The following is a 115,343-nucleotide window of genomic DNA, read 5'->3' as shown; positions in this document are numbered from 1 at the left end:
AAATATTATAAACCAATAAAGTGACTAAAAGCCCTCCCAAAAAAGCAAATAAGGGTAAACCTATCAAAGACAATAATGGAGATATACTTAATAGACCTGAACCAAACACTATAAACACTACAGCGAAAAAAGCGCCTCCAGAACTAACTCCTATCAATCCAGGCTCTACCAATGGATTTCTAAAAAGCCCTTGTAACGCTGCTCCAGCCAAGCCTAATCCTCCTCCAATAAATATCCCCATTAAGATTCTTGGAAGTCGAATTCCCATCAACACATTCGCTTCAGCACCTGTAAAATTCCCAATGTTCAATCCAACACTATTGAATAAAATAGGCAATACTGACTTGAGTGGAATTTGGTATGCTCCAATCGATGCAGATAGCAAGACTAGGATAATCAGCATCAACCCTAGAAAAATAAGGACTGTATTCTGAACCCTATGCTTGGTGTGTGGAATACTGGCTTGTAAAGTCTTAATCATGGTAAGCATTTTTGGCCAATTCCATTGCAACTTCAGCCACTCTCGGTCCAAACCCAGACAGTAATAAACCATCAAATGCTAAAATCTGATCTTGTTGAAAAGCTAAGGTCTGTTCCATCCCTCTAATTTTGTTTAGTCCAGTCTTTCCACCCAAAGAAGCCAAACCTGAGTCAAATAGAAGTATATAATCGGGATTGAATTTTGCTAGTGCCTCTGGAGTCAGTGGGATAAAATCTTTGAATCCTGTAGCGATAGACCTTAATCCAGCTAATTCAATAATAGAAGATGCGAATGTGTCATCACCTCCCACGAAAATCATGTCCTCTCCTCTAGCCATTATGAATAGTGCTGTTGGTTTCTTCTCCTGATTTTTATTTGCTAAAAATTGATCCAGCTCAGCTAAATCTCCTTGGATATATTGCTTGATCTGTTCCCCTTTTTCAGGTACTTCTAAAAATTCAGCTAACTCTACAATCAACTTAAAGGTACCTTCAATCGACTTAGGCTTTTCAAAAAAATGAACCTCTAATCCAGTTGCCTTCAACTGGGCTACCACATCAGGAGAAAGGTAGCCAGATTCTGCTAAAATTATGTCAGGAGATAAGGATAACAATCCTTCTGCTTTGATTTGGTTGCGATAACCTATTGACGGGAGATCTTGCATCTCAGAAGGATATGTAGAAGTGATATCCGTCGCAATGATAAAATCGCCAAAGCCCAATTCATGGACAATTTCTGTAATTGTTCCACCGGCTGTGATGATGCGTTTGGCCTTCTTTTCTTCTGCTTGTTGAGGAGCACTACAAGCACTCAGAAGGAATAAGAATAAAATCAGCTTTGCTTTCATTTATTTAGATTGATTTAAAATAACATGACAAATGTCACATTATTTAGATTAAATCCAAATAAATATTGATTGATTTTTTCTATGATATCTATAAGTGAATTAAATTTTTACACATAACTGAACGGATCTAATAAGTAGCCAACAATTGGCTAAATCTTCAATTTCAAATGTTATCAATAAATGGCCAGCCAAAAAAAAGAGGCGTTGAGAACCCTAATCGTGAAAAAATCTAAATCCACCCTGCCCCCAAAGCAAGAGAGATCAAAATCAACATGATGGCAACAGTCACCTGCAAAAACTTCAAGGTCACTTTTTTCAAAAGCTTATTCCCCAAATAAGCTCCTGCTATTGCAGACAAGGTAGCAATCGCTACAAGCTGAGTATTGTTACCGAGATCCGTTTGGGCAAAGCGTGTCGCGTAAACACTCAATCTGGTAAAATCCACAAAAGTCGACACCACTACAGCAGTTCCGATAAAGGCCTCCTTAGAAAGCCCCGCTTTGATCAGAAAGGCAGAACGCAAAGCTCCTTGATTGCCTGAAAGCCCTCCAAAAAATCCGCTCAATGCCCCTCCGATTGGGAGTTTTTCTTTTCCGAATTTCAGATTTTGGAAATAGGGTATCAGATCCATCATAGCAAAAATGATCAGTAATATGGAGATGATAAACTTCACTGGCTCGACGATAAAGGTCCGTCCAAACATTTCATAACTGAATAGCGGTTCCAGATCGGTTATATTCAATAAGACCCATGAACCCGCAAATGCAGCAATCACCGCAGGGATTCCAAACCGGATCAAAACTTGTTTGTCGGCATTGCTTCCTACCAAAAAAAGTTTGAAGATATTGTTGAAAAAATGTACCACGCCAGTCAAGGCAATGGCCAAGTCATCTGGAAAGAAAACCATAAACACCGGAGTCAATATCGTTCCCAAGCCAAAACCTGAAAAGAAGGTCAGGATGGCTACCAGGAATGCCGTAAGAGAGATGATGATTATTTCCATTTGTTTTGGTCTAACCTTTGACGTTTTTTTTTCTCTAAGATTAATTTTTCACGCAACGAGCGCAAAGAGAATCGCAACGATCGCAATGTGGGTTTTACTTTTAATTTATGTTTTTCTTCGCTGCGATCGTTGTGTTACCCTTGCAGCCGCCGCGAGAAACTATTATTTCCTATGAAACTTATACCCAACACCGACAGACCAAAGCCATTCTTCAGTAGTATCAAAATGATAGAATGGGACAAAGAAAGCCCAGTTTTTGATGTCCAATCTAGGTGCGACTCCTAATTTGGCTCCAGTTTTACCATCCCTTATATAAAGAAGGCAAGGCACCAAAGCCAACCTTGACTTTCTGATTGATATTAAGCATCAAGCTAGGACCGCCTACATTAAAAGAAGTAAAGTTTTTTCCAAATGCTACGCCAGCCATGCCTTCTAGTGCAAAGTCTACCTTCTTTGTAGGTTTTTCTTCCTGCGCATTTACATGGATAACAAACACAATAGTAAATAGAGTTAATAATGACTTTTTCATAAGATTTGATTTTTAAACCGAAAAGAATCATTTTTGATCTCGGTGATTTTATTTTTTTTTCAATTTCCCACCATCAAGAGAAATATTTTATTCCCCCAATTATGATTATCCGCAATTACACCAGTATGTGATTTGATTACAAATTATCTCGCGGATGGTCGTTATTTACGCCACTGCGCAGGAGAGTTATCAGTGCCTCTATTGATCTAAATAACAATATTTTATGGCTACTGATGTAAATGCAGATATGTATAAACCCAATATTAAGACCTCCAATAACCTAATTTAATTTTTCTCCAAAATGCTTTTGGATGACTTTAACAAAACAAAAAGAATCGTTGAATGGAATAAGGTTAACAATTTGAGAAATTTCTTTTGATATCAAAAACTATGATTTCAGAAGTGGCTCATTAGGAGGATAAACTAGAAAATTATTTTTGAAATCATAGTTACGCTTAATCAGAAACTAGATTTACTACGGAATGAATAAATTTTAGAAGATTGAACTACTTTAGATACATGAAATTGATTAGATTGACATAAATCAAAAAATTAAAATATGTCCCTTTTCCCCTCCAAATCTCGTCTTGCTCATATCGTTTTTGAGCATGATGATAAGTCTTCCAAAACCTTTGACGTAGTCTTGTTGATCGCTATTTTATTAAGTGTCATCATTGTAATTCTAGATTCTGTGGCTGAGCTTCGTTATAATTATGGGCACATTTTCTATGCTTTGGAGTGGGCTTTCACAATTGTCTTTACAGTAGAGTATGCCTTGAGGCTTTGGCTATCTAAAAGAAAAATAGGCTATGTATTGAGTTTTTATGGTCTTGTGGATTTGTTAGCAATTGTTCCAACATACTTAAGCTTAGTGGTTTTAAACACCCAATTTCTAGTGGTCATCCGTTCTCTCAGATTACTAAGAGTTATAAGGGTTTTGAAATTAGGGAGATTTCTTAAAGATGCGGAGTTTTTATCAGAGGCACTGAGAGCTAGCCGGGCAAAAATTCAAATTTTCATAGGCTCAATGGTCACAATCGTGTTGATAGCTGGTACTGTGATGTATATCGTAGAAGGGCCGGAAAGTGGTTTTACAAGTATTCCTATGTCTATGTATTGGGCCATAGTTACCTTGACGACAGTTGGCTTTGGAGACATTACGCCTGTAACATCCATTGGAAAATTTATCGCGTCTTTAATTATGCTGATGGGGTATGGAATCATTGCTGTTCCCACTGGAATTGTCACATCAGAAATGACGCAAGCTAATAATCGTAGAAAATTAGCCAAAGCCAGAATGTGTCATAATTGTGACAAATTGACTTTCGAAATTGACGCAGCCTATTGCAAGTATTGTGGGGATAAATTTCCAGAAAAGAAGTAAGTCTAATCTTCTAATTTTAAAATGGTCTGTATATCTTTAATATGACCAAATAACAAAAGAATATCTTCCTCCTCTACAACTGTATCAGCTGTGACTACGCCTGTAACTTTCTTCTTTTTAGATTTTACTCCAAAAATGTTTGGCCTTTCTTCCATTTTGATCAAGGTCAAGATATTGATGTTATAATCTTGGCGAATCTTGGTTTCTGCTATAGACAAGCCAACATACCGTTTTGGCGCTTTTACTTCGATGATATTGTAGTCATCAGATACATCTAGAGAGTCAATTACACCTTTCATTTGCAAGCTTTTGGCCATTCTTTCGGCAGAGTCTTCCTCAGGGTGAAGAATTTCATCTACTCCGATAGCTTGTATGACTGTCTCATGTACTTTATTGATAGACCGACTGATTAGCCTTTTGATCTGCATTTGTTTGAAGATAGCCGTGACCATAATAGAAGCTCCAAAATCCTCCCCAATTGCAATAATTACAGCATCTGCTTCTTTACAAGGTAAATTCTTGACAGCATGAGCATCAGTAGCGTCCATTACTACAGCGTGAGTGATCTTTTCCTTGACTGCATCTACCTTGTCTTCACTACTATCCACACCTAAGACTTCATGCCCATATGCTGTAAGTCGCACCGCTAGATGTCCTCCGAAGTTTCCTAATCCTACTATAATGAATTTCATATGTTTAATTTTTTCAATTTTCAAAACCTTTTCCACAGCCTAGAGTGGCATGCCTGATATATATTGTAACAACGCTCGGGTAGTCCATAATCCCTCGTATAAATCAATAATTATGAATTCCAAAGCTATGTTTTACTTCATTTAACTTTCCTTACGTAATGAAAACACCCTCTTCAGGATATTTATATCGCTGATCTCTAACTTTCTGTATGAATGCCACCAAAACAGTTAAAGTCCCTACTCTTCCCAAAAACATGATAATGGAAACGACTATTTTGCTTCCTGTCGAAAGATCTCCAGTAATTCCAAGACTTAATCCTACTGTCGAAAACGCTGAGAATACCTCAAATGCAACACTGATCAAAGGTAACTCTGGATCAAAAAGCAAAACAAAAAATACCCCTAAACCAATTACCAAAAATGAAAGCAAAATTACCGCAAATGCTTTTCTGATAGTTTCATTACTAATTTGTCTTTTAAATATTTCTACTCGGTTTTTCCCTTTGGCTATACTTACTGTATTGAGTACTGCAACTGCTATCGTACTGGTCTTCAATCCACCACCTGTGGAACCAGGAGAAGCCCCTATCCACATTAGCAACAAATATATCAGGATAGTTGGCATAGCTAAGGCTGACATATCTACTGTATTGAAACCCGCAGTCCTTGGAGTAACTGACCCAAAAAAAGCAGTGACAAACTTTCCATAACCCGAGAGCCCTTTTAACGTGTGATTTGCTTCAAAAAACCAAAAAGTCACAAAACCCAAAACCAAAAGTATTGAAGTCGTATAGACTATCAATCTGATATTAACATTGACCACTCTGGGAGCATGTTTATATTCTTCTTCACCTGTAATCACCCTTTTGGTGCCAATTACCACATGCTTGAAATAATTATAATATCCTAATACAACTGGGAACCCTATACCTCCTAAAATAATTACAAAGGCAATTATCAAATGTACTGTGTACTCCTCTCTAAATCCAGCTTCATATAAGCCATCACCCAAAGTGGAAAACCCAGCATTACAAAATCCTGAAATTGCATGGAATACAGAGAAAAAAAGTTGATCTCCTCTAGTCTCGAAAAGACTACTATCTATTATTGATGATATCATTAATGCTGCAACACCCTCTGTAATCAATGTAAACAAAATGATTTTCAACAAAGTCGAATTGATAGCTCCTATATTTTCTTCATTGATATAATCCTTTAAGAAAAGTTGATTTTGTAAGGAATAGGAACCTTTAAAAAAAAACCCAAAAAATGATGTAAATGTCATCATTCCAAGTCCGCCTATTTGAAATAAAATCATAACGATAAACTGACCTAAAAATGTGAAATCCGATGAAGTGTCTAGTACTATTAATCCTGTCACACAAACAGCAGATGTAGATGTAAAAAACGCATCTATCAAATCAATCCCATTCACTGTAGCATTTGGTAATAGTAATAAACCTGTTCCCGCTAAAATCACTATCAGAAAACTGAGCAGAAAAACCATCGCTGGATGAAGTTTAAGCTGATTCGCTGCCAAACTTAATTTACTAAGTTCAATTAAGAACAAAATCAAAACCAGAAAATTGACAAGAAAAGCCTTGATCTCAAGATTTCCTATTATCAAAGAACTGTCTATTTCTAAGACTTGAAAATTGACAAGAAAGGCCAAAAATAATATTAGAATGATTGTAATTTCTACAAGGTACCTTGACTTGCTGAATTTTTCTGACTTTGAAAATAGTCTAATTGAATAACCTACAGACATAAGGGCCAAAATGGAAAAATATATTTCACCAATAAACCCTGCTTGTATCTCCTCGCTAAATCCTAAATCGTAGATCAAAAAACAAAAAGCCAAAAAACTCAAAGCCTGAATAACTTTACTATTCAAGTCAAATAATTTTCTAATAAACCGAATTCTATCGTCTGGATTGTTAAAAGTATTGAACACTATTGTTTTTTGTTTTCGAAAGGTAAGTAAAAGATATGCAAATCCGCTTTCTTACCAATATTGATACACGGCACTGAAACTTTATCAATTGGAGTCATCGTCGACAGTCTAAAGATTATCTGATGTAAATCAAGCCTTCAATTTAGTCACTGGTATAATTAGGGATAATTGTAATAATTGATTTCTTAACTGAAAGAAACTAAACATTTTTTGAAATTTATCATGATTTAAATTTTAATACTTATCTCGGTAATAGCTCCATCTTAGTCATAAAGGCCCAAAGTCCAATCCCCATAGTCACTGAAATATTGAGAGAGTGCTTGGTTCCCAATTGTGGGATTTCAATTATATGGTCTGAAGCCTCAATCACTTCTTCCTCCACCCCAAACACTTCGTTTCCAAATACCAGGGCATACTTTCTATCGCTAGATGCTACAAACTCATGTAGCTTTATACTTCGATCAACCTGCTCAAAGCTACAAATTTCAAAACCTTTCTCTTTCAGCTCTTCTAAAGCCTCCAAGGTAGTTTGTTTATATTCCCAGTCAACCGATTCCGTTGCTCCAAGTGCGGTTTTTTGTATATCGCGATGCGGTGGAGTGCCGGTGATCCCACAGAGGTAAATTTTCTCGATCAAGAATGCATCTGAAGTTCTAAAAGCTGAACCTACATTATTGAGGCTACGCACATTATCCAAGACGATTACTATTGGACTTTTTTCAACATTCTTGAACTCCTCTACCGAGAGCCTGCTGAGCTCTTCCATGCTTAATTTTTTCATCGGGCTTTGTTTACCTTTCTTTATATTATAATTTCAAGCTTTCAAGCAATTCAAAATTAGCACAAAGATTTAATTAAGAGAGCATATGGCCAAGGCGAAGGCGAAAGAAGTAAAGGAAACTCCATTGATGAAGCAGTACAATGCCATCAAGGCAAAACATCCTGGAGCTTTATTACTTTTCAGGGTTGGGGATTTTTATGAGACATTTGGTGAAGACGCGGTCACTGCCAGCCGGGTATTGGACATTGTTTTGACCAAAAGAGCCAATGGAGCAGCCTCCCATATAGAACTAGCAGGATTTCCACATCACTCTTTGGATAGCTATCTCCCCAAGCTTGTGCGTGCTGGAAATAGGGTGGCTATCTGCGATCAACTTGAAGACCCTAAAGAAGTCAAAGGAATCGTCAAACGAGGTGTGACAGAATTGGTCACACCAGGGCTTTCTTTTAATGATAATGTCCTTGACAAAAGAAGAAACAACTACCTCGCTTCAATTTATTTCGGTAAAGATACATTGGGAATCGCTTTTCTAGATCTTTCTACCGGTGAGTTCATGTGTGCTGAGGGTTCACAATCCTATATAGAAAAACTTCTGCAAAGCTTCAGCCCTTCTGAGGTAATCTACTCCAAAGCAGCAAAAGCAAGAGCAGCAGAAATGCTCAAGGACAATTATTCCACATTTCATTGTGAGGATTGGGTTTTTCAATATGACTATACTTACGAAAAACTCACTAATCACTTTGCTACCAAAAACCTTAAGGGATTTGGAATTGAAAACTTAGATCATGGAATCATATCAGCTGGAGCGATACTCTACTATCTAGAAGAAACCGAACATAAAGACGTCAAACACATCTCTCAAATTTCTCGCATTGCTGAGGAGAAGTATGTTTGGCTTGATAAGTTTACCATCCGCAACCTAGAACTTGTCTATCCACAGCAGGAAGGTGGTATTCCTTTGATAGCAATCTTGGATCATACTGTCACTCCGATGGGATCGAGAATGATGAAAAAATGGATGGTACTTCCTCTCAAAGAAACAGAACCAATCGAAGAAAGACTGAAGATAGTAGAGCACTTTTTCACAGACCAAGAAAAAACAGAAGAGATCTTATCCCACCTCAAGCATATAGGTGATTTGGAAAGGTTGATTTCCAAAGTCGCAGTGGGACGAATCAACCCACGGGAAATGAATCAGCTGAAAAAGGCGCTGAAAAACACCCTTCCCATCAAAGAACAATTGAGAAACTCTTCCAATGATTCTTTGAAAAAAATAGCTGATCAAATCAATTCTTGCGAATTTTTACTGGAAAAAATCGAAAGAGAGCTCCAAGAGGATGCTCCTATGTTAACCCACCAAGGTAATATCATCAAAGATGGTGTAGACCCTGAATTGGATGAATATCGTGGCCTGGCCAATACAGGAAAAGATTACTTAGTCCAACTCCAACAAAGGGAAGTTCAACGCACTGGGATAAGTTCTTTAAAAATAGCCTTCAACAAGGTCTTTGGATACTACCTAGAGGTGACCAATGCACACAAAGATAAGGTGCCAAATGATTGGATCAGAAAACAGACGCTGGTCAATGCAGAAAGATACATCACCCCAGAGCTCAAGGAATACGAAGAAAAAATCCTGAACGCAGAAGAAAGAATGATAGCAATTGAGCAAAAGTATTTTTCAGCTCTCGTACAAGACGCTTCTGAATATGTCACTCAAATCCAGCAAAACGCCAGAGTTTTAGCCACTGTTGACAGTTTGCTTTCATTTGCGACAGTAGCGAGAGTTAATAAATATGCTCGACCAAAAATATCCGATACAGATGCTCTTGAGATCAAAGATGGACGCCATCCTGTAATAGAAAAACAACTTCCTGTAGGTGAAGAATACGTGCCCAACGATATCTACTTGGATAATGAAACACAGCAAATCATCATCATTACTGGACCCAATATGGCAGGAAAATCTGCACTTTTAAGGCAAACTGCCTTGATTGTGCTTATGGCTCAAATGGGAAGCTTTGTTCCTGCATCTTATGCAAGAATTGGAATTATTGATAAAGTTTTTACCCGTGTAGGGGCTTCAGACAACCTTTCTAAAGGAGAGTCGACTTTTATGGTAGAAATGACTGAAACAGCGAGTATTTTGAATAACCTTTCCAATAGGAGCCTAGTCTTGATGGACGAAATCGGTCGAGGAACCTCCACTTATGATGGAATCTCAATAGCTTGGTCTATCGTAGAATTTCTACATAATCACCCCAAAAGCAAGGCAAAAACACTCTTTGCTACCCATTACCACGAGCTCAACCAACTAGCAGAAGAATTTCCAAAGATCAAAAACTTCAATGTCTCTGTTAAAGAAGTCGGAAATAAGGTAATCTTTATGCGCAAACTCAAAGAAGGAGGTAGTGAGCATAGTTTTGGTATTCATGTAGCTCAAATGGCAGGAATGCCAAACCCTGTAGTATTACGCGCTTCAGAAATTATGTTGCATTTGGAGAAAGAAAAATCTTTAAATGAACAGAAGGAAAAGATGAAAGAAATGCCTAAAAACAATTATCAATTGAGCTTATTTGAAATCGACCCTAAATTCAAAGAAGCCCAAGAAATGTTAGACTCTATTGATATTAATACAATTTCTCCAGTAGAGGCTTTGATCAAACTCAATGAAATCAAGAAAAAACTTGAGAATTAATTGTATTTAGTCCATTTTGGTCATAGTTTGGAGGGTAAATTTATAAGGAGTATCAATCATATGGACAGTTTTTTACGTGATCGCTTAAGGAAGCAAGGTAAATTTTCCGACTTTTTTATTGAATGGAAGGAAAGGGAGTTTACCGAAACGGACATAGATGAAGATAAGCTTCTCAAAGATTTGGAGGTACTCAGCCAAAATATGGGCATGAAAGAAGGCATTATCATCGGATGCATTGATTACAGAGATCTCAGTTTGGCATTTTTTACCGATAATGTGGAAGAAATCATGGGGTATCCAAGCTCCTTTTTTAGAAAAAAAGGCATGGAGGCAGTACTCACCATGTTGCACCCTGAGGATGTTCCAGAATTAGCCAAATTCCAAAAAATAGTTTTCGATCTTCTTCAGGAATTGAGTAGGGAAGAAATGGATACTTTCGAATTTACCTACATGGTCAGATGGATTCATCGAGATACGAAAGAAATCAAGTGGTTTGCATGTAAAGTGAGGCCATATTTAATTGATAGAAACAAAAATGTGGTGTTTGATCTTCATGTTCTATTGCTTTTAACTACTCCTCCACAAGTTAGCAATTTTGACTGGAGCTATTCATACACGTCCAAAGAGGGCAATAAAATCCATGCAAGTAAGCGTGAGCCAAAAACAATCAATTTTAAATTAACCAGGAAAGAAAGCTTAATATCAGACATGATCTTAGAAGGCAAAAGCTCAATAGAAATTGCAACAGAGCTGAATATTTCGAAAAACACAGTCAATACCCACAGGAAAAACATCCTCAAAAAATTAAATGCCAAAACTACTGCTGAAATGGTAAAAATATTGCTCAACACGAGAATGAATTAATCAGCTGAAAATCAATCTTACAGCTAATAGATATAAAAATATTTGATTTTTTTTGATTAGGCCTTTTGCAAATTTAGAAAACTGCTATACCTTTGCACACACAAAAGACGGAGATACAAGGTCGAAGTCGAAAATAACAAAAGCGAAAGTAGCTCAGCTGGTAGAGCACGACCTTGCCAAGGTCGGGGTCGCGAGTTCGAATCTCGTCTTTCGCTCAAGAAGCCCTTGAAGAAGGGCTTTGTTGTTTACAAGTAACTCCGACGTAAGTCGCAGTGAAGCCGGGATGGTGGAATTGGTAGACACGCAAGACTTAAAATCTTGTGGCTTCACGGCCGTGCGGGTTCGATTCCCGCTCCTGGTACATAAACCTCGTAGAAATACGAGGTTTTTTGTTTTTTAATAGATTTCTAATATCAGAAAGACACATCTTTGGTATCTTTATTTGATGAAAAACTCCAAAATCCTAGTCATAGAAGATGATGCCCGACTCGCTTCTCTTTTGCAAAGAGGCTTAGAAGAATCTGGCATGGATGTTTTACTGGCCTATGATGGTGAGTTAGGTTTAAAATTGTTTGAAAACTCCATGCCTGACTTGGTAATTACCGACCTCATTTTACCAAAAATCAATGGGCTAGAAGTCTCCAAACAGCTTCGGACAAAAAATCCACAAATACCCATCATCATGCTCACGGCCTTAGGTACGACGGATGACAAAGTGGAAGGATTTGATGCTGGCGCTGACGACTATTTAGTCAAGCCTTTTGATTTTAGAGAGCTTTTAGCTAGAATAAAAACCCTTTTGAAAAGAACTCAAGGACTGAATAGTCTTTCTCATCATGATGAAATAACCTATACAGACCTCAAAGTTGACCTTCTACAGAAAAAAGTCTTCAGGTCAGGTCAAGAAATCATGGTCACCCCCAAAGAATTTAATCTTTTGAAATACTTGATTCAAAATCCAGAGCGGGTTTTGTCTAGAGAAGAGATCGCTAAAGAGGTATGGGGTGTCAATTTTGATACTGGCACCAATTTCATCGATGTGTACATCAACTATATTAGAAAAAAAGTAGATAAGCCATTTGAGATAAAATTGATTCATACCCGTCCAGGCATGGGGTTTATCCTCCAAAAATCATGAATATTCAGCAACGAATCACCTTTCTTTTTACAGGCGTCAGTGCAGGGATTTTAGCGCTTTTTATGGTGGTGGTGTACATTTCTGCTGCGCAGAATAGAGCAAGTGAGTTTTACAATATCCTAGAAAAGGAAGCGATCACAAAAGTCAATCTTTTGCTTGAAACACAGCTCGATGCAGAAACCCTGCAAACAATCTACAAAAACAATAGAGAAATCCTCTACGAGGTAGAAACTGCCATCTATGATGACAGCTACAACCTAATCTATCATGATGCTGTAGACATTGATTTTGTCAAAGAAACCCCAAAAATGCTCCAACAGATACTGCAAGCAAAACAAATTCAATTTGTGCAAGAGGAATGGCAAGTAATCGGGTTAGTGTATCCTTATCATGGTAAAAATTACATTATTACTGCTGCGGCTTTTGATGGGTATGGCTTTAGTAAACTGAATAATCTTAGTTCGACCATGCTTATTGCATTTTTTGCAGGTTTACTACTGATCTTTTTGACAGGGAAATACTTTTCCAGAAAATCGCTCATGCCACTTTCTAAAATGGCTGATGACGCTAGAAAAATCTCTGCGAGTAACTTGGATTTGAGACTCAAAGAAGGTGAAGATGAAATCGGTCAACTTGCCAAAACCTTCAATGCTATGCTGATGAGACTAGAGAAATCATTTGATTCACAAAAACAATTTGTATCCTATCTCGCTCACGAATTCCGCACCCCCTTAGCAGTAATCATAGGAGAAATTGAATTGAGTCTATCTAAAAATAGAACTGCCAAGGAATACCAAAGCACCCTTGAGGCAATCCTCAAAGATTCTAAGAAAATCGCTCAGCTTTCAGAGGCTTTCCTTGACTTAGCAAAAGCCAGTTATGATAAGGCAGAGATTAAATTCCACCCAATCCGAGTAGATGAATGCCTAATTGAGGCAAGCTTGAAACTTCAAAAAAATCACCCAAATTTTAAAATTGAACTTGATCTCCCAGAAGATTTAGAAGAAGATGCTATAACAGTACTCGGAAATGAATACTTACTCAGTACAGCATTTAGAAACCTCATTGAAAATGCCTGCAAATATTCCCAAAATAAGGCTTGCAAGGTAGAAATTGGTTCAAATGGAAAAAAGCCTTTCATCCTATTCACAGATCAAGGAATAGGTATATCAAACTCAGAAATCAGTGAAATATTCAAGCCGTTTTTTAGGGGAAAAAATAAAAATTATTCAGAAGGGTCAGGAATTGGCTTATACTTAGTCGAAAAAATCATCAGCCTTCATGGAGGAAAAATCAGCGTAGACTCCCAACTTGACAAGGGCAGTATTTTCATTGTCAATTTATAAATTCTAATCATATTCTAATTTTTTTCTAATAACCTTCCAATTAGGGTTACCCTCAGCCCGAACTACTTTTGTGGTCTCAAATCAAAAACACTCTTACTTGAGAATCTTTCTTTTTTTAGTCCCAAAGACCAACTACACATGAAAAAATTAATATTGATAAACTTGCTCCTATTTGCAGGAATTGCAACTGCCCAAGAAGCCATAATCGGTGTAAAAGACCCAGAAGCTCACAAAAACACTGACCGACTTGCTATTCTGGACACCATCAGTTTACCTTTTGAGTTGTCTAATGACAAAAAACTCTCCCGTGAGGACATCCTCAACAAAAAGGAAGGGTTCTTTGTGACAGGTTTGCCAAGGTTTGAGTTTGATCCTATCCGTGGATTTGGAGTAGGTGGCAATGTGTTTTTTTTCCAGAATAAGACTAAAGAAGATCCTTTCTTTTATTACACCCCTTATCGTTATAGCATCAACACAGAATTCTTTGTATTTGAAAATGGTAGGATCAAGGCGGCTATAAATTTGGATGTTCCATATATCTTCAATTCAAAGTGGAGATTAAGAGCTGATGCAGTTGTATGGGAAGATCCCAATGCCCAGTATTGGGGGATAGGCAGAGAGTCGCTCAATAACCTGAGTTTCCAGGATAAATCAGCAGGAGCTGAAGGAGGAGTCCGACAGTTCAACAGAGTAAACGACTACGAAGAAAATCTGAAAATCGCTGTTCCTGGCAATGGTGGAAGACTTCAGACAGATACCCACTACAATCAATTTATCCAAAGAGAATTACTCTTCAATGCGCTTGGTGAAAGGGTAGAAATGGGAGGAAAGCTCCGCTTGATGTTTGGCTATGAGGCTTTATTTACAGCATTTGAAGATTATACCGGGCGAGTGGCTGAGGAAGCCTTTTTAGCTGACGGAACAGCCGTAGAAGCTGTGCAACGTCAGACTTTAGTGAACCAGCAAATCAATGACGGTACTTGGGATAGATTTAACCTTTCAGGATTTTCTGATGGGTTAAAGTTTACTTCCATGCTTGCAGCAGCCTTGATTTATGATACCCGTGATTTGGAGCCAGATCCTTCCAAAGGGATATTCTTGCAATATTCTCACGAATACTCGGCTCCTTGGTTAGGCTCTGACTTTAATTTCAACAAGTTTATGGTGCAGGGGCAGTTCATCCATACTTTCCACCGATGGAAAAACAACCGAAACAGGTTGACCTTTGCGGGCTTGGCGGCCGTTGGGCATATCTTTGGGCCTAACATCAACTTTATCGAAATGTGGGATTTGTCTTCCCAAGCTGAGGCAGGAGGGATTTTGATTCTTGGAGGTGGTCGATCACTGAGAGGTTATAGAGAAGCCAGATTTATGGCTCCTACAGTAGGTTTGGTCAATTTGGAGATGCGAGCTAGGTTACACGACTTCAATGCCTTCAATCAACATTTTGCTTTAGGACTTACTCCATTTTATGATTTTGGAACCGTTTGGGAAGGATTGAATGATGTCCAATTGAACAATTTCAGAGGTGCTCCGGGTTTAGGTGGCAGAATAGCATGGAATCAATCTACCATATTAAGATTAGACTATGCTCAGAGTAGAGAGGGAGGTCAGTTCTTCTTTGGGTTTGGCCATATTTTCTAAATCTTATAATAATTTAAAAAGAGGGAAGGCTACGGCAGTCCTCCCTCTTTTATTCTTCTAGTATAGATACTTTCCCTGTCTCCACATCATATACAGCGCCGACTATTTTCAATTTTCTAGCTTCAATCAAATGATTGACCATGGGGACTTTATTTTTGAGTTCGTGAATGCCATGCATTACATTCGCCTCTATGGCTTTTTCATAAAAATCTGGAATATCTCTAGGTAAAGCTTTTTCCTCTTCCTCAGCATCTATAAAATCGATGATTTTTTGAATGTATTCAGAGTAATGGTGCGTATGATCATGATCATGGTCTACAAAAGCACCGATTGCACCACATTTGGTGTGCCCCAAAATGATGACCAGAGGCACCTCCAAATGCTCAATGGCATATTCCAAGCTTCCTATTTCATAATCCCCAACAATATTACCAGCATTACGGATGACAAATAGATCTCCCAATCCTTGATCAAAAACCAACTCAGGTGGAACCCTAGAATCCGAACAACTGACTATAGCTGCCAAAGGGTGTTGACCTACAGATAGATCCCTTAAGCGATTCAATGTTTGATCTGGATGAAGGGGGTGATCTTCAGAAAATCTTTCGTTTCCTTCAAGAAGTATATCAAGCAGATTTTCTGTTGGGACTTCTTCTAGGTGTTGGTCTATTTTCTCTGGATTACAGGAAAAAGAAATAATTATCGGGAAAATGACATATATAAAGCTTCGCATATTCATCTTTTTTGAATTAGCAAATCTCTACTTATTGATAAAAATGAATCGTGATATTAATCACTCAAGTGGGTTTTGATTGAAGATATTAAAAGCCTATTTCCCATACTTAAGTACAATCGCCAATTGCCCTGCATGATATGCAGTGTGGGTTGTGATCCTGCCAAATGCTTCAGCTAAACTCTTTTTCCCAAACTCTTTAGTTTCAATAACTTTTTCCCAATCTGTTTGCCTTCTGATCGCATCCTCCAATTGCTCATAAGCATATCTTTCAATCTTTAAGAGGGTATCTAAATCTGTCCATTCCCCAGTGTCTTTACCGGCCTTAAGGGTTTTGGCATCTACTTTCACCTCCATATTACCAAATACATTTTTAGCAAAGAGCAATTCCACTTCAGCGATATGCCTAATCAGAAATCCTGCAGAGTTAGGTGAATTACCTATTTTTTTTGTTAAGTCTTCGGGCTTTAAATTTTCGAGTTGATTGGTCAATCTTGTACGGCCTTCTTTCCAGAGTTCGATCAAAGTTTTCATAGTGAAGACAAGTTATGAATTCCTTTTTTTGCCTTGACAAGAGTCAGGAAAAAATAATCGGCAAAAATTAAACTTGATAATAATTATTATCGTAATATTGCGATGTAATTAAATTCATACTTCATCCTTCTAAATTCTATCTTCCACCATGGGCGTCACCAAAACAGATCTCTTCACCGACCAACAAAACGAACTGGCCAAAGTAGCCAAGGTCTTTGCGCATCCGGCACGAATAGCTATCCTTGAGTACCTGATCCAAGCCAACTCCTGCATCAATGGAGATTTGGTTCAAGAATTGGGTTTGGCGCAGGCCACTATTTCCCAACACCTCCGTGAACTCAAAGAAATCGGGCTGATCAAAGGAAGTATAGAAGGTGTTTCTGTGAATTATTGTATTGACCCTATTCGATGGGCAGAAGTGCAAAACTTATTTCAAAACTTATTCATTGGCTTTCCGAAGATATCGGGATGCTGCTAAACCTTTGAGGTTTTTAAAACCTCGAAGGTTTAAAAAAGAAATAAATGTTATTAACTCAACCTTGAAACCTTCGAGGTCAAAAAAAGACCTCAAAGGTTTAAACTTGGCGCCTTTGCGTGCAACACTATGAAAACAACCGAATTCACCAAAATCCTACAAGAAAACCCTGAAAAGGCACTTTTCTTCGAATATCAAAGTGGTCAGTATGTAAGAACTGACTATCACATCACCGAAATCAAAAATGTCAATTATGACACAGTAGACTGTGGGGGTATCCGCAATCAATGGTCAGAGGTACATATTCAGCTTTGGGAAAATGAAATACCTGAACCTGATCATGCTGTCGACAGCACAAAGGCATTGAAAATCTTTGAAGTAGTGAACAAAGTAAGAGAGACCTATCCTGACACTGAAATCAAATTCGAGTACGGAAACTCCCTTTTCCCAACAGCGGTACTTCCTGTTCATAATATCAAGGACACCGGCAATGCTTTGATCGTGCAATTAACACCCGATCAAACGACCTGCAAAGCCAAAGACAGGGCTACTACTCCTGAAGAAAAAGCTGCTGCCTGCTGCGGACCTGTATCCGAAAAACCAAAAGTAAGAGTTTCCCTTGCCTCTATTCAGACCGTCAATAGTTGCGAACCTGGATCTGGATGCTGTTAAGTAACCTTTAAGGTCTTAAAGACCTCGAAGGTTTAAAGAAACCAAAATATTATTTAAAAAGCTTCAAAACCATAAAAACCTCGGAGGTTTGAAAGTATCACCACGATTTTAACTAAAAAACCTTCGGGGTTTTGGAAACCCCAAAGGTTATAACAGTACACCATGAACCTATACCCAACCCTCCAATCCCACATCGAGCAGGCACAGGCACTGCCGATAAGCGAAGAACGCAAAGCCGTACTTCAAGTTCTGATTGACTACATTCAGCAGAAAGTCGATCAAAATCAGGAGATCAACATGAATTTTATCTGTACGCATAATTCGCGAAGAAGCCAGTTTTCGCAAATCTGGGGGAAAGTAGCTGCGGCCTTTCATGGCATAGCTATCAACTCCTATTCAGGAGGCGTGGAAGTGACTGCTTTCAATGAAAGAGCGGTCGCTTCGATCAAAAGGTTTGGATTCAAAGTCAATAAAAAAGGTGAAGGCAATCCCAAATATTTTGTTTTTTATTCTGACGATGAAGATCCAATTGTGACTTTTAGTAAAGTATACAATGATGCCGCCAATGCACCTATTGATTTTGCCGCAGTGATGACCTGTTCGCATGCAGATGAAAACTGCCCCTTTATCCCTGGTGCCGAAGCCCGAATTCCCGTTCGTTACGAAGATCCAAAATCATTTGACGACACCGATCAGGAAACAGAAATGTATGATAAAAGATCATTGCAGATTGCTTCGGAGCTGCTGTACGTTTTCTCCAAAATTTATAGGAAATAAAGTAGAAATATACTTCGTGAAATATGTTTTCGGAGAAATAAATAGAAACCGAAGCTTGAGGGAAGGTCTCGAGAGCATATAGATTCGGGATATGCTCTTCGGAATATGGTTAAATCCTACTTCTAATGTATTTCCACAATATTTCAACTTTATATCTACTGTATTTCAACCTTATTTCTAAAATATTTCAATTAGAATAAAATGTCTGAAACTAAGAAAATCGCCTTCTTCGAAAAATACCTGACCCTATGGGTTGCTTTGTGTATAGGCGCTGGTATTCTGATCGGTCATTTGGCGGGAGATGATATCTCAGTCTTGTCGGATTTGGAAATCTACAATGTCAACCTTCCGATTGCTATTTTGATCTGGCTAATGATTTACCCGATGATGTTGCAGATTGACTTTGGCAGTATCAAAGGAGTCGGCAAAGCGCCAAAAGGATTGATCTGGACATTAGTGATCAATTGGCTGATCAAGCCTTTTACCATGGCATTTTTTGCGTGGATATTCTTTGACCAATTGTACTCGGCCTATATTGAGCCTGATATGGCTGGAGAATATATTGCTGGAGCAATCCTTTTGGGGGTAGCTCCATGCACGGCTATGGTTTTTGTGTGGTCTTATTTGACAGATGGAGATCCGAATTACACCTTGGTGCAGGTTTCTGTCAATGACCTGATCATTTTGGTGGCCTTTGTGCCATTGGTAGGATTTCTATTGGGCATTACCAATGTGACAGTACCTTATGGTACATTGGTTGCTTCTGTAGTCATTTTTGTTGTAGTTCCCTTGCTCGCTGGAGTAATTACATCCAAGATCATGATTCAAAAGAAAGGAGAAGACTGGTTCAAAAAAGAGTTTCTTCCTAAGTTTAAGCCCGTAAGCATCATCGCTTTATTGCTGACCTTGATTTTGCTTTTTGCCTTTCAAGGACCCAATATCCTAAATAACCCACTGATCATCTTGCTAATTGCAGTTCCATTGATCATTCAGACTTATTTTATCTTCTTCTTGGCTTGGTTTGGAGGAAGAAAATTGAAACTTAGACATGCTGTCTGCGCACCTGCATCCATGATTGGAGCCAGTAATTTCTTTGAATTGGCAGTAGCTGTGGCCATTGCATTATTCGGACTTGACAGCCCAGCTGCATTGGTAACAGTAGTCGGAGTATTGGTGGAAGTACCGGTAATGCTACACTTGGTGAGTTTGGCGAATAAATGGAAGTATTAAAAATTGAAATATGCCATCGGCGAAATATACTTTGTGAAATATCGTAGAAATATGCCTACGGCGACATAAAGTAGAAATATATTTCGTGAAATATGTTTTATGAGAAATAAATAGAAACCTAATTTTGAGGAAACGTCCCAAGAGCATATAGATTCTGGATATGCTATTTGGAATATGGTTAAATCCTATTTCTAATATATTCCCACAATATATCAACTGTATTTCATTCTTATTTCAACCACATTTCTATTCTATACCGACTTTATTTTTTCCCTAGCTGAAATCTAACTTTGTATGTAGCGTTGATGAACCATGGAAAGTAATAATCCGCCCCATAAGCTGAGACACCTACTGCATTTCGAATATTTGGATTTTTAGATTTCCACGCTGCTTCCAATTCAAGCAATAATCCCACTCTTTGATATTTGTTAATTATAGTAAATGGAACTGGATCATCGGGATTAAAGAAACTTCGAACCCTAACAGATTCGCCTCCTAATTGTAAAGATGGACCAGCTCCAAACGCTAATTTAAAGCCAGAATCTCTTTGAATGATATCATATCTTAAGGTTGGACTAATAAAAATTCCTGAAGACTGATCAATATCAGACAATTCATTTTTTTCTAAATTCCCTAAAGACTGATAAAATGACAGTCCTGTATTTAAAGAAAAACGCTTAGCAAATCGATAGTTCAATTCAGTCCCCAAATTCAGCCCCCAGAGTAGGTTATTGTTATCTGTAGTTATTCCTCCTCCAAAGGAATACTGAAATTTAGATTCTTTCTCCTGAGAAAAAGCTATCATTGGTAGCAGGCATATGATACAGATGAGCAAAATGTGTGGATGTTTTTTCATGATTAAAGAATTTTTACGTTTGAAATCTAAAAGTACCTAACCTTTATTTAATTAAAAAGTTGGTTAAGAATACTTAACAAAACCTCTATAATTCGTAAGGATTTTTAACAAAAGAAGAGCAATTAATTGCAATAGAGATTAGTACATCAAATTTTATGATTAACCTCAATGACATCAGAATGTGATTTTATCGCAAATAATCTTACGGATAATCGACATCTAATCCAGATCTATGCGCCTAAGCGTAGCATGCGAGATTTATCAGTCAATTAGTAATCAGTGCATATATGCCCTAAATTTTTACACTTCAGTCACGATATTCTACACTTCAGTAACCTTTAATTTTTTCTGGATGACTTTTCCTTGAGTTTTGAATCATAGTTCAAAGTTATGAAGGCAACAATTTATATAATTCTAATTCTAGTAGCCCAACCTATTTTCGGACAAACCAGCATCCAAGGTGTGTTAAAAAACCAAAGTGGTGAAACCATCCCGGGTGTGAATATCTTTCTCAAAGGAACATATGAAGGGGTTTCTTCAGAAATAGATGGAAGTTATGAATTCGAAACAACGCTTTCTGGAAATTATACACTCGTCTTCCAAGCGATGGGTTATAAAGTCTTTGAAAAGGAAGTTTCTCTGGATGGAGAGGTCATCTCTTTGAATATAATACTCCGCGAAGCGATCAATGAAATGACTGCCGTCACCATCAGTGCCGGTGCAATGGAGGCTTCAGATGAAAAAAAAGCTGTGGTACTCAAACCTATTGATATCGTCACTGTCCCATCAGCTATGGGAGATATCATCGGGGCATTTCAGACTTTACCTGGTACCGCTAATGTGGGCAACGATGGGAGGCTTTTTGTACGGGGTGGTGATGCTTCGGAAACATCCATCTTCATTGATGGGCTAAAAGTCGGGAATGCATTTGGTACTACCGCTACCAATGTACCCACAAGAACTCGCTTCAATCCAAACCTATTCAAAGGTTCTTTTTTCAGTACTGGAGGCTATTCGGCAGAATATGGTCAGGCACTCTCCTCTGCTTTGGCCTTGAATACGGTAGATTTTCCAGTAAGAAATCAGGGAGATATCAACCTTATGTCTGTTGGAGGTGGCTATACACAGACCTTGGCAAGAGAAAAAAGTAGCCTTACTGCTTCAGCCAATTACTTTGATCTTTCCCCCTATCAATCCTTAATCAAGCAAAATTTTGACTGGGAAAGAGCTCCATATGGATGGGATGCGGAAGTATCTGCAAGACAGAGATGGGGAAAAAACGGAATTGTAAAAGCTTATCTTCATACCGAGTCCAGTGGAATGAAAATTTGGCAACCCATGTATGGTTCAGAAGGAAGAGGCCAATTGGTGGGCTTACAAAATCACTATTCTTTTGGCCAGGCATCATTCAAGCAACTAAGTAAAAATGATTGGAGCTATTATGGTGGGGTTTCTTATTCAAACAATGTAGATGAATTCGAATTGGATCAGTTAAATATTCGAAACCAAAACCAGGTCTTACATAGTAAGGCGGTTGCTATAAAAGGGTTTTCAGATAAACTCTCTATCAAAACAGGGTTGGAGTCCTATTTCTATATCTATGAGGAACAACTGAAATCTGAGGGTTTAAAGAGGGATTTCCAAGACCATCATACTGTTCTTTTCACCGAAGCTGATTATTACGTGAACAACAAGCTGATTTTGCGAGGTGGATTAAGGACTGGAAACAGCAGCCTTGCTAAACAAACATGGTTGGACCCTAGAATTTCAATAGCCTTTAAATTCAAACATGAGGGGCAACTTTCCTTTGCTGCTGGACAATTCAGTCAGATGCCTGTAGAGCAATTACGCATTTTAGATCAAAGTTTAAAGAATACCCGTGCTGATCATTTGATATTGAATTATTTTTTAAGCAGAAATGGGCGAACTGTTCGTGCTGAGGCATTCTACAAAGACTATAAAGAGCTCATTACTTATGAAGTAGCCCAATTATTTCCCATGCCCATTGGATTGGAGAATATCCAGCAAAACGGTGAGGGATATGCACGGGGAATGGATATTTTTTATAGAGATCAGACGACTTTCAAAAACACGGATTTTTGGGTGACATATAGCTATGTGGACAGCAAGAGGCTGTTTGTCCACTTTACCGAAATGGTACAACCAGGATTTGCTCCAAGGCATAACGGTTCAGTAGTGGTCAAGCATTTCATTCAACCTTTAAAGTCACAGTTGGGTGTATCCTTAAGCTTTAATGATGGCTACACTTATGATAACCCCAACCTGCCTGGACAGATGAATGCCAAGACCAAAAGCTTCCAAGACCTGAGTTTGGGCTGGAGTTACCTGCCAAGACCAAATTTGATCATCCACCTAGCCTGCTCCAATGTGTTGGGGAGAGACAATATTTTCGGATATCAATACACCAATGAAATCAATGAAAGTGGAATTTTTGAGGGGAACCCAATCAGGCTTCAGGCTCCCCGATTTCTCTTCTTAGGAATCTTCTTGACACTCTCAAAAGACAAAAACGCAAATAATTTGAACAATCTATAAATAACAAAAACATGAAAAAGTACAGTATTTTCATTATTGCCATGATGCTGATTTCTTTGATGACACAAGCATCCAATGAAGCCTATGAAAAAGCAATGCGCAAGGAATTGCAACAAATGAAAGTTGCTAAAAGTCCGGACGACTTCAAAAAAGTAGCCAATGGGTTTTCAAGAATCTCAGAAATGGTACCTGAAGAATGGTTACCTGATTACTATGCTGGTTTGGCCTTGGTAAATGCAGGATTCAGAAGTCAGGGAAGATTGGAAGAAAAAGATGCTTTTTTTACCCAAGCCAAAAAACTTACAGATAAAGCAGCCGAGAAATCCCCAAACAATTCTGAAATTGTAGCCCTACAAGGATATATCACTATGGGCGAATTATCAGCAGACCCTAACTCCCGTGGGCAGCATTTGTCTGGGGTAGCCATGCAATTTTTTGGAAAAGCGGTAGATTTGAACAGACAAAATCCAAGAGCCATCATGATGCTTGGGCAGATGGAATTGGGTATGGCTCAGTTTTTTGGACAGGAACCTGGTAAAGCCTGTGGCTTGATTAGTGCCAGTTTGAAGTTATTTGAAAAAGAAGAAAATACAAAGGAAGAGGATACGCTTTTACCTACCTGGGGTAAGGAGATGGCCCTTCAAATAAAGGAAAGCTGTCAGTAGTTTTGGGAAGACCTATCAGGTTTTCAAAATCTGGTAGGTCTAAAAACTTTGGAAACAAATATCTAATTCAATAGCTTTAAAAAAATCTCTTGACATGAAACAAGAACATCCTTTCAATTCTGATAATATCTTCAGGTCATTCTGGAAGTTTATCCTGTTGAATATGGGGATTGTTTTCATTTTATTATTGGTTCAATGTCCTTCTTGTATATTTTCTTGGCAAGAAATAGTTTCCAGAAAGAGTGATATTATATTTTCTTTTTTGATGTCTTCTTCACTCAGTTTTGGCGGGTATTACGTTGATCTGTTTTTTGAAAATCGGATTTCATGGATCAAAGAACCTTTGAAAAGGCTTACTGCAACCCTTTTCACCTATATGGTTTATTCTTTTATTGTAAGCTTTATCTTGATTACAGGAATAGTATTGATTTTTGTTGATGAAGTTACAATACACAATATTTCATGGGTGAAGATTTTAGAAAATACGATCCCGCCGACCATTATCGCATTTACTATCATTTCCATATTTATTGCCAGAGGTTGGCTTTTTGAATGGAGAAACACAGCCCTCGAGGCAGAAAAGCTTAAATCTGAGAATATTGCAAGTCAATATCAATCGCTTAAAGATCAGCTCAATCCACATTTTCTCTTCAACTCCTTGAATGTATTAAGCAATCTGGTCTATGAAAGTGCTGATAAATCCGCAGAATTCATTCAGCAACTATCAAGAATCTATCGACATGTATTAGATGTTCAAAATGAAGAATTGGTGACTTTAAATTTGGAACTTGATTTTGCAATCAACTTCTTAAGCCTTCAAAAAATTCGATTTGAGGAGAGCTTGGAGTTCCATCTTGATAACATCAACCCCAAAGATTGGATGATTCCACCACTTTCGCTTCAACTATTATTAGAAAATGCCATCAAACACAACATCATAAGCCAAGCAAAACCATTGAAAATCTGGATTGGTATGCAGGGTGAATCTTTGGTGGTGAAAAATAATTATCAACCAAAACAAAGCAAGGAAACGAATTCAGGAATTGGACTGAATAATATCACCAAACGCTACAATTTACTCAGTGAGACATTTCCTGAAATCATTCAAACAGAGCGGGAGTTTATTGTCAAATTACCATTACTCAAAATAACAAAGTGATGAATATACTGATCATTGAGGATGAAAAACCTGCCGCTAAAAGACTGATGCAACTGATCAAAAATGAGCTGCCTGATTCATCTATATTTGGATGTATCGACAGTATTCAAGCAGCGATTGAATGGTTTAAATCAAATCCTACTCCTGATTTGATATTCTGTGACATTCAGTTAGCCGATGGTTTGAGCTTTTCGATTTTTGAAAAAATAGATGTTAAATCGCCTATTATATTTACTACAGCTTTTGACCAATATGCCATCAAAGCCTTCAAGCTAAACTCGATTGACTACATCCTCAAACCAATCGATCCAATTGAATTTAAGCAAGCCATTGATAAATTTCTAGGACAAAAACAGAAGCCACATCTGGACATTGACAAAATCAGGGATATTTTTCAGGCAGAAAGCAAAAGCTTCAAAAGTAGGTTTTTGGTCAAGATTGGCGAAAAAATATTGTCTGTGCAGGCTTCAGAAGCAGCATATTTCTACAGTGAAGAGCGCATCACTTTTTTAAAAACCAATGAAAGCAAAAAATTTATCTTAGACTACACACTTGACCAACTTGAAAACCAGCTTGACCCCAAACAATTTTTCAGGCTCAACAGAAAGTATATCGCATCCTTTTCTTCCATTTCGGAAATCCATACCTATTCCAACAGCCGCCTAAAAATCATCCTCAAAAACTGTTCACAATCAGATATTTTGGTCAGTCGGGAGAAAGTTGGTGCATTTAAAGATTGGCTGGATGGGTGATAAATCAATTCATATAGAAAGAGGGAAAAATTAAATACTAGCTCAATACTTATTCACAAGTCCTGAGAATTAAACTTCAATTAAAAGCAAAAGCAGTTTTAAAGAATTTTCTTTAAATAAACACGTCTAAAATTTCGAACGTAATCGAAAAATTAGGCGTGTTTTTTAGATTAAAATCGGAATATTAAGCCTAAATAGACTACATCAACCTCAGCTTCACCCCTCCATTGATCACAAATCCATCCAATGGCGCGTAGATTTCTCGAAAACTAGGATTATCTATACTTCCTGTGAAAATGGTGTCAAACCGAGTCTGTCGGGCATCAAGAAAGTTCTCAAAGTTGATAAACACGGAGAACTTATCCCAAATCTTCTCCGCCATAAAACCCATGATCCAGTAGGACTGACCCACTGCTCCATCACTGAGTTGCTGTTCGCTAAAATAATAAGACTCCCAGCCGATTTTCCACTGATCATGCACTTCGTAAAACAACACCGAATTGATCCTATGCCGCGGAGTCAAGGGATTTTCTCTGATATTTCCATTACTCACAATTCTGGCATGCGTATAGGTATATCCCATAAACCACTTGAAATCTCCCAACTCCCATTTGACGTTCGTTTCTGTACCCTTGGTATCACTATAGCCATCTATATTCACAAACCTGAATTCATTTCCACCAACTGTCTCTAAGAAAAGAGGATTGCTCAAATAAGTGTAGAAAAACAAGTGGTTTAAGCTAAAGAACAGTCGATCATCGAAAAGAGAAGTTTTGTAATTCAGGTCCCAGTTCAATCCATAACTCCGCTCCAAGCTGTTCAATTCTGAGTCTATAGGCTTGATATTTTGGTATTGCAAGCGCTCACTTTCCTCCGTGAAAATCGTAGGTGCCTTATAGCCCAGTCCTCCACCCAGTCTAGAGCTAAAGTTGATATTGGCTCGGTATAGCATGGCGATTCTTGGCAATACTGCCCAGCCATAATCCAGCACATAGTCCATGCGCAATCCAGACTCCAACACCCATTTTTCACTGAGATTGGTGTTGTTCTGAGCAAAGGCACCGAGCGTATTCATGGTGTAATCACGTAGAGGAAAATTACCGCTAGGCTGCTCTACAAATGCCTCTGTCCATAGATTCCCTCCAAACACCCAATCCGATTGCGTTCCATCCAGTTGATAATTGACCTCGGTGAAGGTGGAGTGCTGCACCGCATTGAAATCATAGCCTCTTGTACTGAGTCTTCTGTCGAAGTAGTTGTAACTGTTTTTGACCTGTAGTCTTTTGCCTTCTTCGAGCCTATGATTGAGCACAAACTGTGAGCTGATCCGCTCACTTTGATTACTTTCAAAAAATGCAAGAGGATTTTCCCTGTTTCCTCTCAAGAAATCCATGTTTCCACCGATGCGGTCTTCTACCGAGAGGTTGACACCCAACTCAAGGTCAGTACGCGAGGATGGGTAAAGAAAAAGCTTTGGGTTGAAGGTAAAGCGGTCAACCTTTGGAATGGCGCTTAGCCCAATATCTGATGGGTCAAAGGGCGAATTGGTGTTGTAGGCCGCAAATAGCGTGGTACCCACTTTGCTATTCCGTTTGCCATAAAATCCAGAAGCGTCAAATCCTCCAGCATTAGTTCCGTTAAAGACAAAGTCCAAATTACCCTTTTCAGTTGGTCTTTTTGAAATCAAATTCACCAATCCGGCTATTGCTCCACCTCCGTAGAGAGTGGAAGCCGAGCCTTTGATCAGTTCCACTTGCTGAAGATCAAGCGGTGGAATCTGTAATAGCCCCAAACCACTTGCTGCTCCTGAATACAAGGGAAACCCATCTTTCAAAATCTGGGTATACCTTCCATCCAGTCCTTGGATACGGATAGAAGCATTGGCAGAGGTAGGAGAGGTGACCTGCACCTGAATACCGGTACTCTCGCTCAGGAGCACCCGAATATCACCAGGTTTCATGTTCACTTTTTCATCTAATTCTTCTCCTGCTATGAATTCTACCCTTGTAGGAATGTCCTCAATCGTCCTTGAACTCCTAGTGGAAGTGATTGTGACCGTTTCCATGTGGTCGTGTTCCTCGTGTAGCAGCACTTCCATAGGCATCTTCTCGAGGTCTTCTGGTAGGTTGATCACGAGCTGCTTGCGCTCGTATCCTATCAACTGAAACCTGATGGTATATTTTCCATCAGGTAGTACTGATAAAGCTAAATGGCCATTTTCATCGGAAACAGCCCCTTTTTTATTTTCCAATATCAAGGCAGTCGCCCCCATCAGCGCTGTGCCTTCATGCTCGTCTATGATGACGAACTTCATTTCCTGTGCAAAAGCAGAGGTGTATAGCCCCAAGCCCAAAAGGCAGGACATAAATATTTTTTTCATTGAAATACTTGATCTGATTTAACATAGTACTGGCTATTTGGGGCTTTTGAACCCAAAAGCATGGTCCTTAAAATGACTCTTGAAAAAAATCAGATCAGCTGAGGGGGTTGCCAAATGGAAAAACTGGCCTCTAGAAAATGTGGAGACAATATCGCAAATCCACTTGAGATAAATATGCCTGCCTCGATGGTTTCCAATTGAAAATGCACTTGGTAGATAAAAAGAGAGCAGACTTTACAGAAAGAAAAAGGTGGGCAACATTGATTCTCAGCATGGTCGGATTCATGCTGCTCCATATGCTCGACATGATCGCATTCATGCGCCGCATAAAGAGGGCTTAGCATCGACAAAGCCATGTAAAAAATCAGAAACACAGAAATCACACATTTCATGAAATAAAAATAAGCAAAAATAACGGTGAAAGTAAAGCCTTGTAAAAAAGTAAAAAGTTGCTGTACAATCTACTTCTAGCTACAAGACTTTTACATTTCACCGAGTATTTAAAATATTTCTATTTAAAATTTAACTTATCATAAGTCCATTCATTTTTTGTCTTATCATATCTTGCTCTTTCATCAGGAAATTCAATAAATTCTTTATTTAAAAAATAGCGATCTAAATTTTTATAGTACATTAGGTCTTGCCAGAGGAACTTACCTTTTTCTCTAATTTCCTCCTCAGGTAGCATAGGAGTATTGGATATTTCTTCAAAGTCTAAAAGTTGAAAATTGTCAGAAAGCTTAAATTTTCCCAGAACTCCTCTTTTATAACCTTTTTCATTTCTTGCTGGTCTGATGAGTTGAAAATAATGAGTACTATCTTCATCAATGAAATAATTCAAAAACTCAAAGTTCTTAATCTGACCAACATAAAGTTTTCTAAACTCCAATTCAAATTTTCTTTTTGGATCTACACCCCTAGGAACTTTATAGATGTAAGTAACAATATTCGTAAGTAAGGTATCTTGATCACTTTTACTGTAGTAATTTGATATTTGGTATTTATCATTGCTTCTATCACTACAGCTGACAAACGAAATAGAACAAACAAGAAATAATATTATAAAACAGCTCTTCATGGGTAATATATTTTATTGAAAAAGCCAAGTCAGAATTACTGACTTGGCCATAGTCTAAAGTATTAATAGGTTAATCTCTATAAACTGTATTTCTATTAAAGTTAGCCCAACCTTGAGTCCAGTCACCAGAAGTACCAAAAGCACCAACGTGAGGAACTTGCTCAAATTGACCAAACCATTCGCTCTTTGTACTTGATTGAACAAAAGGTACATTATCCCACTTTGCGCCAGTAGCAACAGGGCTTTCAGCTTGTACAGTAAATGTCGGAACACCTAAATCAAATACAGATGGGCTTATGCCTATTTCATCCCATGCTCCAAAAAATTTATTCCCAAAAGCAGCTGTGTTGAACCAAGCCAATGCATCAAAAGATTCTACATTCCATCTGATTGAATGACCTCTTGGTTCGGAACCTGGGTGATTGCCTCTAGCAACACCATTAGCATCTGTAAATGGCAAACTTGAAGCTGTTAGATCTGGATATGATGCTGAATTGAGCGCACCTTGATGATTGTAACTTCTATTTGGATCAAAAGCTTTACCAAATCCATTTCCACCCCAATTCCTTACACCTGCCAATATTATATTTCTCAACTGTAATTCATTGTTTTGAGCAAACTGAACTGTGCTATTTCCGTCAATAAATATCCCCATTGGGTATCCAGTAATGATGGAATTATAAATTTTCAATTTGCTACTTCTTCTTAATTGTGCTCCATGTTGGAACTCAGCAGAGATAGAAGTTTCCCTTATTTTTTTTGGCCCAATTATAGTAATATTCGAGAATACTGAGGATGTAAATGGTTCTCTCAATTCCCCACTTCCATTATTGTCAACTTCGAACCCGTTTGAACCAGACTGATCAGCATCCTTGGCATCTCTAATACCAATTGCAAACTGAATGTTTCCACTATGTCCTAAATCAACATCAAAATCATCATCCAATCCTCTGTAAGCGATCAAATATCTTCCATCTACTGACCCGCCGAACCATTCGAACTGATCATCAAGACCCCATGAAGCTTGTACATATTCAATTACAGTTCCTCTTCCTACACTTCCTAATGTTAGCGTATTCACCTCTTCGTTTGGATTGATAGGAATACCTGCCCACTCTATTCTTACATACTTAAGTATTCCACTGTTATCATTGTCATCAGTACCTCCATGCCATGCAGCATAGCCACCTTCAAGTTGTACGTCAGAACCTTCATTATTCCTAGCTCTACCGGCGATGACAACGCCACCCCAATCACCTGGAGTACGTTCTCCTGGGGCCTTAATTGAAGTGAAAACAATTGGTTCTTCTCTTGTACCTTCAGCTATAATTTTTCCCCCTCTTTGAACAACCAAAGTACCCTTAGTATTTTGGTCACCAAAAACTACAGTACCTGGTTCTATAGTAAGAACACCCTCAGTGCGACCATCGTCATTCTGAGGTGTTTGTCCAGCCGCTGGGATTGGACCAACTCTCACAAAACCAATTAGATAATAATCCTTATCGGATGTTAAAGTAATATTGCGATCTTCAAGATATGTGCCTTCAATACCAGTAACGGCTACACCCTTTATGTGCTCATCATAACCGGGCAATAGAGCAGTGCCTCCAACTTGTACTCTAGGCTTAGGAGGAGTCTCGGTTACAAGAATTGCCAATGGGGCTGAAGTAGTCGCTCTATCAAGCATATCTACTGCCACAAATGTGAAGTTTACCGTTTGACCTGGATTAAAGGAGTTCTCGATTGTGTATTTAAACTCGTAAGAACCTGATGTACCAGACAAGGCTACATCTGGGAAATTGCTATCAGGAGCTCCATTTTTTAAAATCCTTAAAGACTTTATACCTTCAGGTGCACTTACGCTAATCAATGCAGAAACCTCAGCACCTTGAATTCCACTTAATGAATTTGGATCAGAACTAACTGAAGGAACTGCACCTATTGGCTGTTCATCTTCGCCACATGATACCATCACAAGGGAAGATGTAATTAGGAATGCCATCATAAACATACCTAAGATTGAATTTTGACTTCTTCTGCCGAAGAAATTAACTGGATTTTTCATTTTTAATTTAATAAAGTTTAGTGTTTAAAATGTATATGTCAGACCTAATGAATATTGGGTTCCTGGTTTAAATCTTCTGAAAACTTGATCTTGCGTTCTGCTAAAAACACCATCCTCATTACCATCTTGGAGCAAAAGAAATTCTTGATTAAAAATATCCTTTACACCAAATTTCATAGCGAGTTTTTCTGAAAGAGCCTTTCTTACAGAAATATCTAACACATTTCTTGGCATTTCATATGTATCTGGAATTGCACCAGCTCCAACCAATAAGATTCGCTTTCCAATGACGTTGTAATTGACGTTTACTTGCACTCCTTTTGTCTCGTCGTCATAGAACAAGCCTGTGTTGACAATGAAATTAGACTGTCCTTGTAGGGGTCTATTGGTGGCCCTTAATAGATCAGCTAGGTCTTCACCCAAAGTCACTTCACTGTCTATGACAGAAAAATTTCCAAGTACACTCAACCTATTCATGAATCTGGATCTAAAAATATTTGCTAACGACTTCCTAATATCGATTTCAATCCCTCTAGCAAAAGCTCTTTCAGTATTTCTAAATAGGAAGGTTGATTGCTCGCTTCCAAAGTTACCATACAAGGATTCGATCGGATTTCTGAAATCCTTGTAAAACAAAGCAAATGAAACAGTTTCAGTCAAACTTGGGTACCATTCCCATCTAAGGTCGTAGTTATTGATTGATGCATTTTGAAGGAACGAAAAGCCTGTAACTGTAGCATCAAAAATAAAGTCATAGAATCCAAATGGCGCGATTTCTCTAAACTCCGGTCTATTCAAAGTCTTTCCATAGACACTTTTAACTACCATTTTATCATTGATATTATATGAAAGTGTAACCGATGGTAAGAAATCGATTTGATCAATAATAACTGGCTCTATTGGAGGGGTTGAGGTACCCTCTTGAAACCTTGAAGGACTTCTTAAAATTTGAATATTGTCCTCTATCCTTAACCCTCCAGACAAATTAAATTTATTAAGAGGTAAATTCAAGGATATATAATATGCTCTAAGCTCATTAGTAGCAATAAAAAAGTTACTTGTTGAAAAATTTTCTCCTAATCTAATTCCAGTGGTACTATTAATATTCTCAGGCTGAAATAAAACATCTATATCTGATTGAATTAATCCTTCATTAAAATTTGGCGATCTACTAAATCCTAAATTTCGAGCAGAAAACTCCCTTGTTCTATCTTCAAAGTATGCTCCTAGTTTCAGGATTGGTTTAAATGAAGTTTTCGACTCTAAATTGAACTTGTGCTCATAATTGATTGCTGCTGTGTAGATGTCCTCGTTCATATCCGAATAAAACCTACCTAAAAAGTCAGGCGTTTGTCCGCGAGGAATAAACAACACAGATTCTCCAGATTCCTCATCAACTACATTTTTCCTATACCTCTTGTAATCTGGAAGCTGATTAAATGTATTCCCAAAACCTCCAATCCATTCAAGTTTTGCAGCTTCTTTGAATAACTTATGACTACCTATCAATTGTCCCGAATAGATGCCTCTGTATTCATTAAAAAACGCGAAATTATTTTGCTTGAAACCTTGGGCAATTTGATCTCCAAACCTATCAATAAAATCGTGGGTTGTTAATCTTTGATACAGGTTTTTAAGTTCGATTACATTGTTATCATTGATTTTCCAAGCCCAATTAAATACTAGACCATTAGTGATTTCTTGGCCATATTCAATATCTTGAAACGAGTACCTTAGTTTTGGTTGATTAGTTTGAAAATCAAAAGCTTCAAAAGCATTATTTTCAACATTAAATATTGTCTTGGTGTTTGAATACTGAATACTAGTGGTATTTCCAATTTGCATACCTTTTTTCCCAATATCCTTTCTGAAGTTGTATGTAAAGCCAAGTTTATAATCTAAACCAGAATTATAATTTTGTTCTTTCCAGTTATTAGGTAAAGATCTACCTGCTTGTTCAATCTCAGCGTTTGGGAGCCCTGTTAGACGATCAGGAAATCCCATAGGCAAATCATTAGCTCCATCATTCCACCCAGTCCAATGACTATTTCTTCTTTCTTCAGCTCTGAAGTCTCTCAAAGAAGTCCCTTGTCTGAAACCAGTTGAAATATCTAGGGTAGTGCTAGTTTCATCAGGAATACTTTTAGTAAAGATCTTTACCATTCCCCCAGAAAAATCACCCGGAAGCTCAGGTGAAGGGCTTTTGTAAATCAAAATTTGATCAATAATATTACTAGGAACTACATCTAAAGAAAATGACCTTACGTCAGGCTCCATACTAGGCGTATTGATATTATGTAATTGAGTAGTATTATATCTCTCGTTCAAGCCTCTGACAACTATAAATCTATCTTGAATAACTGTAACACCAGGAATTCTTTTTACAACTTGTGAAACATCACTATCAAGTGTTCTACTAATCGATTCTGCTGAAAGTCCACTGACTACTTGAACACTCTCTCTAATATTTCTCAATAGAGAAATATCAGATGATGTCTCTCTTACGGCTGTTACTGTCACCGTTGATAATTCAGAAATATCTTCTTCCATTTCTACGGTTAAAAAAGTTTGCTTGCTTGCAATAATATCTACGTTGATTCTTTGAGAAGCATAGGTGATAAAAGATACGATAACCGTATAATTCCCCGGCTCAACTCTAGAGATCTCAAAATCCCCATCTAAGCCTGTAGCTACCCCATAACCTGTATTTTCGAGCCGAACATTGGCCCCAATAATAGTCTCTCCAGTCTTGGAGTCTTTGACCACACCTCTGATAGATCCAGATTGAGCGACAGCATACCCAATTGTGATCAGTGTGATAAGTAATGTAAATGTGTACTTTTTCATACGATAGAAAACACTTGTAAACGAACGCCACAAATGTCACTATCCAATATGAATTGATAGAGTAGAGAAAATTATCAATTAGTGAATTTCATACATAAAAAAGAATAGCCGACATCACAATTTTTTCATATTGCAATATCGGCTTAGCATTGATCAACTGTTTATAATTGTAAATTAATACAACTTCAGCTATTTGAATGTTACGCTTTTGTTAATCGGGATTTTATCCAAAATGATGCGGATCAGATCACGAGTGTTGATATTATCTGCTTCTGCCTCATAATTCAAAATAATCCTGTGATTCAATACATCTTCAGCGACTTCTTTGATATCCTCTGGAAGCACATAATCTCTACCATCCATAAAAGCTGCGGCTCTGGCAGCAAGGTTGAGATTGATACTCGCCCTAGGTGATACACCAAACTGAATGTATTTCGCTTCTTCCTTCAACCCATATTTCTCTGGGAACCTAGTCGCAAATACCAATTCTATAATATAGTTTTCCAAAGGTTCTGCAATTTGCACTTCATTGATTTTGGCACGAATTGCAAAAATATCTTCCTTGGAAAGAATCGCATTTACTTCTGATGCAAAAGACATATTGGCCATACGGCGCATTACTTCAAGTTCATCAGACTTGGATGGATAGTCTATATGCACCTTCATCATAAACCTATCCACCTGTGCTTCTGGAAGCGGGTAAGTCCCTTCTTGATCCACTGGGTTTTGTGTAGCTAGCACCAAAAAAGGTCTGTCCAATTGGTAAGTGGTCTCACCTATGGTAACTTGCTTTTCCTGCATGGCTTCTAATAGTGCTGACTGAACCTTGGCAGGGGAACGGTTCACTTCATCCGCTAAAATGATATTTGAAAAAATCGGTCCTTTCTTTACTTCAAAGTTTGATTCTTGCTGGTTGTAAATCATCGTACCAATCAAATCTGATGGTAACAAATCAGGCGTAAACTGAATTCTTTTGAAATCCAAGTGCAAAACTTTTGCGAGCGTGTTTACCGTCAAGGTTTTCGCCAAACCCGGCACACCTTCCAATAAAATATGACCATTGGTAAATAAGCCGATCAAAAGTCTGTTGACCATTCTATCCTGACCAACGACTATCTTTTTGACTTCATCTATGACCTGCTTGATTTTTTCCTGATGCATGGAATATGTTTGTTTAAATTCTTTCCTATCAATTAACTCCCTAAAGCAACGAAAAGTCCCCATTGATCTTGTCTATAGAAGGACAGAAAGTGTTAATTTATGCTTTTTGGGAAAAGTGTTGGCTAAATTAGAACAAATTCAGCTTTCTGCAAAAATGTAAGTGATAAGTGGAGCAAGATCACTCTGATAAGCGCTGAATGCGAAAATAAAGATCATTATCTGAATCATAATCCCAGCCTTCCAAGCGCATCATCTTGGTAACCAAATCTTCCACCTCGTCTTCGTTAAGCTTTGGAAATAGGATTTTCACAGAATCAAATCGGAGCTGAAACTCCAAATCAAAAAGCGCTACTGAACGGTACTCATCAGGACTTGGCTTTTGATTGATCAATTGTTTCTTTGGTGGATTATGCTCTAAAGAATACATACTAGGGCCTATCTTTAAGGTATTGATTAGCAGCATTGGCTATCGCCATTTTAGCTTTATTGATTTGTCTAGCCGCTAGAGCCAGATCTATATTAAGTGTATTTTCTAGGGCTAGATTCTTCACCCAAGTATCAGGGTCTTGGTCTCGAAGTGACACTAGCACTGCTGTTTGTGTCACGATGACATTAGAGGGGCAATTGATCACTTGTGCCATTTGGCCCTCATTGAGCATGGCTTGGTAAGTTTCATAAATGATTTTAGGACTGTAGATGTACCCAAACTCAAATGAATCATCCGCCCAAAGGAGTTTGCCTGTAAAAGCATCTTGATAGATCGCTCTTCCTTTGCCTTGATTGATGGCTTGAGAAAGCATCTTCGATTTGACCAAGGAAAAATGCTTAGTCACTTCTTTGCAAATGGCAATATGGGATTGGCTATTACTCAATTAAGCTTCTCTATTTTGATTGAGTTTGCTGAAAAAAATGGCTTCCGTCAGCGCAATCGCCTTATCAGCTATCGTATTCACAAAACTGAAATAAGGCTGTGGCTTATCCTCTCCAGAAATGTGATTCTCTGAGCTTTGGATATTTTCTTCTTGTTGTAAAGTTTGATTCATAATTAAAATGTTTCTTAAAAGTAACCTTGATCTATTTAAGATTTTCTTTCAATTCAAATCCGTAGGGTTTTAGTTAAAATCCGTAGGTTATTTGACAAAATCCGCAATTTGGCTAAGGGCTCTCGCAAAGGGAAACAAAGGTGCAATGCTCGCTGACGAGAGTAGAAGTGGTTGAAGAAAACTACTCGAAAACACCTCCTTAATAAAAGGCATGAGTCACTAAAACCCAAATCGCTTAGATATTGTAAATATTGAAACGTCTCAGCGATTGATAGGTCATTACAGAAATTGTCAATTAAAATAAGGGGCAAAAAAACCTCCAAGAATTTGATCTTGGAGGTTTGAAAGTTAAAATATTTTTGTCTTTGAAATATTAACTCCCGCAGCCAATACAGTCAATATGGCTATCCATGGGCTTGACACCCTTAAGTTGCATTTCTAAATTATGAATCTGATCGCGGGTTTCCATATCCTGAAACATGTCCCCAGTCAAAGATCCTTTCAATTCTTCGATTCTCTTCTCCAATGAAGTTTGCTGTTCTGTAGTCATGATTTATTTGGTTTAAGTGGTAAGCACCTTCCAATATAAAAAAGTTCTCTAAAATTTTCAGCTTCTTGACATTCAGAATTATAAAAAAACCCAATTCATTTCAACATGCTGGAACAATCCCCGCATAATTTTTGTCAACTAATAGGTATTCTACAATTTTGATTTTTAACACCAGTTATTTTCTCATGGATCAAAAAACCTTCATCAAACTCAAAAATCTCCGTCAAACACTCCACCAATACCCTGAAGTATCAGGTGAAGAAAAGGAAACCGCAAAGCGAATTTTAGAATTCTTTGAGCAATTACAACCTGATCAAGTCATCAAAAACCTCGGAGGACAAGGTTTGGCATTTGTATACGAAGGTAAAGAAAAGGGTCCGACTTCATTATATCGATGCGAATTGGACGCATTACCGATTGTAGAAAGAAATGACATCAATCACAAATCAACTCTATTAGGCAAAGCTCATCTCTGTGGACATGATGGGCATATGGCGATTATTTCAGGCTTGGGTCTATCATTAGATCAGCAGAGACCTCAAAAGGGTCGTGTCATCTTGCTTTTCCAACCTGCTGAAGAAACTGGTGAAGGAGCCGCTGCAATTGTAAATGATCCCAAATTCAAACAAATTACTCCTGACTATGCTTTTGCATTGCATAATTTACCTGGATACGACAAGCATCAAATCATCATCAAAAAAAATGCATTTGCCGCAGCCTCAACAGGGATGATCCTTCGGCTCAAAGGCAGAAATGCACATTCTGCACATCCAGAGGCTGGAAATAGCCCTGCCATAGCCATGTCCAAAATCATCGTAGCCTTGGAAAGGCTACCAGATGCCATGAAAAGATTCACCTTAGTTACTGTCATTTACGCCAAACTAGGTGAAATAGCCTTTGGTACCACCCCTGGGGAAGCTACGATTATGGCAACTCTGAGGGCTTTTGAAAATGAAACCAGAGACCTTTTGGTTACTTATGCAAAAAAGCTATGTGTCCAAATTGCTGAGGAATATGACTTAGAAATAAGTTTTGAGTTTACTGAGGAATTTGCCGCCACTCACAACGACCCCGATGCTTGGGAATATGGTAATGAGGCCGCCAAAAAACTTAAACTTAGAACAAAACACATTCGACTTCCTTTCAGATGGTCTGAGGATTTTGGGTTATTTTCTTCTCATACCAAAACATTACTTTTTGGATTGGGATCAGGCAGAAATCAACCGCAATTACATGAAAACAACTATGACTTCCCTGATGAAATTATTCCATCTGGTGTGAGCATGTTTAGAGAAATCATAAATCAAATCCACAATTAAAGAACTTTCAATTTAATCCTTCCCTACCGCATACCAAGATTACATGAACCACACCTCTTACATAGAAATTTGCAAATCTGCTTATAAAAAAAATATCCAATTTATTCGAAAAGAAGTGGGCGCTGACACTGTCATTTCGGCTGTAGTCAAAGGGAATGCCTATGGACATGGTATTGAAAACATCACTCCCATAGCTGAAGAAGTTGGGATCAGACACTTTAGTACCTTTTCCGCAGATGAAGCGATCAGGGTTTTTCGAAGCAGCAAAAAAAAATCTGAAATTATGATCATGGGTATGCTTGCCAATGAAGATCTGGAAGAAATCATTCAAAAAGGAATCAGCTTTTTTGTGTTTGAATTTGATCGGTTGGAGCATGCTGTCGCAGTCGCAAAGCGATTAGGAATCAAGGCTAAAGTTCATATTGAAGTAGAGACAGGTTTTCACAGGACAGGTTTCGAATGGGCAGAACGAGAGAAATTGATGCTCTTTCTTAAGGAAAATCAAACACTCCTTTCATGCTGTGGGCTTTGTACACATTTTGCTGGAGCTGAGAGTGTAAGCAACTATGTCCGCGTAAGGGAACAAATCAAAATATACCATCAATTCAAGGACTGGTTTACTGAGAAGGGTGTGTCATTCGATAGGTACCATACTGCATGCTCTGCAGCGACCTTTAGCTATCCAGAAACAATCATGGATATGGTCAGGATTGGCATTGCCTCTTATGGCTTTTGGCCAACAATGGAAACATACATGTACAAATTCAAAAGTCTCCCCGAAAACAACAAAAACCCACTAAAAAGATTGATTTCTTGGAAAAGTAGCATCATGAGTTTGAAAAAAGTCAAGATGGGAGATTTTATAGGCTATGGCTCTAGCTACATGGCACCAAGAGATATGACCATTGCTCTGGTTCCTATTGGCTATTCCCACGGCTATAGCCGGTTGCTGAGCAACCAAGGTAAGGTGCTGATCGCAGGGAAAATCGTCTCTGTTGTTGGCACTGTCACCATGAATAGTATAGCCGTAGACATCACAGACCTGAAGGGTGTCAAAAAAGGAGATGAAGTAGTCTTGATCGGTAAGCAAAAGAAAAACGAAATCACAGTTGCCTCCTTCGGTGAGTCTACCCAGCAAGTGAATTATGAATTACTCACCAGACTACCCATGGATATTCCAAGAAAAATTGTCAAGTAAGTAAAGATGAAAGAGCTGCTTATTGGGCAGCTCTTTTTAAGAATTTGTAATGTGAATGCAAGGCCATAGACAAAGTCTCATGCTCATGATAAGGAAGGCCGTGTTCCAATGCAGTGGTCTTGACTATTTCAGACATGGCTGGATAATGTATATGGCAAATTTTTGGAAAAAGATGATGCTCTACCTGGAAGTTTAGCCCTCCACAGAGAAACGCCGCCAATTTACTTTTTCTGGCAAAGTTAGAGGTAGTTCTCATCTGATGCTCAGCCCAAGATTCTTCAATATTTTCAGATTCTTTAGGATGAGGAATAGTCGTTTCTTCCACCAAATGAGCGAGTTGGAAAACTAAACCCAATACCAAGCCCATGGTAAAGTTCATTGCTAAATAGCCTATCAAAAACTGCCACCAAGTAATATCCATAACTATCAAAGGGAGGATAATATACATACCGTAGTAAAGAAGTTTGTAAAAGAAAAGGTTGAAATATTCTCGCTTTGGATGGTCATTGGTGTGACTACCAATTTTTTCCTGAAAGAACTTCACATAATCTTTTCTAAAGAACCAAGAAATAGAAGCAAGCGCGTAAAGAAAGAACGCATAGATATGCTGATATCGGTGGATGAATTTCTTCTTTTCATCTTTTGAGATTCTGATCAATCCTGGGGCAACATCCAAATCTCCATCATGCCCCATGATATTGGTATAAGTATGATGGACTTTGTTATGAGTGATTTTCCATATATAGACATTGGCTCCAATAAAGTTGAAAATATAACCGAGCGAAGCATTAATCCACTTCTTGTTGGAATAAGACCCGTGTAAAGCATCATGACAGATATTGAAACCAATAAAGGACATAGTTGCCCCTAGTCCGATTGCTAAAAACAAACTTCCCCATAGCGGGAAAACTTCAAGTAAAATCAAAAGGTAAAAACAGACAAAAAGCGTTACATAGAAAATTGTCTTAAAGACCATCGCGCTATTCGCCGTTTTGGAGATCTGATTGTTTTGGAAGTATTCTTCAACTCTAGCTCTTACTGTTGGATAAAACGCTGATTTTTGTGTGTCTATAAACTTTAAGGATTGATTCATGTAATTTTTGGGGGTAATCTGAACTTTTATTTGGGTAATTTTGATCAGCGTGTATCTTTATAAGGAATCATTAACGATTTTAGTTCATTATTCGGATTTAATGCCAAAAAAGAAATTTTTTATAAATTTAGTTTTAATAAATAATCTGACTTTACTTCAGAATGCTTTTTAAATCTGCTGGAGAATAGTTGATAGATTTAAGCGTCTTCCGGTCACCTTTACGATAGACTAAGTACATATCACCTTCCTTCTCATAAAAACAGTCTACTCCTAGATTTTGATAATGAGATACGGTAGCCTCTGCTTCTGTTAAATCTTTACATACCTTACTCATGTTGGAGCGTTGTACTTCCTCAAAAAGGTCCTTAAACTTGTCTGCAAGTCCGAACTCCAATATTGCACCCGAAAGAACATACTGTATATCACAGAGCGCATCAGCAATCTCCACAATATTCTGATCTGCAATTGCCTCTTCCAATTCCTTGAGCTCCTCAGCTATTAATGACACCCTAAGCTCACATCTTTTAGTATCGGGAATCTGTGGCTTAGATAGAATCGGGTGTTTGAATGTTTTGTGAAAAGCAGCTACTGAAGTAAGTGATTTGGGGTCTTGCATAGGTTAGGCTCTATTTAAAATTTGATTTATTTATGATTTAAATATCCACTGAATAAAGAAACAAAACTTTACGCAAATCAGAAAATGAAATATTCAAAACAACAAGAAAAATCCCCCAAGGCAAAAAACCAAGGGGGATCATATTTCTCATTAAAAAATCGGTGAGAAAATAATTATTTCTTCTTAAGCACGACAGCCGACTCTAAATTACTTTCAATTCTAGTAAGGATTGCTGCATTTCCGTCAGCGCTATTAGGCCCAATATCGATTCTACCATCGCCATTGGCGTCTATAGCCGTATTAAAATCTACACCTGCAAATAGCTTATCCATATCAAAAGCTAAAACCATCTCAGTATCTCCATCTACCTCTACACCTGCGGCATTCTCAGACCTTGCTTTGATCATCTTTTCAGCAGTCAGCCAAATAGTAGTGACTTTCCCATCAATCTCTCCAGCCATCCATAGTGATTTATCATACATTGGATCATTGGCACTTCCTTCAGTCTTTTTGAACAACCTGAAGTTGACTTCAGTATAATTCCCTTGTGGACTTCTACCTTCAGCAATTGCCGAGACCCTTACATTACCGTCATTGATCAAGATAACATTTCTTGACTTGGAAGCTTCATTATGGAAAGCAGTATTCAGATTAGTTCTAAGGGTAATATTACCAATACTAATCCCAGCCAAAAGATCTGCTTTAGCAGCATAACGCATTTCCACATCCTTTGTACCCACAGCAAATTGACTAGCTGCAAAACCGTTTACAATGACCCGTTCATTCATTCTTGCATCTGGGGAACTACTTTCAGCAGTAGCACTTAGGGCAACATTACTTTGAGGTTCGTCTAAATTGGAATCATCATCCTTGGAACAAGAGAGTGCCAAGAATCCAAACGCCAATACGAAAGCTAATTTTTGAAAGTGTTTGATTGAATTTTTCATTGTCATAAAATAGTTGGTTTATTGAATAGCATATACGCAATGCCTGTGCCAACGAGTCGAGTAAAAAATGACAGAATATTTGAATCTGAAACAATTTAAGGTCTATAAAACCTAAAATTGGATTTTAATTGAGAATGTTGTTTAGTTTCAATAATACACTGTTCATTTATCAAATAAAACATTTCATTTATATTTAGAAAACCTAATATGATTATCTGCAATGATGCTAATACACTATTTGATACTAGATGCGTAATTGGTCAAGTATACCACTGTCAAGTGAATACTTTCTTACAATCCACTGCACAAAAAAATCAAAAACCTCAATAAATAAAATATGTTCATTATTCAAAGAATATATTGGTTAGGAAAGAAAAAACGCAAAGTAAATCTGACTTACTTTGCGTTTATATAAATGATTATTAAAACTATATTTATTTCAAAGCATCGTAGCGCTCTGCTACGGCGTCCCAATTGACCAAATTCCACCAGTTGCCTATGTAACCTGCTCGATCACTGGTATACTTCAAATAGTACGCGTGCTCCCATACATCTATCCCCATCAAAGGAATGCCTTGGAAATCTGACACATCCATCAATGGATTATCTTGATTGGGTGTTGAGCCTACCGCTAGTTTTTTATTTGCATCTATGACCAACCATGCCCAGCCCGAACCAAATCGAGTTTTACCTGCATTTTCAAATTCTGAAGCGAAATCTGCAAAACTTCCAAAGGATGCATTGATAGCATCTGCAAGATCTCCTGTAGGTTCACCACCTCCAGTTGGAGACATTGTCTTCCAGAATAACTCGTGGTTGTAATGACCTCCTCCATTATTCCTCATTTTAGTAGAATACTTAGAAATGTTCATCATTACCTCCTCTAATGGAGCACTCACATCTACACCCTCTTCCGCAGCTGCTTCTCCTAGATTTTTTGCGTAAGCTGCTGCATGCTTGGTATAATGAATCTCCATGGTCATGGCGTCAATATGTGGCTCAAGTGCAGTATAATCGTAAGGTAATGGAGTCTGTTCAAATCCGGTACGCAAGATCACTTCGCCTTCCTCTGTAGATTCTTCACCACAAGCCGCCAAGAAAGCAGAGCCTATCAAAGATGAACCTATCCCAAGGGCCAGTGTCGCCTTTGAAGTTCTTGAAATAAAGTATCTCCTAGAAACTTTAAAATTTGAGTTTTTCATTTTTATAGGGTTTTATCCTTTGGTTTTTTTGTTCAAAATTTTGCGACAGCTTCGTTTCTTCCTTTTACCTCGTACCAGTACCCATAGACTTTAAAACTTATTTGAAGTCAATTAATCATACTAATTTGAATAAAATCTAAAGAACATCGTCGCATCTAATTGCCTAAGTTAAAGATTTCAGGGCGATAATAAAACCATAAATCGGACAATAAGTCTGATTTTATGACAAGATGTTTATGTTTGCAAAACCACAAATCAATGGTTTGGTTTTTGAAATAATGTTTTCTTGAAACAGGTACCTTACAAATGGAATTTTCTTTTTACAAATATCAAGGCACGGGCAATGACTTCATCATGATTGATGACAGGACAAAAAATTTTCCCGAGCAAGACCTTCAGCTTGTACAAAATCTTTGCGACCGAAAGTTTGGAATCGGAGCAGATGGATTGATTTTGATCAGAAATAAAGAAGGATATGATTTCGAAATGATTTATTTCAATGCTGATGGTTCTCAAAGCATGTGCGGCAATGGAGCCCGTTGTGCAGTTGCCTTCTCTAAGTTTTTGGGAATCATTTCAGACAAGGCTAGCTTTATGGCCATTGACGGTCCCCATACTGCCAAAGTAATGGGAGAATTAATAAGCCTTGGGATGAGCCATGTAAATAGTCTATCGAATGCAGGACAGGACTTTTTTGTGAATACAGGTTCCCCACATCATGTGAGGTTTGTTGACAACGTGACCACTTATCCTGTTGTAGAAATAGGAAAATCGATACGCTACGGTGATGCCTATCAACCCAAGGGAACCAATGTGAATTTTGTCACGCCGATCAGTGAAAATGAAATTCACGTGCGTACTTATGAAAGAGGTGTTGAGGATGAAACACTCTCTTGTGGTACGGGTGTGACGGCATGTGCCTTGGTCTATGGATACCAAAATGAACTCAACGAAGTAAAAATCAAAACTCTAGGTGGTAATCTAGTCGTCAAATTCACGGCGGCTACTGATGGTAGTTTTCAAAATATTACTTTGACAGGTCCAGCCCAGCAAGTCTTTCAAGGAAAGTGGAAATCCAACTAACTTAAATATTAGAGTGATATACACAATCTAATAAGACAAATGAATCCTTGATCAATGCAGTACTAATTTCCTATTGTAATAAAAACGAAGTAATTTTATAGCCCAATTATAGAAATCGAATATGTTAGAAATTATAGCCAAAGGACTGGCAAAAGTTTTTGGAACGAAGTCAGATAGAGATATAAAAGAATTGACTCCAAAGGTCGGCTTAATCAATCAAGAATATACCAAGCTTCAAGGTCTTAGTGACGAAGAGCTAAGAGCCAAAACAATTGAAATCAAAGGTATCATCAATGCTGATTTGAAATCATTTGATGATAAAATCGCGGACTTCAGAGCCCAGATAGAAGCACTAGCGCCAGAAAAGGTTCACGAAAAGGATGCGCTTTACAATGAAATAGACAAAACTGAGAAGGAAAGAGATGAAGCCTTGGAGGTAGTGTTGGAAAAAGTGATGCCGTTAGCATTTGCTGTGGTCAAAGAAACCGCTAGAAGATTCAAAGAAGTCGGAAGCTTGAAGGTCAAAGCTAATGCATACGATAAAGAATTGGCTGCAAAGAAATCTAATGTGGAGATCACTGGAGATGAAGCCATCTGGCACAACAAATGGATGGCCGCTGGAACGGAAGTCGTTTGGGATATGGTTCACTATGATGTTCAGCTCATCGGTGGCATGGTCCTTCACAAGGGGAAAATTGCCGAAATGGCCACAGGTGAAGGAAAAACACTGGTTTCAACTTTGCCTGCCTACCTGAATGCCTTAGCCGGCAGAGGCGTGCATTTAGTAACTGTCAATGATTATTTGGCCAAAAGGGATTCTGAATGGAATGCTCCACTTTTTGAGTTCCATGGATTGACGGTAGATTGTATAGATAAATATCAGCCCAACTCAGAAGGAAGAAAGAAAGCCTACCAGTCAGATATCGTCTATGGTACAAATAATGAATTTGGTTTCGATTATTTGAGAGACAACATGGCCCGTGATGCTGGAGATTTGGTTCAAGGCAAGCATCATTTTGCTATGATTGATGAGGTTGATTCTGTCTTGATTGATGATGCTAGAACACCTTTGATCATTTCTGGACCTGTACCAAGAGGCGATCAGCACGAATTCATGGAGATGAAGCCAAGGGTTTCTACTTTGGTAGAAGAGCAGCGAAAGTTGATCCAAGGTTATCTTGGAGATGCTAAAAAATTGATCGCTGAGAAAAATGAAAAAGATGGAGGTCTTGCTCTTTTTAGAGCATTCCGAGGAATGCCAAAATACAAGCCTTTGATCAAATACCTCTCTGAACCGGGTATCAGAGTGATTCTGCAGAAAACAGAAAACTACTATCTGCAGGACAACAAAAGAAACATGCCTGAGGCAGACGAGCCTTTATTGTTCACCATAGACGAAAAAACAAATTCTGTGGAGTTGACAGACAATGGAATAGAGGTAATCACCAAAAAGAATGAAAATCCTAACTTTTTTATCCTTCCAGATATCGGTGTAGAAATCGCCGAGATGGAAAAAAATCCTGATCTAGATGATAAAGAAAAACTTATTCGCAAGGAAGAGATCATCAAAGATTACGGTGTAAAGGCACAAAGGATTCATACAGTCAACCAGCTTTTGAAAGCTTACTGTATGTTTGAAAAAGATACAGAATATATCCTCGTTGATGGTAAGGTGAAAATCGTCGACGAACAAACTGGTCGTGTGATGGAAGGCAGGCGATATTCTGATGGTCTACACCAAGCGATTGAAGCCAAAGAAAATGTAAAAGTAGAGGATGCGACGCAGACCTATGCGACCATCACTTTGCAGAATTACTTCAGAATGTACCACAAGCTTTCGGGCATGACTGGTACTGCCGAGACAGAGGCTGGCGAATTCTGGGAAATCTACAAATTAGACGTGGTGGTAATCCCTACCAACAAGCTTATTGTAAGACAGGATAGAGACGATAAAGTCTATAAGACTGTAAGAGAGAAATTCAATGCAGTAGCGGAAGAAATAGTAGAGTTGACAAAAGAAGGACGTCCTGTTCTTGTAGGTACCACTTCTGTAGAGATTTCTGAATTGCTCAGCAGAATGTTGACCATCAGAAAGATCAACCACCAAGTATTGAATGCCAAGCAACACGCCAAAGAAGCAGATGTAGTCGCTGAAGCGGGAAAGCCAGGTACAGTGACCATTGCCACCAACATGGCAGGTAGGGGTACAGATATCAAATTGACTCCCGAATCAAGGGCTGCGGGTGGTTTGGCCATCATAGGTACAGAGCGACATGAATCTAGGAGAGTTGACCGTCAGCTGAGGGGTAGATCTGGACGTCAAGGAGATGTGGGTTCTTCTCAGTTTTTTGTCTCTTTGGAAGATAACCTAATGCGTCTATTTGGCTCAGAGCGAATCGCAAAGCTCATGGATAGAATGGGTCTGGAAGAGGGAGAGGTGATTCAGCATTCTATGATTTCCAAATCCATAGAGCGAGCACAACGCAAAGTTGAAGAGAACAACTTTGGAACTCGTAAGCGTCTCTTGGAATATGATGATGTGATGAATTCTCAGAGAGAGGTTGTCTACAAGAGAAGAAGAAATGCATTGATGGGAGAGCGTCTTGAGTTAGACATCTTGAATATCATGTATGATGTTTGTTTTGACATCATTCAGATGGCTAAGTCTACGGAAGATGTAGAAAATATGAGATTGAATATCTACAGCTCCTTGGGTGTTGATCATCCGTTCACACTAGAAGAGGTTCAATCCAAAGACACCGCAGTTCTGACTCAAGAGCTTTTTGACGCTGCATATCAAAGCTATGTAAGTAAGAACAATAGAATTCTGGAACGAGCTCTGCCTATTCTCAGCGATGTCTATGCACAAAGAGGTGCTACAGTAAAAGAAATCATGGTACCAATCACCGATAGCTTGAAGCAAATAGGTGTAGTAGTCAATCTGGAGTCTACTGTCAATAATAAAGGTAGAGACCTGATTAGGGCAATTGAAAAGAACGTAACACTAGCCATCATCGATCAAAACTGGAAAGAGCACTTGAGAGATATGGATGACTTGAAGCAGTCTGTACAGAATGCTGTTTATGAACAAAAAGATCCATTATTGATTTACAAGTTTGAGGCTTTTGAGATGTTCAAGAGATTTGTGGGCAAGTTGAATGAAGATGTGATCTCTTTCCTAGCTAAAGCTGAGCTTCCTACTCAGGATCCAAGTCAGGTGAAAGCTGCTCAAGCTCCACGTCACCAAGAAAATATACAAGCGTCAAAAGCAGAAGTTGGTAGCAGCCTCAACCCTGGTGCTGCGAGACAAGCTGCTGCAGCGACGGCCAATCGATCAGCAGAAACTCAAGTAGTAGCTCCAAGAAAGACCGATAAGGTCTATGGCAGAAATGACCGCGTGACGGCGCAATATGCCGATGGAACAGTAAAAAAAGATGTTAAATATAAAAGCGTAGAGCAGGATGTAGCATCAGGCAAATGCGTAATCATAGAAGGATAAAAATAATATCATGGGAAGATTAATATTGACAGGGGTCGTGCTTTTATTTTTGATGGGTTCATGCAACCTGATCAAAAAAACAGGCGGAGATGCTGAAAAATATGATTCTTTTACTGAGGATTTAACTCTAACCAGAATAACTTTCCCTGATTTGGCAGAACAAGCGGCTCCGAAAGCAACTAGCAATGAATATGCAGGTGATCTGACCATTGACAATGACCTTACTTTTGCTATGGAAAGCTTTGTAAGTGGCAATAAGTCCGAGCGTTATTACTCAGGGTTTACAGTTTTGGTATATAGTGGTGTAGATAGAGAGGCAGCCTTCAAAACTAGAAACGACTTATATACTGAGTTTCCCGATTTCAAAGCAGATATGCAATATCAGCAACCACGATACCTTGTCAAAGTAGGGAAATTTATCAATAGAATAGAGGCACAAGCCTATTACCATAAGCTCAAGGAAACATTCCCGATGGCTAGAATCATTCAAGATAGATTCCAGAGAGAAGGTTATGTCAACCCTGACGAATTCAAAGACAATGATCAAGGACAAAATTAAATCCCTAGCAAGCCAGTACAAACCTGAAATCATAGCCAACAGGAGACACCTTCACGCCAATCCTGAGCTCTCTTTTCATGAACATGAGACGGCAGCATTTGTCCTGAATCAACTCGAAAATATTGGAATCACTGAGTTCGAAACTAAGGCAAATACGGGAATAGTAGCGTTGATCAAAGGAAAAAATCCTGATAAGAAGATCATCGCTCTTCGTGGTGACATGGATGCATTACCGATTTTTGAACAAAATGAAGTTCCTTACAAATCTACCAAACCAGGAGTTATGCATGCCTGCGGACATGATGTACATACAGCTTCCCTACTTGGTGCTGCCAAAATTCTGAATGAGGTCAAAAGTGATTTTGAAGGCACAATTAAACTGATTTTTCAACCTGGAGAAGAGTTGATCCCAGGTGGAGCATCTTTGATGATCAAAGACAAGGCCCTAGAAAACCCAAAACCACAAGCCATCATCGGTCAGCATGTCATGCCTTTGATTCCAGTGGGAAAAGTTGGATTTCGTAAAGGCATGTATATGGCCAGTGCAGACGAACTTTATATTACAGTAAAAGGGAAAGGTGGTCATGGTGCCATGCCAGAAACTTTGGTAGACCCAGTTCTTATTGCTGCACATATGATCGTAGCGCTACAGCAAGTGGTCAGTAGAAATGCTTCCCCAAAAATCCCGTCAGTACTTTCTTTCGGAAGAGTAGAGGCCTTAGGTGCAACTAATATCATCCCCAATGAAGTAAAAATTCAAGGTACTTTCCGTACTCTAAATGAAGCCTGGAGAGCCAAAGCGCATCAACATATGATAAGCATTGCCAAAGGCATCGCTGAGGGAATGGGAGGAGAGGTGGACTTTGAAGTGAGAAAAGGCTATCCATTCCTCAAAAATGCAGAAGAGCTTACCGAGCGTGCTCAAAATGCAGCTAAAGAATACCTAGGTAATGAAAATGTCGAAGACTTGGATATCTGGATGGCTGCTGAGGATTTCTCCTATTATACACAAGAAATGGACGGCTGTTTTTACAGATTAGGAACCAGAAATGAGGCTAAAGGCATCACTTCTGGCGTACATACTCCTACTTTCGATATTGATGAGGATGCGCTAGAGATAGGAGCTGGATTGATGGCTTACCTAGCGGTAAAGGAGCTGGAGGCATAATTTAGGTGTTAAAATAAACTGTGCGAAATGCTTCAAAACTTCTCACGTTTCTATTTATTTCAAGCTTAAGGCAAAGATATATTCAATTTATATCTATTGTATATCTACCATATTTCAATTAAAATATATGAAACAAATCAAATCACTTTCTCTAGCCCTTGTTTTGGTGATGGGATTGCAGACTCAAACTTTTGCTTGGGGAGCCATTGGGCATTATGTCATCGGTAAACTTGCCGAGTGGCAGATGAAGTCCTCCACTGTTGAAAAAGTCGAAGAAATCTTGCAAAAAGAATCTATCTCTGGTGTGGGCGTTTGGATGGACAACATTCGCTCAGACAAAAACTACAACTACACCAATACTTGGCACTGGGTCACTACTGTCAATGGAGAATATGATAAATCTATCCAGGAAGAAGCCGGGGATGCATATGAAGCATTTTTAAGAATCAAGGAGAATCTAAAAAGTGGAAAATTGACTCAGGAAGAAGAAAGAGATCAACTTCGTATGTTGATTCATATTGTAGGAGATTTACACCAACCATTTCATGTGGGTAAGCCTGGAGATCGAGGAGGCAATGATGTGAAAGTGAGTTTCTTCAATAAAGAAACCAATATCCACGCTGTATGGGATTCAGACTTAATCGCTAGCAAAAACATGAGCTATACTGAAATTGCTACTGAACTTCAAAAAAGAATCAATCCGAGCTTAATTGACAAATATACTAAGACAAATCCCGCTGATTGGTTGAAAGAGGCAGTAGCCATCAGACCAGCTATGTATGATATCCCAGAAAACGGAAGAATTGGATATGAATACATATACAAGCACTATCATCATACAGAGGAGCGTTTGATTGCAGCAGGAATCAGGTTAGCGCAGGCTCTGGAGGAAATTTATGGATGATTGGCTGAACTATATGTATTATTAAAAGAATCATGGTTAATGTAAGCCATGATTTTCTTTTTCCAAATACTATATCATTTAGCTTTTTAGAATCTGATAGTTTAATTTGTGCTTTTTAAACCTAAAGTGATTAGCATTGTCCGGATTCTTTGATACCAAGATAGAATTTCTAAAAGGAATGGGGCCGCAAAAAGCTGCTTTATTCAATAAAGAACTGAATATTTTCACTTTTGGTGAACTCATACAGCATTATCCATTTCGCTATGAAGACAGGACTAAATTTTTTAAAATCCGGGATCTTAATGAAGACCTAGATCATGTTCAAGTTATAGCTAGAATCAGAAGCGTAGAGACTATTGGAGAAGGGAGAAGGAAAAGACTGGTAGCCCATATTTTTGATGAGACAGGTGAGATGGAACTCACGTGGTTCAAGGGAATCCAGTGGGTAGTCAAAAAGCTTGTGCCGGGAGCTGCTTTTGTATTTTTCGGCAAACCAGCAAAATATGGCCGGAAATTCAGCATTGCTCATCCTGAAATGGATGTGCTCACCAAGGCTCAGGAAGAGCGCAATTTCTTTCAACCTGTGTATCCAACTACCGAGAAACTCCGAGCCAGATTTCTTGATTCTAAAGGCATTTCTAGAATTATGGAAGGACTCGTGGCAACAGCCTATCCACAGATTCAGGAAACCATGCCCGAGAATGTCTTGCAACGTTTCAACCTGATTCCCAAAAAGGAAGCGCTTAAGCAAATCCATTTTCCGGAAAACCCTGAAATTCTCAAAAGAGCTAGGTATAGACTGAAATTTGAGGAATTCTTCTACGTTCAGCTAAGGTTACTTAAGCTTAAGCTTACCAGAACAGAAAAATCCCAAGGACAAGTTCTCAATCAAACGGAGTTGCTCACCAAATTCTATAAAGAGCATCTGCCTTTTGAGCTCACTGAGGCGCAGAAGCGGGTAGTGAGGGAATCCTTTGCAGATATGAAGTCTGGTAAGCAAATGAACCGACTTATCCAAGGAGATGTAGGAAGTGGCAAGACCATGGTGGCTTTTATCTGTATATTAATAGCAATCAGTTCGGGCGCGCAAGCTTGCTTGATGGCACCGACGGAGATTTTGGCCAATCAGCATTATGAAGGGCTGAAAGAATATGCGGATTTGATGGGCTTGAATATTGCCTTGCTGACGGGATCTGTTAAGAAATCTGCCCGTAAAGTAATCCACGAAACGTTGCTTTCAGGAGACCTACATATCCTCATCGGAACCCATGCCTTATTAGAAGATATCGTCCAATTCAAAAACCTAGGATTGGCCATAGTTGATGAGCAGCATCGCTTTGGAGTTGCGCAGCGGGCGAAACTTTGGGCTAAGAATGAAAGGTTTGTTCCTCACGTTTTGGTGATGACAGCTACGCCGATTCCACGAACTTTGGCGATGACCTTATACGGAGACTTGGATATCTCAGTGATCGATGAAATGCCTTTGGGAAGGAAACCGATTCAAACTGTGCATAGATATGACAAAGACAGGCTGAAGGTTTTTGGTTTTATGCGAAAGCAAATCGAGTTGGGAAGACAGGTTTACCTCGTCTATCCCTTGATTGAGGAATCTGAAACACTGGATCTAAAGAATCTGATGGATGGCTATGAAAGTATCTGTCGGGCATTTCCTGAATATCCGATTAGCATCGTGCATGGCAATATGAAAGCCGCTGACAAAGACTTCGAAATGCAGCGCTTTGTCAAAGGAGAAACAAAAATCATGGTAGCCACTACGGTGATCGAAGTGGGTGTGAATGTGCCCAATGCTTCGGTGATGGTCGTAGAAAATGCGGAACGATTCGGGCTTTCGCAGCTGCATCAGTTGAGAGGTAGAGTGGGAAGAGGCGCGGATCAGTCTTATTGTATCCTGATGAGTAAATACGAACTCTCAAAAGACAGCCGGGTTCGTCTAGATACCATGGTTAGAACAAACAATGGCTTCGAAATCGCTGATGTGGACTTAAAGCTTCGAGGCCCAGGTGATTTGATGGGCACACAGCAAAGTGGTGTTGCTGATTTATTGATCGCTGACTTGAGTAAGGATGCACCAATATTGACCTTGGCTAGAGATGCGGCCCAAGAGCTCCTACAATCTGACCCCGATCTCTCCCAACCTGAAAACGCGCTAGTTCTAAGACAAATTCGTGCTCAAAAGAAGCATGAGATTAATTGGAGTAGGATTAGTTAGGTTTTTTACCACGGATGAACTCGGGTGAACACTATTTATAACCAATTAACCTTCACCAATCTTCATCTCAAAGTTTTCCTTAAAAACCCCATGCAACGATTAACAACACTATTCAATGCAAAATATGCGGTGATTAATTTTAGTATGCGACGATTCTTTTTTATATTCGTTGCAAAATAAGCAACGAATAATGATTTACAACCATCAAAATCCTAATTGGCCATCTTTTCACTGGAAAAATGAAGAGATCATCAATCTATTGAGTCAAGCCAGAAATCTGCAGGGAAGGCTAACGGGAAAAATGGAATCCCTAGGTTTTGATTTAAGAAATGAAGCGATGTTGGACACCTTGACGCTTGATGTACTGAAATCATCTGAAATAGAAGGGGAATATCTAAACCCAGATCAGGTTCGTTCTTCAATTGCTAGAAAGTTGGGTTTAGAAATAGCAGGATCTGTAGAATCGGATAGGCATGTCGATGGTTTGGTTGAAATGATGGTAGATGCTACTCGCAATTGCTTTCAGGCTTTGACCAAGGATAGACTTTTTGATTGGCATGCTGCATTATTTCCTACAGGTAGGAGCGGAATGTACAAGATCACTGTAGCTGATTGGAGAAAAGACTCTACTGGACCCATGCAGGTAGTTTCAGGAGCTTTGGGAAAAGAAAAGATACATTTTCAAGCTCCTGATGCTGCGCTGGTTGAGAATGAGATGCGTCAGTTTTTAGATTGGTTCAGCAGCAATAATGATATCGACTTGGTCTTAAAAGCAGCGATAGCGCATTTATGGTTTGTTACGATCCATCCTTTTGAAGATGGAAATGGTAGGATCACACGAGCTTTGACAGATATGTTATTAGCCCAATCCGATAAAAGCAATCAACGCTTCTATAGCATGTCAGCCCAAATCCGGATTGAAAGAAAAGCGTATTATGAAATTTTAGAAAAGACACAAAAAGGAAATCTTGATATCACAGCATGGATCCATTGGTTTTTAAACTGTCTGATCAATGCATTGCAGGCCACAGAAGCTACCTTGGTTAAGGTGTTGTTCAAAGCAGATTTTTGGGCAAAACATTCAAAAACGTTGCTCAATGAAAGGCAAAGTAAAATATTGAATATGTTGATGGACGGATTTGAGGGGAAGTTGACTTCTTCCAAGTGGGCAAAAATTGCAAAATGCTCCAAAGACACTGCTATCCGAGATATCAATGACCTGATAGATAAAGACATTCTCCAAAAAGAACCAGCAGGTGGTAGAAGTACGAATTATGAGTTGAGAAGGGGATGAGATGTAAGAAGCGAGAGGGAAAGAGATGAAAAGCAAGAAGCGAGCGTCAAGATACACGAAGTAAATTATGAAAGAAGGAAAAAAAATCCACCTGCTTAAAAAGTCTATTCTAGAGGGTATTGAAAGTGGAATTGTTGCTGATTTTGATCCTCAAAAGCATCCGGATCAATTAAAACCCAAGGGATAAATACTTTTACTCTTGAATTATATACGATTATCTTAAATTTGAATTCTAATCATCAATCCATGCCACAAAACAGATATTTTATCATCTATAAACCATTTGGGATTTTAAGCCAATTCAGTGGAGACGCGAATACCTTAAAAGAGGTAGGGGATTTTCCATCGGATGTTTATCCTGTTGGGCGCTTGGACAAGGATAGTGAGGGCTTGCTGCTGATCACTAATGACAAATCCCTCAATCATCATTTGCTTAATCCTAGATTTGCCCATCAAAGAACATATCTAGCACAAGTAGAAGGTATTCCTACCGCAGAGGCGATCGCACAACTGGAAAATGGTGTGGATATCAATGTAGATGGGAAAATGTACCATACTAAAAAAGCCAAAGCCCAATTACTTAATGAAGCACCAACTCTCCCTCCAAGAAATCCGCCCATTCGCTATCGCAAAAATGTGCCCGACTCTTGGGTCCAACTCAGCCTGATAGAAGGCAAAAACAGACAAGTCAGGAAAATGACTGCTGCTGTGGGCTATCCTACTCTGAGGTTGGTTAGGTATTCCATGGAAAATCTGAACATTGAGGGATTTGATGTAGGAGAGGTGAGAGAGTTGGACAGAAACACGATTTACAGCGCTTTGAAGCTCTCTTAGGGGTGAGTAAGGAGATTTTTATTGATACGCATCGTTTTGATTATAGCAGTGTCTTCGCTATCGTCTGTCCAAGCCAAAATCACATGATTTTCTTCATCGGTCATTTGTGGAAAACCACTTGACCTAGTGCCTGATACATTACCGACAAGAAATGGAGCAGATTTCTGACCTGACCTTTCAACCGTCCTAAGGTAAATCCCTCCTTCTTCCATCCATGATACCAAGGCCAAGTTATCATCCAGCATCAGCATATCCACCCTTCCAGTTGGTTTTCCAAGGTCTATCAAGGTCGCCTCTCCATAAAGATTTTGCTCCTCTTCAAAAAAGGCTGTTTTGACCGTTGATTTCCCTTTGGCTCCACTAAACCAAGTCACTGCTGACTGCCCATTCAGACTTGCTGATCGGGGGCCATTGACAGGGCATCCAGGTATCTCCCAGAAGTCATTGTAAACTGGCATTGGGCTAGACCAGTCTGTGCCTTCATAAGCAACCCAATAAATATCCCTAACCTCCTCAGCTGAGCGATCTCGATAAAAAACTACAGGCCCATCTACTCCCATTGAGGAAGTGGTCTGACAGCAATCACATACCCGATCATCCAATTCCCACTCTACCAGTTTCGCTCCTTCAGTATTGAGCACTGCCGCACGTAGAGTCATTGCCCCGCCATGACCATGGTCATGATTATGATGTCCACCACCAGAAGTATGGCGTCCATCTAGCCAAGTAAAAAACATATTTTCTCCCCAAGGAAGCATCGATACAAATCCGTGTTCGGTATGCGTACCATCATCATGTAGGGCAAATGGATCAGTCCAATTTTCGCCATCCGATGAAAAAGTCAACATGATATCGTAAGAAAAAGTACTTGGACTACTCTTCTGAAGATAGAAAGCGACCAAAGTCCCATCTTCAAAAGCGGCTAGTTGTGGATAATCAGCCCAATTTACAAACCAATCATTTCCAAATGCAATCGTTCTAGGTGGACTCCAGTTACTGTCTGAGAGTTCGGAGTACATCATTTTATTGACTTCATTCACACGCTCTACCCATGACAGGTATACAACACCTGATGGAGCGGTAAAAAGGTAGGGCTGGCCAAAAACCACACCCGGCTCCGAAAATGTATAAAGTCCTTGTACAATTTGAGTCGAAGAAACTTCTTCCTTCTTTGAATTACAAGACAGTATCAGGAGTAAAATAGTGAGAAAATATATTTGTTTCATGAAGGTTAGGCTTTTAATCTGCTGGAAGTGATTTTAAATAAGCTTTTACTTTAATTGTTCGCAAGTAAATTGTAACCAAAGGTATTAGCCAAAGTAACTCTGTAAATACTACATGAAAAATGGTCCGCTTGTTCCATCCCAATTCAGGGATAAAAAGTAATACAAACCATAGAGCCAAAGTGAGTTTACCCACTATGCCCACCACAACCAGGTAATTCCAAGAGATCGGATAAAAAGCACTCAAAAAAACCAAAAACCCAATCAACATCCCAAAACTCCCCAGTGCCGTAGCACTCAAATCAACTGCACTTTCTATATTCATAGCCTGCCATTTCAATAAGTCTTCTCCAAAATATCGAAAGAAAGCTGACCAAGCAAACGTGTACATTCCTGTCAGTAACAGCAGCCCTCGCATTGGCATTGGGAAGTTTGGTGTAAGTGTATTTTTCTCCATTCTATGAAATGATTATATTCCAGACGATTTTAACAAATGATCTCAAAAGAGGTTTTCACCCTATACAAAACTACATGAAGGATTTTACAAACAACCGAAAATGGGGAATTATTCTATTAATTCCCACGCTGCTGCTACTAGGCTTTGTAGTCGGCAAGAAAGTGGGAGAAATCAATGCCCCAGCCATTGAAGCAGCTGAGGCGCTTATTGGATTGGAATTTACCCCAGCTGAGCGTGATAGTATGATTCAAAACCTGAAAAATTATCGAAACGGTTATGACAATATGCGCAAGCAAATCATCGATAATTCAGTTAGCCCATCCATGCCATTTAATCCACTTCCGCATGGATTCTTCCCAAACCAAAACCAATCAGATCCAAAGTGGGGACTACCTACCAATGTGGCTTTACCTCAAAATGAAAATGACATTGCATACCTCAGTGTGGCAGAGTTATCCACATTAATTAGGACTGGCAAATTGAGCTCCGAACGGTTGACAACAATATATCTCAATAGAATCAAAACCTATGGAGATACACTCCAAGCAGTCATCACAGTAATGGAGGAAGAAGCATTGATGCAAGCCAGAGCGATGGATGCTGAGATCAAAGCAGGTAAATACCGAGGCCCTCTTCATGGCATACCTTATGGCGTCAAAGACCTCCTTGCTGTCAAAGGAACCAAGACTACTTGGGGAGCCATGCCGTACAAGGATCAAGTCATCAATGAAACTGCGACAGTTGTTGAAAAACTCAATGAAGCTGGAGGGGTACTTTTAGTGAAATTTACTTTGGGTGCCTTGGCTATGGGAGATGTATGGTATGGAGGTGTAACTAAAAATCCCTGGAATCTCAATCAAGGAGCTAGCGGATCTTCAGCGGGATCAGCTTCTGGAGTGAGTGCTGGCTTGGTTCCGTACGCTATTGGTACGGAAACTCTTGGAAGCATAGTCTCTCCTTCCACAAGAAACGGCGTGACAGGTTTAAGACCAACTTTTGGAAGAGTTAGCAAGCATGGAGCAATGGCATTGAGCTGGAGCATGGATAAGATAGGCCCGATTTCTAGATCAGCTTTAGACAATGGAATCATTCTACATGCGATCAATGGACTCGATAAAAAAGATAAGTCAACCATCGCTGCTGCGCTAAACTACAATGTGGATAAGTCAATAAAATCATTGAAAATAGGCTATTTCGAAGACTTTTTCCAAGGGAATAGGCCTAGTAATGATTTTGATAGGAAAGTTTTGGAAGACTTGAAGAATATGGGCCTTGAGCTCCATCCGGTCAAATTGAGTACATCTGTTGACGTCAGTAGTATGTTGATAACTTTGTATGCCGAAGGAGCAGCGGCATTTGACGACCTCACTAGAATGGACTTGGATGATTTGCTAGTCGCTCAGGGTAGAAATGCCTGGCCAAACCTTTTCCGTTCAGCAAGATTTATCCCAGCTGTGGAATACATTCAAGCGAATAGGTTTAGATCCATCTTGATCGAGGAAATGCATCAGCTTTTTCAAGAATTTGATGTCATCGTGACACCATCATATGGTGGAAATCAATTGCAAATCACCAATCTTACAGGACACCCAGCTTTGTGTATGCCAAATGGCTTCTTGGAAAATGGAAGCCCAATTTCTATCACTTTCTTAGCCAATCTTTTTGATGAAGAAAAATTGATTATGCTAGGAAGAGCCTATCAAGAGCATACTGATTGGCAAAAGAAAAGGCCTCCATTATTTGATAGATAAAATGGTTATAATCAAATAAACTTTTCCAAAGTTTGGTTAAATGTAAAAGTAAACACAAAGCACAAGACTGAACTTTGGAAAAGCTACCCTATAATAAAGTGATATTTGACAAAAATTGTGAAAAGCTTTAATAGACAGATTCTTAGCAAAGGTATCTTATTGCTTATTGAAACCAAGCTGCTGCAATGATTTTAGTAAGTACATCTGATTTTTTGCACGGTCATAGTTTTGATTTTCGTACTTGATTTGATAATAGATATTTCCATTCAAATAATCTGTCAAAAAACGCAGCCCCATGATATAGATCATCATTCCTCCACCAAAGTGTAGTGAGGCGATTTCGTCTTTGGTCAATGTGTCTCTGCTTCCTTCAAGAAATCCTTCGTACAAAGCTTGGTATTTATCCACATTGACTTTAAGAGAATCAAAATCCAGGGAATTTTCATCCAAATTACAGGAAACAGTTCTCACCAAATCCCCAAAATCATTGAAAGCATATCCAGGCATCATGGTGTCAAGGTCTATGATTGCCTCTACTTTTGTCAAATCAGCTGAGAAAATCAGGTTATTGATTTTGGTATCATTGTGAGTAATTCTTTTAGGTAATAGACTTATCCACATTTGATATTCCTTCACTATTCCACTTTGTTGTAAGTAAAATTCGCAGATAGCTGCAAGCTCTCCAGATATTTTTAGCCGAGTGTATTCCCGTGCTTCTATAAATTGACTAAATCGCAGCTCCAAATCATGAAAACCCGGAATCACTTCTTGAAACAAATTCACGTCCAAAGGCACTGCTACTTGGATCAATGATGCAAAAGCGCTAGCTGCCAAAAATGCCTGCTTTGGTTGTTCAATCTCTTGTAGACAAACTCCTTCAATAAAGGGTAAAACCCTGAAATATTCATCCCCAACCAAACAAAGAGTCCTTCCCTTAACATTTGGAATAGGAAGAGGAAAATCAAAATCCAATGCTTCAAAATCAAGATGATCAATCAACAGCTGATGATTATGGGCAATTAAGCCAGGGTTTTTAAATACATTTTTATTGAATTTCTGAATGATATAGGATTGAGTTTCTCTATTAGCTAACCATGTTTGATGAATATGTCCAGCACCAAACAAGGAAATATTAAAAGTAGAAAAGTCGAGGTTATACAACGTGCTTAGCCTAGAAATATAAGATTGCTCAATCATAGTTTTCTATTTGAAGTGCAATAATAAACCAAAAGCGTCAAATCACAGAATCAATCACCTTTGCAAATCCTAGAAAAGCCATTAGCTTTATTACACAAAATCATCTTTATGACAATTTCCCTTCTGGACTGGGCCATTATCGGAGCCTTCTTTATAATTTCTTTATTGATTGGTGTTTTGACTGCAAGGAAAGCTGGTTCTTCTTCCAAAGAATTTTTCCTTTCAGGAAGAAATATGCCATGGTGGCTTTTAGGTGTATCTATGGTTGCCACTACATTTTCTGCCGACACTCCAAATCTCGTAACAGACATTGTCCGTACCAATGGTGTGTCGGGAAACTGGGTTTGGTGGGCGTTCTTATTGACAGGTATGCTTACTGTATTTGTCTATGCCAAACTTTGGAGAAGATCAGAATCCACGACAGATTTAGAATTTTACGAAATCCGCTATGGCGGCAAGCCCGCAGCATTCCTGAGGGCATTTAGAGCGATCTACTTGGGTGTGTTTTTTAATGTAGTCATCATGGCCACGGTAGCCCTTGCAGCGATCAAGATCGGAGGAGTAATGTTGGGCTTGAGTCCAATTGAAACACTTTTGATTGCTTCTATAGTCACAGTGATTTACAGTTCACTGGGAGGGCTTAAGGGGGTATTGTTGACAGATTTTTTTCAATTTTTCATTGCCATGGCAGGGGCGATCTGGGCAGCAGTATATGTGATAAGTCTACCGGAAATTGGTTCCTTGGATAATTTACTCGCTCACCCAAATGTATCTGATAAACTGAGTTTTATTCCTGATTTAAGTGATGCTAACTTATTTATCCCCTTACTATTGATGCCTTTAGCCATACAATGGTGGGCTACTTGGTATCCAGGAGCAGAGCCAGGAGGGGGTGGTTATATCGCACAGCGCATGCTTTCAGCCAAAGATGAAAAAAATGCGATTGGAGCAACGCTATTTTTCAATATTGCCCATTACGGTATGCGACCTTGGCCATGGATCATCATTGCTTTGGCATCTTTGGTGATTTTTCCAAATATCTCGGACATGCAGGAAGCTTTTCCACATATCCCTGCAGATAAACTTGGGCATGATCTGGCCTACTCCGCCATGCTGACTTATCTTCCTGGGGGATTGATTGGCTTGGTCTTGGCCTCACTGATTGCGGCGGTGATGTCTACTTTATCCACACATCTCAATTGGGGCTCTTCTTATGTGGTCAATGACGTCTATCAGCGCTTTATCAAACCACAAGCTTCTGAGAAAGAATTGGTCTTAGTAGGAAGGTTATCCACAATAGGCTTGATGTTCTTGGCTGCATTATTGGCTTTGGAGCTGAATAATGCCCTCGAGGCTTTCAATATCCTATTGCAAATTGGTGCTGGAACTGGAGCTATTTTTATTCTTCGCTGGTTTTGGTGGAGAATCAATGCCTACACTGAAATTGCTGGTATGGCCATTTCTTTTCTGGTGGCTATTTTCTTCGAAAAAATCAATCCAGCTTACGAACTTATCCACATTGAAGAAAGTCAAGCCTATCTTAAAATTCTCTATGGGGTGGGTATTACGACAGTAGGCTGGGTTTTGATCACCCTCTTTACCCAACCAGAGCAAGATCAAGTGCTCCTAAATTTCTATCGTAAGATCAATCCAGCTGCTATAGGCTGGAAATCTCTTCTAAAAAGATATCCACAGGAAGAAACAGAACAAGGAAGATTATCAAAAGAAATTTCTTTGATGCTAGTCGGGTCAGTAATGGTCTATGCTGTCTTATTCAGCGTAGGCTTTTGGATTTATGGAGATACGTATGAGGCTATAATTGCCGCTATGATCGCGCTTATTGGTGGAGGGATCATTTTAAAAAGTTGGAAGGGATTGAAATAATACTTTGTATATTTTTGATTGCCTAAATCGGATATTTATGGTTTTCAATTTGGTTATCCCTGACTGAAAATTTGATAATTAGGTAATTGGTTAAGAAACTAAAGATAAATAAAATCGACATTATCAATACTAAAATCTAATCTTTAAACTTTTGAAAATAAGCCATATCCACATCAAAAACCTTTCTTTCTTTAACGCCTAGCTGAACTTTTTCAAACATTTTTACCAATTTTTGACCATCTACTAGCTCGATTTGTGGTGCTCCATCTCTTGATGCTTCTTTTTCAGCTTCACGAGTAAATGTTCCAGTGGTTAAAATAATTCCCTTTTCTGCTCTTCCGATCATCGCGTTTCTAAAATCTCCAACTTGGGATCTAGACACTGAGCCTTTATATCTTTTACATTGAAAAATCACTTTAAAACTAACGAATGGATTTACTTCTAGAACACCATATCCATCTATCCCTCCATCATGAGACCTACCTACAACTTCAACATTTTCAAAATCATGCTCTCTTAAAAGCTCTTTACATACATTCTCAAAACCACTTGGAGAAAGGCTCTGCAAAATTTCCAGTAAACTACTCTCAGCCTTCAATTCCACAGAATCAGGATCATTTTCTTCCTGTTCTTCTATAACCTCTAATTTTGATTTGTTAATTCTAGCTTTTTGGTTAATAGCTACCCATTTCAAAAATATTTCTCGAGATTGTTCATCGTTCAAATAGGTATTTTTTCCCTTTTCAGTAAGTTTCCAGGTTCCTCTTACAGAGGAATCTAACAACCCTTCCCAAGTTAAATACTGTCTTGCCCAAGCTACTTGATTATGAAATTTATTGGTGCCAGATTTCAATGTTTGATCTAAGAACTCCTCTTTTAAATTTAAGTTTTCAGCTATTTTATCGGATACTTCCTTTGGCTTTCCAGAAAACCCAAGTTCCCTTAAAGCATCTAAAAGCGGGCCAAACCAATTGATAAATTCAGATTTCGATTTTCTTTTTACCATGAATTCAAAACATTTAAATCTATAAATTCTTAAACTCCAAAGTATTGATCAAATGCATCATGTCAATCTTGATGTGCTCAATCACTGGAGCTAATGAGTCATTTTTCATGGCTGTATCGAAATAAAGCGCACCACGGAGAAAGTGCTTGGTCGAATCCGTCACAAAGAACTGAAACTGCGTGGGAACTTCTCCAGACAATTCAGCTACCACACCCGTATAGCCTTTGGGTGTCAATAACACAGACTCTTCAATGCCATAAGCTTTGATTTGATGCTTTGCTGTCAAATTGATCGCATCATTGAGTACCAATTTGACATCACCGGCTTGACTACCGAGAGACAGATAAGTTAGGTGGACTTTGGCCCCCATCTCAATGTAATGTAAATTGATCCAAGCATCTTCCTTCAAGTTGAAAGAATCCTGTTCCACCGTGGCAGCTTGAGGCTTTTCAAATAGGTAAGGAAAAGAGTCAGGAAGTGACTCAAAAGAGTGTTCAGGCAAATCGATTCTATTGTAACCCATTGGGCGTGGTAGGTAATCTCCACCACATCCCGACAAAAACATCATCACCAAAATACTGTTTAAAAACCTACTAGACATAATTCAAAGTTATCATTTTGCTTTGATTTGGATCAGAGATAATTGAAATTTATATAAAAAAGGAAACGTAGCCATGAAAAGATTAAAAACAATCATAATGCTAGCCCTATGCTATGCAGCATTTGTGCTCAATCCATTGCAGGCACAAACCAACTTGGAAGAATTCATACTCAAGTGGGACAATGGTAAAGCTTTCACATTAGAAGTAGTGGACAAAATGCCTGATGAATTGCTCAACTACAAGCCGCATGACACCGCCATGAGCTTTACAGAGCAAGTGACACATTTATCTTCGGCAATTGTAGGCATCAGTCAAGGATACCTCAATGGGGGTAATCCTGGCTTTCAAGTTTCTGTCAAACCAGCCAATAAAGCAGAACTAAAGGCTTTTGTAGACCAGTGTTTTGACTATGGAAAAGAGACTTTCTCAAACCTTACAGAACTGGAATTGGGAGAAAAGATCGACATTTTTGGCATGAACGGTAGCAGAAGGCAGGTTATTAGCCTGATAGATGATCATGTCACCCATCACAGAGGAGCTGCTATCTCTTACATCAGAGCCAATGGCATTGAGCCACCAAGGTTCAGAGGTATGTAACCAAAAAAGCCAAGTGATAAACTTGGCTTTTTTTATTAAATATTATAGATCCTAACCTCTTACCCACTCAACCTTCTCTTCTATTGGTCTGCGTTTTCCCTGTGGATATCTGTCAGTAGCTGGTTTTGCCACATAGAAGAATCCCATCAACATATCCTCTTCTTCCAATCCAAACCATTCCTTGGCTTCAGGCCAAAAAGTCGGCCCTCCAGTTCCCCAATAAGCAGCAAGTCCGTGAGCGGTAGCAGTAAGGTACATGTTCTGAACAGCCATCGCTACTGCTGCAATTTCCTCCATAACAGGAAGGTTTGCTCGCAAGTCACGCTTCATTTTGATAGCGATCACATGAGAAGCTTTGAGTGGATTCTCTTTGAATTTTTGGTAAGTAGCTTCTATAAAGTTCCCATTCTTTTCCGCCCTTTGCTTGTATAATTCAGCCTGAAAATCCGCAAACTTCTTCAAGCCTTCTCCTGTGAAAACAGTAAAATTCCAAGGCTCTGTCAATTTGTGAGTAGGTGCCCAGTTTGCATTTTCTAACATCTCTTGAATGATGGCATCATCTACTGGGTCATTTTCCTTGAACTGGGCTATAAACATAGACCTACGGCCACGTATGATTTTGGTTACTTCTTCGATATTGAATTCAGGTCTTTCCATATATTTCTTTGGGTTGATTTTTTTTTCTACACAATGTAAAAAGTGTAAAATTGGTTTCAATAAATGGATGATTCTACGCAGGAGTTGATCAAAATGCACTAAAAAGAATACCCAAGCTTAACCCCTCCATAATAATTCCTTAGCGGGGCCGGCTGGAAAAATCTATTTGCAAATGCATTCAGGTCATTTCCTAAGCTATATACTTCATTGAGTAAGTTATCCACACCCGTGTAAATTTCTGCATCCCAACCTTTTCCAAGACTTTTTCTCCAACCCAATCTGGAATTGACAAGATGATAGGACTCTTGAAATACTGTATTGGCATCATTCAATGGTAACTTATCCACAAATTGATGTGTGAAGTTTAAGTAAAAGCCTGGCATGAATCGCAGGTCAAACTGATTGACCAAAGTATTGGGTGCTACACCAGTGAGTTGATTTCCAGAAAAATCATTACCACCACTGACAAAATCTGCAAACTCAAAATAATGGCCTGTAAATGCATGGGCGAATTTGACCTCTTGGATCCAAGCTTGCTGATTTCTCCAAGGAGCATAGTCCACACTTGCCTCTATTCCTCTCTGATTGGTACTTCCTGCATTTCTGAATAAAACCACTCCTTGTTCATTGGTAAAAGAAGTAATGGTCTGACTCAATTTGAAATAAAAAGCAGTGATATCCACATTGAAAATCCCATAACTTGCTCGGTACCCAACCTCATAATTGATTCCTCGTTCTGCCTCTAAGTCTAGATTGATGCTTCCTTCGTTGGTGCGGACTTCAGCAATACTCGGAGGAGAAAAGCCAGAGCTTATACTTCCATGGATACCTGAGCGTGGATTGAGTTGATAAGCCATGGCCAATCTAGGAATGACAATGGGGTCAAACCTTCGGCTATTGCGTGATGGTTCATTGGCACTAGCGTCTACACTTCTATTGATGTCATATTTAGAAAAATTCTCACTAAATGCCAACGTCATCAGGAGTTTATTTGTCCACTCTATTTCTATTTGTTGAAAAAGAAATGCTTGAGTAGTAATCAGGTCATCGCTAAATCGAACGGTATCTGCTTGTCCATTTCTATTTCCAAAGTTTTGAGCGGCAGTATAACCATATTGATATTCGCCTCCAGCTATGAATCTAATCGGGAACATCCCAAGGTGATCATCACGCGTAAACTTCGTTCTACCCCCATAACTAAAGGCAGTTTCCCTTTTATAATCTAGAATAAAGGGATTCTCAAATTCGGCAGTGTTGATATAAAGAGCTGTCTCATTTGTAACCTTATCCGTGAAATCATACTGATGGGAAATGGTGCCATATACAGATTTTTGAGCAATGGAGCTGTTTTGATCTTTAGACCCAGGCCGAGCTTGTCTTGGATTTTCTTCTAATTGGGTTCCATTCAATGCACCCGGAATCTGATAATGGAGGTCACTGAACAGAATTTGAGTAGATAAGGATTGTCTATCGGAAGGATTGAAGTGGGCTGCCAATTGAAATACCTTCCTATCTACTGCGGAATGCTCTCTGAAACCATCAGACTTTTGATGCACGTAAGATGCACTGATTCCACCATTACCTATTTGCTGATCTATACCGAATCGATATCTCATCAAACCAAAATCTCCCACATTTAAATCAGTGGCAATTCTATTTTCATCAATGGTTCTCCTACTTTCAAAACTGATCACTCCACCATTACCAGCACCATAAATACTTCCTGCTGGCCCCTTGATAATTTCTGTATTTTGTACATTACTTAGGTCTAAAATATTCAATGGAGTAGTGCCATCTGGCGCAGTAAATGGAATTCCATTCCAATAAACCTTCACGTTCCTCACTCCAAAAGGCGACCTTAAAGAACTCCCTCGGATAGATATTCTATAGCTAGCTGGCGCCCGCTCTTCTACTCTTACACCCGCTTTGGTATTGAAAGCATTGACGATAGATGTTTCATTGAAACGATATAATTCACTTTCCAAAACCCTACTTACAGCACCTGCTTGCTGAAGCAAAGGCCTGTCTGATTCAAAAGCAGCAACTGTAATGGCCGAAAGGTCATTTGTTGTCGGTTTCAGCATTATGGTTTGATCTTGAACAGAAAGAATCTCTACTGTTAATTTCTGAAAGCCTATATGCGAAAAATTCAGCTTTTTAGATTTTGTCAAATCTATTTGTGCAATTCCAAGATTGTCTGTAATGGTGTTTTTAATTCCCGCTCCAGAGATGAAAACTCCCGGAACCGGTTCTAGATTACTTGAATTTACAACTTTGATGGAGGTTTGAGCAAATAGACTGAGCGACAGGAAAAAGAATAAAGGTATTATCGTTGCTTTCATTCGATTAAGATTTTTGACTGTCCTCATTTTTGTGCTATAGATTTATTCCTTTTTAACAGCCCTTAGCTATAAATGATTAAAAAAACCTGATAAATATCTTTACCAGGTTTTTTTAATTGTAATTCCCAATCAAAATAGATTTAGAAAATCTAGGGTAGAAAGTTATTTTTTCTGAGCCCTCTTCATCGGGTTATCACCGTTCGAAACACCTCTTGCTCCGCCTGCACTTTTGAATAGTTCAAATCTACTAGGGGCGAAAGTTCTTGGCCAATAGTTGTTGGACTCATCAATATCTGCTGTTTCTCTGTATGGGTCAAGTACGATATTTTTGACTTCTTTCTTCTTGGCAAACACTTTAGTGACTTCTTTTTCATTGAGTCTCCAGATTTCAGCAGGAATTCTATCCACTTCAGATGTACCATCAGTATAATTGAACTGAATGATCAAAGGCATAACTAATCCACCTTCATTTTTGAACTTCATCTCATAGAAGTTTAAGCCACTGTTCAACAGGTCTTTTTCTTGTTGGCTTAACCTTGCCATGAAATCTTTGTATGCTTTCTCATCATCTGGAGTGACAGAGAATGGGTTGTAGCTATTGTAGAAGTCTCTAGTCGCGGGGTCAGCTTCTACCACTGTCTGCTCGATATCTTTGGCATTATAGGTTTTAGAAACATAAGATTCTTCTTTATCAAATGCCTTTTTTGCATCGGCTTTTTTCTCAGCAGGAGTTCTATTGTCTAATTTATACCAACTCACTTGCTCGATAGAGATATCCACAGGGTCTGTCCCAAAGAACCAACCTCTCCAGAACCAATCCAAATCTACACCTGAGGCATCTTCCATGGTTCTAAAGAAATCTTCAGGAGTAGGATGCTTAAACATCCATCTTTTGGAATATTCTTTAAAAGCAAAGTCAAACAACTCTCTGCCCATGACAGTCTCTCTCAGAATATTCAAAGCTGTCGCAGGTTTTGCATAAGCATTTGGGCCAAACTGGATGATATTCTCAGAATTGGTCATGATCGGCTCAAGCAAGCTCTGATCACTTCTCATGTAAGGCGCAATCTTGTGAGCAGGTCCCCTTCTAGATGGATAGTCTCTGTCCCATTCTTGTTCTGCCATGAACTGCATAAAGGTATTGAGACCTTCATCCATCCATGACCACTGTCTCTCATCAGAATTTACGATCATAGGGAAAAAATTATGTCCCACTTCATGAATAATCACTGAGATCATTCCGTATTTCACTGCATCGGTGTAAGTACCGTCAGCATCTGGTCTTCCGTAGTTAAAACAAATCATCGGATATTCCATACCGTTGCTAGCTTCTACAGAAATCGCTACTGGATATGGATAATCAAAGGTCTTCTCTGAGTAAGACTTGATCGTGTGAGCTACAACTCTTGTGGAATATTGCTCCCAAAGTGGATTACCTTCTTTACCATAGTAAGACATGGCCATGACATCTTTACCACCTTGCTTCACTGCCATTGCATCCCAGATGAACTTTCTTGAAGAAGTCCATGCAAAGTCTCTCACATTTTCTGCATGGAAAATCCAAGTTTTTTTATCTTTTGATTTTCCTTTTTCCAGTTTCTCTGCCTCCGGTTGAGTCCTAATCACCACTGGTTTGTCAAAAGACCTCTTAGCTTGCTCCCATCTCTGAAGCTCTGTTGCTGAAAGTACTTCTTCTGGGTTTTGCAACACTCCTGTTGATCCTACCATATGGTCTGCAGGCACGGTGATTTTCACTTTATAATCTCCAAAGGTCAAGGCAAATTCACCTCTGCCAACAAATTCTTTGTTTTGCCAGCCTTCGAAATCAGAATAAACGGCCATTCTCGGGAACCACTCTGCCATGGTGTAGAGGTAATTGCCGTCCTTCTCAAAGTATTCATATCCTGGACGACCACCGATAAAGCTCATTCTATCGTGAATATTGAAACTCCAGTCCACGGTAAACTCGAAAGTTTCGCCATTTTTCAAAGGCTGGGGAAGATCCACACGCATCATGGTATTGTTGATGGTAATCTTGAGGTCATCACCTCCCATGGTTTTCACACTGTTGATCTTGTAGCCTAAGTCTTGGTCATGCCACACAATGTTTTCGATTTGTCGCATATTCATTCTAGCATTGATGCTATTTTGAGCCATCTTAGGAGTTCTAGAATCAGCCGCTCTCTCGTTTTGATCCAACTGAATCCAAAGGTAGGTAAGTGGATCTGGAGAGTTGTTGTAATAAGTCACCTTCTGCCAGCCTTTGATCGCTTGCTTTTCATCATCAAGCTCTACCTCGATCTCGTGATCAGCTTTTTGTTGCCAATACATATGACCTGGGGCTCCAGAGGCAGTTCTGTATACATTTGGCGAACGTAACATCGTTCCCAACTGCTCAAATCTCTCAGCATGGTTTCTCTGTGCATCTACGCTAAAAGTCACCATTAAGCCAAGGATTACTAGTGTAAATATTCTATTCATAGGTTATTTTATTTTACTAGACAATATGCTTACAAGTTAATTAATATTTTACCAAAACTTGGTATCAATCATCATCATGATTGACATCCCTAGTACCACTGCGGAAATCACTAAAGTCCATTCTTTACGATTCACCCCTATCAGGCCTACTAAGAGTGATGAAGCCAACAGGAACAAGGCAACGATCAGCAGCTGTCCCACCTCAAGACCTATATTGAAAGCGAGGAGTGGCTGAAAAATAGAAGCCTCTCTTCCAAGCAATGACCTGAGGTAATTGGAGAAACCCATGCCATGGATCAAACCAAAGAAAATTGCGAAGATATAATTCAATTGTATGCCCCTGCTGTTGCTAGGCTTTGGTTTGAAAATATTTGCTAGCGCAGTAATTGCGATGGTCACTGGAATCAAAAACTCAATCAAATCAGAATTTACTTTGATCACATTGAGCGTAGCGAGTGCTAGGGTAATGGAGTGTCCAATGGTAAATGCAGTCACTAGTATGATGATTTTCTTCCAATCTCTAGCTAAATAAATAGCACAAAGAGCGATCACAAATAGAATATGATCAAAGCCCTTTAAATCTAAAATGTGTTTGTATCCTAATTCAAAATACAACTGAAATTGGCTCATAATTGCCTTATGGAATTAAATTAATTTATACTGCTTTTTCGGGAATGTAAGTATAATGCATAATTTGCACAAAAAGTAGAAAACAGGGTTTCAAATGGTCTATAATTATATTTTCATATTAATTCTGGGATGGAAGGTTTTAGCTCACCCCTTTTACATCAGCCTGACTGACATCCGTTATAACAAGACTGAAAAATCGATTGAGATTGCCCAAAAGATTTTCTGGGATGACCTTGAAGTGGGACTTTCAAGGACTTTTGACACCAAAGTAGATTTTATCAATCCTAACTCTCCAAGTAGATTAGAAGATATGATCAAAAAATACCTTCTGACCCACAATCAAATTACCATCAATGGTAAACGTGTCAAGTTAGACTATTTGGGTTATGAAATAGAAGAAGATGCGGCTTGGTTTTACCTGGAGGGAAAAGAAGTTGAAATCCCAATGACAGTAGAAATCAACAATTCGTTATTAGTCAAAGAATTTGCTGAGCAACAAAACCTGATTAATTTTTACATTGATAGAAAACCTAAAAGCCTGATTCTATACAAGGATAGGACTTCAGGTTTATTGAAGTTTTAAAACATAAAATCGATTCTATTTATAACTCCCCATTTCCCCTCTTTACGTTTCAATAATGAAATACTTCCAAAATCTTCTTTTGCTTGAATAGGAGAAGTCGAAATAACCTTCCAATACAAATCAAATTCATTCTCCTTGATATCTTTAAATGCTATGGTCATATGTGGGTGATAATTTCGGTCACTCAACTCAGACACTAGCTTCAATTCTTTTTTACAAAAAGTTGTCAAATTGCTTTGTAAAGCTATCAAGTCTTTATTTTCATTTACCTTCACAAATATGACCCGCTTTCCAAATCGACCAAATCCATCAAATTGAATAGAGAACGCCTTCAGGTTTTTAGCATATCCCTTTAATTTTTCAAGCAATATATCCTCCTTGGCTTCATTCCAATTGAAAGGCATTTTTAGCGTGATATGGGGAGGAGATTTTAGGGCATATTTCAACCCAAAAGTATCTTTAAGGTTTAATTTTAGTTGATGAACTTGATCACATAGTTTTTCAGAGGGAACCCATGCAATAAAATATTTACTGATAATTTTTGCCATTTGCCACAAATATATTGGAAATCGGGCTGACAAGACCGAAATTGGTATTATAATCAAATACTTTTGAATTTGAGACTTAAATTTCAGAAGGAAATACAGACAAACTAAGACAGAAAAGCAGACTATGAGCAAATTTCAAAAAGCAATGATAGGATTGGACCTTTCCGAAATGGATGCAATCCTCCTAAAAAAAATTGCCTATATCTCTGAGACCATTGGGTTTGAAAAACTCTACTTTGTGCACGTTGCCAAAGACCTCTCACTTCCAGAGGACATTAGAAAAAATTACCCTGATCTTTTAGCTCCATTAGACGAGTCTCTCAAGTCTGAAATAAAAAACTTGATTTCTACATCTGGTCTTGACCCAAAAATAGAAGCTGAAATTATTGTCCTCGAAGGAAGCCCTTTTGAGACATTTATTCGACAAGCGAAAATCAAAGATGTAGACCTGATCATAATGGGCAGAAAAGACGAGTTGCCAGGTAGTGGCTCCCTAGCCAAAACCATGGCTCAAAAAGCGCCTTGCTCAGTACTGTTCTTGACAGAAAAAGGGCCAATTCAAAAGCCCCAAAATATCATGGTTCCATTGGATTTTTCAGGTCATTCTCTGATGTGCTTCAAGTTTGCAGAAGCATTGAAGGCCAAAATAGATGTAAACATCCTTGGTTTTCATATCTATGAAGTTCCAATAGGATACTACAAAACAGGTAAATCCTACGAGGAATTTGCTAAGATTTTGGAAGATAATGCTCGGAAGGATTGTGAGACATTTAAAAAGAAGAATAGCTTAAAGCATTTCGAATGTAAGTTTGTACTCAAGCAAAATGGAAATGATGGCCGTCATATTCTACAAGCAGCCAAAAGTGAAAACATCGACCTTATCCTGATGGGGAGTAGAGGTCGTACCAATTCTGCTGCTATTCTCTTAGGAAGCACAGCCGAAAAACTCGTTCATGTCAATAATGAAATCCCGATGATCATCTTCAAACAGAAAGGAGAGACCATGGACTTCTTAGATGCACTTAGAAAAATATAAAGTTAGAAGTAATCAATAGAAAAGGCTTTCCTTCGAGAGGAAAGCCTTTTCTATTTCTCTTTTAGCTTAACAAGAGTCTATGTCTAAAGAATTAAAATCAATAGGCATTTTCTCTATTGTACAACAATTCTCCGATAGTTTTGTAGCAAATACTCAAATCCATCCAAATGGACCAATTTTGAATATAAAAGGAGTCTAGTCTCACTCTAGAGCGAATTTGTCTAAGGTTTTCAATCTCTCCTCTATAACCTCTTACTTGAGCAAGTCCAGTGATACCTGGTTTGATTTTATGTCTAGAATTGTATTTCTCTACTTGCAATTGAAAATTTTGATTCATAGGAATGGTATGTGGTCTAGGCCCAACAATAGACATATTTCCAAACAATACATTCAAAAACTGTGGCATTTCATCCAAGGATGACCTTCTAAGAAATGACCCTATTCTAGTTACTCTAGGATCATTTTTGGTTGCTTGCTGTGTGTCTGCATAATCGTTTGGAGTCATAGAGCGAAATTTCAAGCACTTGAATACTTCATTATTCACTCCATTTCTTTCTTGAATAAAGAATATTGGCCCCTTAGATTCCCATTTGATCAAAATGCCCACCAATGGAATCATCCAACTTAGTATAAATACAGTAACGAATAAAGAAAAAACAATATCAAAAGACCTTTTAAGAATTCTATTCGGAATACTGTCCAAAGGAATATCGTTGACATTGATGACAAAAAACTCTCCATACTTTGAAAAAGACAAATTCTTTTCAAGTTGAAGGTTGCCATTAGGTATGATTTTTACTTTGAAATACCTTTCATCCGCATAATCCATCACTTGCCTCATAGTTAGAGCATCTAAATCTTCGCTCAGATAAACAAGATCCAAATCGAGCGATTCAGCTTCTTCAAAGAAGGCTTCTAATGCTCCACGTGAATTAACATGATTGGTGGAAAGCTGATCATAAAACCCTAAAAAGTTGATCCCAAAATCTCTTCTTTGTTTGAATACCTGAGCAAGTTTATTGCTAGCGCTACTTCTTCCTAAGATAACTGCGTTTCTGTAATTCTTCCCTTGTATCCTATACTGCTTAAGTAATAAGTGCACGCTCACTCTGTAAATACTTAAGAAAACTACCAGAGTAACAGCTACCCCTACCAGGAAAAATATGCCTAAGGGATGCTCTTGCGTTGGAATCCAGAAAATAGCCATCAATCCCACCAGCCAAATTAATGACTCAGGGATTTGTTTTAGAGTATAACCTAATTCAGTCGTCCTTCCAATTTTGTAATCTCTTCTTCCGACCGAGATGAGCAACCAGAAAAAGATAAAATAAGCAAACAATTTTACAGTAACTTCAGGATAGCCAATGAAGTACCTAAATAAAGCCACTGATAGTGTAAGTCCCAATATTAGAACTAATAAATCCCCTATAACAAAAAGCCATGGGAAATATTTGTGAAAACGTCTTTTCATAAAAATCTTTTAATTCCTTTGTCCAAATACGTGGAAACTAGTACTGAGAGTTTTCAATCTTATTTGGATTATCTGAATTTTAAACTTCAAATAGTTAAATTTGGTCGTAAAATTAAAAAAGATTTACAAAGCAGTATTACTTTTGAGGTAATTAATTTGTTAATTAAAAATATATTTTGAGCCAATAAATCAGGCTGATCGGAACATGAAGAAATTGAAAAACTTATTGGACGCCTCACACAATCCAGAATCTATTGGGAATAAGTTCAGACATAGACGCTTTTTTGTATTTGAAACCTTGATAGAAAAAAATTTTCCCATCGGTTCTGAGCTAAAAATACTAGATGTTGGAGGAACAGCTTATTTTTGGAAAGACAAAAATTTTTAAAAAAAGTACCAGATAGAAATCATTTTACTCAACTTAGATGCCTCAGAAACAGGACATCCACAGCTTAGAGCAGTCAAAGGTGATGCTACCGACTTGTCAGAATATGAGGATGACTCTTTTGATTTGGTTTTTTCAAATTCTGTGATAGAGCACCTTTACACTTTCGAGAATCAAGAGAAAATGGCAAAAGAATGCATGCGAGTGGGAAAGAAGTTCTTCATCCAAACACCCAATAGGCATTTTCCTGTAGAGGCTCACTATGCACTACCCTTTGCCCAGTATCTTCCAGACAAATTGGTGTACACTATTCTGACCAAAACCAAGCTCAGTCGACTTCACCGTTGGAGGACAGAGAAAGCCAAGCAATATTTAAAAGAAATCAGATTACTATCTAAAAAGGAAATGTTGAAACTCTTTCCAGGAGCAACATTATTCAAAGAAAAATTCTTGGGAATGAACAAGTCCTTTGTTGCTCACAACCTTTAGGATTTTTCCCTCAATTCATAGATGTAATAACATTGATAGTCTTTTTCAAAATCATGTAGTTCGGCTTGATCGCCATATTGAAGATAGCGATTTGGGCCAACATTAAGCTGGATTTTCCCTGGTAAATTCCATTCAATAGGTTTCCCAACTTGCTTTCCATCTTTGATATAGAAATAGTATTTTTTTCTAGATTCTGTTTCTAACCTCTGCTGCTCCTCACTTGGATTCTCAAAAACCATATTTGGATCAGAACCTGTTCTATAGCCAATTAATATTTCATCACCATAACCTGTAATCTCAAAGAAAGCTCCACCAAATTTGACGTTGTTTCCTCTATGCTCTTGAACAGCGGCTCTTGTAGCTTCTTCTAGAGGAACAGTTATCAACCTATTAGGCGTGATTCTTTCCAAGTTGATCTTATTGACAATCTTGAAATTGTCATTAGGATCCATTTGATACAAAATGGAATCGCCCCAAATCATACTAGAAACTGAAGTAGAATTTAAATCAGAAAAGTAGATAGGATTATCCATAAAAGGAATAAAAACTCCTTGCTTGAAAGCACTGCTTTCATCAATTTTTCCACCCTTTTTAATCTCGCCTGTCTTGACATTCTGCAAATGAACCATATTCAGGGTATCAAAATAATCCACTGGATAAGTTTGTAAAAATTCATCATTCATATTCACGACGGCAGAAATATTCCCATCTTTGGTTTTGAAAGTGCTTAAATTATCTCGAGTGAAATTGATCAACCTAAACCGAATCCCTTGCTCAAATGGAAAGCTCCTTTGAACTTTCAGATTGAGATCATATACATAAGTCTTCCCTTCTGTAACCACCATGATCTCGTCACCTACAAAACCAACCCTAGCAGTTATCAACCCAAAAGCATCAGGCCCCTCTGCTAGTGTATTCTCTGCCACAATTTGTCCTTCTTTGTCAATGATCATGAACCTTCCCTCCATACTCATCTGAGGAATAATTAAATACAATTCTTTTTCATGATGATAGTCCAGAATATGGACAGTCTTCAAAATATCAATGACTAAGGAATCAACTTTTACAAATTCGAATTCTTTATTTAAATCAGAGTTTGAAGAACTTCCTCCACAGGAGTAAATACCGATGATGAAAGGAGAAATCAAAAGAAGCAAAAGGAGTTTTTTCATAATCAAACCTATTTCTTATTTAGTTAAAAATCAACTAAAGTGGTCTTTATTTCATAAATAGAAATTAATTCTGAAATTGAATTCTAATTATCAAACCCTCTACATCATGAAGAATATTTTCACTACACTTTTACTCGGTCTTTCATTATTTACTTTGGTCCAAGCACAGACCCAGCCCTATCTCAATCTGGAAAATGCCAACAAAATTGCTGATGCAGCTCAGGAGAAAGCCATGGCTGAAAACTGGAATGTGGTCATTTCTATTCTTGATCAAGGCGGAAATTTGATTTTGCTGCGAAGAATGGATGGCACACAAACCGGAAGTATAGAAGTCGCTCAATTGAAAGCCAAGACTGCATTTGAATTCAAGCGTCCTACAAAAGTCTTCGAAGATATGATCAAAGGTGGAGCTGTTCATTTGACCACCATGCCTATCACAGCCGTGGAAGGAGGCCTTCCAATCTTCAAGGATGGAAGCATCATTGGATCTATTGGCATCTCAGGAGTGACTTCTGCCCAAGATGGCATCATCGCCGAAGCAGCATTGAAGGCAGCGGGATTTATGTGATCTAGGTCAATTGCTCGATGATTTCAGCATGCTCGGGAAATCTCTTCAAAAGCTCTTCTCTTTCAAACAACTTGAAATCCTGAAAATCAAATCCTGGAGCGACTACACAAGAAACTAGTGCATAGGAATCAGTTTCATCAACTGTAGACCCAAAAATCACTCCTGCAGGAACCATCTGTTGGGGCTTATTTTCTTCACCTACTGGACCAACTTTTATCTTTTCATATCGCCCACTTTCATCAATCATGTGCACCGTCAATGGTGATCCTTCATGATAAAACCACATTTCATCACTCTTGATCTGGTGAAATTTGGAAATATTCTCAGAGGTCAGCAAAAAGTAAATTGAAGTCATGATACTTCGTTCTCCAGAAGCAGTGTTAACTCCTAAATCAGATCTGTATATCTCTTTGTAAAATCCTCCTTCTGGATGTGGGTTTAAATCCAATTGAGCAACAAGCTCCTCTATTCTTTTTTTACTCATCCGTAAATTTCTAAAATTTTACCTACTATTCTCTCAGCTGTCTTTCCATCCCAAAGAGGGATTCCTTGATAGGATTTCCATTTCCCTTTCATTAATTTTCCCATAAAAGGTGCTAAGTTTTGAGGATTTGTACCTACCAATTCATTTGTCCCTAAATGAATTGTTTCAGCTCTTTCTGTATTGTCTCTCAAAGTCAAACAAGGCACATTCATCACGCTTGCTTCCTCGGTAATTCCTCCAGAATCAGTAATCACTGCAAAGGCATTTTCTACCAAATAATTGAACTCTAAATAGCCTAAAGGGTCTACCATATGTAAGTTAGAATAGGTTATCCCAAGATTTTCCAAGCTCTTGGCTGTTCGAGGATGAACAGGAAAAAAAATCGGCATATTCTGACTTCCCTCAATAATTGCATCAATCATTGCTTTGAGTTGCCCTTCCTGATCTACATTGGCAGGTCTGTGCATCGTGAGTACGAAGTATTTTTTAGCTTCCAAAGCGTCAAACAATTCTCCTTCTGGCTTTGTGAATTTTGACCTATTTGCCAAGAGGGTATCAATCATGGTGTTTCCCACATAATGGATTCTTTCCTGGGCAACTCCTGAGTTGAGCAGGTTTTGATTAGCTATCTCTGAGGTGGTGAAAAAATGATCAGAAATACTGTCGGTTACCATTCTATTGATTTCTTCTGGCATGGTCAAATCACCAGATCGAATACCTCCTTCCACGTGCGCCACGTCAATGCAAAGCTTCTTGGCTGTGATCGAGCAAGCCAAAGTTGAAGTCACATCACCAACTACAATCACTAGATCTGGCTTATTTGCCAGCAATTCCTTTTCAAAAGCAATCATTACTGCGGCTGTTTGTTCCGCTTGAGAACCGCCACCCGCTCCGAGATTAGCATCAGGTTCAGGGATATTCAATTGATCAAAAAAATCACCTGACATTTTTTTATCATAATGCTGACCAGTGTGTACCAACCTAAAATTCAGCTTGGCGCCTTTAGTGATATGACGCTGCAGGCTGTGGATAATCGGGGCAATTTTCATGAAATTCGGTCTAGCACCAGCTACCAAAGTAATCTTCACCATAGATTTTCGTTTATACAAAAAGCTAAATTAGAGATAATCCAGAGTCTTTACAAAGGCATAAACTAGTGAATAAACTTTCCCAATAAGATATTTTGCAGATTTATTTCGTTTATTTGTAGGTCAATAATTAAAAAAAGTGAATTTCACTTTTATTTAGAAATTACATTTAATGCAATGCTAGAAGTCAGGAGACTATTTAATATTTTGATTACTTTCATTTTTTTGACAGTTACTTCAAGTTCCTGTGTCGATGAGCTTTTAAGCGAGACACTTATTTATTCAAATAATTTCAACACCCTAGATCTTAGGAACTTTACCAATGCAAGGCTGTTTGTGTTTCAAGGTGATACTGTAGCTGGGTTTTATCATAATGAAGAACTAAAAGTACGAGTTCTAGATCTTCCACCACATAATGCACTTAGAGTAACCATAGATGTATTAGCGCATGATAGCTGGGATGGTAATGTGGATGATGGTGTTTCAGGACCAGACTTTTGGTATTTTAAGATTGATGATAAAGAGGTTTATAGAACAACTTTTTCTAATACACCATGTGTCAATAGCTTTTGTTTGAGACAATCATTTCCACAAGAATATTTTAGACAAAATCTACCAAAAACAGGTTCAGTCCGAATATATCCTGTAGGAAGATGTAATACAGGGCCTAATAATTCCGGTACAACAAAATATCGAGTCACAAAAATTATCCCACATGTTGGCAAAGATGTAAAGCTTACCATGGGGGACGAATTGTTACAATTGAATGCACGCAATCCTTTATGTGATGAAAGTTGGTCAATATCAAAAATTGAAATTAGTGCAATGGAAGTTAGTTGATCATGAGAAGATTTATTAAAACACTATTTAGTATATTGGCTTTGCAGGGCTTCGGAACTTTTGCCTTTACACAGACACTTCCGCTAAATACCCCAGGCTTTGATGAGTATTTGAGAAGAAAACAATTGATTGGAGAGATTTCCGGAAATAATTCTTTTTCAATTCGTCCTCTATATCCATTAGATGCTTTCGATCGCTATTCAGGTATCGACTTGGACAGTACTTTTCAAGACTATGACACATCGGTGGTAAATAGAAAATTTGGTAAAAAGAATCAAGGCACTTTTCTTTTGATGCCATTCTCGATTCAGAGTCAGTACAATTCTGAATTGAGCTTTGGTATCAATGATGGTGCGATGATACCAAATAAAGGCTGGCAGTCATTGTATAGGATGGGTTTTTTTGCTAGTTATGGTAAGTTTAGTATTCAGGTTCAACCAGAGCTAATTGTTGCCCAAAACCAAGAGTTCGTAGGCATGCCAAGGGATTATGGTCGAGTTTTGTTTTTTTATTATGAACACCTCAATAGGATCGATTTACCCGAAAGAATGGGAGACAGACCATATAGGAGATTTCTTCCTGGTCAATCAAGTTTCCGATTTAATCCAGGTGATTTTTCTATTGGAATATCTACCGAGAATCTTTGGTGGGGACCTGCTAGGAGGTCTTCTCTTCTCTTGAGTAATAATGCGCCAGGATTTACTCACTTGACATTTAACACCCGCAATCCAGTAGAAACCCCATTAGGCCATTTTGAAGGACAAATCATAGCAGGTCATTTAAATGGCTCTGATTTTCCCCTACCTCACCAAGATCACCGCTTACAACAGACACATGCATTTGTACCCAAAAGAGAAAATGGTGATCGATACCTTTCGGGTATGATATTGACCTATCAACCAAAATGGGTTCCTGGTCTTTCTATCGGGTATGCTTCAACCAACCATATGTACAGAGTAGATATGGATCGGTTCAGTGATTATCTGCCAATTTTCAATGGGGAAAAGGCAAATGCCAATGTATTCAATCCCAAAAGAGAACAAAGACAGCAGTTCAGTTCAGGGTTCTTCCGCTGGGTAAGTCAGGAGGGGCATTTTGAGTTCTATGGGGAATATGGAACCAATGGCAATTCTAGAAGATTCAATGATTTTATCATTACCCCCGAGCGCAATAGAGGTTTTACTTTTGGGTTCAGTAATCTATTTACCCTGAAGAAGCCTCAACAATACATCCAACTTAGCGCAGAAATGACCCAAACTGGCCAGACAATTAGGGAAAGCATTCGGAACCTTGATACTTGGTATATCCATGATCATGTGAGACATGGGTATACCCATGAAGGTCAAGTATTAGGCATGGGCTATGGGCCAGCTGCTAATGTCAACTGGATGGAAGTAGCTTGGGTGAAAAATTTCAATAGGATAGGCTTTCAGTTTGAAAGGATTGTCTATAACAATGATTTTTATTATTACATGTTCGAGGAAGTTAGAGATTGGAGAAGAAAGTACATTGATCTAGTTCCTGGATTGTTCTCAGATTGGAAAATAGGAAACATCCTACTTTCTGGAAGTGTCCAGTATGTCAATACTTGGAATTACAAGTGGTTCCTTGAAAATGATCCTAATCAATACTTTGTCCCAGGAGATGATAGGCAGCATTTTATGGCAAGATTCGGAATTTCGTATATTTTAAAATAATAAAAGTTTAAAGCACTTCATTCAATCCAAAATAAAAGGCTCTTTGATCACCAAAAGCAATGTCAATTCTGATATTTAGCCCATCAGGATTGAGTCGGTAGCGAAAACCAAAGCCAGCGCCATATCGGGTTCTATTTAAGCCAAAATTGCTGAAGCGATCCGCTACCTGACCAGCACTTCCAAAAAACACTAATCCAAAATTGCGATAAACAGGAAGTCTATACTCTAACTGCTGAACGATTGCGTGATTATCCCTATATCTTCCTTCAAAATACCCACGCATCAAATCACTCCCTCCAATCAGAGAAATGTGCTGAAATGGAGGGTGTCCTGTAGTGAAACTTAAATAACTTTGTATTGCCAAAACTTGATTCTTATAGGTATTAATGTATTTTCTAATATCTATAACATATTGGTCAAAAGTAAAATTGCTGCCAAACACAGACCGAAAACTCATCCAAGAAAGACTATTATTCCAACCCATTTTTGGTTGAAATATATTGTCTCTTGTGTCGTAATTTAGCACCAATCCCAATCCTGATAATCTTTGCCCATTGGCTCCTGCTACAAGGTTATTGTCGAGAATACCACCCTCTTCTTTTTTATAAATGTCATCTGCTCTAAATTCATATCTTGGCCCCAAATAGAGCCCCTTTAAAAATTGACGCTCATAATTAATGTGGAAATAAATATATCGTGTAGAGTAAAATTCTTCATTCGAGGCATCTAAATTATTCCCAATCCCATAAAATTTGAATGGGAAATCGGTCAATTCTAAGCGCGCGTTTACATATTCTCTATTTTGATTGGACCAAAGCTCCAATTCTGTGGTGAAAATGGCTTGGTTGTTCAGTGTATACAAAAAAGTAATTGGCAATGAAGATGGTCGAAGGAATGGATCTACGTCACCTTTATATCTAAATATTCTAATAGCCCTAGCGCCCAAGCCTAGGCTTGTCTCAGGGGAATAAACCACGGCTGGAATGAAGGACCATTTTTCTCCCGAGATAAGGTCTACAGTATTGTCTGCAAAATCAAAAAGTTTTTCAATAATCCCTGACTTTTGCTTATTGGTATCCAAAGAATCAATCTCTTGAGCAAATAGAGGACAACAAAAAAGCCATAAAAAAGCTGCTGATAGGTATTTCATTGGCAGCAAAGTTACGGCTTCAACTTATTCATACAAGCATTAAAATTCAATGATAATTCCAATGGTGGGCAATACTGTCCCAGCTGTGCTTCTAACCGATCTAATCAAGTATCTGTTGGAATCATTAGGGTCAATATTAATACCACCCTCTGGATTTCTATTGGGAATAAGTTCGGATGGTTGTTGCGCTTTGAAATTGTATGCATTTTGTACATCAAAGTACCAATTGAGGTTCCATTTATCAAAGAAATATTTCTTGTCTATACGCAAATCTAACTGATGAAATGACTGTAATCGCTGACCATTGATGTTATTGAAATCGAGAATACCTGCACCTCTCAGGTCCCAGTTATTTCTCAAAGTAGATGCTTCTAGGTCAAATGGTGTATAAGGCGCTCCTCCCAAAAACCTCCATCTTCCACCAAGCTCCCAGTTTTTACCAAATCGCTTCCCAGCAGTCATGGTGATAATGAATCTATTGTCCCACGAGGAAGGAATAAAGCCGTCTGTATTTGGATTGGTAAATTCACTTCTCACCAAGGTCACTGCTGCAATGCCATAAAAATTATTGAATAGACGCTGCTGAGCTAGAAATTCTATTCCATAAGCTCTGCCTTCAGCATTGGAAGCTACTGGTTCATTACCAATTACACCAAAATCAGCTCCTAAATTGGCTAATGCTATTCCATTTCGGACGGAGGTTGGATAGTTATTGTAGTGCTTATAAAATGCTTCAATCGTAAATCTCCTGTTTTTCTCAGGTAGAACTCTTTCAATTCCAGTGATCAGTTGACTTGACCTGATGAATCTGATATCATTTAGCTGATTGACCAATTCCCCTTCATTATTTCTAAAGCCTAAGGCTGTGTAAGGTGGTTTTTGATAATAGATTCCTCCATTGGCCGTCCAAAAGAAGTTCGGCTTAAATTGATAAGAAATTGACAGCCTTGGACTGATTTGGTTGAGGGGATTTTGAGCTGTCACACCAAAATCACTCCCGTCCATTCTAATACCACCTGATAGCAGGAGTCTTTCGTCTTGAAAGGTCCGTGTTCCAGAAATGAAAGCACCATAGCTATTAAAAAAAGCTGTGTTATTAATATTGATAATACCTCCATCTTGCGAAAGCGAAGCCCTATCAAAATTATTGATCAAGTATCTCGCAAATTCATAATTGACTCCATATTTCAAGCTATATCCTTTACCAAAAATGCTGTTCTCTGCTCTAAATTTATTCTCACTCTCTTGAGAAGTATAGTCAAAAAGTAAGTTTGCAGCATCAGTTTCATCGTTATTAAGGTATTTGTATGCTTCATTATTGAGCATATTTCTGCTCAATATGAAAGTCCAAAAGCCATTTTGTCTGAATCTTTTCAGCTTAGCTCCAGTAGCATAGTTCCATTGTGAAGAAATAGGAAGATTGTCTAATCTAAAAAGGCGCTCCTCTCTTTCTTCTTCAGTTTCATTATTTGGAACATCGAAATTTAAGGCAAATTGATCAATAGCACCAACACCGATCAAGGTCAGCTCGGTCTTATCGTTAAATTTCGTCGTGGTCTTAAATTGAAAATCATTGAAGGTTGGTAAAAATGGCAAGCCTAAAAGTCTGAACAAACCTTGTAAGTAAGATCGTCGAGCAGAGATCAAATAGGTGGTTTTTTCACCCAGAGGACCTTCATTTGATAGGGTCAATTCACTTGCACCTACTGTCAACTGGGTGAACATCTTGTCTCTCCGACCTTCTTTAAGCTCAAACTCAAAAAATGAACTCAAGGAATTCATTCGATTGGCTGGAAATCCACCAGTTATTACTTCTACATTTTTGATCAGGTTCACATTGAGGATTCCTACAGGGCCTCCAGAAGAGCCCTGTGTGGCAAAGTGATTGATCACTGGGACTTCTATCTCGTCTATGTAGAATTTGTTTTCATTGGGAGCCCCTCCTCGTATAATGATATCATTTCTGAAACTTGCTGTACTGGCGACACCAGGAAGAGATTGAATCACCCTGCTGATATCTCTATTCCCTCCAGGATACCTTTCTATTTCGTTGGCATTTAACCTACGGACAGAAAGTGGTGTTTCATCAGACCTTGAAAACTCTGAATTTACTACCACTTCATTCAAATCTGAAGCTTCTTCCTCCAATTCAAAGTCTAACTGGACGGCACGTGCACGGGTTACTTGTACTTCAAAGACAGTCTTAGATTTGAACCCTATGAAGCTGGCTCTTATATTATAGAGACCTGGTTTTATTCCCTCTATTTTATAATTACCATTTTCGTCAGATACTGTTCCAATATCAGTTCCTGTGATGACGATATTTGCAAAGGGAATTGACTCGTTATTGACTGGATTTTTGACTTTTCCTTGGATGACTCCATCTTGAGCAAGAGTATTGAAAGAAATAAATAAAAAGCAGATAATCGAGTATATAAGTTTCATAGGCTGAGATTAACAGAAATCTAATCTATTTTTAAAGCAAAAGGTTTTAAAAGATTTCATTTTCTTGTTCAGTCATTCATATTTTGATAACTATTACCTCATTTTAATATGCAAGAATAAGTAAAACAACATAAAATAATTTTTAACTATTTTCCTCTTTTCCTTCTAAATACCTTCTTTGAAACTTATTTGCATTTTTTTTGAAATAACTAAGCTATATATTTACAGATTAAACAAATCTGTCTGTCTTGTACTACAAATACAAAAATTTAGGAATTAAGATTATCCTCCTATCAATAATAATAGTTGCTACATTCCAACTACTGAAATTTTTTACAATTGAATATACAATTTATTCTAAAGGCTTGATTATTCCGGCTAAAGAGTGGACTCTCTCAAGAACAACTGACGGGAATTTCATTACAACCTTTAAAGATAATATTAAGGGATTGAACACATCATTCAACGTCACAGAGTTTTCACGAGGTGATGTTGTTCAGTTTACACTATCTTCAAAATTTATAGACAATAATAAGGTATCCTTTGGAGATACAATTGGATTTGTCAATTCAAATGAAGAGCAACGTAGATTAAAAGAATTAGAAGATAATCTTGAAGTATTAAAAGCAGAATTGATATTTTTTACCACTGGTCAGAAACCAGAAGATCGAGATATTTCTCAAGAAAAATTAAGATTGGCAAAAATTGATCTAGATACAGAGAAATTACTATTTGAAAGGAGTTTAAGATTATTTAAAGATTCTGTGATTACAAAGCAGGAAATTGAGGTTTTAGAAAATTCATTGAGATTGAAGGAGATAGAGGTTTTGATCAGAGATGCAGAATATAGATCAGCAATCACAGGTGACAAACCTGAGCAAGAAAAATTAATAGCTTCTAAAATAATTCAATCTGAAAATCAAATAAAAAAAATTCAAGAAAGATTAGCTAATTTTATAGTATTAGCTCCATTTGATGGTTACTTGATCCAAAACTCTTTCGATATTCCCGATATGATGAAAATTATTGTTTACGAAAAAGATCAAATGGTTTCATTGGTACCAATAGATATTTTTGATAAAAAGTACCTTTCTTTCTACAATCCTGTAAATATCTATTTGAGATCAATAGGTAAAAATCTGGATGCAGAAATATTAAAGATTGATAACGTCATCCATAGAATAAATCAAAAACAAGTTTTTTTCATTACAGCTATTTTTAACACCAATGAAATCAATCATGTAGGAGAAATTTCTGAAGTGAAAATTTCAACTGAAAAAATTTCAATTCTAGAATATCTGCAAAGGCTACTATATAAAACAATTTCAAGATGATAAAATACAGGCATGAGAAAAAGTATCTAGTTCCTGTGAGTCAACTAAATGCTCTAAGAGCTAGATTTGAGCCTTTTTTAATCCCTGATGCATATACTTCAAATATTGGAGGATATCCAGAATACATAGTTAGAAGTATTTACTTTGATTCTTACCAAACAAACTCATATTTTGAAAAAATCGAAGGATTGCGAGATAGAAAAAAGTTTAGACTTAGAGGATATGGAGATAATAATTCAAAAGTTGTATTAGAAATTAAAAGGAAAGTCGAGGATAGAGTTACTAAAAACAGGGCTTTTCTTGATTTTTCAAAAGCAAAAGAATTACTTAAAAATGGGATAATTTCAGATGTATTTTCAGAAACTGATTACATCAATATTGAAAATGCCACAAGATTTTTATTTAACGTTGAAAAATTTAACTTAAAGCCTAAGACATTAATTGTTTATCAAAGAGAAGCATATCATGGAAAATTTGACTCAGGTGTAAGAATCACATTTGATAAAAATATTAAACATTACCCATCACCTAAGATTGGAAATTTGTTTAGAGTTGTTGGACTTAGACGTATATGGCGAGGAAGCTTTATTTTAGAAATAAAATACTTTGAAAATGAAATGCCAAGCTGGGCTAGAGCGATTGTACAAGAGTTTGGATTAAGAAACGAGGCTCTTTCAAAATATGCATTAGGAATAGAAAGCTCAATTTAACCTTTCAGCATCTAACAAAATGGAACAAAACTTACAAGAAATATTTTCCTTTTCTCTAACGGTAAGAGAAGCAATTACAAATATTTTTGTGTCATTTATATCAGGGATTTTTATAGCAATACTTTATAGAGTTACCTACAGAGGAGTAAGTTACTCCACTACATTTTCTAACGCAATTATTATGCTCACTATGATTACTGCATTAGTAATTATGGTTATTGGTAATAATTTAGCTCGTGCATTTGGACTTGTTGGGGCGATGTCCATCATAAGGTTTAGAACTGCTGTAAAAGATAGCCAAGACATCATGTTTATCTTTTTCGCTCTCGGAATTGGCCTTTCTGCGGGAGTTGGATTATATGCAGTAACTTTTTCTAGCACAGTATTAATTGGTCTTGCAATTTTCATAACAAGTAAACTTAATGCAAGTAATCCACCTCAGAAGGAGTTTTTATTGCAGATTTATTGTTCTGAAAAAGGTATAAATGAAAACCCTTTCCAAGCTACTTTAAATAAATATTGTTATAAATCAAAATTAATTAATATTAAAGGTGAAGAAGAAGAGTATGGTACTCAACTTGAATTTTCTTATTACATTAAGCTTAAAAATGAAAAGCTGGGCTCAACTTTCGTTAAGGATTTGAAAACAATGCCTGGAGTAAATAATGTGAATTTGTTTTTTGATGAGATATAAATTAAAGCTATGAAAAAATATATACAATTATTATTTCTAAGTCTCTTGATTTTCTTAACAATAGTACCTGACGGATATGGTCAAAACATCAAGATAAACGAAGTCATGTCATCAAATAGCACTACTATTAAAGATATTGACGAGGAATTTAGTGATTGGATTGAATTATATAACGGTGCCTCTTCTTCAATAAATTTAGAAGGATATTATTTATCCGATAGTAGGAATAACCTTACTAAATGGAGAATACCGTCGGCAACAATAGAAGCTAATGGGTTTTTACTTATCTGGGCTTCTGGGAAGGATTTTGTCAAAAATGGAGAAATCCACACTAATTTCAGTATTTCATCTTCTGGTGAAGAAATTTTCTTATCAGATGCAAATGGCTTATTGATTGATGAAATTCCTGCATTAGAAATTCCTAGGGACTTCTCTTATGGTAGGATTGAAGATGGATTAGAAGAAATTGTTATATTTTCGAAATCAACTCCAGGATTTTCAAATACCGAAGGAAATATTTCTTCTTTATTAAATCCACCAATAATAGACCTAGAATCAGGTTGGTACAATGGAACTATAAATGTGGTCTTAGAAAACCCAAATTCCAATGGTTCAATAATATACACATTAGATGGGTCAGAGCCAATTCACGAAAACATTTCTGATCCCAAAGCGTATAATTTTAATTACTTTTTTCGAAATGAGAATAAGCCCAATTATTTAACTGAAAGGCATAACAGAACATTTCAACTAGAAAACAATCTAGTGTTCGATGAAAAGTCGAGTCAGGATAATGACATCTCAAATGTTATTACAACATATTTTAACCAATTTGGCATTAATTGGAAAAAACCCACAAAAAAAATTAACAAGGCTCATATCTTAAAAGCTAGAGTATATTATAATGGAGAATATAGCCCAACAATTACAAAAACATATTTTGTAGAAGGACTATCGTCTATTAACCATCTTTTGCCCGTAATATCTATAACTGGAGACAATTATGACTTCCTAAGTTATGAAGAGGGTATTTTTGTCCCAGGCAGAAGATTTTTTGAAAACGGGGGAACAGAAACTAGCTATGTCAATAAAGGAAATTATCAACAATCTGGAGAGTTATTCGAAAGACCTATCAATCTTGAATTTTTTGAAGATAAGAAATCAGTTTTTAATCAAAACTTAGGGGTTAGAATACATGGAGGAGGCGCAAGAAGAGCTCCCAATAAAGGAATTCGTGTTTACGCAAGAAGAGATTATGACAACTCAAATACAATCAATTATCCAATTTTCCCAAATAACAAAAATAAGTTAGGAGAAGAAATCAATGGATATAGGCGACTTCTATTAAGAAACGGTGGTGACTTAATGGATTATCTCACAGATGATGTAATTCATCATGTAATGAAGGAAATGCATATCGGAACTCAAAATAGTAGACCTGCAGTAAAGTACTTCAATGGAGAATATTGGGGGATCGCTAATATTAGAGATCGTATTGATAATAATTATTTAGCCAGTTATTATGGAGTTGATCCAGATCAAGTAATCATGATAAATGCTCCATGGGGTCAAAGTGGCAGCCGATTTGTTGAATATGGAGAGCCCAGAGACATAGATGAGTACAGAGCACTTTACAACTTAGTGACCAAGGAAGATATTACTTCGGATGAAGTTTATGAAAATGTTTCTTCCAAATTGGATTTATTGAGTTACATCGATTATGTCATAGCCTTTGTTTATTTCAATAATGTAGATTGGTATGGTTATAAGCATTATCGCTTTTGGAAATCAAAAAACATTTCTACAAACCCGTTTGAAGATGGGAAGTTTAGGTTAATAGTATGGGATTTTGATGCTAGTTTAAGGTTTGGTGCTGGTTTCGATACTTTTGTGAATTGGATTGATCCAGAGGGAAAGGGAAATCAATTTGCCACTAACGATCCAGAAAAAACTCTTTTCCTAAGGTCTTTATTGAAAAATGACTCTTTTAAGAATTTATTCGTCAATAGATTCTATGATTTGATAAACACCTCTTTTAACCCCGAAAGGATTCATAGCATAGCAGAGTCACATTTTTCAAAAATCCAACCTGAATTAGAAAATCATTTTGACCGCTGGGGATATTACCCAAGTTCACGAGAGAATATTAATTCTAATGGAAGCTCCTTGAATCAATTGAAAAGTTATGCAACAGCAAGACCTAATCTTCAAAGAGGATTCCTAAGGTCAGGACTAAAGCTTGGCTCAGATATTAAACTGCTATTGGATGTTTCAGATGTTGAGATGGGTGAAGTTGAATTAAATACTTTAAGATTAGATGAAAACCTTCATAGGCCAGGGAACAAAATATTTCCATTTGAAGGTATTTATAGCTCTAGTACACCAATTACCCTTAAAGCAACTCCATTGCCAGGGTTCAAGTTTGATTATTGGATTATCAATGATCAAACTTTATACCAAGATAATTTAGAAGTTCACTTAGAACAAAACACAAATGTAAAAGCGGTGTTCTCAAAGCTTCTTCAAGATGATAAATCAACACTTCACTATTGGTTTTTTAATAATGAAATTGAGAATGATACTCCTTTGAAAATTGTTCCAGTTACTTATTCCTTAAAAGATAAGACGTTTAATTTAGAGTTTTTCCCTGCAATTTCACCTTATCCTTTTGAAAATACTTTAGGAATAATGGATAGAGTGAACGACCCTACTGTTATAAATTTTAAATCAGAGATTACAGACGGGTTAGGTTATGACTTTCAAGATATGAGAGGCATTCGAATTAGAAATCCATTGCTAGTTGATAATCGAACTGGTTACCTGATATTAGATTCTCCATTAGGAGGATATAAAAACCCATCCATCGCAATGGCAGCTTCTAGAACTAATAATGGACCTGAAAAAATCCTGATCTCATATAGAACTTCATTTGATAGTGAATGGACAATTGAAGGGTTAACAAAACATGAATTCAAACTATCTAATGATTATAAATTAATCTTTATCCCTTTTGAGGGGATAGAAAATTTAGAGGACAATGATGAGTTTCAAATTAGGATTGATTTCGATGGCAATACTACATCTAACTCAGGAAATGTAAGATTAAATAATATTTCAATTGAAGCGGAAGTTAGCAGTCTGGATATTATAACAAATATCAACCCAGAAAAACCCATATCTAAGATTAAAGTATTTCCCACTCTAATAGAAAACAAAGTTAACATTGAGTTTAATGATGATTCATTTACAAAAGTTAAATACATTCAAATCATAGATTCAAAAGGTTTGCTTGTTAAAGACATTGCCACCATTTCTGAAAGGAAAGTTGAGATTGATATGGAAAACACTGCAACAGGACTCTATATTGTCAATATTGTCTATTTAAACTCTTTAGAATCATTCAAAGTATTAAAGAAATATTGATCCCATTAAATCATATATAAGATATATTCGGACTGAGTTGAAGATATGGATTTATAATTCTTTTTTGTTATCTAAATTCAGATTCTCCTCTTTGACTTGCCATAATCTCCACCATGGTGTACCAGGAGAATCATGATGTTCAAAATGATAACCGAAAAAATAACAAGTTAAAAATGCCCATACATGGTTTTTTTCTTGCGTATTTGAATGATGCTCATTGTCAGAGTCACCCATGTGTGGTCTGTAAGTTCCAAAATAAAATAGCTGAAGGGTGGCTAAAATTGCCGGAAGCATCCAAAATACAATTAGATTTTCAGTAGGTAGAAAGAGCTTGAAAATATTGAACGTCACAGCCATAAGCAAAATTTGCCAAATCGTAACATATTGCCTTATAAAACTCAAATACCAAATAAAGAAATTGCCAGAAGCATGATAATCAGGGTCTTTGTCGGTAGCAACGTATCGATGATGTTCGTGGTGCTTTGGAAATAGCTTCCAGTAAAAGTTGTATGAAAATAATATGGCACTAAACCAGCCAAATGCATGATTGACCTTCTTGTTTTTTGAAACCAAACCATGCATAGCATCATGGGCTGTGATGAAAAGGCCAGTGTATAAATGGGCCTGAATCAAAATACCTAAATAGACGAGTGGGTTTGCCCAGTTCAATTCAATAGATAGCAAAATAACAAGAGAAATAGCCCACAAAATGATTATTGTAGCAGCTATGATAATTCCCTTAGGATCGATTTCAGAAGTATGGTTGATAATTTTTGACACAAATAAAGGTAAGCAGAATCTTGATTAGAAAGTATCCAATTTTGCTTTTACTTGTTCCATTAACCACATAGGTGTAGAAGTGGCGCCACAGATACCCACCGTGTCATTGGTAGAAAACCAAGTTGGACACACTTGATCTTGATTGGACACAAAGTATGTGTTTGGATTTTTTTCTTTGCACACATTGTAGAGGACCTTCCCATTGGATGATTTGGTACCGCTTACAAAGACAATTTTATCGAACTTTTCAGCAAATGCCCTTAATTCCTTATCCCTATTAGAAACTTGTCTACAGATCGTATCATTGGTATTGACTGTGATTCCGTTTGATTTCAGGATTTCATTGATTTCATAAAACTTGTCTGTACTTTTTGTGGTCTGGCTGTACAAAGTCAGGTTTTTAGGAAGGGATGAGATGTCTAATTCAGAAATGTCTTGGAAGACCACTGCTTTGTTGTTGGTCTGTCCCAAAAGTCCTACTACTTCAGCGTGTCCATGCTTTCCATAGATGTAGATTGTTTCTTCTTTATCAAAGGAGTTCTTGATTCTGTTCTGAAGTTTCAATACTACAGGGCAACTTGCATCAATAAGCGTTAAATTATTCTTGATAGAAAGCTCGTATGTCGAAGGTGGCTCACCATGTGCTCTGATCAGTACTTTTTCATTGACCAAGTTTTGTAATTCATCGTGGTTGATGATTTTGAGACCTTTAGCAGTAAGTCTATTTACCTCTTCATCATTGTGAACAATATCTCCAAGGCAATATAAATAACCCTGCTCATCGAGGATTTCTTCTGCCATCTCTATGGCATAGACCACCCCAAAACAAAATCCTGAGTGTTGATCTATATGTACTTGAAGATTCATCATAGGCTATTAACTTAAAGCTTGTTCAAATGTTTCGATATCTTAAATCACTATATATGGAAGAAAATATGACATTTAAGCCCACCCTAGCTTCATACCGAAGTACGTTCCAAGGAGCAATGACAGTTTTCTTGCATTGGGAATCCTAATTCTTTCTTGGGTGATAGTTTCGGGGGGCAAAGATTTGATTTTATCGAAGAGCTTCTGGTAATATAAATAAGCCACTTTTACACCCATTTTTGCTCCCATTGGCAATTGATTAATCCCTACCAAAGCCTCATCAAAATCTTTTTGAATATCCTCCTCAATCATTTCTTTGGCAGTCTTATCAAAAGTCATGAAATCAACCCCTGGAAAATAAACCCTCCCACGTTCCTCATAATCGCTTTTGATATCTCTGAGAAAGTTTACTTTTTGAAATGCAGCTCCCAATTTACAAGCAGGATCTTTTAACCTTTGATACTCTGTCTCATTACCTTCGCAGAAAACTTTTAGGCACATCAACCCTACAACCTCAGCAGAACCGTAGATGTATTCGTGATATTTAGAATCGTTGTAGGTCTTAAAATCTAAGTCCATTTCCATGCTATGCAAAAAAGCTTCTATCAAATCTTTGTCAATGTTATACTGATTGACAATGATTTGAAAAGCATGTAAAACTGGATTAAGGCTAATTTTTTCTTCAATTGCTTTGTAAGTGTCCTGTTTAAATAGTTCCAGCAAAGATTTTTTATCTTGATCATGAAACGTGTCAACAATCTCATCTGCATATCTAACAAAACCATAAATAGCATATATGGGCATATGATATTGTTTATGGAGTGTTTTGATACCCAAAGTAAAGCTAGTGCTGTACCTTTGTGTAATCAATCGGCTACATTCAAAGGTGGTTTGGTCAAAGAGAGCTTTTGCATCCATCATGGATAATATACAACTTTATTTACAAATTGTTTTCTTTCATCACCTCTTTAGCCACTACATGACCTGAGATCAAGGAAGGTGGAACACCCGGCCCGGGCACAGTCAATTGACCCGTGTAATATAGGTTCTTCACCTTTTTGTTTTTCAATGAAGGCTTCAATATAGCAGTTTGGAGTAAGGTATTTGCAAGACCATACGCATTTCCTTTGAATGCGTGATAATCAGTCTTGAAATCTTTGTGCGCATAAGAGCGCTTATAGATCACATGACTCCTCACTTCTTGTCCTGTCAAGCGCTCTAAGCGCTCCATGATGATATCGTAATACTTCTCCCTCATCTCTTCAGTATCTTCTAAATCTGGTGCTAAAGGTACCAATAGGAAAAGATTTTCCATTCCTTCTGGTGCTACTGTTGTGTCAGTCTTAGAGGGAACTGATGCATAAAATAAAGGTTTTTCAGGCCATCTTGGGTTAGTGTAGATGGCGTCAGCATGAGGTCCAAGTGGTTCATCAAAAAATAGGTTATGATGTCGTAGATTCTCTAGCTTCTTGTCTACTCCCAGATAGAAAAGTAAGCTTCCTGGAGCCATCACACGCTTATCCCAGTATTTTTCATCATAATTTCTAAATGCTGGCTCCAATACTTTTTGATCGATATGGTTGTAATCTGCTCCAGCAACAACTACATCTGCATCAAACTTTCTTCCATCTTTGGTGAGTACAGCTTTTGCAATTCCATTTTGAATGTCAATGGAAGTAACCTCGGCATCATAAAAGAATTTCACGCCTTTTTCCTCAGCCAACTTCACCATGCCTTCTATGATCTTGTGCATACCACCATCCGGATACCAAGTGCCTAAAGCGATATCTGCATAGTTCATCAAAGAGTACAGCGCGGGAATATTTTGAGCTGTCTCTCCTAAAAATAGAACTGGGAATTCCATCAAGCGTATAATTTTGTCTTCTTTGAAAAACTTGCGGACATGCTTAGACATGGATTGAAAAATATCCATTCTAATCATATCTAGTAGAAGTCCAGGACTACTAAACTCAAAAATTGAGCGGCTGGGTCTATAGACCAAATCCTTGATCCCCACTTCATACTTATAAGCAGCCTGCTTCAAAAACTCATCTAGCTTAGGACCAACACCTGGTTCGATTGTCTCTAGCAGCCCTCTGAATTCCCCGAGGTTTGCAGGGATGTCCATGAAATCATTGTCTCCAAATATGACCGAATATGAAGGATCCAATCTAATCAGATCATAATAATCTGAAGGTTTTTTGCCAAAGTATCCAAAATAAGTCTCAAAGACATCTGGCATCCAGTACCAGCTTGGCCCCATATCAAAAACAAAACCCTCGGCTTCGAACTTTCTGGCTCGACCACCGGGGGTACTGTTTTTTTCAAGAATTGATACATTGTAACCTTGATTCGCAAGGTGTGTGGCGGCGGAGAGTCCAGCAAAACCAGACCCTATGACCACTACATTTTTTATTGACATATGCTTAATTTTTGTGTCTGTACACGTGAAGATCGTCTTTTAAAATCTTTCTGGCAATATGTATTCTATTTTTTACTGTCCCGATTGGAATCTCAAGCTTTTCAGCTATTTCGTGGTATTTAAAACCCCTATAATGCATCATGAAAGGAGTCTTGTAGACATCATCTAGATTTTCAATGGCTTCGTAGATGTCATCCATTGCGAAATCTCCGTATGCTCCATTTTCCACAAGAACATCTCCTGAATTGATGTAGTGTAAGTTATCAGTAGTATCAACAAAAGTACCTCTTCTTACCATTCTTTGATAATTGGTAATGAAGGTGTTTTTCATAATCGTATACAACCAAGCTTTCAAGTTAGTACCCTCAGTAAATTTATCTCTATTGGTGAAGGCTTTAACCATTGTGTCTTGCATCAAGTCATTTGCATCATCCATGTCTCTGGTCAATTTCAAAGCAAATGGCTTTAAAGAACTAGAGAGCTTGTTTAGTGAGTAACTGAATTCTAGAGTTGTCATGGCTTTTTGTTTTTGTTGAATCAAATATATAAATGATTAAACAAACCGCAAAACATTTTGTGGAATATTTTTTATTTTTTATTAAACAAAAAGTCTAGTGTTATTAACATTGAGTTAATATAATGACCAAAATAGCCATTTTCAGTGTATATACATGCTTTTTAATAAAAAAACAGACCATAAGGTCTGTTTAACTTTTTTGCCTAATTATTAATTATTTTTCTTGAGCTATCATTTCCATTTCCTCTATATACTCTTTGATCTCTCGGATATAATTCATGGTTTTTACATTTTTAGGGAATCTCAGATCTTGACCGATGATCTGATAGCCTGACAATATGATTTCTGCCTCATTATATGCAGATGCAAGGTTGTCAATGTAATCTTGTACTTGGTCAGAACCTGGAGCAGTTGTAATTACTGTCATGAGGTAATCTGGCTTATGCATCTTATACACTAACTCCAAATCAGCTCTTGGGGTACTTTGACCCAAGTAAATCACTTTATGCCCTTTTAATTTGATTAAATAGGCTGCAAATAAGAGAGAAATTTCATGTAGCTCGCCTTCAGGGAGGAAAAGCAAAAATTTCTTGCCTCCACCTTTATATACTTGACCATCTATTGCTACTATCAATTTTTGCCTTACTAAATTACTGATAAAATGCTCTTGTGCAGGATTGATCGCACCTGTTTGCCAGAGCACTCCTATTTTTGACATGAAAGGATAGACTATATTCAACATTGTCTGCTCGAAACCAATCTTAAGGATGTTGGTTGAAAGGACTTTATCAAAGCGCTCCTCTTCCATTTCTATCATAGAAATAGTAAGTGCATGGATCTGATCATCGTGGGTGAGGGTGCGTTCCGTTAGTTTTACTACTTCCTGCCTGATTTCAGTAATATCCATTTTGGCAATCTTGCTGATTTTGTAGCCATTGTCATTGAGCAGTGCTACATTGAGAATCAACTTCAAATCATCATCATCATAATACCTGATATTCGTATCTGTCCGCTTTGGAGAAAGCAGACTGTAGCGCTGCTCCCAAATCCGAAGCGTATGAGCCTTGATACCAGATAATTGCTCAAGGTCCTTGATAGAATAGGTACTTACATTCATCTTATTTGAAATATTTTTTTGGTACTATAAACAAACCGAATGATACTGCATCATTTTTCTTATTCGTAGCATGATGCGCTTGATGGGCTTTGAATATACCCCTTAGAAATGAATTTTTTGGCCTGTCAAACCATTTCAACCTACGGTGAATCAGCACATCATGAAGAAAGAAATAACTGATTCCGTATAAACTAATTCCGACCCCCATCCAAAATCTATAATCTAAATCTGATAGACCTAAGATAATCAATACAATAGCTATGCTTCCAAACAGCAACGAAAACAAGTCATTGAGCTCGAAATAGGACTTTGAGGGCTGATGATGTGTCTTATGAATATTCCACAAAGGTCCATGCATGATGTACTTGTGAATAAACCAACCAGAAAATTCCATTACAGCAAAACCCAGTATAGTAAATAAGATCGCATTCATCATAGGGGTAACTAGTTAGGGGGTGTTTTGTTTAACCATGTTTTTTTACAACAAAATATTCAGCAAGATAAAGAATATGGTGAGATTGATCAAAAGATAGAATGAGAGTGGGTTATGTTTCTCAAAGTCCAATTTTCTATAAATCAAATGAATAATGAAAGCCACCCCAAACCATCCGATAAAATTACTTAGTGGGATGACATCATTTTCCCAGGTCCAAAAGTCGAGCTTTACAGCTACTGGTTCTATCAGGTAATCCAAGACTACCATGATCAGGGAGGCGACTATTGCAGCTAGGTAATCATTCTTTATTTTATTTTTTAAAATCCCACCTGTCAAGTATACCAAGAGAAGCCAATTCACTCCTATTAATAAAGGGACTTCAAATAATTGGAACCCAAGCACAGTGCCATAGCTGTAATTACCAAATGGAAACCCAGTATGTACGCCCATCACTTCCGAGCCATACCCTATTGTGAAAGAGATGATCATAAAGCCAATAAAGGCCTTATTCCATTCTTTGTGGAATACAAATAAAAGCATGGTACTCAAAAGCAAATGAAAAGGAGTCAGAAGTTGAAAGTAAGGTCTCAACACTGGTAAACTCATTCCCATCACACCTACCAAATGAAATATGGTAATGGCAATTTTAAAAAGTAAAACCTTGTCGCTGAAGATAGCAGTCAATCTATCTCGAAGTGTATTGTTTTTCATGTGATGCTGAGAATCTGTACTTGCTCTTGGGAGGATTGTGCAGGAATAAACAGGTCAAACCAATAAATGTTGGTAAATTTGTGCCGTAAAAATAAAGATTAAAACGGATGATACTATATAATATAACTGTCAATGTGGAAAAGGATGTGGAACAAGACTGGGTCACTTGGATGAAAAAAATCCACATACCGGAAGTTATGTCTACAGAAAAGTTTGTAGAAAATAAGCTTTTTAGAATCATGCATGACTCAGAGGATGGTGGAGTGAATTATTCCGTACAATACTTTGCCAAAAACATGGAACAGGTCATGGCCTATCAGCACCAATATTTTGATCAGCATAATGCCATAGTGCAAAAGAAATTTCCGAAAAAATTAGCGATCTTCATGACCTTACTGGAAATGGTCTGATATGAAAAATTGGCAAAAACTCGTCATCTCAATCTTGATTCCCCAAGTCTCCGGGGTTTTGGGAGCATTGGTCACTGTGTCCTCAGTGGGAAGTTGGTATCAGACGATCAATAAGCCAAGTTTCAATCCACCTTCTTGGGTTTTTGGGCCTGTATGGACCACCTTATATATTATGATTGGAATTTCACTCTACCTGATTTGGAAATCCAACCATCCTTTCAAGCAAAGAGCACTTTGGCTGTTCGGAATTCAGATGGTCTTGAATGCACTTTGGTCTCCTGCTTTTTTTGGTTTAGAATCACCACTGCTAGGGTTAATTGTTATCATCCCTCTTTGGATTTCTATTCTAGCATGTATCAAGCTATTCAAACCCATCAGCAACACCGCGGCTTATTTATTTATCCCATACTTTTTATGGGTAAGTTTCGCGAGTTTGCTCAATGCTAGTATTTGGTATTTGAACTGACAGTTATGCCTAACCTACCTCAAGATCCTTCCAAATACAGGTGTCCATGGTGCATGGGCTTCGAAGAATATATAACCTATCATGATAAGGAGTGGGGCGTACCTGTCTATGATGATCGTATTCATTTTGAGTTTTTGATATTGGAGAGCGCACAGGCGGGATTAAGCTGGTCGACCATCTTGAAAAAGAGAGAAGGTTATAGAAAGGCTTTTGCTGAATTTGATTACAAAGTTGTCGCCGATATGCCTGAAGGCTATATTCAAGAATTACTCAGCAACCCTGGAATCATCCGCAATGAACTCAAGATTCGAGCGGCAGTGAATAATGCACGTCGATTTATGGAAGTTCAGAGTGAGTTTGGGAATTTTAGCAATTATATCTGGGACTTTGTCAATGGTAAAGTAATCAATCGAGCAGCAAAGAGCATGAAAGAGGTCCCTGCTATTACTTCCGAGTCTGATCGCTTGGCCAAAGATCTCAAAAAACGAGGATTTAAATTTCTTGGAAGTACGACAATATATGCCCATATGCAAGCTACTGGCTTGGTCAATGATCACCTTACTTCGTGCTTTCGATATGAAGAAGTCAAATTATTAGCTGAATAAAAAACTAGTATTAAGGAGTCTAATAAGCTTTTTCCAAGTTTACTTTCTTTTAAATAATCTTACGAGTGTTTTTCCTATCTCGTCTAGCTTTTCAAGTGGCTCAATGAAAGTTGGGTTTTTCAAATCAATATGAGAATCATCTGTAACTCCAGCCTGCATGGGGTAAATCAGAATATAGCTAGTTTCCTTAAAATACTTATTAAGATACAAAGGAATCTTATTCATATTACTGTGATAAGAAGCTTTATCCTTTCTACTCATGACAATGATCAGGTTATCATCCTTATGAAAATCTCTCGATAAAATTAAAAAGTCATCCCATTCATCAAACTCGTGAAACTCAGCCTCAATTGGATGCTTTGATTGAATCTCATTAATTATGTATAGGCTTTCCTCTGTAGCATAAAAAACTAATTTTGCACCAGAATTTCTAGCAATATTCCAAACTTTGATAATCCAAAAAGGAAATCCTATTTCCTTTTCGGCATGTTTCGGTACTATAATGATATGCCTTTTGACCGTACCAAAAGGCTGAGCAGGTTTATATATTAATGTAGTGGTATTACATTTGGTTAAAATACCCTCTGTCAAATGCCCTAAGAAAGAGTCTGATATTCCTTTTTTGACATGTAATCCTAAAATTAAGTCTGTGATTTTATGCTCTTTTACGACACTGGTAATCCCATTTACAATATTTAAATCATAACGAAGCAATTGATTGAGGTGATTATCTGTTGCAGAAGCAGTCACTGCTGCTTGATTAAGTATTTTTTTAGCGTTTTTGTCGGCTGTTCCCTCAGTGGAATTGTTGTCAATAATACTAAGCCCATAAAGACCACTTTTATTGATTTTTGATTTGATAGTGACCCCAAGATTTACAAGCTCATCTGTGGTATCAATATTACTAATTGGGATCAAAATTTTCTCCTGACCTTCTTGATCATCTAATTCATTCTCGGATGCTTCTGATAAGGCAATATTCTTAGCTCCTTTTTGAGCTACAAAAGAAGCAATAGTACAAGTAAACAAGATCATCAAGATTGTTCCATTTAAGATACTTTCGCTGAGCAATCTTACAGGTTGGCCTGAGGCGCTTTCACCTAACACAATATTATAACCAACCAATACAGCTGCTAAAGTTGCTGCTGCTTGAGCATTGCTCAACCCAAAAATCAAACGCCTTTGATCTAGTGTGAAATTATAGGTTTTTTGAGTTAACCAAGCCGCTACAAATTTGGCTATTGTCGCTACTACAATCATAACTGATGCAACCTTGATCGTTTCTAGATCTTTAAAAAAAGCACGGTAATCGATTAGCATTCCAACACCAATTAGGAAAAACGGAATAAAGATTGCATTACCAACAAACTCAATTCTATTCATCAATGGCGAAGTGTGAGGAATCAATCGATTCAATGCTAAGCCTGCTAAGAAAGCGCCGATAATAGCTTCTATCCCTGCAATCTCAGCGAGCACAGCCCCAAGAAAAACCATTACTAAAACAAAAATATACTGAGACACATTGTCATCGTATCTTTTGAAAAACCAGCGTCCAATCACTGGAAAAAGCAACATGACAACTAACGCAAATGCTATAATGGACAAAGAAAGCTTGACCCAAAACTCTGTATTTACTTCTCCTGTTGTCATTCCTACTATTACAGCCAACACCAACAAGGCAAGTGTATCTGTAATCATTGTGCCTCCTACAGTAATATTGACCGCTTTGTTTTTTGCAACTCCCAATTTGCTGATCAAAGGATACGCAATAAGTGTATGTGAAGCAAACATACTTGCCAGCAGAATTGAAGTGTAAATCGAAAAATTCAAAATATATAAGCCTGAAAGCGTTCCCAACACCATTGGAATAATAAATGTATATAATCCAAAGACAATACTTTTCTTACTATTCTTCTTAAAATCAGCCAAATCTATCTCTAAACCAGCCAAAAACATGATATAAAGTAAACCAGCTGTCCCTGAGAGGATGATACTACTATCTCTCTGCATCAGGTTAAAACCATTTGGACCGATGACAGCTCCCGCAATAATCAACCCCAATAGATGAGGTATTTTAATTTTATTGAGAATAATTGGGGCAAACAAAATAATGATTAGTATCAGAAGAAACTTCAATACAGGATTTGTCAGTGGCAAACTTGTGTCAAAAGCAAGGAGAAAGATCATACTATTTCTAAATAATTTTGAAAATTATAACCAAAAAATATCCCAACAAGATAAAGTTGGGATACATTCTTTGTTGGACGAAGAATAATTTTATTTGCTTGGCTTCTTGTAAGCGTCTGAGTATTTTGACCAAATCTCGTAAATTGGATTACCGGTAGAACTCATTCCACTATGATGCCACTCTCCATCGATCACCTCGTAGTTAAACTCTAGGCTTGCTCCGACTCTATTATCATCTCTAGAGAAAAACTCGATATTTTCTATATACTTACCTTCCTTGGCTGTATAAGTACCTCCTCCAGTTCCTGAAAATTGCTTTGTTTCAGAATTGAAAGCAATCCATTGAAAGTGACCCCCACTTAGAATTTTTACTGTTCTTCTTGCTCCCGGAGTTGACCTACTGATTTCACCATCATTTTTTCTTCCAGTGAAGACCCAGTTTCTAGTCAAATCATCTTTTGCGTCACTTACTTTTGTCCAGATCTGTACATTAGCAGTTCCTCCTTTTTCTATAGAAGTGACAATTTTCCCATCCACCATATCAAGGGAATATTCCACAGTCACACCGATCAAATCTTCTTCTGTATTAAAATCGAAGGATTCTGTATAATAATTATCTCTCAAGCTAAACTCTCCTCCACCAGCACCTAGAAACTTATTGGTGTTAGTCTCTTTGGAGCCGTAGGAAAAATAACCGTCTTGAAAGATTTTAACAACGGTCTTATCCGTCACTTCTTTGCCATTTTGGTGAGTCAACTTCCAAGCTCCTTCCAGTGTTTGACCGATGACTGTACCCATCAAAAACAAAAGCGGCAGTATCAATATTTTTTTCATTGGATCTATGGTTTAGGTTTAGTTTTCTAAATTACCAATAAAATAGCGCAAAATGAAAACATTTACATTAGGACAAAGCAAAAAAGAAGCAGTGGGGATGATTCCAAACAAACAGATCAAACTCCTGCAAGTCGGTGGTCAAAGAATCTGCATCAGCAGAATAAACGAGAGCTTCTACGCTTTTGAACAACACTGCCCCCATCGAAAAGCCTCACTCCATCAAGGTATGATTACTGATTTTGAGGAAGTAGTCTGTCCGCTACATGAATATAGATTCCACATGAAATCTGGCGAGGTAAAAGCTGGTTCTTGTGGAACCTTGGAAACTTACTCAATTAAACTCACTGATTCAGGATTAGAAATAGAAATGCCTTAGTGTAGTTTTCCTCCATTTGGAACTGGAAATTCTACTGTGGCAAGAGCAATAGCACCATGACCATCACCAAAGCCAGTCACCAAGACTTCAGACATAAAGTCTGCGATTTGTCTGGGTGGAAAATTACAGACACAGATTACTTGCTTCCCAATCAATTCTTCTGGCTGATAAAGGTCAGTAATCTGAGCGGATGATTTTTTGATACCCAATTCACCCAAATCGATTTTTAGTTTATACGCGGGCCTACGGGCTTTTTCGAAAACCTCGGCATGAATGATCGTCCCAATTCTTAGGTCTATCTTTTGAAAATCAGAAAGCACAATCGTTTGCATTACTATTTATTTTTTATACTTTTACAAACCTTATACGCTAAATCACAGTTACTTAATCAGACTAGAGCCACAAATGATGTCAGAGCAAAATATTATTTCTTCTATCAGCACAAAAGGTTTCTTATTCGCAATAATGTTCTGTGTAATTGGTTCAATCAATGCACTAGCCCAAGGTGAGAAAGAAAGGCCAATTACGGATGTTCAGAAAAATTCTGATGCTATCAATACTTTTGAAAACCCAGAATCAAATTCTGTTGAATATAAATCTGATTTTTATCTGAGGCAAAATACTCAAAATTCATCTAAGGATCTCAAGCCGAGCAGCACCACTCAAATTAAAAAAGATAATCCACTTTACAAGCAAGGTGGGGAAAAAGATAATAAGAAAGAAGGTATGTCAACCCTATCATTTAATCTTTTCTTGTATGTGGTAGACAAGTTTAGAGAAGACAATTAAGCAAATACCAATAAACCTAAATCCGTTAAGGCTACTTCATCAGAGGTAGCCTTAATTTTTTTCTATCATTTTTTTGCTATAGCAAATCCAATGGAGAAAGTCTTCTCGTAATTGTTCTCATCTAAAATAAAACACTCTTATTATGAAAACTATTAGATTATTATCGTTGGCGTTTTTTGCCATGATTTCTTTAAGTGCTACAGAAACTTTTGCACAGAAGGAAAAAACAGTCACAGTTGGTGGTGCTCCAATGTACCCATCAAAGAATATCGTAGAAAATGCGGTGAATTCTAAGGATCATACCACTTTGGTAGCAGCAGTTCAGGCTGCTGGATTAGTAGAGACCTTACAGACTCCTGGGCCATTCACAGTATTTGCTCCAGACAATGCGGCTTTCGAAAAGCTACCTGCTGGAACAGTTGAGACACTTGTAAAACCAGAAAACAAGGCTACACTGACTGGAATTCTTACCTACCATGTGGTAGCGGGTAAATTAGGATCCAAAGAAATCGCTGATGCAATCAAAAAAGGAAATGGCAAAGCTACATTGACCACAGTACAAGGAGGAACACTCACTGCTTGGATGCAAGGTAAGGACCTTTACATCACTGATGAAAATGGCAACAAATCAAAAGTAACCATTGCTGATGTATATCAGTCAAACGGTGTCATCCACTCCATTGATACCGTGGTGTTACCTAAGTCTGAATAATTCTTTTAGAATATTTGACAATAAAAAAGCCGACCTTAACAGGGTCGGCTTTTATCGTTTTAACCATTATCAAATTAATCTATTACCAGCTTCTACCGCCGCCACCTTGCATCATTCGCATCATTGGGTTACCACCTTGCTCTCTAGCAGGCTGCTTGAAGCTTCCGATGTTGTAAGTGAAAGTCAATAGTGCATATCTTGTCAATACTTGAGTAAAGGTATCTGTAATAGACACGTCGTTGATTGTTCTAGCAATGGCATTGTTTTGACGCAAAAGGTCAAATACTGTCAACTTCAATTCTCCTTTGTTATCCTTCAAGAATCTGTATCCACCTTCGATGTTCCACAACCAAACCTGCTGATCTAAGCCTGCAGAGAGACCTCTATAAAGTGCATTGTTTACTACATTGGACACAAACAACTTACCGTTGTTTGGAGAGTAGTACAACCTGATATTGGAGTTCTGAATGTAGTAGTTATTGTTCAGGTTGGTTTGCAATGAAGAGTTCACTATCGTATAAGTACCAGTGGTAGACAAAGTGAAATCAAAGTCCTTGCTGATGTTGGACGTTAAAGTCACACCTTGACTTAAATCGATATTGTCATTTTGGTTTCTTTGTCCATTGATGATCCCTGGAGTTCTATTGAATGATACGGAAGTATTCATGTTGAACTGAGACTTGATTGCTTTGATCGGAGCACCATAAGTAGAGAAAATTCTACCATTGAATCTGCCACCTAGGTTTTCTGGTCTACTTAGCTGACCTCCTGGTCTCAAGAGCACCTCTCCATTGATCAAAGTATCTGTTTGGGCAACAAAAGTAGTATTACCGATGAAGTTCTCTGTTAAGGATGCAAATGCAAACACAAAGAAGGTTCTAGACTTCTCAAGATTCAATTTACCCACATTCACAAATAAATTGTGATTGAATGACTGACCTAGATTAGGATTACCCACACTTAGGTTGAGTGGGTTGGAGTTGTTGATTACGTTTTGCAATTGATTTACACTTGGTTCTTGTGTAGAAGTTCTATATCTCATTCTGAAAGTAGTTCCTTTCATCATGTTTCTATAGTTCAAGTTCACAGCTGGTAAGAAATTGCTGAAGCTTCTGTTGAAAACTCTTTCCAATGGAAAAAGAGCCTCGTTGTCTTGCACTGCATATTGGTAATCCAAGTTGGCATTGATATTCCAATTTTTGTAGTTGTATCTATAGCCAACACTTGGTCTTTGTACTACAAATTTATTGTCAAACACGTTACTCAATGCAGTATCCAATACCATGATTCCTGCTTCAGGAACCAAACTGAATACTTGTTGATCAGCAGAAGACTTATTATTTGAAACTTGATAAGAGAATGTCATCAAGCTATTCTCATTCAAAGGCTCTGTCCACTGCACATTTGCTCTATAGTTGAATCCTTCAGTTAAACCGAACGTTTCCTGATTGATGGTATCACTGATATTTCTGATAAAGTCTCTATTGGCTGCAAGTAATTCAGAATACGAATCTCTTTCGTTCAGCGCAGTAAATAATGTCGTTGAAAGCGTTCTTCCTTGCTTTTCAAACTTGTATCTATAAACCAAGTTATTGGAAAGGTTATACCCTCTTGACTCTGAACCTGAGATTGATCTTGTACTACTTAGTGGGTTCAGTGCATTGTTTACCGTAAAAGCATCTCTGTCCGAAAAAACATTACTTGTTGTGTAATTCAAACTAGGCGTGATGATGATCGCATTTTTTGGATTGACATCATATTCAATTCTAGCATTGGCTCTGTGATTGCCAGATTCTACTGTATTGATCAAATCTTCGGTGTAGAACTGTCTGTTAGTTTCAGAAAGAATGATTTCTCTATTGGTAAAACTGCTCAGATTATTTCTTGAATTGGAGTAGAAATAACTACCTGTCACATTCATTTTATCACCTACCTTATCAGAGTAGTTCAATCCCATGCTATTGGTGGTAATGATACCGTTATCTTGGCCACCACCGAAGTTAGGTCCTCCTCCAGGTCTTCCTCCACCTGGACGGCCGCCTCCACCTCCACCAAGATCTTCCTGGGAGAAGTTTTGTTGGTTGATGTTATTGAATAGACCTACAAGGGAAATCCTTCTATCACCTTTAAAAATATTGATGCTTCCACCTGCGGAATATCTGTCGTCTGTACCATAACCACCATACACTCTTCCAAATACACCTTGTCTTCTGTCTCCACGGGTTACGATGTTGATGGTCCTTGAGTAGTTGCCATCATCAAAACCTGTCAATCTTGATTGATCTGATCTTTGATCAAGGATCTCGACTCTGTCTATCACATCAGCTGGAAGGTTTCTCATGGCTAGGAAAGGATCATTTCCGAAAAATTCTCTTCCATCTACCAATACCTTTTGCACTTGCTCACCTCTGGCTTGGATTTGACCGTTTTGAATGGTCACACCTGGCAATTTTCTTATCAGGTCTTCTGCATCTGCATTTTCTCTGGTTTTGAAAGCATTGGCATTGAAAGAAGTGGTGTCTCCTCTTTGTTCTCCAACGACTATTTGTCCTTCAATAACCACCTCACCGAGGAGTTTGCTATCTTCATTCAATGCGATGATTCCCAAGTCTAGGCCATCTCTCATGCCCATTTCTTTGGAGAATTTTTCATAGCCTAGGAATGTGATTTCCACTTTTACATTAGGAATCCAAGGACGGCTCACTTCAAAATTACCATCAACATCCGTCACTGTAGATGTCAATAGAGAATCTGTCACAGTCTTTACTAGGACATTGGCGCCTATCAAAGGTAGTTTACTAGGCCCTTCGATAACCTTTCCCTTAAATTTCAAGTCTGGCCTTTGGCCTTGCTGTCCCTGACCTCGTTGTGCTGAGACCTCAAGCGAAAGGCCTGTTAATAACAACAAGAAAAATAATTTGTAAATAATTTTCATTCGTTTTGGTTATTTAAATCCACTCTTAGACAGCGCGAGTTACCAAATAGTTTAACTCAAATATTGAATTAATTTTGAGTGGATAAAAAGCAGGTTAAATGGCAAAAAAAGAGGATCAAACGAAAAGATTTTGTCAATAAAAAAGGATTAAAATAGAACTTCTAACAACCCCTAAAAAGCTTGTAATCTGTCACTTAAACCATCAACCAGCTAATAAATCATTGACTACTACTGAAGCACAAGAGCAACCAAATGCTGCAGGTAAAAAGGACATGGTTCCATAGGCTGATTTCTTAAAATTACGACCATCCGTCATCATCAAACTGTCTTTTAAATAAAGCTCAGTAGAAAATACTGCCTTGAAGCCCGAAGCTATTCCTTTGTTCTTAATTCGTTTTCTGACATGCTTAGCTAATTTACAATTGTAAGTCTCGGAAATATCAGCGATTCTAATTTGTGTAGGGTCCACTTTTCCTCCCGCTCCCATGGAGCTTACCAATGGAAAACCTCTCTTGTAAGCACTTTCTATCAAATGAAGCTTTGGACTAAAGCTGTCGATGCAGTCGACTACATAGTCGTATTCGTTTTCCTGAAGGAGATTATACATGGCATCAGGCTTGAGAAATTCGCGGATCACGTGAATTTTCAAAGCTGGGTTAATTGCTGTCAGTCGCTCCTCCATCCAGTCAGCTTTGAGTTGTCCCACATTTTTTTGTGTGGCTGGTAGTTGTCTGTTGCAGTTGGAGACATCCACGGCATCACCATCGATGATGGTCATCTCACCAACACCACTTCTACAGATAAACTCCGCCGCAAAGGACCCTACTCCCCCGAGACCGACCACCAGCACGTGTTTTTTTGCCAATTTCTCCAATCCCGCTCTGCCTACAATCAATTCCGTTCTAGAAAGCCAAGCCAAATCATTCATGTATTTTTCTTTTTGATATATGATTCCAATTTTCTATCACCTGTCTAGCCAATTTCTCAACAGGAAGGCGCAAAATTAAAGAAGCTTTTGAAAAAACCTGCTCAATGGTAAAATCTGAATCATCAGTTTCAAAAAATATACGCTCAAGTGGTAACGCTTCAAGTGTAGCAATTGTCAGTTTATGGTCTTTGCAAATGGCTGCACCAAAGGAAAAGTAAATCGGAAAGTTCATTAGACTTTGAAAGCTACTAGATTTACCCATAAAGCCATGCCAAACTATGGCAGGAGGATCTTTGAAGTGCTTGAGGGATTGTTGTAATACATGCAGTCCTTTCACTTGGTGCATGATGATAGGAATTCCCAGTTCTTTGGCCCAGTGCAGCTGTGCTTCAAAAGCTGCGATTTGGATGGCTTCCTTTGGTCCTTTGAGCAAATCAAACCCACATTCTCCAATGGCAAAGAGGTTTGGGTCATCACTTTTCGTTTTCATTTCTTGCAAAAGAGATTCCCAGTTTGTATCCAAGTACCAAGGATGTAGACCGAGGCTATAGCAATACTTGGTTTGCTGTGTGGCAGTCTCTTGGTTGAAAATTGCATTGGCTTGATTCGGCCTATGGGTATGTATATTTAATAACTTCAATTTTGAGTTAAATTTTGATCGCAACTTTTTACTTATTAGTTTAGAAGAAATTCTTAGTCCTATGAAAAACTATTTACTACCATTTGCATGTGTCCTGTTTTTACTTTCCTGTGGGGAGAAAAATACTGAAAATATCACGAATGTCGAAAATTTGACTTTGACTAAAGTGGATTCTATTCAGGTTCCATACTTTGGTTTATTGAATTTCATGGATATTCATCCTGCAACTGAACGCGCGTTGTTCTTTGATCAAAAGAAAGCTTCATTGGTTGTCAGTAATTATACAGGAACAGAAATTTTTGAGATCAAAAAAGACCGTGAGGATCCAGATGGATATGGTTCATTTCCACTTGGTGCAGGAAAATTCAGTGCTGATGGTCAAACATTCACAATTGTTTCCAATCAAGGGGTCTACACCTATGATTTAGAGGGGAATTTGGTTCATGGAGGAAAACATCAGCGAGAAAAAATGCCTGCATTCTCTGGAAGGGCTTCTGCAGATACCGAATTTTACTGGGTAGGAAATAGAATTCTAACTACGGGCTCTGGAAGAGGAAATTTTCAAAGAAACACACCTGAGTTTTATGAAAACTACACTGCCTTGGCTTGGTTTGACACCTTAGAAAGAAATGTAGAGCAGTTTATGTATCTAGACGAAACCAGTTTTTTTAAAAATGGAAAAGCACACGATATTGCCCACCTAGTCCCTAGAGTAACCACAGACACTGATAGAATCTATTATATAGTCGGGATAGAACCAGCTTTGAATATTCACGATGTAAATACTCCTTATAAACAAATCAAAAGAATTCCGCTCAACATTCCTGATTATCATTTTAACCAAGGTGAGCCATTTGAAGAGGCAGATCCTAGAATTATCAATCCTGATATTTTCTCAGGGAGATTTGATAATATCAAAGTGACTGATAAGTACATTCTAGTTTCATTTTTCCCCGGAATATCGGAAAGGGAACAAGACAAATATGAAAATGTGCATTGGAGTGAAATGATGAATAAAACTCGTAGGGACTACCCAAGCAGGCTTTTGGTGATGGATTTAGAAGGTGAATTGATTAAGCAACTAGAAATCCCAGTTGAATTAGATGATACCCAATGGCTAGTCAGGGGTGATTATCTTTATTTCAAAAACAGCATTAACTTAGAAGAGGAAGAAGACTTCGTTAAGATTTATAAGGTGAAGTTGGAGTGATGGGGGTGGGGATTACTTTGGTTTTAATATTAAACGTTATCCGAGATTCCCCCTACTCTTAAAAAGTTGATTTCGTAAGCTAACGGATGGGATGAAGAACACGAGGAAATTGAGAAAAATGATTGTAGTATTTGAATTGTTATCAAGTATTTACAAATACGTTAGTCAGAACTTTAAGAGTTATGAGAAATGAACACAAAAGAAAGGAATAGACTTATTTTTAATAACTTCCACATGCAAAAAGTATGAATTGGGCGTTACCAAAGAATGGTCTAAAGATGGTTAATGCAAATGAATTTCTAAGATAGAACAAGGCACATACTTATTTTGTGACATTATAATTTTTACTAATTTGATCAAACTTACTCTAACAATTAAATAATCTAGAAGCTTGATATAAATTGAGAAAATGTCTCAACCCGAAAGGAATTTCAACAATTTTTCTTATTTTCGATAATAAGGTTTTGATTTTTTGAATAGAAAATTCAACGAATGAAGAATAAAGCTAAAAAAATCGTCTTTTCATTTTTTTGTTTTTTGCTTGTATTGTCCTTTACAGAAGTTCGATCACAAGATTTGGATAGGGTTAAAGAAGTTCAGCATTTTTTTGTGGGTTTTATGGATAACTTGTTTCAAGGAGATCCAATTGTTCCGACTATAGTGATAACTGCTATGGAAAACGATGTTATCGGTTCAATTGAATATAATGGAGGTTCTGTAGATTTTGCTTTAAATCAAGGAGAGATTTTTGAGCATGAGCTCAATTCAATCATGGTAATAGAAACAAATACTATTATTGAAAGTAAAGGAGTCCATATATATTCAGAAGGAGAAATTTCAGTCTATGCAATAAATGCAAAACCCGGCTCATTTGACGGTACACTAGTTCTACCTTTTGAAAAACTTGGTGATGATTATTTTATTGCTTCTCATTATGAAAACCAAACCAAGGGAATAAGACTAGGAATACGTCAGTTCAATAATGAAAGTCAGGTACTTATTGTTGCAACTGAAGATAATACCTTGATTGAAGTGAGTCCTTCTGCCCCTGTATTCAATTCCACTGATGCTTTTACTATTACAATGAATAAAGGGGAGACTTATCAATTCAAGTCGCAAGCGGATCTCACTGGTACAAGAGTAAGGGTGTTAAATACAAATGGAAGCTGTGGTAGAATTGCGGTATTTTCAGGAAATAAATTTGCTGATATAGGCGACCCTGAGTGTGGTCCATTTTCGACTTCTCATATTTTCAATCAGAACGAACCTGTATCAAGCTGGGGTAGAGAATTTTTCCATATTCCATTGCGGAATCGACAATTGGGTGAATTGGTTAAATTTATAGCTGCGTTCGACAATACGGAAGTTTATTCAGGAGATGACCTTTTAGCAACCCTAAATTCAGGAGAGTTTTATACTATGGATGTTCCTGATGGCTTAGCATTGCATTTTTCGAGTAACAATCCTATGGCTGTTTTTGGATTTGGGAAATCATATTCTTGTTTGATTTTAGATGAAAATTCAGTGCAGTCACCAGCAAATATTTTAAATTATGGAAATCCCCAAATGGTGAATTATCGTCCTTTTGAAGAGGCTTATACGAACTTGAGTCTTCTTGCACACCGTGTTTTCAATACGAGCATGCATTATGCACAAATCGTTGTTGCTAGTTCAGATGTTGACCAAATGCAAATTGATGGCGAAAATGTTGGAAACCAGTTTGTTCCTATAAATAATGATCCGAGTTTTTCTTATGCTCAAATAAACCTTAATCCAGGAGTTCATGAATTGGCTAACCCAGGTGGTTTTATGGGTTATTTCTATGCAGTAGGCGCTTCCTCATCTTATGCTTTAAGTTATGGTCAAGAGTTCGGTAATTCAAGTTACGAGGTAACTTCTACATTTGATGATTTTACTACTGGAAGTCCACGAATTGCTTGTTTGAATCAAGAGGGCAACTGGGGTATTTCGTCTTCAAACCTCAATTTCAACTTTTTTACATGGGACTTTGGAGATGGATCGGCTTCAAAGTCAGGAAAAAACGTAACCCATACCTATTCTGATGCGGGTCTATATGAAGTCAAAATCTACGCTTCTGAAAATGATACTGGCTGCGATGAAACAGAGGTTCATTATTTTGAAGTGGAAGTAGAAGATATAGGAGGTGAAGTTACAGGGCCACAACATGCCTGCCCACAAGTTGATGTATTTGACTACATTTTTACTGGATCAGGAAATTTAGCACAAGTAGATTGGAGTGTGGAGGGAGGGGTTATCCTAAACCAAGAAGATAGTGTCGTAACTGTTCAATGGAATGATCCAAATGAAAACGCAAAAATTATTGGTATTCCCATTGGAATTAATGGTTGCAGAGGAACCCCAGTAGAACTCGTGGTCACTATTAATCAAGAAATTGCACCTCTGATTCCAGAAGGTGTTGATTTTATATGTAATACATCTGAAACATTTATTTATCAAGTCACAAACCCTCAACCTTCTAGAGCATATGAATGGGAAGTAATGGGAGGGACAATTATTGGAGATAACAGGAATCCTGACGTTGAAATTTTATGGAATGAATGGGAAGTAATGGGAGCTATCTTTTATCGGGAGTATAGTCTAATTGACAACCTGTGTGAGGGCTTTTCACCTACCCTAATCGTAGCTATCAATTCAGGATTAGAAGCTATTGTATCAGAATTGAAAGAGGTAAGTTGCAGTGGAGGATCGGATGGTAAGTTAGAAATTGAAGTTCAAGGAGGAATACCTCCTTACCAATTTATCTGGTCTCATGATCCAGGTTTAGATGATAATATTGCAGAAAACCTCTCTGCTGGTGCGTATAATGTCAATATAAAAGATAGTCAGTCTTGTGAAATTCAACTTGAAAACTTAATAGTAACTGAACCAAATCCACTTGAATTTTTAACCATAGATGTAGAAAACGTTAGCTGTTTTGGAAATATGGATGGAAGTATATCTTTAAGAATTATTGGAGGTGAAAGACCTTATAGTGTTGACATTGAAAGTGCTGAGGTCAATGATGATTTGATCAAATTGGAAAGCCTAGAATCTGGGAATTATAGTATTACTGTATTGGATGCCAACGAATGTCAAATTGCGACTGAGGTTTTCGTTGATAGCCCAGAAGCCCTAGAAGTCTTAATTGAAACAGTCCAAAACCCTTGTCCAGGTGAAAATAATGGAGTGCTTAGCACAGAATTAATCGGCGGAACAGGTCCATACACTTATTTGTGGAATAATGGGCAAATGACCCAAGAAATTGAACAAGTAGGATCAGGAATGTATGAAGTCATCATTACTAATGTTGAAGGTTGCGTAAATATAGGAAGGGTAATGGTTACTGAATCTACGCCTATTATAAGAATGCCTACAGGTTTTGATCCTTCTGAAGGGGGATTTGGACCTGTCTCTAATTGTGGTGATTTACAGTTTGTCTTAAGTATTTATAATAAATGGGGCGAGCTTATTCATCAAGGTAATATTCCTTGGGATGGATCAGTTCAAGGAAAGCCAACACCAACAGGAGTTTATGGATACCGGTTTGACTATGAATTCCAAATAAATGGTCAAATTGAAAGGGAATCAATACTTGGCACTTTAACTAAAATAAAATAGTAGTATATCTAGCAATTGCCTTGGGTTGTTTTTTAAACCAAAAACAACTCGGCTTGTAATTTTTTTTAAATCATTAATCTATTCATTCCCCATATTCATTTGGTATTTTCCTTGGTTCATTGGAAAGGGGGAGGGTTTGGTGAGCAGTCATGCTACTTTTGGAGCATGAATTTCAACATAAACCTCAACAATATGAACAGAGAATTAGTAGTACTCAGGAGTTTTTCGACCGCCATGGCTTTGGGCCTGGTCTTAGTCGCAACGGTGGCATTCAAAAACAATGGCCATCATCAATTTGAAGAGATCGATGTGCAGCGCATCAACATTGTAGAAGCAGATGGGACAGTCAAAATGATCATTACTAATGTGGACAAGTTTCCAAATGGAGATACGCAAATCAACAATCGCCCAACCAATGCAGATAGGAAAAAACGCTCAGGGATGATCTTCTTCAATGAAGATGGGATCGAATGTGGTGGCTTTATCTACGATGGAGCTTTGACTGAAAATGGACATAGTGCTGGACTCTCCCTGACTTTTGACCAGTATGATGGGGATCAGGTGATGCAGCTCTTGACTACTGATTCCAAGCAAGGAGATCGTAGAAGGGTGAGCAGTAGCTTGGTATTTATGGATAGAGCAGAAAATGAGACCCAACTCAAAACCATGGAAATCATGGCTGAACTGCAGGAATTGAGAAAAACCGATCCTTCAGCAGCTCGTGCCAAGATGATGGAGTACCAGGAGCAAGGACTAGTCGGTGGTGCCCCTAGAGTGATGCTAGGCAAATCAGGTAGTCAAAACAATGGACTCTTCCTCTTTGATGATCAGGGTATGCCTAGGGCGATGTTCTATGTGGATCAAGAGAATCAAGCCAAGCTGGATTTCTTCAGTGAAAATGGTGAAGTCTTGTATTCTTTCCCTCCTGCTCCTGAAAAGTAATTGTTATGGTTCTAGCCCTTTTTCCAAAAAGGGCTATTTTTACCTTTTAGAAACCCCACCATGAGACAGTTTTTTGCATCCTTTTATCTGAATAAGTACTTTCTGGCATTCATCGTCATTTTTGCCTATTTGGAGTCTGTTCAGATCAGGTATTTCTTTGGAAGGAAGGTGGATTGGTATATATTTACCCCAGAGGCAGCTGTGGCGCAACTCTTCAATGCCATGCTTTTGTTTGTGATCATTGGGATAGTGATCAAAAGGTTTGATGAGCAGGTCTCCCTTTCTAGAGCGATTCGGGTTTTTGTTATTTCACTTCTGATCTATGTTTTGGGCAATAACCTGCTTTCCTATTTGGTTGCACTATCCTTCGGGACGGTAGCGCGAAACTTCAATGAAGCATCACTCATTAGCTCTAATATCAAGTACGTCATGGATGTATTTGTCTATGGGGGATTCTTTTTGGCGCATTACTATTTTCAGAAGAACCAAGAGGATAAAGCCAAGCTGGCCAATTTGGAAAAGACACAGATGCAAAGTCAGCTGGCTCAGCTCAAAGCGCAACTTGATCCACATTTTCTTTTCAACAACCTCAATGTACTCGATCAACTGATAGAAGAAGATCAAGTACAAGCATCCGCATTTTTACATGATTTCTCTGATATCTATCGCTATGTATTACAGTCGTCGGACCAGCAACTGGTACCTTTGAATGATGAATTGGCCTTTGCACAGCGATATTTTAGATTGATGCAGCAGAAATATGGGCAGGCTTATAAATTGGATATTACGGGTGAAGCGCCAACTCAGGCTTTTTTGCCTGCACTTAGTTTACAATTGCTGATAGAGAATGCCATTGAGCATAACCTTGGCACTGAGCTGTCTCCTGTGGCTATTCAATTGAAAATTAGCGAAATGTCTTTGAAAATTAGTAATGTACTAAAGCCCAAAAAGCAAGTGAAAAAAGGTGGGGGCAGGGCTTTGCAGAATTTACGTACACAGTTTGAGTTGCTTGGCAAATACAGCATGCACATCAAGCAAAATGAAAGTACTTTTGAAGTTACCATTCCTTTAATATTTAAAAATGAACATTGATATCTTGATCATAGAGGACGAGTTGCCGGCTAGGAGGAAACTGAAGCGCTACTTGGAACAATTGACTCAGCCTGTGCAGGTGGTATGTGAATGTGCTACAGTGGAAGAGGCGATCGTATTTTTTGAGCGTGGAGGTCAAGTGGATCTGATCTTTTCTGATATCGCTTTGCAGGATGGGAATGCATTTGAGATTTATCAAGAAATTGCCTTGAAGTCCCCCGTGATTTTCACAACTGCTTATGATGCGCATATGCTCGAGGCTTTTGAAAGCAATGGGATCGATTACCTATTGAAGCCCTTTACGTTTGAGCGTTTTGAGAAAGCTTGGAAGAAATTTCTACTTTTTACCAAATCGGAGACGAGTATCAAGCTGGATAAGCCAGCGTATAAAGGTAGGTTTACCATCAATACGGCCAAGGATAGTTACTTTCTTGCGGTGGAGGAAATTGCTTATTTCTTGGCTGAGGAGGGTGTAGTCAAGGTTATAGATCTAGCTGGAAAAAGCCACTTGATGGGCTTGCTTACTTTAAAGGAGCTTGAGGAGCGCTTAGATCCAAGTAGGTTTTTCCGAATCAACAGGGCCGAGTTGGTTCATAAGCGGGCAATTCAGCGTATGGAGCGCTATGGGAAGAATAGTCTAGCCATTCAGGTTGAGGGAGCCAAGCAGAAGTTGATCACAAGTCAGGCGAATACTGCTGCTTTTCGGGATTGGGTGGAGGGCTGAAGGTCTAAGGGTTGAAAGGGGAAAGGAAAAAGGGGAAAGGGGTACGAAGTACAAAGTACAATGAACCAAGTAAAGGAGGAAGGAGGGAAGCAGGAGGAATTTTGAAGGGTGAAAGAGGAATAGGGTGTCTCGTCCTGAAAATGGTTGACACTTTTATTATTCAAATATAGTTAGTATTTCAATTTCTAAGAAGTTTGGGATAACTTACAATACCACGATG

At 38.0% G+C, this 115,343-nt stretch carries 103 protein-coding genes and 2 tRNA genes (1 of these 105 running past the window's edge); 51 read left to right on the top strand and 54 right to left on the bottom strand.

Going from position 1 to position 115,343, the window contains the following annotated elements; translation table 11 throughout:
• The 4 genes from CHB66_RS08770 to CHB66_RS17140 all read right to left on the bottom strand — a co-directional run.
• On the bottom strand, nucleotides 1-481 hold the 5' portion of the coding sequence (locus tag CHB66_RS08770; RefSeq protein ID WP_089240220.1) for a FecCD family ABC transporter permease. It extends 593 nt beyond the left edge of the window; only the first 481 of its 1,074 coding nucleotides appear in the window; it begins with the start codon at nucleotides 479-481; the stop codon falls past the left edge of the window.
• Complete coding sequence (locus tag CHB66_RS08765) at nucleotides 474-1,328, bottom strand: heme/hemin ABC transporter substrate-binding protein (protein WP_089240048.1); 855 nt, start codon at nucleotides 1,326-1,328, stop codon at nucleotides 474-476. The genes CHB66_RS08770 and CHB66_RS08765 overlap by 8 nt, the downstream gene beginning before the upstream one ends.
• 229 nt (nucleotides 1,329-1,557) lie before the next feature.
• Nucleotides 1,558-2,331: a sulfite exporter TauE/SafE family protein gene (locus CHB66_RS08760; RefSeq protein ID WP_089240046.1), complete on the bottom strand. Its 774-nt coding sequence runs from the start codon at nucleotides 2,329-2,331 to the stop codon at nucleotides 1,558-1,560.
• A 298-nt stretch (nucleotides 2,332-2,629) separates the two neighbouring features.
• Nucleotides 2,630-2,860 (bottom strand): hypothetical protein, encoded by a 231-nt coding sequence (locus CHB66_RS17140; protein WP_212668450.1) that lies wholly within the window; start codon nucleotides 2,858-2,860, stop codon nucleotides 2,630-2,632.
• 559 nt (nucleotides 2,861-3,419) lie between these two features.
• Here CHB66_RS17140 and CHB66_RS08750 point away from each other — a divergent pair.
• Nucleotides 3,420-4,244, top strand: a complete 825-nt coding sequence (locus CHB66_RS08750) for an ion transporter (RefSeq protein ID WP_089240044.1) — start codon at nucleotides 3,420-3,422, stop codon at nucleotides 4,242-4,244.
• 2 nt (nucleotides 4,245-4,246) lie between these two features.
• Here the strand turns inward: CHB66_RS08750 and CHB66_RS08745 are convergent, their stop codons facing one another.
• From CHB66_RS08745 to CHB66_RS08735, 3 genes are all read right to left on the bottom strand, one after another.
• Nucleotides 4,247-4,936 (bottom strand): potassium channel family protein, encoded by a 690-nt coding sequence (locus CHB66_RS08745; RefSeq protein WP_089240042.1) that lies wholly within the window; start codon nucleotides 4,934-4,936, stop codon nucleotides 4,247-4,249.
• 151 nt (nucleotides 4,937-5,087) lie between these two features.
• Nucleotides 5,088-6,830 (bottom strand): TrkH family potassium uptake protein, encoded by a 1,743-nt coding sequence (locus CHB66_RS08740; protein WP_394335280.1) that lies wholly within the window; start codon nucleotides 6,828-6,830, stop codon nucleotides 5,088-5,090.
• A gap of 301 nt (nucleotides 6,831-7,131) precedes the next feature.
• Nucleotides 7,132-7,671: an RNA methyltransferase gene (locus CHB66_RS08735; RefSeq protein ID WP_089240038.1), complete on the bottom strand. Its 540-nt coding sequence runs from the start codon at nucleotides 7,669-7,671 to the stop codon at nucleotides 7,132-7,134.
• A gap of 85 nt (nucleotides 7,672-7,756) precedes the next feature.
• On the opposite strand from CHB66_RS08735, the gene mutS reads away from it, so the two are divergent.
• From mutS to omp85, 7 genes are all read left to right on the top strand, one after another.
• A complete protein-coding gene (mutS, locus tag CHB66_RS08730) occupies nucleotides 7,757-10,369 on the top strand; it encodes a DNA mismatch repair protein MutS (RefSeq protein WP_089240036.1) in 2,613 nt (870 codons plus the stop codon).
• Between the two features lie 60 nt (nucleotides 10,370-10,429).
• Complete coding sequence (locus tag CHB66_RS08725; protein WP_089240034.1) at nucleotides 10,430-11,233, top strand: LuxR C-terminal-related transcriptional regulator; 804 nt, start codon at nucleotides 10,430-10,432, stop codon at nucleotides 11,231-11,233.
• Between the two features lie 142 nt (nucleotides 11,234-11,375).
• A tRNA-Gly gene (locus CHB66_RS08720) sits at nucleotides 11,376-11,448 on the top strand.
• A gap of 62 nt (nucleotides 11,449-11,510) precedes the next feature.
• Nucleotides 11,511-11,594 (top strand) — tRNA-Leu (locus CHB66_RS08715).
• 84 nt (nucleotides 11,595-11,678) lie between these two features.
• Nucleotides 11,679-12,371 (top strand): response regulator transcription factor, encoded by a 693-nt coding sequence (locus tag CHB66_RS08710; RefSeq protein ID WP_089240032.1) that lies wholly within the window; start codon nucleotides 11,679-11,681, stop codon nucleotides 12,369-12,371.
• Nucleotides 12,368-13,717, top strand: coding sequence for a sensor histidine kinase (locus tag CHB66_RS08705; RefSeq protein WP_089240030.1), 1,350 nt, complete (start codon nucleotides 12,368-12,370; stop codon nucleotides 13,715-13,717). The genes CHB66_RS08710 and CHB66_RS08705 overlap by 4 nt, the downstream gene beginning before the upstream one ends.
• Nucleotides 13,718-13,855: 138 nt before the next feature.
• Nucleotides 13,856-15,361 carry an Omp85 family outer membrane protein gene (gene omp85, locus CHB66_RS08700; RefSeq protein WP_089240028.1) on the top strand — a complete coding sequence of 502 codons (1,506 nt, stop codon included), beginning with the start codon at nucleotides 13,856-13,858 and terminating at the stop codon, nucleotides 15,359-15,361.
• Nucleotides 15,362-15,410: 49 nt separating this feature from the next.
• On the opposite strand, the gene CHB66_RS08695 is transcribed toward omp85, so the two are convergent.
• Together CHB66_RS08695 and CHB66_RS08690 are read right to left on the bottom strand one after the other, a co-directional pair.
• A complete protein-coding gene (locus CHB66_RS08695; protein WP_089240218.1) occupies nucleotides 15,411-16,094 on the bottom strand; it encodes a carbonic anhydrase in 684 nt (227 codons plus the stop codon).
• A 96-nt stretch (nucleotides 16,095-16,190) separates the two neighbouring features.
• Nucleotides 16,191-16,628, bottom strand: a complete 438-nt coding sequence (locus CHB66_RS08690; protein ID WP_089240026.1) for a DinB family protein — start codon at nucleotides 16,626-16,628, stop codon at nucleotides 16,191-16,193.
• A gap of 148 nt (nucleotides 16,629-16,776) precedes the next feature.
• Between CHB66_RS08690 and CHB66_RS08685 the strand changes: the two genes are divergently transcribed.
• The 4 genes from CHB66_RS08685 to arsB all read left to right on the top strand — a co-directional run bounded on the left by CHB66_RS08685 (nucleotide 16,777) and on the right by arsB (nucleotide 19,782).
• Nucleotides 16,777-17,106 carry an ArsR/SmtB family transcription factor gene (locus CHB66_RS08685; RefSeq protein WP_089240024.1) on the top strand — a complete coding sequence of 110 codons (330 nt, stop codon included), beginning with the start codon at nucleotides 16,777-16,779 and terminating at the stop codon, nucleotides 17,104-17,106.
• 126 nt (nucleotides 17,107-17,232) lie between these two features.
• Nucleotides 17,233-17,775: a DUF6428 family protein gene (locus CHB66_RS08680; protein ID WP_089240022.1), complete on the top strand. Its 543-nt coding sequence runs from the start codon at nucleotides 17,233-17,235 to the stop codon at nucleotides 17,773-17,775.
• A gap of 162 nt (nucleotides 17,776-17,937) precedes the next feature.
• Nucleotides 17,938-18,552 carry a low molecular weight phosphatase family protein gene (locus tag CHB66_RS08675; RefSeq protein ID WP_089240020.1) on the top strand — a complete coding sequence of 205 codons (615 nt, stop codon included), beginning with the start codon at nucleotides 17,938-17,940 and terminating at the stop codon, nucleotides 18,550-18,552.
• Nucleotides 18,553-18,753: 201 nt separating this feature from the next.
• On the top strand, nucleotides 18,754-19,782 hold the full coding sequence (arsB, locus tag CHB66_RS08670; RefSeq protein ID WP_089240018.1) for an ACR3 family arsenite efflux transporter: 1,029 nt from the start codon (nucleotides 18,754-18,756) through the stop codon (nucleotides 19,780-19,782).
• 262 nt (nucleotides 19,783-20,044) lie between these two features.
• On the opposite strand, the gene CHB66_RS08665 is transcribed toward arsB, so the two are convergent.
• Nucleotides 20,045-20,638 (bottom strand): hypothetical protein, encoded by a 594-nt coding sequence (locus tag CHB66_RS08665; RefSeq protein WP_089240016.1) that lies wholly within the window; start codon nucleotides 20,636-20,638, stop codon nucleotides 20,045-20,047.
• A 390-nt stretch (nucleotides 20,639-21,028) separates the two neighbouring features.
• On the opposite strand from CHB66_RS08665, the gene CHB66_RS08660 reads away from it, so the two are divergent.
• From CHB66_RS08660 to CHB66_RS08645, 4 genes are all read left to right on the top strand, one after another.
• On the top strand, nucleotides 21,029-23,194 hold the full coding sequence (locus tag CHB66_RS08660; RefSeq protein ID WP_089240014.1) for a TonB-dependent receptor: 2,166 nt from the start codon (nucleotides 21,029-21,031) through the stop codon (nucleotides 23,192-23,194).
• 11 nt (nucleotides 23,195-23,205) lie between these two features.
• Entirely contained in the window at nucleotides 23,206-23,859 is a 654-nt protein-coding gene (locus CHB66_RS08655; RefSeq protein WP_170932459.1) for a hypothetical protein, read from the top strand.
• Nucleotides 23,860-23,953: 94 nt separating this feature from the next.
• Entirely contained in the window at nucleotides 23,954-25,018 is a 1,065-nt protein-coding gene (locus CHB66_RS08650; RefSeq protein ID WP_089240012.1) for a sensor histidine kinase, read from the top strand.
• Nucleotides 25,018-25,770, top strand: a complete 753-nt coding sequence (locus CHB66_RS08645; RefSeq protein WP_089240010.1) for a LytR/AlgR family response regulator transcription factor — start codon at nucleotides 25,018-25,020, stop codon at nucleotides 25,768-25,770. The genes CHB66_RS08650 and CHB66_RS08645 overlap by 1 nt, the downstream gene beginning before the upstream one ends.
• A 199-nt stretch (nucleotides 25,771-25,969) precedes the next feature.
• Here CHB66_RS08645 and CHB66_RS08640 read toward each other — a convergent pair whose 3' ends face one another.
• From CHB66_RS08640 to CHB66_RS16955, 10 genes are all read right to left on the bottom strand, one after another.
• A complete protein-coding gene (locus tag CHB66_RS08640; RefSeq protein WP_089240008.1) occupies nucleotides 25,970-28,150 on the bottom strand; it encodes a TonB-dependent receptor in 2,181 nt (726 codons plus the stop codon).
• A gap of 89 nt (nucleotides 28,151-28,239) precedes the next feature.
• Entirely contained in the window at nucleotides 28,240-28,494 is a 255-nt protein-coding gene (locus CHB66_RS08635; protein ID WP_141107381.1) for a hypothetical protein, read from the bottom strand.
• A 167-nt stretch (nucleotides 28,495-28,661) separates the two neighbouring features.
• Nucleotides 28,662-29,228, bottom strand: a complete 567-nt coding sequence (locus CHB66_RS08630; protein ID WP_089240004.1) for a hypothetical protein — start codon at nucleotides 29,226-29,228, stop codon at nucleotides 28,662-28,664.
• A gap of 70 nt (nucleotides 29,229-29,298) precedes the next feature.
• Nucleotides 29,299-31,293 (bottom strand): hypothetical protein, encoded by a 1,995-nt coding sequence (locus CHB66_RS08625; RefSeq protein WP_089240002.1) that lies wholly within the window; start codon nucleotides 31,291-31,293, stop codon nucleotides 29,299-29,301.
• 24 nt (nucleotides 31,294-31,317) lie between these two features.
• Entirely contained in the window at nucleotides 31,318-34,140 is a 2,823-nt protein-coding gene (locus CHB66_RS08620) for a TonB-dependent receptor (RefSeq protein WP_089240000.1), read from the bottom strand.
• 189 nt (nucleotides 34,141-34,329) lie between these two features.
• Complete coding sequence (locus CHB66_RS08615; RefSeq protein WP_089239998.1) at nucleotides 34,330-35,301, bottom strand: AAA family ATPase; 972 nt, start codon at nucleotides 35,299-35,301, stop codon at nucleotides 34,330-34,332.
• A 178-nt stretch (nucleotides 35,302-35,479) separates the two neighbouring features.
• Nucleotides 35,480-35,728: a hypothetical protein gene (locus CHB66_RS08610; RefSeq protein ID WP_089239996.1), complete on the bottom strand. Its 249-nt coding sequence runs from the start codon at nucleotides 35,726-35,728 to the stop codon at nucleotides 35,480-35,482.
• 1 nt (nucleotide 35,729) lies between these two features.
• On the bottom strand, nucleotides 35,730-36,173 hold the full coding sequence (locus CHB66_RS08605; RefSeq protein ID WP_089239994.1) for a hypothetical protein: 444 nt from the start codon (nucleotides 36,171-36,173) through the stop codon (nucleotides 35,730-35,732).
• Nucleotides 36,174-36,344, bottom strand: coding sequence for a hypothetical protein (locus tag CHB66_RS16960; RefSeq protein WP_170932458.1), 171 nt, complete (start codon nucleotides 36,342-36,344; stop codon nucleotides 36,174-36,176).
• A gap of 373 nt (nucleotides 36,345-36,717) precedes the next feature.
• Nucleotides 36,718-36,894 (bottom strand): hypothetical protein, encoded by a 177-nt coding sequence (locus CHB66_RS16955; protein WP_170932457.1) that lies wholly within the window; start codon nucleotides 36,892-36,894, stop codon nucleotides 36,718-36,720.
• A 185-nt stretch (nucleotides 36,895-37,079) separates the two neighbouring features.
• Between CHB66_RS16955 and CHB66_RS08600 the strand changes: the two genes are divergently transcribed.
• Together CHB66_RS08600 and alr are read left to right on the top strand one after the other, a co-directional pair.
• On the top strand, nucleotides 37,080-38,213 hold the full coding sequence (locus CHB66_RS08600; RefSeq protein WP_089239992.1) for an amidohydrolase: 1,134 nt from the start codon (nucleotides 37,080-37,082) through the stop codon (nucleotides 38,211-38,213).
• A 43-nt stretch (nucleotides 38,214-38,256) separates the two neighbouring features.
• Nucleotides 38,257-39,411 carry an alanine racemase gene (gene alr, locus CHB66_RS08595; RefSeq protein WP_089239990.1) on the top strand — a complete coding sequence of 385 codons (1,155 nt, stop codon included), beginning with the start codon at nucleotides 38,257-38,259 and terminating at the stop codon, nucleotides 39,409-39,411.
• Between the two features lie 19 nt (nucleotides 39,412-39,430).
• Here alr and CHB66_RS08590 read toward each other — a convergent pair whose 3' ends face one another.
• The 4 genes from CHB66_RS08590 to CHB66_RS08575 form a co-directional block, all read right to left on the bottom strand.
• Nucleotides 39,431-40,504: a fatty acid desaturase family protein gene (locus tag CHB66_RS08590; protein ID WP_089239988.1), complete on the bottom strand. Its 1,074-nt coding sequence runs from the start codon at nucleotides 40,502-40,504 to the stop codon at nucleotides 39,431-39,433.
• Between the two features lie 151 nt (nucleotides 40,505-40,655).
• Complete coding sequence (locus tag CHB66_RS08585) at nucleotides 40,656-41,120, bottom strand: pyrophosphohydrolase domain-containing protein (protein ID WP_089239986.1); 465 nt, start codon at nucleotides 41,118-41,120, stop codon at nucleotides 40,656-40,658.
• Between the two features lie 173 nt (nucleotides 41,121-41,293).
• The gene (locus CHB66_RS08580; protein WP_089239984.1) at nucleotides 41,294-42,067 is read right to left on the bottom strand and encodes a hypothetical protein; all 774 of its coding nucleotides are present in this window, start codon (nucleotides 42,065-42,067) and stop codon (nucleotides 41,294-41,296) included.
• A 434-nt stretch (nucleotides 42,068-42,501) separates the two neighbouring features.
• Nucleotides 42,502-43,269 carry a superoxide dismutase gene (locus tag CHB66_RS08575; protein WP_089239982.1) on the bottom strand — a complete coding sequence of 256 codons (768 nt, stop codon included), beginning with the start codon at nucleotides 43,267-43,269 and terminating at the stop codon, nucleotides 42,502-42,504.
• A 306-nt stretch (nucleotides 43,270-43,575) separates the two neighbouring features.
• Between CHB66_RS08575 and dapF the strand changes: the two genes are divergently transcribed.
• The 8 genes from dapF (at nucleotide 43,576) to CHB66_RS08535 (ending at nucleotide 54,840) form a co-directional block, all read left to right on the top strand.
• A complete protein-coding gene (dapF, locus tag CHB66_RS08570) occupies nucleotides 43,576-44,352 on the top strand; it encodes a diaminopimelate epimerase (protein WP_089239980.1) in 777 nt (258 codons plus the stop codon).
• Nucleotides 44,353-44,473: 121 nt separating this feature from the next.
• The gene (gene secA / locus CHB66_RS08565; protein ID WP_089239978.1) at nucleotides 44,474-47,851 is read left to right on the top strand and encodes a preprotein translocase subunit SecA; all 3,378 of its coding nucleotides are present in this window, start codon (nucleotides 44,474-44,476) and stop codon (nucleotides 47,849-47,851) included.
• A 10-nt stretch (nucleotides 47,852-47,861) separates the two neighbouring features.
• A complete protein-coding gene (locus CHB66_RS08560; protein ID WP_089239976.1) occupies nucleotides 47,862-48,410 on the top strand; it encodes a hypothetical protein in 549 nt (182 codons plus the stop codon).
• Nucleotides 48,391-49,578 (top strand): M20 metallopeptidase family protein, encoded by a 1,188-nt coding sequence (locus CHB66_RS08555; RefSeq protein WP_089239974.1) that lies wholly within the window; start codon nucleotides 48,391-48,393, stop codon nucleotides 49,576-49,578. The genes CHB66_RS08560 and CHB66_RS08555 overlap by 20 nt, the downstream gene beginning before the upstream one ends.
• Nucleotides 49,579-49,705: 127 nt before the next feature.
• Nucleotides 49,706-50,482: a S1/P1 nuclease gene (locus CHB66_RS08550; RefSeq protein ID WP_089239972.1), complete on the top strand. Its 777-nt coding sequence runs from the start codon at nucleotides 49,706-49,708 to the stop codon at nucleotides 50,480-50,482.
• A gap of 136 nt (nucleotides 50,483-50,618) precedes the next feature.
• On the top strand, nucleotides 50,619-52,712 hold the full coding sequence (gene recG / locus CHB66_RS08545; RefSeq protein WP_089239970.1) for an ATP-dependent DNA helicase RecG: 2,094 nt from the start codon (nucleotides 50,619-50,621) through the stop codon (nucleotides 52,710-52,712).
• Nucleotides 52,713-52,902: 190 nt separating this feature from the next.
• Nucleotides 52,903-54,006 (top strand): Fic family protein, encoded by a 1,104-nt coding sequence (locus CHB66_RS08540; protein ID WP_394335279.1) that lies wholly within the window; start codon nucleotides 52,903-52,905, stop codon nucleotides 54,004-54,006.
• Nucleotides 54,007-54,252: 246 nt separating this feature from the next.
• Nucleotides 54,253-54,840 carry a pseudouridine synthase gene (locus CHB66_RS08535; RefSeq protein ID WP_089239968.1) on the top strand — a complete coding sequence of 196 codons (588 nt, stop codon included), beginning with the start codon at nucleotides 54,253-54,255 and terminating at the stop codon, nucleotides 54,838-54,840.
• Here CHB66_RS08535 and CHB66_RS08530 read toward each other — a convergent pair.
• Both CHB66_RS08530 and CHB66_RS08525 read right to left on the bottom strand, forming a co-directional pair.
• A complete protein-coding gene (locus tag CHB66_RS08530) occupies nucleotides 54,837-56,066 on the bottom strand; it encodes a hypothetical protein (protein ID WP_089239966.1) in 1,230 nt (409 codons plus the stop codon). The genes CHB66_RS08535 and CHB66_RS08530 overlap by 4 nt on opposite strands.
• Before the next feature lie 13 nt (nucleotides 56,067-56,079).
• Nucleotides 56,080-56,520 (bottom strand): hypothetical protein, encoded by a 441-nt coding sequence (locus CHB66_RS08525; RefSeq protein ID WP_089239964.1) that lies wholly within the window; start codon nucleotides 56,518-56,520, stop codon nucleotides 56,080-56,082.
• 74 nt (nucleotides 56,521-56,594) lie between these two features.
• On the opposite strand from CHB66_RS08525, the gene CHB66_RS08520 reads away from it, so the two are divergent.
• A complete protein-coding gene (locus CHB66_RS08520) occupies nucleotides 56,595-58,271 on the top strand; it encodes an amidase (RefSeq protein ID WP_089240212.1) in 1,677 nt (558 codons plus the stop codon).
• A 156-nt stretch (nucleotides 58,272-58,427) separates the two neighbouring features.
• Here the strand turns inward: CHB66_RS08520 and CHB66_RS08515 are convergent, their stop codons facing one another.
• Nucleotides 58,428-59,468, bottom strand: a complete 1,041-nt coding sequence (locus CHB66_RS08515; RefSeq protein ID WP_089239962.1) for a phosphotransferase enzyme family protein — start codon at nucleotides 59,466-59,468, stop codon at nucleotides 58,428-58,430.
• Between the two features lie 108 nt (nucleotides 59,469-59,576).
• Here CHB66_RS08515 and CHB66_RS08510 point away from each other — a divergent pair, with 108 nt between their 5' ends.
• Nucleotides 59,577-61,352: a sodium:solute symporter family protein gene (locus CHB66_RS08510; RefSeq protein WP_089239960.1), complete on the top strand. Its 1,776-nt coding sequence runs from the start codon at nucleotides 59,577-59,579 to the stop codon at nucleotides 61,350-61,352.
• Between the two features lie 136 nt (nucleotides 61,353-61,488).
• Here the strand turns inward: CHB66_RS08510 and CHB66_RS08505 are convergent, their stop codons facing one another.
• The gene (locus CHB66_RS08505; RefSeq protein WP_089239958.1) at nucleotides 61,489-62,358 is read right to left on the bottom strand and encodes a restriction endonuclease; all 870 of its coding nucleotides are present in this window, start codon (nucleotides 62,356-62,358) and stop codon (nucleotides 61,489-61,491) included.
• A gap of 19 nt (nucleotides 62,359-62,377) precedes the next feature.
• A complete protein-coding gene (gene gldD / locus CHB66_RS08500; protein ID WP_089239956.1) occupies nucleotides 62,378-62,959 on the bottom strand; it encodes a gliding motility lipoprotein GldD in 582 nt (193 codons plus the stop codon).
• Between the two features lie 73 nt (nucleotides 62,960-63,032).
• On the opposite strand from gldD, the gene CHB66_RS08495 reads away from it, so the two are divergent.
• Entirely contained in the window at nucleotides 63,033-63,557 is a 525-nt protein-coding gene (locus CHB66_RS08495; protein ID WP_089239954.1) for a DinB family protein, read from the top strand.
• Between the two features lie 51 nt (nucleotides 63,558-63,608).
• On the opposite strand, the gene CHB66_RS08490 is transcribed toward CHB66_RS08495, so the two are convergent.
• The 4 genes from CHB66_RS08490 to CHB66_RS08475 form a co-directional block, all read right to left on the bottom strand.
• Nucleotides 63,609-64,214: a nitroreductase family protein gene (locus CHB66_RS08490; protein WP_089240210.1), complete on the bottom strand. Its 606-nt coding sequence runs from the start codon at nucleotides 64,212-64,214 to the stop codon at nucleotides 63,609-63,611.
• Between the two features lie 98 nt (nucleotides 64,215-64,312).
• Nucleotides 64,313-66,556: a TonB-dependent receptor domain-containing protein gene (locus CHB66_RS08485; protein WP_089239952.1), complete on the bottom strand. Its 2,244-nt coding sequence runs from the start codon at nucleotides 66,554-66,556 to the stop codon at nucleotides 64,313-64,315.
• Between the two features lie 162 nt (nucleotides 66,557-66,718).
• Nucleotides 66,719-69,037, bottom strand: a complete 2,319-nt coding sequence (locus CHB66_RS08480) for a M1 family metallopeptidase (protein ID WP_089239950.1) — start codon at nucleotides 69,035-69,037, stop codon at nucleotides 66,719-66,721.
• A gap of 48 nt (nucleotides 69,038-69,085) precedes the next feature.
• Nucleotides 69,086-69,667 (bottom strand): HupE/UreJ family protein, encoded by a 582-nt coding sequence (locus tag CHB66_RS08475; RefSeq protein WP_089239948.1) that lies wholly within the window; start codon nucleotides 69,665-69,667, stop codon nucleotides 69,086-69,088.
• A gap of 94 nt (nucleotides 69,668-69,761) precedes the next feature.
• On the opposite strand from CHB66_RS08475, the gene CHB66_RS08470 reads away from it, so the two are divergent.
• Nucleotides 69,762-70,250, top strand: a complete 489-nt coding sequence (locus CHB66_RS08470; protein WP_089239946.1) for a DUF6702 family protein — start codon at nucleotides 69,762-69,764, stop codon at nucleotides 70,248-70,250.
• On the opposite strand, the gene CHB66_RS08465 is transcribed toward CHB66_RS08470, so the two are convergent.
• Nucleotides 70,247-70,798 (bottom strand): 2'-5' RNA ligase family protein, encoded by a 552-nt coding sequence (locus tag CHB66_RS08465; protein ID WP_089239944.1) that lies wholly within the window; start codon nucleotides 70,796-70,798, stop codon nucleotides 70,247-70,249. The genes CHB66_RS08470 and CHB66_RS08465 overlap by 4 nt on opposite strands.
• A gap of 124 nt (nucleotides 70,799-70,922) precedes the next feature.
• Between CHB66_RS08465 and CHB66_RS08460 the strand changes: the two genes are divergently transcribed.
• Entirely contained in the window at nucleotides 70,923-71,834 is a 912-nt protein-coding gene (locus CHB66_RS08460) for a universal stress protein (protein ID WP_089239942.1), read from the top strand.
• Between the two features lie 97 nt (nucleotides 71,835-71,931).
• On the opposite strand, the gene CHB66_RS08455 is transcribed toward CHB66_RS08460, so the two are convergent.
• Nucleotides 71,932-73,305, bottom strand: a complete 1,374-nt coding sequence (locus tag CHB66_RS08455) for an exopolysaccharide biosynthesis polyprenyl glycosylphosphotransferase (protein ID WP_089239940.1) — start codon at nucleotides 73,303-73,305, stop codon at nucleotides 71,932-71,934.
• 205 nt (nucleotides 73,306-73,510) lie between these two features.
• Between CHB66_RS08455 and CHB66_RS17265 the strand changes: the two genes are divergently transcribed.
• Together CHB66_RS17265 and CHB66_RS08450 are read left to right on the top strand one after the other, a co-directional pair.
• Nucleotides 73,511-73,693 (top strand): hypothetical protein, encoded by a 183-nt coding sequence (locus CHB66_RS17265; RefSeq protein ID WP_317045590.1) that lies wholly within the window; start codon nucleotides 73,511-73,513, stop codon nucleotides 73,691-73,693.
• Between the two features lie 12 nt (nucleotides 73,694-73,705).
• Nucleotides 73,706-74,179: a methyltransferase domain-containing protein gene (locus CHB66_RS08450; RefSeq protein ID WP_317045591.1), complete on the top strand. Its 474-nt coding sequence runs from the start codon at nucleotides 73,706-73,708 to the stop codon at nucleotides 74,177-74,179.
• Here the strand turns inward: CHB66_RS08450 and CHB66_RS08445 are convergent.
• Nucleotides 74,176-75,351, bottom strand: a complete 1,176-nt coding sequence (locus tag CHB66_RS08445) for a hypothetical protein (RefSeq protein ID WP_089239937.1) — start codon at nucleotides 75,349-75,351, stop codon at nucleotides 74,176-74,178. The two genes, CHB66_RS08450 and CHB66_RS08445, sit on opposite strands and share 4 nt — an antisense overlap.
• Nucleotides 75,352-75,457: 106 nt before the next feature.
• Here CHB66_RS08445 and CHB66_RS08440 point away from each other — a divergent pair, with 106 nt between their 5' ends.
• Nucleotides 75,458-75,919, top strand: a complete 462-nt coding sequence (locus CHB66_RS08440) for a GlcG/HbpS family heme-binding protein (protein ID WP_089239935.1) — start codon at nucleotides 75,458-75,460, stop codon at nucleotides 75,917-75,919.
• Between the two features lies 1 nt (nucleotide 75,920).
• On the opposite strand, the gene CHB66_RS08435 is transcribed toward CHB66_RS08440, so the two are convergent.
• Together CHB66_RS08435 and wecB are read right to left on the bottom strand one after the other, a co-directional pair.
• Nucleotides 75,921-76,403: a cupin domain-containing protein gene (locus CHB66_RS08435; protein ID WP_089239933.1), complete on the bottom strand. Its 483-nt coding sequence runs from the start codon at nucleotides 76,401-76,403 to the stop codon at nucleotides 75,921-75,923.
• Complete coding sequence (gene wecB, locus CHB66_RS08430) at nucleotides 76,400-77,494, bottom strand: non-hydrolyzing UDP-N-acetylglucosamine 2-epimerase (protein WP_089239931.1); 1,095 nt, start codon at nucleotides 77,492-77,494, stop codon at nucleotides 76,400-76,402. Before wecB ends, CHB66_RS08435 begins: the two co-directional genes overlap by 4 nt.
• Before the next feature lie 174 nt (nucleotides 77,495-77,668).
• Here wecB and CHB66_RS08425 point away from each other — a divergent pair, with 174 nt between their 5' ends.
• The gene (locus CHB66_RS08425; RefSeq protein ID WP_089239929.1) at nucleotides 77,669-78,331 is read left to right on the top strand and encodes a hypothetical protein; all 663 of its coding nucleotides are present in this window, start codon (nucleotides 77,669-77,671) and stop codon (nucleotides 78,329-78,331) included.
• A gap of 2 nt (nucleotides 78,332-78,333) precedes the next feature.
• A complete protein-coding gene (locus CHB66_RS08420; protein WP_089239927.1) occupies nucleotides 78,334-80,028 on the top strand; it encodes a capsule assembly Wzi family protein in 1,695 nt (564 codons plus the stop codon).
• A gap of 7 nt (nucleotides 80,029-80,035) precedes the next feature.
• On the opposite strand, the gene CHB66_RS08415 is transcribed toward CHB66_RS08420, so the two are convergent.
• Together CHB66_RS08415 and CHB66_RS08410 are read right to left on the bottom strand one after the other, a co-directional pair.
• Nucleotides 80,036-81,178 carry a BamA/TamA family outer membrane protein gene (locus CHB66_RS08415; protein WP_089239925.1) on the bottom strand — a complete coding sequence of 381 codons (1,143 nt, stop codon included), beginning with the start codon at nucleotides 81,176-81,178 and terminating at the stop codon, nucleotides 80,036-80,038.
• Nucleotides 81,179-81,217: 39 nt separating this feature from the next.
• Entirely contained in the window at nucleotides 81,218-83,623 is a 2,406-nt protein-coding gene (locus CHB66_RS08410) for a TonB-dependent receptor (protein WP_089239923.1), read from the bottom strand.
• 248 nt (nucleotides 83,624-83,871) lie between these two features.
• Here CHB66_RS08410 and CHB66_RS08405 point away from each other — a divergent pair, with 248 nt between their 5' ends.
• From CHB66_RS08405 to CHB66_RS08390, 4 genes are read left to right on the top strand one after another with little or no spacing between them, the layout of a single operon-like run.
• Nucleotides 83,872-84,957: an HlyD family secretion protein gene (locus tag CHB66_RS08405; protein WP_089239921.1), complete on the top strand. Its 1,086-nt coding sequence runs from the start codon at nucleotides 83,872-83,874 to the stop codon at nucleotides 84,955-84,957.
• Nucleotides 84,954-85,667: a polyphosphate polymerase domain-containing protein gene (locus CHB66_RS08400; protein ID WP_089239919.1), complete on the top strand. Its 714-nt coding sequence runs from the start codon at nucleotides 84,954-84,956 to the stop codon at nucleotides 85,665-85,667. The genes CHB66_RS08405 and CHB66_RS08400 overlap by 4 nt, the downstream gene beginning before the upstream one ends.
• Before the next feature lie 19 nt (nucleotides 85,668-85,686).
• The gene (locus CHB66_RS08395) at nucleotides 85,687-86,361 is read left to right on the top strand and encodes a DUF4956 domain-containing protein (protein WP_089239917.1); all 675 of its coding nucleotides are present in this window, start codon (nucleotides 85,687-85,689) and stop codon (nucleotides 86,359-86,361) included.
• A 9-nt stretch (nucleotides 86,362-86,370) separates the two neighbouring features.
• A complete protein-coding gene (locus CHB66_RS08390; RefSeq protein ID WP_089239915.1) occupies nucleotides 86,371-89,784 on the top strand; it encodes a CotH kinase family protein in 3,414 nt (1,137 codons plus the stop codon).
• 51 nt (nucleotides 89,785-89,835) lie between these two features.
• Here the strand turns inward: CHB66_RS08390 and CHB66_RS08385 are convergent, their stop codons facing one another.
• From CHB66_RS08385 to CHB66_RS08350, 8 genes are all read right to left on the bottom strand, one after another.
• Nucleotides 89,836-90,564, bottom strand: a complete 729-nt coding sequence (locus CHB66_RS08385; protein WP_089239913.1) for a fatty acid desaturase — start codon at nucleotides 90,562-90,564, stop codon at nucleotides 89,836-89,838.
• Between the two features lie 24 nt (nucleotides 90,565-90,588).
• The gene (locus tag CHB66_RS08380; protein ID WP_170932456.1) at nucleotides 90,589-91,434 is read right to left on the bottom strand and encodes a 4-hydroxy-3-methylbut-2-enyl diphosphate reductase; all 846 of its coding nucleotides are present in this window, start codon (nucleotides 91,432-91,434) and stop codon (nucleotides 90,589-90,591) included.
• Between the two features lie 72 nt (nucleotides 91,435-91,506).
• Entirely contained in the window at nucleotides 91,507-92,349 is an 843-nt protein-coding gene (locus CHB66_RS08375) for a phytoene/squalene synthase family protein (RefSeq protein ID WP_089240205.1), read from the bottom strand.
• A 22-nt stretch (nucleotides 92,350-92,371) separates the two neighbouring features.
• Nucleotides 92,372-93,853, bottom strand: coding sequence for a phytoene desaturase family protein (locus CHB66_RS08370; RefSeq protein ID WP_089239911.1), 1,482 nt, complete (start codon nucleotides 93,851-93,853; stop codon nucleotides 92,372-92,374).
• 4 nt (nucleotides 93,854-93,857) lie between these two features.
• Nucleotides 93,858-94,370 carry an RNA polymerase sigma factor gene (locus CHB66_RS08365; protein WP_076498167.1) on the bottom strand — a complete coding sequence of 171 codons (513 nt, stop codon included), beginning with the start codon at nucleotides 94,368-94,370 and terminating at the stop codon, nucleotides 93,858-93,860.
• A gap of 214 nt (nucleotides 94,371-94,584) precedes the next feature.
• On the bottom strand, nucleotides 94,585-95,487 hold the full coding sequence (locus tag CHB66_RS08360) for a MerR family transcriptional regulator (protein WP_089239909.1): 903 nt from the start codon (nucleotides 95,485-95,487) through the stop codon (nucleotides 94,585-94,587).
• Nucleotide 95,488: 1 nt separating this feature from the next.
• Complete coding sequence (locus CHB66_RS08355) at nucleotides 95,489-95,923, bottom strand: sterol desaturase family protein (RefSeq protein WP_089239907.1); 435 nt, start codon at nucleotides 95,921-95,923, stop codon at nucleotides 95,489-95,491.
• Nucleotides 95,924-95,965: 42 nt separating this feature from the next.
• Nucleotides 95,966-96,634: a carotenoid biosynthesis protein gene (locus tag CHB66_RS08350; protein WP_089239905.1), complete on the bottom strand. Its 669-nt coding sequence runs from the start codon at nucleotides 96,632-96,634 to the stop codon at nucleotides 95,966-95,968.
• A 107-nt stretch (nucleotides 96,635-96,741) separates the two neighbouring features.
• Between CHB66_RS08350 and CHB66_RS08345 the strand changes: the two genes are divergently transcribed.
• The 3 genes from CHB66_RS08345 to CHB66_RS08335 are packed head-to-tail and all read left to right on the top strand — an operon-like array spanning nucleotide 96,742 to nucleotide 98,115.
• Complete coding sequence (locus CHB66_RS08345) at nucleotides 96,742-97,044, top strand: DUF4286 family protein (RefSeq protein ID WP_089239903.1); 303 nt, start codon at nucleotides 96,742-96,744, stop codon at nucleotides 97,042-97,044.
• Nucleotide 97,045: 1 nt separating this feature from the next.
• The gene (locus CHB66_RS08340) at nucleotides 97,046-97,510 is read left to right on the top strand and encodes a TspO/MBR family protein (protein WP_089239901.1); all 465 of its coding nucleotides are present in this window, start codon (nucleotides 97,046-97,048) and stop codon (nucleotides 97,508-97,510) included.
• A gap of 5 nt (nucleotides 97,511-97,515) precedes the next feature.
• Complete coding sequence (locus tag CHB66_RS08335) at nucleotides 97,516-98,115, top strand: DNA-3-methyladenine glycosylase I (protein ID WP_089239899.1); 600 nt, start codon at nucleotides 97,516-97,518, stop codon at nucleotides 98,113-98,115.
• A gap of 39 nt (nucleotides 98,116-98,154) precedes the next feature.
• Here the strand turns inward: CHB66_RS08335 and CHB66_RS08330 are convergent, their stop codons facing one another.
• Nucleotides 98,155-100,302 carry a cation:proton antiporter gene (locus tag CHB66_RS08330; protein WP_089239897.1) on the bottom strand — a complete coding sequence of 716 codons (2,148 nt, stop codon included), beginning with the start codon at nucleotides 100,300-100,302 and terminating at the stop codon, nucleotides 98,155-98,157.
• A gap of 90 nt (nucleotides 100,303-100,392) precedes the next feature.
• Entirely contained in the window at nucleotides 100,393-101,136 is a 744-nt protein-coding gene (locus CHB66_RS08325; protein ID WP_089239895.1) for a hypothetical protein, read from the bottom strand.
• A 52-nt stretch (nucleotides 101,137-101,188) separates the two neighbouring features.
• On the opposite strand from CHB66_RS08325, the gene CHB66_RS08320 reads away from it, so the two are divergent.
• Nucleotides 101,189-101,512 (top strand): Rieske (2Fe-2S) protein, encoded by a 324-nt coding sequence (locus CHB66_RS08320; RefSeq protein WP_089239893.1) that lies wholly within the window; start codon nucleotides 101,189-101,191, stop codon nucleotides 101,510-101,512.
• Here the strand turns inward: CHB66_RS08320 and CHB66_RS08315 are convergent.
• Nucleotides 101,509-101,844, bottom strand: coding sequence for a tRNA-binding protein (locus tag CHB66_RS08315; protein ID WP_089239891.1), 336 nt, complete (start codon nucleotides 101,842-101,844; stop codon nucleotides 101,509-101,511). The genes CHB66_RS08320 and CHB66_RS08315 overlap by 4 nt on opposite strands.
• 73 nt (nucleotides 101,845-101,917) lie before the next feature.
• On the opposite strand from CHB66_RS08315, the gene CHB66_RS08310 reads away from it, so the two are divergent.
• Both CHB66_RS08310 and CHB66_RS08305 read left to right on the top strand, forming a co-directional pair.
• On the top strand, nucleotides 101,918-102,301 hold the full coding sequence (locus tag CHB66_RS08310; protein WP_212668449.1) for a hypothetical protein: 384 nt from the start codon (nucleotides 101,918-101,920) through the stop codon (nucleotides 102,299-102,301).
• A 142-nt stretch (nucleotides 102,302-102,443) separates the two neighbouring features.
• A complete protein-coding gene (locus tag CHB66_RS08305; RefSeq protein WP_089239887.1) occupies nucleotides 102,444-103,013 on the top strand; it encodes a fasciclin domain-containing protein in 570 nt (189 codons plus the stop codon).
• An 82-nt stretch (nucleotides 103,014-103,095) separates the two neighbouring features.
• Here CHB66_RS08305 and CHB66_RS08300 read toward each other — a convergent pair whose 3' ends face one another.
• The 3 genes from CHB66_RS08300 to CHB66_RS08290 all read right to left on the bottom strand — a co-directional run bounded on the left by CHB66_RS08300 (nucleotide 103,096) and on the right by CHB66_RS08290 (nucleotide 107,516).
• A complete protein-coding gene (locus CHB66_RS08300; protein WP_089239885.1) occupies nucleotides 103,096-105,948 on the bottom strand; it encodes an outer membrane beta-barrel protein in 2,853 nt (950 codons plus the stop codon).
• A gap of 202 nt (nucleotides 105,949-106,150) precedes the next feature.
• On the bottom strand, nucleotides 106,151-106,876 hold the full coding sequence (locus CHB66_RS08295) for a tRNA threonylcarbamoyladenosine dehydratase (protein WP_089239883.1): 726 nt from the start codon (nucleotides 106,874-106,876) through the stop codon (nucleotides 106,151-106,153).
• Complete coding sequence (locus CHB66_RS08290; RefSeq protein WP_089239881.1) at nucleotides 106,869-107,516, bottom strand: TatD family hydrolase; 648 nt, start codon at nucleotides 107,514-107,516, stop codon at nucleotides 106,869-106,871. The genes CHB66_RS08295 and CHB66_RS08290 overlap by 8 nt, the downstream gene beginning before the upstream one ends.
• A 61-nt stretch (nucleotides 107,517-107,577) precedes the next feature.
• Between CHB66_RS08290 and CHB66_RS08285 the strand changes: the two genes are divergently transcribed.
• The 5 genes from CHB66_RS08285 to CHB66_RS08265 all read left to right on the top strand — a co-directional run bounded on the left by CHB66_RS08285 (nucleotide 107,578) and on the right by CHB66_RS08265 (nucleotide 115,123).
• Nucleotides 107,578-108,726, top strand: coding sequence for a hypothetical protein (locus CHB66_RS08285; RefSeq protein ID WP_089239879.1), 1,149 nt, complete (start codon nucleotides 107,578-107,580; stop codon nucleotides 108,724-108,726).
• A 492-nt stretch (nucleotides 108,727-109,218) separates the two neighbouring features.
• Nucleotides 109,219-112,365, top strand: a complete 3,147-nt coding sequence (locus CHB66_RS08280; RefSeq protein ID WP_089239877.1) for a PKD domain-containing protein — start codon at nucleotides 109,219-109,221, stop codon at nucleotides 112,363-112,365.
• A gap of 192 nt (nucleotides 112,366-112,557) precedes the next feature.
• Nucleotides 112,558-113,307 (top strand): hypothetical protein, encoded by a 750-nt coding sequence (locus CHB66_RS08275; protein ID WP_089240202.1) that lies wholly within the window; start codon nucleotides 112,558-112,560, stop codon nucleotides 113,305-113,307.
• 60 nt (nucleotides 113,308-113,367) lie between these two features.
• Nucleotides 113,368-114,399, top strand: a complete 1,032-nt coding sequence (locus CHB66_RS08270) for a sensor histidine kinase (protein ID WP_089239875.1) — start codon at nucleotides 113,368-113,370, stop codon at nucleotides 114,397-114,399.
• A complete protein-coding gene (locus tag CHB66_RS08265; protein ID WP_089239873.1) occupies nucleotides 114,389-115,123 on the top strand; it encodes a LytR/AlgR family response regulator transcription factor in 735 nt (244 codons plus the stop codon). The genes CHB66_RS08270 and CHB66_RS08265 overlap by 11 nt, the downstream gene beginning before the upstream one ends.
• Nucleotides 115,124-115,343: the final 220 nt, after the last annotated feature.

Source organism: Belliella buryatensis (genome assembly GCF_900188245.1).
Lineage (GTDB): Bacteria > Bacteroidota > Bacteroidia > Cytophagales > Cyclobacteriaceae > Belliella > Belliella buryatensis.
Note: the sequence above shows the minus strand (reverse complement) of the source record. Positions and strands in the feature narration are given on the sequence as shown.

Coding starts and splice junctions, on each gene's coding strand:
- CHB66_RS08765 (WP_089240048.1), bottom strand. CDS start 1,328: ATGAAAGCAAAGCTGATTTTATTCTTATTCCTTCTGAGTGCTTGTAGT.
- CHB66_RS08760 (WP_089240046.1), bottom strand. CDS start 2,331: ATGGAAATAATCATCATCTCTCTTACGGCATTCCTGGTAGCCATCCTG.
- CHB66_RS17140 (WP_212668450.1), bottom strand. CDS start 2,860: ATGAAAAAGTCATTATTAACTCTATTTACTATTGTGTTTGTTATCCAT.
- CHB66_RS08750 (WP_089240044.1), top strand. CDS start 3,420: ATGTCCCTTTTCCCCTCCAAATCTCGTCTTGCTCATATCGTTTTTGAG.
- CHB66_RS08745 (WP_089240042.1), bottom strand. CDS start 4,936: ATGAAATTCATTATAGTAGGATTAGGAAACTTCGGAGGACATCTAGCG.
- CHB66_RS08735 (WP_089240038.1), bottom strand. CDS start 7,671: ATGAAAAAATTAAGCATGGAAGAGCTCAGCAGGCTCTCGGTAGAGGAG.
- mutS (WP_089240036.1), top strand. CDS start 7,757: ATGGCCAAGGCGAAGGCGAAAGAAGTAAAGGAAACTCCATTGATGAAG.
- CHB66_RS08725 (WP_089240034.1), top strand. CDS start 10,430: ATGGACAGTTTTTTACGTGATCGCTTAAGGAAGCAAGGTAAATTTTCC.
- CHB66_RS08710 (WP_089240032.1), top strand. CDS start 11,679: ATGAAAAACTCCAAAATCCTAGTCATAGAAGATGATGCCCGACTCGCT.
- CHB66_RS08705 (WP_089240030.1), top strand. CDS start 12,368: ATGAATATTCAGCAACGAATCACCTTTCTTTTTACAGGCGTCAGTGCA.
- omp85 (WP_089240028.1), top strand. CDS start 13,856: ATGAAAAAATTAATATTGATAAACTTGCTCCTATTTGCAGGAATTGCA.
- CHB66_RS08695 (WP_089240218.1), bottom strand. CDS start 16,094: ATGCGAAGCTTTATATATGTCATTTTCCCGATAATTATTTCTTTTTCC.
- CHB66_RS08690 (WP_089240026.1), bottom strand. CDS start 16,628: ATGAAAACTTTGATCGAACTCTGGAAAGAAGGCCGTACAAGATTGACC.
- CHB66_RS08685 (WP_089240024.1), top strand. CDS start 16,777: ATGGGCGTCACCAAAACAGATCTCTTCACCGACCAACAAAACGAACTG.
- CHB66_RS08680 (WP_089240022.1), top strand. CDS start 17,233: ATGAAAACAACCGAATTCACCAAAATCCTACAAGAAAACCCTGAAAAG.
- CHB66_RS08675 (WP_089240020.1), top strand. CDS start 17,938: ATGAACCTATACCCAACCCTCCAATCCCACATCGAGCAGGCACAGGCA.
- arsB (WP_089240018.1), top strand. CDS start 18,754: ATGTCTGAAACTAAGAAAATCGCCTTCTTCGAAAAATACCTGACCCTA.
- CHB66_RS08665 (WP_089240016.1), bottom strand. CDS start 20,638: ATGAAAAAACATCCACACATTTTGCTCATCTGTATCATATGCCTGCTA.
- CHB66_RS08660 (WP_089240014.1), top strand. CDS start 21,029: ATGAAGGCAACAATTTATATAATTCTAATTCTAGTAGCCCAACCTATT.
- CHB66_RS08655 (WP_170932459.1), top strand. CDS start 23,206: ATGAAAAAGTACAGTATTTTCATTATTGCCATGATGCTGATTTCTTTG.
- CHB66_RS08650 (WP_089240012.1), top strand. CDS start 23,954: ATGAAACAAGAACATCCTTTCAATTCTGATAATATCTTCAGGTCATTC.
- CHB66_RS08645 (WP_089240010.1), top strand. CDS start 25,018: ATGAATATACTGATCATTGAGGATGAAAAACCTGCCGCTAAAAGACTG.
- CHB66_RS08640 (WP_089240008.1), bottom strand. CDS start 28,150: ATGAAAAAAATATTTATGTCCTGCCTTTTGGGCTTGGGGCTATACACC.
- CHB66_RS08635 (WP_141107381.1), bottom strand. CDS start 28,494: ATGCTAAGCCCTCTTTATGCGGCGCATGAATGCGATCATGTCGAGCAT.
- CHB66_RS08630 (WP_089240004.1), bottom strand. CDS start 29,228: ATGAAGAGCTGTTTTATAATATTATTTCTTGTTTGTTCTATTTCGTTT.
- CHB66_RS08625 (WP_089240002.1), bottom strand. CDS start 31,293: ATGAAAAATCCAGTTAATTTCTTCGGCAGAAGAAGTCAAAATTCAATC.
- CHB66_RS08620 (WP_089240000.1), bottom strand. CDS start 34,140: ATGAAAAAGTACACATTTACATTACTTATCACACTGATCACAATTGGG.
- CHB66_RS08615 (WP_089239998.1), bottom strand. CDS start 35,301: ATGCATCAGGAAAAAATCAAGCAGGTCATAGATGAAGTCAAAAAGATA.
- CHB66_RS08610 (WP_089239996.1), bottom strand. CDS start 35,728: ATGTATTCTTTAGAGCATAATCCACCAAAGAAACAATTGATCAATCAA.
- CHB66_RS16960 (WP_170932458.1), bottom strand. CDS start 36,344: ATGAATCAAACTTTACAACAAGAAGAAAATATCCAAAGCTCAGAGAAT.
- CHB66_RS16955 (WP_170932457.1), bottom strand. CDS start 36,894: ATGACTACAGAACAGCAAACTTCATTGGAGAAGAGAATCGAAGAATTG.
- CHB66_RS08600 (WP_089239992.1), top strand. CDS start 37,080: ATGGATCAAAAAACCTTCATCAAACTCAAAAATCTCCGTCAAACACTC.
- alr (WP_089239990.1), top strand. CDS start 38,257: ATGAACCACACCTCTTACATAGAAATTTGCAAATCTGCTTATAAAAAA.
- CHB66_RS08590 (WP_089239988.1), bottom strand. CDS start 40,504: ATGAATCAATCCTTAAAGTTTATAGACACACAAAAATCAGCGTTTTAT.
- CHB66_RS08585 (WP_089239986.1), bottom strand. CDS start 41,120: ATGCAAGACCCCAAATCACTTACTTCAGTAGCTGCTTTTCACAAAACA.
- CHB66_RS08580 (WP_089239984.1), bottom strand. CDS start 42,067: ATGAAAAATTCAATCAAACACTTTCAAAAATTAGCTTTCGTATTGGCG.
- CHB66_RS08575 (WP_089239982.1), bottom strand. CDS start 43,269: ATGAAAAACTCAAATTTTAAAGTTTCTAGGAGATACTTTATTTCAAGA.
- dapF (WP_089239980.1), top strand. CDS start 43,576: ATGGAATTTTCTTTTTACAAATATCAAGGCACGGGCAATGACTTCATC.
- secA (WP_089239978.1), top strand. CDS start 44,474: ATGTTAGAAATTATAGCCAAAGGACTGGCAAAAGTTTTTGGAACGAAG.
- CHB66_RS08560 (WP_089239976.1), top strand. CDS start 47,862: ATGGGAAGATTAATATTGACAGGGGTCGTGCTTTTATTTTTGATGGGT.
- CHB66_RS08555 (WP_089239974.1), top strand. CDS start 48,391: ATGATCAAGGACAAAATTAAATCCCTAGCAAGCCAGTACAAACCTGAA.
- CHB66_RS08550 (WP_089239972.1), top strand. CDS start 49,706: ATGAAACAAATCAAATCACTTTCTCTAGCCCTTGTTTTGGTGATGGGA.
- CHB66_RS08540 (WP_394335279.1), top strand. CDS start 52,903: ATGATTTACAACCATCAAAATCCTAATTGGCCATCTTTTCACTGGAAA.
- CHB66_RS08535 (WP_089239968.1), top strand. CDS start 54,253: ATGCCACAAAACAGATATTTTATCATCTATAAACCATTTGGGATTTTA.
- CHB66_RS08530 (WP_089239966.1), bottom strand. CDS start 56,066: ATGAAACAAATATATTTTCTCACTATTTTACTCCTGATACTGTCTTGT.
- CHB66_RS08525 (WP_089239964.1), bottom strand. CDS start 56,520: ATGGAGAAAAATACACTTACACCAAACTTCCCAATGCCAATGCGAGGG.
- CHB66_RS08520 (WP_089240212.1), top strand. CDS start 56,595: ATGAAGGATTTTACAAACAACCGAAAATGGGGAATTATTCTATTAATT.
- CHB66_RS08515 (WP_089239962.1), bottom strand. CDS start 59,468: ATGATTGAGCAATCTTATATTTCTAGGCTAAGCACGTTGTATAACCTC.
- CHB66_RS08510 (WP_089239960.1), top strand. CDS start 59,577: ATGACAATTTCCCTTCTGGACTGGGCCATTATCGGAGCCTTCTTTATA.
- CHB66_RS08505 (WP_089239958.1), bottom strand. CDS start 62,358: ATGGTAAAAAGAAAATCGAAATCTGAATTTATCAATTGGTTTGGCCCG.
- gldD (WP_089239956.1), bottom strand. CDS start 62,959: ATGTCTAGTAGGTTTTTAAACAGTATTTTGGTGATGATGTTTTTGTCG.
- CHB66_RS08495 (WP_089239954.1), top strand. CDS start 63,033: ATGAAAAGATTAAAAACAATCATAATGCTAGCCCTATGCTATGCAGCA.
- CHB66_RS08490 (WP_089240210.1), bottom strand. CDS start 64,214: ATGGAAAGACCTGAATTCAATATCGAAGAAGTAACCAAAATCATACGT.
- CHB66_RS08485 (WP_089239952.1), bottom strand. CDS start 66,556: ATGAAAGCAACGATAATACCTTTATTCTTTTTCCTGTCGCTCAGTCTA.
- CHB66_RS08480 (WP_089239950.1), bottom strand. CDS start 69,037: ATGAATAGAATATTTACACTAGTAATCCTTGGCTTAATGGTGACTTTT.
- CHB66_RS08475 (WP_089239948.1), bottom strand. CDS start 69,667: ATGAGCCAATTTCAGTTGTATTTTGAATTAGGATACAAACACATTTTA.
- CHB66_RS08470 (WP_089239946.1), top strand. CDS start 69,762: ATGGTCTATAATTATATTTTCATATTAATTCTGGGATGGAAGGTTTTA.
- CHB66_RS08465 (WP_089239944.1), bottom strand. CDS start 70,798: ATGGCAAAAATTATCAGTAAATATTTTATTGCATGGGTTCCCTCTGAA.
- CHB66_RS08460 (WP_089239942.1), top strand. CDS start 70,923: ATGAGCAAATTTCAAAAAGCAATGATAGGATTGGACCTTTCCGAAATG.
- CHB66_RS08455 (WP_089239940.1), bottom strand. CDS start 73,305: ATGAAAAGACGTTTTCACAAATATTTCCCATGGCTTTTTGTTATAGGG.
- CHB66_RS17265 (WP_317045590.1), top strand. CDS start 73,511: ATGAAGAAATTGAAAAACTTATTGGACGCCTCACACAATCCAGAATCT.
- CHB66_RS08445 (WP_089239937.1), bottom strand. CDS start 75,351: ATGAAAAAACTCCTTTTGCTTCTTTTGATTTCTCCTTTCATCATCGGT.
- CHB66_RS08440 (WP_089239935.1), top strand. CDS start 75,458: ATGAAGAATATTTTCACTACACTTTTACTCGGTCTTTCATTATTTACT.
- CHB66_RS08435 (WP_089239933.1), bottom strand. CDS start 76,403: ATGAGTAAAAAAAGAATAGAGGAGCTTGTTGCTCAATTGGATTTAAAC.
- wecB (WP_089239931.1), bottom strand. CDS start 77,494: ATGGTGAAGATTACTTTGGTAGCTGGTGCTAGACCGAATTTCATGAAA.
- CHB66_RS08425 (WP_089239929.1), top strand. CDS start 77,669: ATGCTAGAAGTCAGGAGACTATTTAATATTTTGATTACTTTCATTTTT.
- CHB66_RS08420 (WP_089239927.1), top strand. CDS start 78,334: ATGAGAAGATTTATTAAAACACTATTTAGTATATTGGCTTTGCAGGGC.
- CHB66_RS08415 (WP_089239925.1), bottom strand. CDS start 81,178: ATGAAATACCTATCAGCAGCTTTTTTATGGCTTTTTTGTTGTCCTCTA.
- CHB66_RS08410 (WP_089239923.1), bottom strand. CDS start 83,623: ATGAAACTTATATACTCGATTATCTGCTTTTTATTTATTTCTTTCAAT.
- CHB66_RS08400 (WP_089239919.1), top strand. CDS start 84,954: ATGATAAAATACAGGCATGAGAAAAAGTATCTAGTTCCTGTGAGTCAA.
- CHB66_RS08395 (WP_089239917.1), top strand. CDS start 85,687: ATGGAACAAAACTTACAAGAAATATTTTCCTTTTCTCTAACGGTAAGA.
- CHB66_RS08390 (WP_089239915.1), top strand. CDS start 86,371: ATGAAAAAATATATACAATTATTATTTCTAAGTCTCTTGATTTTCTTA.
- CHB66_RS08380 (WP_170932456.1), bottom strand. CDS start 91,434: ATGATGAATCTTCAAGTACATATAGATCAACACTCAGGATTTTGTTTT.
- CHB66_RS08375 (WP_089240205.1), bottom strand. CDS start 92,349: ATGGATGCAAAAGCTCTCTTTGACCAAACCACCTTTGAATGTAGCCGA.
- CHB66_RS08370 (WP_089239911.1), bottom strand. CDS start 93,853: ATGTCAATAAAAAATGTAGTGGTCATAGGGTCTGGTTTTGCTGGACTC.
- CHB66_RS08365 (WP_076498167.1), bottom strand. CDS start 94,370: ATGACAACTCTAGAATTCAGTTACTCACTAAACAAGCTCTCTAGTTCT.
- CHB66_RS08360 (WP_089239909.1), bottom strand. CDS start 95,487: ATGAATGTAAGTACCTATTCTATCAAGGACCTTGAGCAATTATCTGGT.
- CHB66_RS08355 (WP_089239907.1), bottom strand. CDS start 95,923: ATGATGAATGCGATCTTATTTACTATACTGGGTTTTGCTGTAATGGAA.
- CHB66_RS08350 (WP_089239905.1), bottom strand. CDS start 96,634: ATGAAAAACAATACACTTCGAGATAGATTGACTGCTATCTTCAGCGAC.
- CHB66_RS08345 (WP_089239903.1), top strand. CDS start 96,742: ATGATACTATATAATATAACTGTCAATGTGGAAAAGGATGTGGAACAA.
- CHB66_RS08340 (WP_089239901.1), top strand. CDS start 97,046: ATGAAAAATTGGCAAAAACTCGTCATCTCAATCTTGATTCCCCAAGTC.
- CHB66_RS08335 (WP_089239899.1), top strand. CDS start 97,516: ATGCCTAACCTACCTCAAGATCCTTCCAAATACAGGTGTCCATGGTGC.
- CHB66_RS08330 (WP_089239897.1), bottom strand. CDS start 100,302: ATGATCTTTCTCCTTGCTTTTGACACAAGTTTGCCACTGACAAATCCT.
- CHB66_RS08325 (WP_089239895.1), bottom strand. CDS start 101,136: ATGAAAAAAATATTGATACTGCCGCTTTTGTTTTTGATGGGTACAGTC.
- CHB66_RS08320 (WP_089239893.1), top strand. CDS start 101,189: ATGAAAACATTTACATTAGGACAAAGCAAAAAAGAAGCAGTGGGGATG.
- CHB66_RS08315 (WP_089239891.1), bottom strand. CDS start 101,844: ATGCAAACGATTGTGCTTTCTGATTTTCAAAAGATAGACCTAAGAATT.
- CHB66_RS08310 (WP_212668449.1), top strand. CDS start 101,918: ATGATGTCAGAGCAAAATATTATTTCTTCTATCAGCACAAAAGGTTTC.
- CHB66_RS08305 (WP_089239887.1), top strand. CDS start 102,444: ATGAAAACTATTAGATTATTATCGTTGGCGTTTTTTGCCATGATTTCT.
- CHB66_RS08300 (WP_089239885.1), bottom strand. CDS start 105,948: ATGAAAATTATTTACAAATTATTTTTCTTGTTGTTATTAACAGGCCTT.
- CHB66_RS08295 (WP_089239883.1), bottom strand. CDS start 106,876: ATGAATGATTTGGCTTGGCTTTCTAGAACGGAATTGATTGTAGGCAGA.
- CHB66_RS08285 (WP_089239879.1), top strand. CDS start 107,578: ATGAAAAACTATTTACTACCATTTGCATGTGTCCTGTTTTTACTTTCC.
- CHB66_RS08280 (WP_089239877.1), top strand. CDS start 109,219: ATGAAGAATAAAGCTAAAAAAATCGTCTTTTCATTTTTTTGTTTTTTG.
- CHB66_RS08275 (WP_089240202.1), top strand. CDS start 112,558: ATGAACAGAGAATTAGTAGTACTCAGGAGTTTTTCGACCGCCATGGCT.
- CHB66_RS08270 (WP_089239875.1), top strand. CDS start 113,368: ATGAGACAGTTTTTTGCATCCTTTTATCTGAATAAGTACTTTCTGGCA.
- CHB66_RS08265 (WP_089239873.1), top strand. CDS start 114,389: ATGAACATTGATATCTTGATCATAGAGGACGAGTTGCCGGCTAGGAGG.